The organism is Paenibacillus pabuli NBRC 13638, assembly GCF_001514495.1.
In the GTDB taxonomy this organism is placed as follows: Bacteria; Bacillota; Bacilli; order Paenibacillales; family Paenibacillaceae; genus Paenibacillus; species Paenibacillus pabuli.
In genome coordinates this window covers 1-102,116 of the sequence record NZ_BCNM01000025.1, presented here as the reverse complement: position 1 = coordinate 102,116, position 102,116 = coordinate 1, and the positions used below count along the sequence as shown (strand labels likewise).

Annotated in this window: 81 protein-coding genes, 2 tRNA genes and 2 other annotated features; of the genes, 8 read left to right on the top strand and 75 right to left on the bottom strand. The window is 47.5% G+C overall.

What is annotated here, in order from left to right:
- Positions 1-333: 333 nt before the first annotated feature.
- From PPA03S_RS27255 to PPA03S_RS27030, 46 genes are all read right to left on the bottom strand, one after another.
- On the bottom strand, positions 334-1,938 hold the full coding sequence (locus PPA03S_RS27255) for a LysM peptidoglycan-binding domain-containing protein (protein WP_062328123.1): 1,605 nt from the start codon (positions 1,936-1,938) through the stop codon (positions 334-336).
- A gap of 194 nt (positions 1,939-2,132) precedes the next feature.
- The gene (gene ilvE, locus PPA03S_RS27250; RefSeq protein ID WP_062328120.1) at positions 2,133-3,017 is read right to left on the bottom strand and encodes a branched-chain-amino-acid transaminase; all 885 of its coding nucleotides are present in this window, start codon (positions 3,015-3,017) and stop codon (positions 2,133-2,135) included.
- 139 nt (positions 3,018-3,156) lie between these two features.
- Entirely contained in the window at positions 3,157-4,038 is an 882-nt protein-coding gene (gene pheA, locus PPA03S_RS27245; protein ID WP_062328117.1) for a prephenate dehydratase, read from the bottom strand.
- Positions 4,035-5,003 (bottom strand): homoserine kinase, encoded by a 969-nt coding sequence (gene thrB, locus PPA03S_RS27240; RefSeq protein WP_062328114.1) that lies wholly within the window; start codon positions 5,001-5,003, stop codon positions 4,035-4,037. Before thrB ends, pheA begins: the two co-directional genes overlap by 4 nt.
- Positions 5,000-6,070: a threonine synthase gene (gene thrC, locus PPA03S_RS27235; protein ID WP_062328111.1), complete on the bottom strand. Its 1,071-nt coding sequence runs from the start codon at positions 6,068-6,070 to the stop codon at positions 5,000-5,002. The genes thrB and thrC overlap by 4 nt, the downstream gene beginning before the upstream one ends.
- Positions 6,071-6,187: 117 nt before the next feature.
- On the bottom strand, positions 6,188-7,474 hold the full coding sequence (locus PPA03S_RS27230; protein ID WP_062328107.1) for a homoserine dehydrogenase: 1,287 nt from the start codon (positions 7,472-7,474) through the stop codon (positions 6,188-6,190).
- A gap of 95 nt (positions 7,475-7,569) precedes the next feature.
- Entirely contained in the window at positions 7,570-8,007 is a 438-nt protein-coding gene (locus PPA03S_RS27225) for an ACT domain-containing protein (protein WP_024633956.1), read from the bottom strand.
- Positions 8,008-8,238: 231 nt separating this feature from the next.
- On the bottom strand, positions 8,239-9,549 hold the full coding sequence (gene obgE / locus PPA03S_RS27220) for a GTPase ObgE (protein WP_062328104.1): 1,311 nt from the start codon (positions 9,547-9,549) through the stop codon (positions 8,239-8,241).
- Positions 9,550-9,565: 16 nt separating this feature from the next.
- A complete protein-coding gene (locus PPA03S_RS27215; RefSeq protein ID WP_062328144.1) occupies positions 9,566-10,303 on the bottom strand; it encodes a Spo0B domain-containing protein in 738 nt (245 codons plus the stop codon).
- 151 nt (positions 10,304-10,454) lie between these two features.
- Positions 10,455-10,766: a 50S ribosomal protein L27 gene (gene rpmA, locus PPA03S_RS27210; protein ID WP_024633959.1), complete on the bottom strand. Its 312-nt coding sequence runs from the start codon at positions 10,764-10,766 to the stop codon at positions 10,455-10,457.
- Between the two features lie 23 nt (positions 10,767-10,789).
- Positions 10,790-11,119, bottom strand: a complete 330-nt coding sequence (locus tag PPA03S_RS27205) for a ribosomal-processing cysteine protease Prp (protein ID WP_062328101.1) — start codon at positions 11,117-11,119, stop codon at positions 10,790-10,792.
- A 13-nt stretch (positions 11,120-11,132) separates the two neighbouring features.
- Positions 11,133-11,444 (bottom strand): 50S ribosomal protein L21, encoded by a 312-nt coding sequence (gene rplU, locus PPA03S_RS27200; protein WP_062328098.1) that lies wholly within the window; start codon positions 11,442-11,444, stop codon positions 11,133-11,135.
- A gap of 14 nt (positions 11,445-11,458) precedes the next feature.
- Positions 11,459-11,543, bottom strand: a sequence feature (ribosomal protein L21 leader region).
- A gap of 56 nt (positions 11,544-11,599) precedes the next feature.
- Positions 11,600-12,850 carry an Rne/Rng family ribonuclease gene (locus tag PPA03S_RS27195; RefSeq protein WP_062328095.1) on the bottom strand — a complete coding sequence of 417 codons (1,251 nt, stop codon included), beginning with the start codon at positions 12,848-12,850 and terminating at the stop codon, positions 11,600-11,602.
- 105 nt (positions 12,851-12,955) lie between these two features.
- Positions 12,956-13,816 (bottom strand): M50 family metallopeptidase, encoded by an 861-nt coding sequence (locus PPA03S_RS27190; RefSeq protein ID WP_062328092.1) that lies wholly within the window; start codon positions 13,814-13,816, stop codon positions 12,956-12,958.
- Positions 13,809-14,723, bottom strand: coding sequence for a M23 family metallopeptidase (locus PPA03S_RS27185; RefSeq protein ID WP_062328089.1), 915 nt, complete (start codon positions 14,721-14,723; stop codon positions 13,809-13,811). The genes PPA03S_RS27190 and PPA03S_RS27185 overlap by 8 nt, the downstream gene beginning before the upstream one ends.
- A 225-nt stretch (positions 14,724-14,948) precedes the next feature.
- Entirely contained in the window at positions 14,949-15,743 is a 795-nt protein-coding gene (gene minD, locus PPA03S_RS27180) for a septum site-determining protein MinD (protein ID WP_024633965.1), read from the bottom strand.
- 3 nt (positions 15,744-15,746) lie between these two features.
- Entirely contained in the window at positions 15,747-16,409 is a 663-nt protein-coding gene (gene minC, locus PPA03S_RS27175; RefSeq protein ID WP_062328086.1) for a septum site-determining protein MinC, read from the bottom strand.
- A 73-nt stretch (positions 16,410-16,482) separates the two neighbouring features.
- Positions 16,483-17,016, bottom strand: coding sequence for a rod shape-determining protein MreD (locus tag PPA03S_RS27170; RefSeq protein ID WP_062328081.1), 534 nt, complete (start codon positions 17,014-17,016; stop codon positions 16,483-16,485).
- Positions 17,016-17,888, bottom strand: a complete 873-nt coding sequence (gene mreC / locus PPA03S_RS27165; protein ID WP_062328078.1) for a rod shape-determining protein MreC — start codon at positions 17,886-17,888, stop codon at positions 17,016-17,018. Before mreC ends, PPA03S_RS27170 begins: the two co-directional genes overlap by 1 nt.
- Positions 17,889-18,073: 185 nt before the next feature.
- Positions 18,074-19,108 (bottom strand): rod shape-determining protein, encoded by a 1,035-nt coding sequence (locus PPA03S_RS27160; RefSeq protein WP_062328075.1) that lies wholly within the window; start codon positions 19,106-19,108, stop codon positions 18,074-18,076.
- Between the two features lie 200 nt (positions 19,109-19,308).
- On the bottom strand, positions 19,309-19,998 hold the full coding sequence (gene radC, locus PPA03S_RS27155; protein ID WP_062328072.1) for a RadC family protein: 690 nt from the start codon (positions 19,996-19,998) through the stop codon (positions 19,309-19,311).
- A gap of 35 nt (positions 19,999-20,033) precedes the next feature.
- Complete coding sequence (locus PPA03S_RS27150; RefSeq protein ID WP_062328069.1) at positions 20,034-20,645, bottom strand: Maf family protein; 612 nt, start codon at positions 20,643-20,645, stop codon at positions 20,034-20,036.
- Between the two features lie 93 nt (positions 20,646-20,738).
- Positions 20,739-20,981, bottom strand: coding sequence for a DUF4321 domain-containing protein (locus PPA03S_RS27145; RefSeq protein ID WP_062328066.1), 243 nt, complete (start codon positions 20,979-20,981; stop codon positions 20,739-20,741).
- A 145-nt stretch (positions 20,982-21,126) separates the two neighbouring features.
- Positions 21,127-22,326, bottom strand: coding sequence for an SPOR domain-containing protein (locus PPA03S_RS27140; protein WP_062328063.1), 1,200 nt, complete (start codon positions 22,324-22,326; stop codon positions 21,127-21,129).
- Positions 22,327-22,449: 123 nt separating this feature from the next.
- Entirely contained in the window at positions 22,450-23,820 is a 1,371-nt protein-coding gene (gene murC / locus PPA03S_RS27135; RefSeq protein ID WP_082704330.1) for a UDP-N-acetylmuramate--L-alanine ligase, read from the bottom strand.
- Positions 23,821-23,825: 5 nt separating this feature from the next.
- The gene (locus PPA03S_RS27130) at positions 23,826-25,202 is read right to left on the bottom strand and encodes a bifunctional folylpolyglutamate synthase/dihydrofolate synthase (RefSeq protein WP_062328051.1); all 1,377 of its coding nucleotides are present in this window, start codon (positions 25,200-25,202) and stop codon (positions 23,826-23,828) included.
- A 76-nt stretch (positions 25,203-25,278) separates the two neighbouring features.
- Positions 25,279-27,945 (bottom strand): valine--tRNA ligase, encoded by a 2,667-nt coding sequence (locus PPA03S_RS27125; RefSeq protein ID WP_062328049.1) that lies wholly within the window; start codon positions 27,943-27,945, stop codon positions 25,279-25,281.
- 58 nt (positions 27,946-28,003) lie between these two features.
- Positions 28,004-28,283 (bottom strand) — a binding site (T-box leader).
- Positions 28,284-28,439: 156 nt separating this feature from the next.
- A complete protein-coding gene (locus PPA03S_RS27120) occupies positions 28,440-29,906 on the bottom strand; it encodes a LysM peptidoglycan-binding domain-containing protein (protein ID WP_062328047.1) in 1,467 nt (488 codons plus the stop codon).
- Positions 29,907-30,042: 136 nt separating this feature from the next.
- Positions 30,043-30,951 (bottom strand): RluA family pseudouridine synthase, encoded by a 909-nt coding sequence (locus PPA03S_RS27115; RefSeq protein ID WP_062328045.1) that lies wholly within the window; start codon positions 30,949-30,951, stop codon positions 30,043-30,045.
- Positions 30,948-32,252: a glutamate-1-semialdehyde 2,1-aminomutase gene (gene hemL / locus PPA03S_RS27110; RefSeq protein ID WP_062328042.1), complete on the bottom strand. Its 1,305-nt coding sequence runs from the start codon at positions 32,250-32,252 to the stop codon at positions 30,948-30,950. The genes PPA03S_RS27115 and hemL overlap by 4 nt, the downstream gene beginning before the upstream one ends.
- Before the next feature lie 114 nt (positions 32,253-32,366).
- On the bottom strand, positions 32,367-33,368 hold the full coding sequence (hemB, locus tag PPA03S_RS27105; RefSeq protein WP_062328039.1) for a porphobilinogen synthase: 1,002 nt from the start codon (positions 33,366-33,368) through the stop codon (positions 32,367-32,369).
- Between the two features lie 105 nt (positions 33,369-33,473).
- A complete protein-coding gene (cobA, locus tag PPA03S_RS27100; RefSeq protein WP_062328037.1) occupies positions 33,474-35,036 on the bottom strand; it encodes a uroporphyrinogen-III C-methyltransferase in 1,563 nt (520 codons plus the stop codon).
- 4 nt (positions 35,037-35,040) lie between these two features.
- Positions 35,041-35,997, bottom strand: a complete 957-nt coding sequence (gene hemC / locus PPA03S_RS27095; RefSeq protein ID WP_062328034.1) for a hydroxymethylbilane synthase — start codon at positions 35,995-35,997, stop codon at positions 35,041-35,043.
- A 1-nt stretch (position 35,998) separates the two neighbouring features.
- Positions 35,999-36,649 (bottom strand): precorrin-2 dehydrogenase/sirohydrochlorin ferrochelatase family protein, encoded by a 651-nt coding sequence (locus tag PPA03S_RS27090; protein ID WP_062328031.1) that lies wholly within the window; start codon positions 36,647-36,649, stop codon positions 35,999-36,001.
- Positions 36,650-36,654: 5 nt separating this feature from the next.
- Positions 36,655-37,482, bottom strand: a complete 828-nt coding sequence (gene ccsA, locus PPA03S_RS27085) for a cytochrome c biogenesis protein CcsA (protein ID WP_411835348.1) — start codon at positions 37,480-37,482, stop codon at positions 36,655-36,657.
- A gap of 14 nt (positions 37,483-37,496) precedes the next feature.
- A complete protein-coding gene (gene hemA, locus PPA03S_RS27080; protein ID WP_062328028.1) occupies positions 37,497-38,885 on the bottom strand; it encodes a glutamyl-tRNA reductase in 1,389 nt (462 codons plus the stop codon).
- 342 nt (positions 38,886-39,227) lie between these two features.
- Positions 39,228-39,626 carry an adenosylmethionine decarboxylase gene (speD, locus tag PPA03S_RS27075; protein ID WP_062328025.1) on the bottom strand — a complete coding sequence of 133 codons (399 nt, stop codon included), beginning with the start codon at positions 39,624-39,626 and terminating at the stop codon, positions 39,228-39,230.
- Between the two features lie 320 nt (positions 39,627-39,946).
- The gene (locus PPA03S_RS27070; RefSeq protein ID WP_062328138.1) at positions 39,947-40,537 is read right to left on the bottom strand and encodes a hypothetical protein; all 591 of its coding nucleotides are present in this window, start codon (positions 40,535-40,537) and stop codon (positions 39,947-39,949) included.
- A 269-nt stretch (positions 40,538-40,806) separates the two neighbouring features.
- Positions 40,807-41,451, bottom strand: coding sequence for a ribosome biogenesis GTP-binding protein YihA/YsxC (yihA, locus tag PPA03S_RS27065; RefSeq protein ID WP_062328022.1), 645 nt, complete (start codon positions 41,449-41,451; stop codon positions 40,807-40,809).
- Positions 41,452-41,607: 156 nt separating this feature from the next.
- Positions 41,608-43,947 (bottom strand): endopeptidase La, encoded by a 2,340-nt coding sequence (lon, locus tag PPA03S_RS27060; RefSeq protein WP_062328018.1) that lies wholly within the window; start codon positions 43,945-43,947, stop codon positions 41,608-41,610.
- An 86-nt stretch (positions 43,948-44,033) separates the two neighbouring features.
- Positions 44,034-45,785, bottom strand: coding sequence for an ATP-dependent protease LonB (lonB, locus tag PPA03S_RS27055; RefSeq protein ID WP_062328014.1), 1,752 nt, complete (start codon positions 45,783-45,785; stop codon positions 44,034-44,036).
- Between the two features lie 168 nt (positions 45,786-45,953).
- Complete coding sequence (gene ispG / locus PPA03S_RS27050) at positions 45,954-47,051, bottom strand: flavodoxin-dependent (E)-4-hydroxy-3-methylbut-2-enyl-diphosphate synthase (RefSeq protein ID WP_062328011.1); 1,098 nt, start codon at positions 47,049-47,051, stop codon at positions 45,954-45,956.
- Positions 47,052-47,174: 123 nt separating this feature from the next.
- Positions 47,175-48,428, bottom strand: a complete 1,254-nt coding sequence (gene clpX / locus PPA03S_RS27045; RefSeq protein ID WP_062328008.1) for an ATP-dependent protease ATP-binding subunit ClpX — start codon at positions 48,426-48,428, stop codon at positions 47,175-47,177.
- Between the two features lie 12 nt (positions 48,429-48,440).
- Positions 48,441-49,031 (bottom strand): ATP-dependent Clp endopeptidase proteolytic subunit ClpP, encoded by a 591-nt coding sequence (gene clpP / locus PPA03S_RS27040; protein ID WP_024633993.1) that lies wholly within the window; start codon positions 49,029-49,031, stop codon positions 48,441-48,443.
- Between the two features lie 375 nt (positions 49,032-49,406).
- Complete coding sequence (tig, locus tag PPA03S_RS27035; protein WP_062328005.1) at positions 49,407-50,747, bottom strand: trigger factor; 1,341 nt, start codon at positions 50,745-50,747, stop codon at positions 49,407-49,409.
- A gap of 135 nt (positions 50,748-50,882) precedes the next feature.
- Complete coding sequence (locus PPA03S_RS27030; RefSeq protein WP_062328136.1) at positions 50,883-51,725, bottom strand: hypothetical protein; 843 nt, start codon at positions 51,723-51,725, stop codon at positions 50,883-50,885.
- Positions 51,726-52,050: 325 nt separating this feature from the next.
- Here PPA03S_RS27030 and PPA03S_RS27025 point away from each other — a divergent pair.
- Both PPA03S_RS27025 and PPA03S_RS27020 read left to right on the top strand, forming a co-directional pair.
- A tRNA-Arg gene (locus PPA03S_RS27025) sits at positions 52,051-52,124 on the top strand.
- 418 nt (positions 52,125-52,542) lie between these two features.
- Positions 52,543-53,775, top strand: coding sequence for a CynX/NimT family MFS transporter (locus tag PPA03S_RS27020; protein WP_062328001.1), 1,233 nt, complete (start codon positions 52,543-52,545; stop codon positions 53,773-53,775).
- 135 nt (positions 53,776-53,910) lie between these two features.
- Here the strand turns inward: PPA03S_RS27020 and PPA03S_RS33070 are convergent, their stop codons facing one another.
- The 3 genes from PPA03S_RS33070 to PPA03S_RS33755 form a co-directional block, all read right to left on the bottom strand.
- On the bottom strand, positions 53,911-57,957 hold the full coding sequence (locus tag PPA03S_RS33070; RefSeq protein WP_062327998.1) for a S8 family serine peptidase: 4,047 nt from the start codon (positions 57,955-57,957) through the stop codon (positions 53,911-53,913).
- A gap of 365 nt (positions 57,958-58,322) precedes the next feature.
- Complete coding sequence (locus tag PPA03S_RS27010; RefSeq protein ID WP_245683744.1) at positions 58,323-59,132, bottom strand: class I SAM-dependent methyltransferase; 810 nt, start codon at positions 59,130-59,132, stop codon at positions 58,323-58,325.
- A 163-nt stretch (positions 59,133-59,295) separates the two neighbouring features.
- Entirely contained in the window at positions 59,296-60,684 is a 1,389-nt protein-coding gene (locus tag PPA03S_RS33755; protein WP_217998972.1) for a RidA family protein, read from the bottom strand.
- Between the two features lie 337 nt (positions 60,685-61,021).
- On the opposite strand from PPA03S_RS33755, the gene PPA03S_RS26995 reads away from it, so the two are divergent.
- Positions 61,022-63,040, top strand: a complete 2,019-nt coding sequence (locus tag PPA03S_RS26995; protein WP_062327996.1) for a methyl-accepting chemotaxis protein — start codon at positions 61,022-61,024, stop codon at positions 63,038-63,040.
- 311 nt (positions 63,041-63,351) lie between these two features.
- Here the strand turns inward: PPA03S_RS26995 and PPA03S_RS26990 are convergent.
- Positions 63,352-63,425, bottom strand: a tRNA-Arg gene (locus PPA03S_RS26990).
- Positions 63,426-63,696: 271 nt separating this feature from the next.
- Here PPA03S_RS26990 and PPA03S_RS26985 point away from each other — a divergent pair.
- The gene (locus PPA03S_RS26985; RefSeq protein ID WP_062327993.1) at positions 63,697-63,990 is read left to right on the top strand and encodes a magnetosome magnetite crystal formation protein family; all 294 of its coding nucleotides are present in this window, start codon (positions 63,697-63,699) and stop codon (positions 63,988-63,990) included.
- Positions 63,991-64,121: 131 nt separating this feature from the next.
- On the opposite strand, the gene PPA03S_RS26980 is transcribed toward PPA03S_RS26985, so the two are convergent.
- A complete protein-coding gene (locus tag PPA03S_RS26980) occupies positions 64,122-64,478 on the bottom strand; it encodes a hypothetical protein (RefSeq protein WP_062327991.1) in 357 nt (118 codons plus the stop codon).
- A gap of 24 nt (positions 64,479-64,502) precedes the next feature.
- The gene (locus PPA03S_RS26975; RefSeq protein WP_062327988.1) at positions 64,503-64,802 is read right to left on the bottom strand and encodes a hypothetical protein; all 300 of its coding nucleotides are present in this window, start codon (positions 64,800-64,802) and stop codon (positions 64,503-64,505) included.
- Between the two features lie 195 nt (positions 64,803-64,997).
- On the opposite strand from PPA03S_RS26975, the gene asnB reads away from it, so the two are divergent.
- Entirely contained in the window at positions 64,998-66,842 is a 1,845-nt protein-coding gene (gene asnB / locus PPA03S_RS26970; RefSeq protein ID WP_062327984.1) for an asparagine synthase (glutamine-hydrolyzing), read from the top strand.
- A gap of 223 nt (positions 66,843-67,065) precedes the next feature.
- On the opposite strand, the gene PPA03S_RS26965 is transcribed toward asnB, so the two are convergent.
- The 8 genes from PPA03S_RS26965 to PPA03S_RS26930 all read right to left on the bottom strand — a co-directional run bounded on the left by PPA03S_RS26965 (position 67,066) and on the right by PPA03S_RS26930 (position 75,321).
- On the bottom strand, positions 67,066-67,932 hold the full coding sequence (locus PPA03S_RS26965; RefSeq protein WP_062327980.1) for an STM4011 family radical SAM protein: 867 nt from the start codon (positions 67,930-67,932) through the stop codon (positions 67,066-67,068).
- Positions 67,929-69,326 (bottom strand): STM4012 family radical SAM protein, encoded by a 1,398-nt coding sequence (locus PPA03S_RS26960; RefSeq protein WP_062327977.1) that lies wholly within the window; start codon positions 69,324-69,326, stop codon positions 67,929-67,931. Before PPA03S_RS26960 ends, PPA03S_RS26965 begins: the two co-directional genes overlap by 4 nt.
- A 53-nt stretch (positions 69,327-69,379) precedes the next feature.
- Positions 69,380-70,165, bottom strand: coding sequence for an STM4013/SEN3800 family hydrolase (locus PPA03S_RS26955; protein WP_062327975.1), 786 nt, complete (start codon positions 70,163-70,165; stop codon positions 69,380-69,382).
- The gene (locus PPA03S_RS26950; RefSeq protein WP_245683743.1) at positions 70,158-71,522 is read right to left on the bottom strand and encodes an STM4014 family protein; all 1,365 of its coding nucleotides are present in this window, start codon (positions 71,520-71,522) and stop codon (positions 70,158-70,160) included. Before PPA03S_RS26950 ends, PPA03S_RS26955 begins: the two co-directional genes overlap by 8 nt.
- Positions 71,523-72,365 carry an STM4015 family protein gene (locus PPA03S_RS26945; protein ID WP_062327973.1) on the bottom strand — a complete coding sequence of 281 codons (843 nt, stop codon included), beginning with the start codon at positions 72,363-72,365 and terminating at the stop codon, positions 71,523-71,525. It abuts the gene before it with no gap.
- A gap of 370 nt (positions 72,366-72,735) precedes the next feature.
- Positions 72,736-73,359 (bottom strand): XTP/dITP diphosphatase, encoded by a 624-nt coding sequence (locus tag PPA03S_RS26940; protein WP_062327971.1) that lies wholly within the window; start codon positions 73,357-73,359, stop codon positions 72,736-72,738.
- A 1-nt stretch (position 73,360) separates the two neighbouring features.
- The gene (rph, locus tag PPA03S_RS26935) at positions 73,361-74,119 is read right to left on the bottom strand and encodes a ribonuclease PH (RefSeq protein ID WP_053783129.1); all 759 of its coding nucleotides are present in this window, start codon (positions 74,117-74,119) and stop codon (positions 73,361-73,363) included.
- A gap of 146 nt (positions 74,120-74,265) precedes the next feature.
- Positions 74,266-75,321 carry a GerMN domain-containing protein gene (locus tag PPA03S_RS26930; RefSeq protein ID WP_062327969.1) on the bottom strand — a complete coding sequence of 352 codons (1,056 nt, stop codon included), beginning with the start codon at positions 75,319-75,321 and terminating at the stop codon, positions 74,266-74,268.
- A 213-nt stretch (positions 75,322-75,534) separates the two neighbouring features.
- Between PPA03S_RS26930 and PPA03S_RS26925 the strand changes: the two genes are divergently transcribed.
- On the top strand, positions 75,535-76,101 hold the full coding sequence (locus tag PPA03S_RS26925) for a phosphatidylglycerophosphatase A family protein (protein WP_062327968.1): 567 nt from the start codon (positions 75,535-75,537) through the stop codon (positions 76,099-76,101).
- Positions 76,102-76,249: 148 nt separating this feature from the next.
- Here PPA03S_RS26925 and PPA03S_RS26920 read toward each other — a convergent pair whose 3' ends face one another.
- From PPA03S_RS26920 to PPA03S_RS34295, 6 genes are all read right to left on the bottom strand, one after another.
- Positions 76,250-76,903: a ferric reductase-like transmembrane domain-containing protein gene (locus PPA03S_RS26920; protein ID WP_062327966.1), complete on the bottom strand. Its 654-nt coding sequence runs from the start codon at positions 76,901-76,903 to the stop codon at positions 76,250-76,252.
- Positions 76,904-76,936: 33 nt separating this feature from the next.
- Entirely contained in the window at positions 76,937-77,980 is a 1,044-nt protein-coding gene (locus PPA03S_RS26915) for an FAD:protein FMN transferase (protein WP_062327964.1), read from the bottom strand.
- A complete protein-coding gene (locus PPA03S_RS26910; protein WP_062327962.1) occupies positions 77,977-78,372 on the bottom strand; it encodes a hypothetical protein in 396 nt (131 codons plus the stop codon). Before PPA03S_RS26910 ends, PPA03S_RS26915 begins: the two co-directional genes overlap by 4 nt.
- A gap of 179 nt (positions 78,373-78,551) precedes the next feature.
- Complete coding sequence (locus PPA03S_RS26905; RefSeq protein ID WP_062327958.1) at positions 78,552-79,544, bottom strand: MBL fold metallo-hydrolase; 993 nt, start codon at positions 79,542-79,544, stop codon at positions 78,552-78,554.
- A gap of 18 nt (positions 79,545-79,562) precedes the next feature.
- The gene (locus PPA03S_RS26900) at positions 79,563-80,306 is read right to left on the bottom strand and encodes a class I SAM-dependent methyltransferase (protein WP_062327955.1); all 744 of its coding nucleotides are present in this window, start codon (positions 80,304-80,306) and stop codon (positions 79,563-79,565) included.
- Between the two features lie 50 nt (positions 80,307-80,356).
- The gene (locus tag PPA03S_RS34295; protein ID WP_281189091.1) at positions 80,357-80,482 is read right to left on the bottom strand and encodes a hypothetical protein; all 126 of its coding nucleotides are present in this window, start codon (positions 80,480-80,482) and stop codon (positions 80,357-80,359) included.
- 86 nt (positions 80,483-80,568) lie between these two features.
- Between PPA03S_RS34295 and PPA03S_RS26895 the strand changes: the two genes are divergently transcribed.
- Complete coding sequence (locus PPA03S_RS26895; protein WP_062327952.1) at positions 80,569-81,444, top strand: DUF72 domain-containing protein; 876 nt, start codon at positions 80,569-80,571, stop codon at positions 81,442-81,444.
- Positions 81,445-81,568: 124 nt separating this feature from the next.
- Here the strand turns inward: PPA03S_RS26895 and PPA03S_RS26890 are convergent, their stop codons facing one another.
- From PPA03S_RS26890 to PPA03S_RS26860, 7 genes are all read right to left on the bottom strand, one after another.
- Entirely contained in the window at positions 81,569-83,746 is a 2,178-nt protein-coding gene (locus PPA03S_RS26890) for a glycoside hydrolase family 88/105 protein (protein WP_245683742.1), read from the bottom strand.
- 56 nt (positions 83,747-83,802) lie between these two features.
- Positions 83,803-84,624, bottom strand: coding sequence for a polysaccharide deacetylase family protein (locus PPA03S_RS26885; RefSeq protein ID WP_062327945.1), 822 nt, complete (start codon positions 84,622-84,624; stop codon positions 83,803-83,805).
- 24 nt (positions 84,625-84,648) lie between these two features.
- On the bottom strand, positions 84,649-88,011 hold the full coding sequence (locus tag PPA03S_RS26880) for a glycosyl hydrolase (protein ID WP_062327942.1): 3,363 nt from the start codon (positions 88,009-88,011) through the stop codon (positions 84,649-84,651).
- Between the two features lie 230 nt (positions 88,012-88,241).
- Positions 88,242-89,747, bottom strand: coding sequence for an extracellular solute-binding protein (locus PPA03S_RS26875; RefSeq protein ID WP_062327939.1), 1,506 nt, complete (start codon positions 89,745-89,747; stop codon positions 88,242-88,244).
- A gap of 18 nt (positions 89,748-89,765) precedes the next feature.
- Positions 89,766-90,653, bottom strand: a complete 888-nt coding sequence (locus tag PPA03S_RS26870; protein WP_062327936.1) for a carbohydrate ABC transporter permease — start codon at positions 90,651-90,653, stop codon at positions 89,766-89,768.
- A gap of 37 nt (positions 90,654-90,690) precedes the next feature.
- A complete protein-coding gene (locus PPA03S_RS26865) occupies positions 90,691-91,620 on the bottom strand; it encodes an ABC transporter permease (RefSeq protein ID WP_062328126.1) in 930 nt (309 codons plus the stop codon).
- A 329-nt stretch (positions 91,621-91,949) separates the two neighbouring features.
- Entirely contained in the window at positions 91,950-94,352 is a 2,403-nt protein-coding gene (locus PPA03S_RS26860; protein ID WP_062327933.1) for an AraC family transcriptional regulator, read from the bottom strand.
- Between the two features lie 230 nt (positions 94,353-94,582).
- Between PPA03S_RS26860 and PPA03S_RS26855 the strand changes: the two genes are divergently transcribed.
- Positions 94,583-95,938, top strand: a complete 1,356-nt coding sequence (locus PPA03S_RS26855; RefSeq protein WP_062327929.1) for a dipeptidase — start codon at positions 94,583-94,585, stop codon at positions 95,936-95,938.
- A 694-nt stretch (positions 95,939-96,632) separates the two neighbouring features.
- Here PPA03S_RS26855 and PPA03S_RS26850 read toward each other — a convergent pair.
- Together PPA03S_RS26850 and PPA03S_RS26845 are read right to left on the bottom strand one after the other, a co-directional pair.
- Positions 96,633-97,004, bottom strand: a complete 372-nt coding sequence (locus PPA03S_RS26850; RefSeq protein ID WP_062327926.1) for a hypothetical protein — start codon at positions 97,002-97,004, stop codon at positions 96,633-96,635.
- 233 nt (positions 97,005-97,237) lie between these two features.
- Positions 97,238-102,088, bottom strand: coding sequence for a non-ribosomal peptide synthetase (locus tag PPA03S_RS26845; protein WP_157284383.1), 4,851 nt, complete (start codon positions 102,086-102,088; stop codon positions 97,238-97,240).
- Positions 102,089-102,116 lie beyond the last annotated feature (28 nt).

Genomic DNA, 102,116 nt, shown 5'->3' with positions numbered 1-102,116 from the left:
CTTGTTTCTGCGTTTCTCTTCCGTGTCAGCCGTGTGTTTCAGCGGCGACTTAAATAATATATCACACTGACGAAACCAATGCAATAGCTTTTTCAAAAAAACATTTAATAGATTCTAAGTCCCTGCTGCCCCTACTAAAAGATAGTGAACTTGAGGCACTATTCCCGCAACGATTGTGTCCACATTCATAGACTTTCTTGAGATAATGCCAAAGCATTCTTCAAGGAAGGCATTTCCATACTGTCGTAGAATTGCCCTGCTCTCCATACACTCCCAAAGACCAGCTCTTCACAGAATTGGTCTTTGGAGTTGAATGGCATTTGCTTTACAACTTTATTGCTGGATCCAGGGGTTTCTTCGCTTTTTATCAGAACTTCGGTTAGTGGATGTTCCCTTGCGTTCTTTTGAAGTTTTCCCGGAAACGGTTACTTTGGATTTGCTTTTTGCTCCAGGTCTGGCTGTTCTGCGTTTCGCAGTTCCTGTTTTGGCTGCTTGTTTGGGCTTCGCTTCTAGATATGAGTCGGCCTCACTCTCAACAACGGACTGGCTCAAATTCGCCTGGTCGCGTCCTCCTTTTTTGCCCTCCCCTTTACCTTGGGATGGATAAAGCTCACCAAATGCCCCAAGCGGTGACGGCGGTACTGTATTTTGAGCAGGGTATGGATTCTGGTATGGATACTCCACCGGCTGATTCGGCATCATGGAAGTGGTCATTTCAGGTTGAACGCCGTACGGGTTATATGCGCCCCACGCCGGATCCTGGTAGTTGTGAGATGGATAAGTATAGTGATGAGCAGGCATATGGTGGTTGCCACATCCGCATGGTGGGTATGGGAGCATAGAGTAAGGAGAAATAAAAGGCGGTTGTTGATTCATATGTCCATTAGCTGCAAAAGGAGGATAAGGACTATTCACTTGACTTGCTGGCGCGATCGGATAGGAGTTGTTCTGCATTTCCCCAGAGATGTTTGGCATAACGTTATTATGATTATACTCATTCCCATTCCACGGAGCGTTAGGTGGGGTTCCTATAGAATAAGGGCTGACCTCCGTTATACCAGGGAAAGTGGCATGGTTATTTACGCCTGCCGTATACATGTCTTGTGGAGCAATGTATACCTCTTGCGCAGGTACAGGAACTTGCGCATAGGGATGTTCTGCTGGAGCATGAAGCATTTTACTGCCACAGCCACACGGCGCTTTGGTCTCAGGCGCTAGTTCAGAAGGAAACGTCATGTTATTGGGCATAACGGCTAAAGGCATAACCTCAGGAGAAATGTTAGGCATGGTGTACGTCGGCGACTCCGATATCGGTTTTAATTGAACCTCAGATTTAGTTTGTTCTTTTTTCTGAACTTCTTTCACCGGTTCCACCTCTGGTAATTCAGGCAGTTGCGGCAGCACTTCCATCTCAGGCTTCACATTAGGTACGACCGGATTTGCCGGTACAGGAGCCGGCGCAGGATTGGAGACTTCCGGTGCTGGCACTACTGGTACAATTGGAGCCGTTTCTTCTTTAACCCCCGTGTATTCCTTCCCCTCTGGCGATAGTTTCTCATGAGCAACATTAGATGATGCGCCATTCTCGGAACCCACATTTCCGGGTGTAGCCATCGATGGAATGTACACGGTCTCCCCTACAAGAAGAGCATTGGGATTCTTCAATTGCGGATTGGCATTAATCATATCCTTCAATGGAACTCCCCAAGCCTGTGACAACTTCCATAGCGAATCTCCCTGCTGGACTTTGTGATTGTGGAGCATGCCTTCCGGCTTCGGTGTAACAGGCTCCGCAGGAATTTTGACTTTCATGCCGATCTCCAACTTGTCAGGATCCGCAATTTGCGGATTAGCTGCAATAATTTTGTCCAACGCTACATTATATTTTTGGGACAGCAGATATAATGTGTCGCCTTTTTTCACCATGTGTATTTTCACTTGGAACTAACCTCCTAGACGTGATACTTGGGCAGTACATTCGCCCATACCTTTACTACATCCTATGCAGAAACTAGGCTAATGACATCAACTAAGCAAAAAAAATCCTTCCCGAACCAAAAACCGCATACTCCTGGTATGCTGAATTTCTGAGACAAGAAGGATTTTGTACTGTCCTATTCTGTTCGTTCAGTTTAATCTTCCCAGACTTTGTAACCATCTTTGTCAACAATCTGACGGAACGCTTCAAGCAGTCGGAGCGTTACAGGTCCTGCTACACCCGTTCCGATTGTTCTGCCGTCTACCTCGTACGCAGCAATTACTTCCGCAGCGGTTCCTGTGAAAAAGACTTCATCGGCAATGTACACATCATGCAGGGTAAACGGAACTTCTTTTAATTCAAGCTCCAGCTCGCCACACAGATCGATAATTGCCTGACGCGTGATCCCTTCCAGTGCGCCCAGATAACAAGGCGGCGTATAGACGACACCGTTTTTAATAATAAAGATGTTATCACTTGAGCCCTCGGTAACGTACCCCTGTGAATTCAGCATAATTGCTTCACCAACACCTGCATAGTTGGACTGGATTTTAACAAGTATGTTATTCAGGTAATTTAGCGATTTGATTTTGGGATTCAATGCGTCAGGGATGTTGCGTCGTTGGGATACAGATACGGCTTTCAATCCAGTAAGGTACGCTTCCTCCGGATAGATTGCAAGTTGCTCGACAATGATAATAACAGATGCTTTAGGGCAGCGCAGCGGATCAAGACCCAGATTACCAGGACCACGAGAAACGATCAGGCGAATATAACCGTTACGCATATCATTGCGACGTACCGTTTCAGCCATCACTTCCAGCATCTCATCATAAGACAGCGGAATGTTCAGACTGATGGATTTAGCCGAATCATACAAACGATCCAAATGCGCCTTACATCTGAAAATGTTACCGTTGTAAATCCGAATACCTTCGAAAATACCATCTCCATACAAAAATCCATGATCATATACGGAGACGGTTGCGTTCTCTTTGGTCACATATTGCCCATCCAAATAAATCCATTGTTCTGACACGTATGACTACACCTCCATAAAATGTTCATTCCTCGATTCCGAAACGATCTTTAACCCGTTATTGTACAACTAATGACAAGCCATTGTCTGTTCATTTTACCCAGTCTTATGACAACCTTCAACAGAACACACGACCTGTTCAGGTCGTTTTAAGCGAAGGATATGTATAACAGGGATAACTGCCCAGAATACGTACCTGGCAATTCAAAGCTTCAATCTCAGCCATGGCTGCGGTAAGCAATACAGAATCGGCACTTTCTTCAACATCAATGTAAAAATAGTAGCTCCCCAATCGCTTCTTTGTTGGACGCGACTCCAGACGGGTCAGGTTTAGCTTCCGCCAGGCAAACGCCGACAAAACCTGATGCAACGCACCCGGCGCATCTTCAGGTAAGGTAACTAGCAAGCTGGTTTTTACATGATCGGGATCCCGTGGAATCTGTACAGGTTCATGACCTATCAAAACAAAACGAGTATAGTTGTTGTCATGATCGGTTACCCGTTCAGCCATGATGTCCAAACCATGCTTCTGCGCAGCAAGCCTTGTGCCAATGGCAACCCAGCCTTTGCCGGGATTTCTTTTCACAATTTCCACTGCTTCCGCTGTACTGTTAACACCTTCCAGGTCTGCTCCAGGCGAATGCAATCGAATAAAATTCTGACACTGCGGAATAGCGACGGGATGTGACATGATCTTCGTAATTTTACCGAAGTCATATTCACCGCTCTCTGTTCTAAACTCAGAGCCATGCCCAATGACATTCTGTACGGATGGATAAACCCATTCTGCTTGCATTGGAATATCCACTTCATTAACGAGCCAGTCCATATGGAGACTAACCGAACCTTCAATTGTATTTTCAATGGGAATGACACTGTACTGGGACTTTCCACTGTCCGTTGCACGGAACACATCAGAAATCAGCTTGGAATGAAGCAATTCCAAAGGCTCCCCATTAAACAGAAAATCTACTGCTTCATGGGAAACTGAACCTTCGGGTAATACTGCAATTCTTTTCATGCGTTAACTTCCCCTTTAATTCTGTCCAAAAAAGGACTTTCATCTTGATCAGACAGCACGGTAACACCGTCCAAGTCCGGATCCAGCCACAATGCCGATGCAGTAATCCCTTCACGACTCATGGTATCAAGCAAGTATTGCTCCAGTTCTTCCTTGCGAGTGTCATGACGATCTACCAATGTCAAAACAGTTGGACCAGCTCCGCTCAAAGCAGCGCCTAGAGCCCCATGACTGACTGCATGCGTCAGGATCTCAGCCATCCCTGGTACCAATGATGCTCTGTAGGGCTGATGAATACGATCAGACATTGCCTTTTGGATCATATCCAATCGCCCACTTGCCAAAGCTGCAACGAGTAAGGATGATCTGCTTATATTGTGAATGACATCAGACTTCTCGAACTGCTGCGGAATCACATTCCTTGCTTTTGAAGTGGACAACTCGAAGTCCGGTACGATAACTAACGTCTGCAAATCCTGATGCGGCTCAATACGAATGTGATCTACACAACTGCCATCCCACGCTGCTGCAATGATACCTCCATATAACGAAGCCCCCACATTATCCGGATGTTTCTCCAGAGACGTAGCCATGTCCAGAAGCTTGGCATCCGACAACGGAATACCAATTAATGCATTAGCAGCAGCCAATGCACCTACGATAGCCGATGCACTGCTCCCCAGCCCACGGGTGAGCGGGATATCGGAGTACATGGAAATTTCCAACTCCGGCACGGAGATCCCGGCTTCGTTGAACACCATCTGTGCAACTTCATATATCAAATTGGATTTATCTGTTGGCAGCCCCGTTAGATGATCCCCATGTAAATGGAATATCGTCTGCTCAGCCGGTTTCATCTCCAGCCAGGCATACAGAGATAAAGCCATGCCCAGGGTATCAAACCCTGGACCGAGATTGGCTGTACTTGCCGGTACCTTAACTGTTACCCTTTGCTGCAAACTCATACGGATTGCTGCTCCAGCTGTGCAATGGCCGCCATAACCGCTTCTTCCGAATCTTCCACAACAAGCGGTTCAGTCGCTACGGTTTTGATTGCAATATTAGGATCTTTGAGGCCATGTCCTGTCAGTACACAAACCACAGTCTCTCCACCTTTAAAGTACCCTTCACGCTTCAGTTTGTATACACCGGCAACGGAAGCAGCCGAAGCAGGTTCAGCGAAAATCCCTTCACGTGCAGCAATCGTACGGTAGGCTGTCAGAATCTCTTCATCAGTGACATAATTAATCTGTCCGCCAGATTCTTCAGCTGCAGCTACAGCGGTTTTCCAACTTGCCGGATTACCAATTCGAATAGCTGTTGCCACAGTTTCTGGCTCAAGAATCGGTTCACCTTTGACAATCGCCATGGCACCTTCTGCTTCAAAACCGACCATACGCGGCAGGGAGTTCGACTTACCTGCTTCTTTATATTCCTTAAACCCTTTCCAGTAGGCCGAGATATTGCCTGCGTTACCCACCGGAATGGCGAGTACATCAGGTGCCTGACCAAGCTGCTCAATTACTTCAAATGCAGCTGTTTTCTGTCCTTCAATCCGGAACGGATTCACGGAGTTTACGAGTGTAATTGGGTGTTTGGCCGTTATTTCACGCACGATCTCCAATGCACGGTCAAAGTTGCCATTAATCGCAATCACCTTGGCTCCATAGATCATGGCTTGAGCCAGTTTACCCAGCGCAATATTGTTATTCGGGATCAATACGATACAATTCAGACCAGCACGAGCCGCATAGGCTGCTGCTGCCGCTGAAGTGTTGCCTGTCGATGCACACATGATCGTACGGCTGCCTTCTTCCATCGCTTTAGCAACAGCCATAACCATGCCGCGGTCTTTAAATGAACCTGTCGGATTCAGACCTTCATATTTGAAATATAGATTCAATCCGAGTTCCTCGGACAGATTCTCCGCATGGACCAGGGGTGTATTTCCTTCGTGAAGCGTAAGCAGGGGAGTGTTTTCATTAACCGGAAGATGCTCTCTATACGTTTGCAGTAATCCTTGATATCTCATTGTGGGTAAACTCCTTTGTCGTTAATAATCTGAATATGATTGCATACATCTATATGGTTAAACGTGTACTTAAACTTGGACTTATACCTGAAATACAAACCGGAATTTGGGGACAAGTTATCCTTCTACCCGGTACACACTCTTAATGCGACGAATGACGGAAAGAGATTCAAAATGTTTCAACACTTTATCCATGCTGGCCTTGCTAGCGTTATGCGTAACGATGATGATCTCTGCATCCGGGTTATGCTCGTTTGGCTGCTGCACAACGGATGCCAGGCTGACTTCGTATTCAGCGAAGATTTGAGTGATCTGTGCCAGTACACCTGCTTTGTCATCCACATGCAGCAAAATGAAGTTTTTCGACATAATGTGCTCGTCACTTTGCAAGCGCTTCTGCTTATATGGCACAATCGCTTTGAGACCATTTACGCCCAACTTCAGGTTTTTGATCACAGCCACAATGTCTGCCACTACAGAAGTTGCTGTCGGAAGTTCGCCTGCACCCGCACCGTAAAACATGGTCTCACCTACAGCTTCACCATGTACGTACACTGCATTGAACACGCCATTTACGGAAGCTATCGGATGATTCTGTCTTACCATTGTCGGCTGAACACTGATGGTGATCTCATCATCCCGACGATCTGCGATACCCAGCAGCTTCATCTCGTAGCCAAGTCTCTTGGCATACATAATATCTTCACGGGTTACGGATGAAATACCGCGAACGGTCACATCTTGCAATTCCACGTTAGTTCGGAAGCCGAGAGTACCCAGTATCGCCATTTTCCGAGCTGCATCGAGTCCTTCGACATCCGAAGTAGGATCCGTCTCTGCATATCCAAGTGCTTGTGCCTCTGCCAGAACCTCTCCATATGAAGCACCTTCTTGGCTCATCTTGGTCAAAATAAAGTTTGTTGTTCCGTTCACAATCCCCATAATGCGGGTAATACGGTCGGATGAGAAACCTTCAATCAGGGTGCGGATAATCGGAATCCCCCCAGCCACACTGGCTTCATAGAATACATCACATTGCTTTTCCTGTGCCTTGGCCAAAATCTCTGAACCATGCAGGGCCATCAGGTCCTTGTTCGCTGTTACGATATGCTTGCCTCGTTCCAGAGCTTCAAGAATGTACTCTTTGGTTTGATCGATACCGCCCATAACCTCAACAATCACATCGATATCCGGGTGACGAATGACTTCCCAGGGATCTTCAGTGAGCTTCGCACGATCTACGGCGATGACACGTTCCTTCTCCGTATTCTTCACTGCAATTTTCTCGATGATAATCGGTGATCCAACCTGACTGCTTAAATCCTCCTGATTTCCCTCTACGATACGAACGACACCAGTACCCACAGTACCCAAACCCAACAGTCCCACTTTTACCGGTTTCACTAACTAATCAACCCCCTAAGTCTTCTTCCGCCTGCCACCCCTGTACAATTAAATCAGAACTTCAACCTATGTTAAACGTTTCGGGTAACGTCCAATTAACCTTGGCCTACAATGCGCGTGCGCCGAACTCCGGGCATATCCTGCATCCGATCCAACATCTCCCCAATTTCTCCGTGGAGATGCGATGTCTCGACGGAAATGACAACGTTGGCTCTTCCCTGAAGCGGGATACTTTGATTAATGGTTAGCACGTTGGCTCCATAACCAGCTACATGTCCGAGCACACGAGACAATATACCCGATTGATGCTCCAAATCAATGGAGATCGTTACAATTCTCTCCCGTTCAAGCTGGTTGATTAAATGAATTCCGTCCTTGTACTTATAAAAAGCACTACGGCTTAGCCCAACCTGCTCAACAGCCTCATGCACTGTTTTGACATCTCCGGAAGCCAGCAGTTCTTTGACCTGCATGGTCTTCACCACAGCTTCAGGCAAAATGTCTTCCCGTACTAAGTAATAGCGTTCATTCACAGAACGTCCTCTCCTCAAAGACTCATGTATTCATATAGTGGACATTATAAAGGATCTATCTCAAAAGGGCAATACCTCACATGTCTATTTTTTGAAAACTGTTCCTCACAGTATACAAGTTTCCACCTGGAACATGTAAGGGAAAATAAAAAATACGCAGAGAAGCGGGTTATCTCCCACTACTCTGCGTATTGTTGTAATCCTTTATATTGAACAGGGTTCACTGCTATCTTAGTAGTAGCTGCTACCTTCCACAAATTCAAACTCAAAGTCGCCAATCCGCACAATGGTACCTTCTTCAGCTCCACGTTTACGCAGTTCTGCATCCACACCCATATGACGCAACGTACGCGCCAATTTGAGGATCGCTTCATGCGAGTTCAACTGCATCCGTTTCATCATGCGTTCAATCTTGGCACTTTCGACAACGAAGATTTCATTCTCCCGCACAATACGGAAGCCTTCGTCCTCTTTCTTGTCCAAGCTGTACACTTTGCGTTCGGATAAGTCCGCAACTTCTTCAACCACAGGCTCATCCGGAATTTGATCCAGCAGATCAGCCGCACGGTACAAGAGCTCTTGAATCCCTTTCCGTGTCAAGGACGAAATAGGCATTACTTCAATATCCGGTTGAACTTCACGAGCCTTCTGTAAGAATTCTTCCAGATTAGCTTCGGAATCCGGCATGTCCATTTTATTAGCTGCGACAACCTGTGGTCTTTCCGCAAGGACAGGATTGTACAACTTCAGTTCCTCGTTGATTTTCTGCCAGTCTTCGAACGGATCACGTCCTTCGGAACCCGACATGTCAACAACGTGGACGATAATACGTGTCCGTTCTACGTGACGCAAGAACTCATGTCCAAGCCCAATCCCCTCATGCGCACCTTCAATCAGACCCGGCAAGTCGGCCATGACAAAGCTGCGACCTTCACCCACACCAACCACACCCAGGTTAGGTGTAATGGTTGTAAAATGATAAGCTCCAATCTTTGGCTTGGCTGCTGAAACTACAGACAACAGTGTGGATTTCCCTACACTCGGGAAACCAACCAAACCGACATCAGCCATTACTTTAAGCTCAAGTACGATGTAACGCTCTTCGCCCTCTTCACCATTTTCGGCCAATTCTGGCGCAGGATTGTTCGGCGTCGCAAAACGAATGTTTCCCCTTCCGCCTCGTCCGCCGCGGGCGACGACAACCTGTTGACCATGACGTGTCAAATCTGCCAGCACTTCTCCGCTGTCATCATCCAAAATGACCGTTCCAGGTGGAATACGTACAATCATGTTCTCAGCGTTCGCACCATGCTGACTTTTATTACGTCCCTTCTCACCACGAGGGGCCTTGAAGTGACGCTGGTAACGGAAATCCATCAACGTACGCAGACCTTCATCTACACGGAAAATGATGTCAGCTCCTCTGCCTCCATCGCCCCCGGCGGGTCCGCCGTTTGGTACATACTTCTCACGACGGAACGAAATAATTCCGTCCCCTCCGTCTCCGGCTTTCACATAAATCTTAGCTTTATCTACAAACATTGGTTACCCCTTCTTCCTATATTCCGCAAGGCATTCTGAATTGTATAAACGTATCCTCAGACGGAAGCTGCTCCGTTCTGACTTTTTTACCTTTGGGTACGGCATCAAGCTGCCGCAATGTTTCCGGATCTGGTGTTTGATCCCCATCCAGCCGGACAATCACATCTCCATGGTCCTGTCCGAAGTTCAAGGTCAGTTTGCGAACCTCTCCCCAAGACGACCGGCCGCCGCCATATTGATAGGCTCGAATTGCATCCGCAATCGCCCCCGTAAGCGACTCGCCATCCTCGGGAGAGACCAGAGCACTCAGCTGCAACTCTTCCTCTACGACCACATGCAATTCCAGAGCAACTCCACTGGCCCGGAAAGATTGAAGATAAAAAACGAGTGAAGGAATACCCAATCTGGAGATCCGGCTTTCTTCGTTAACCCGCTCTACTATTCTTTCCACACATTGCACTGATTTATCAAGTTTGCCTAGCCGAAGATATCCATACAACACCTGAAGATCGTTCATCCAATCATGCCTATGATGATTTAATGATGCAATTGCTGTCTTTTCCATAGATTGTATGATGGTTCTGCGTTCCGCCTCTGCCTGTCTCTTCATCACGTTCACAGAAACAAAAAGCACCGCGACGGACCACAATGCGTATACAGCCAATGTAATGATCACTGGATACAGCATAACGAAAACCAAAGGAATCAGAAGTGAACATGCCGCAATCCACGGCACTCTTTTCCAAGATTTCATGGCTTCTCCCCGTTCTACAAAACTCGGTTGGTTTAATCCCCACCGTACCCAAGTATAACATGTCTTTTCTGCCAGTTCATTATCGAATAGCCTAAAAATACAAAAAGCCTCCGGCAAAAATGCCGAAGGCTCCTTAGGCGGAATGCCGATATTATGCTTCTACTGCTGCTGCTACTGGAGCAACATTCACAGGGTAGATGCTTACTTTTTTACGATCGCGTCCCCAACGTTCGAATTTCACAACGCCGTCAACTTTCGCAAACAAAGTGTCATCTTTACCGATACCCACGTTAGTACCTGGGTGAATTTTCGTTCCGCGTTGGCGAACGAGAATGCTACCACCAGTTACTGTTTGACCGTCAGCACGTTTAACGCCAAGGCGTTGTGCGTTACTGTCACGACCGTTCTTTGTGGAACCTACACCTTTTTTCGATGCGAATAACTGAAGATTTAATTTCAACATGATTGGTTGTCCTCCTTCTTTAATTATTTGACTTGCTCTATCTGAATATACTTTCCGTATGACTCTGCAATATCAGTGAGCATAACCACCATGGATTCGAGCAGCAATTGTACCTGGGACCAGGTTTCGTCTCTCGCAAGCACTGGCAAAGAAGCACTTAAAAAGCCATTCTTCATCTTGGCATCCATTTCGACACCCGTTAATGCTTCGATCGAGTTTACCGTACCCACTGTAACAGCGGATACCCCGGCACATACGATGTCTTCTCCTCGCTTGGCAAAATTAGCATGCCCTTTGATAGAAAAGCGATCGATGCTCCCGTCCTCATTACGAAAGACTTGAACGATAATCACTTATCGCACCTTCTTACGCTTTGATTGCTTCGATAGTTACTTTAGTGTACGGTTGACGGTGACCTTGCTTCACATGGTAGTTCTTTTTCGGTTTGTATTTGTATACAACAACCTTTTGTCCTTTGCCATGTTTCTCCACTTTAGCCGTTACAGTTGCTCCGGAAACCAATGGTGTACCTGCTGTCAAACCTTGATCGTTAGATACAGCCAGGACACGGTCGAACGTTACGCTTTCGCCATCGTTCGCAGTCAATTTCTCGATGAACAGAACATCGCCCTCTTGGACTTTGTACTGTTTGCCGCCTGTTTCAATAATTGCGTACATTTGCCTTGCACCTCCTCATGTCTCAGACTCGCCCGTTCTCAGGTGACAGTGCCTTGCGGAAACTGTGCTTATACCCGGCCAGTGCGGTTACAGCATGTGCAAGACCAATAGGCTAGACACATACCTGATGATTATACCACCAACTATACTAAAAATCAATGCAAAGGTGAAATATATCTTTTGCCTGTCCCATGACAGGAAGAACACGGCTCAACGTAAGGCAGCGTACTCTCTTCCCGCACTTTCTTACGGGTAAGTTCGAGCAGCCCCAGTTTGGTCCAGCCCATTACAAAAGCTTTGGTGCGGTCCTTCTTCAGCTCATTTTCGAGCGATGCCGCAACCTCCTGCCGATTCATCGCTTCCTCCATATCAATGAAGTCCACAATAATCATGCCACCGATATCCCGAAGCCGCATTAAACGAGCAATCTCAACGGCAGCCTGCATATTCGTTTCTGTCACCGTCTCTTCCAGACTGTCCCCGCCTGCTCCAGTGTACTTGCCTGTATTGACATCGATTACGGTGAGTGCCTCCGTATGGTCAATGACGATATAGCCGCCTCCCGGCAGCCACACTTTACGGGCAAAATCCTTGTTCAATTGTTCCTGTACACCATAAGCGGCAAAAATGGATTCGGCTCCCCGATACACCTGTACTTTAGGCTGATGACCAGGACATATCTCCTCCAGTAAAGCAGTCACTTCACGAGCTTGTACTTCATCATCCGTAATTACTTCATCGCTGCCAGGAGTATACACATCCCTAATGATTCGCTGAACCATATTTTGATCCCGATGCAGCAGGCTTGGTGAAGGCAAACTATCCGATTTCTCGCGAATCAGATGCCACTGCTCACGTAATGTTCCCAAGTCAGCCTCAATGGCTTCCCGCTGTTCCTCTGCGGATATGGTTCGTATGATAAGCCCCTCTTCGCCCCGCCTTAATTGTTCACCCAGTGCTTTGAGCCGGGAACGATCTCCCTCACGGGCAATTTTCTTGGAGACGGCTACATAGTCGGCAAGTGGCATATAGACAAGCCAGCGGCCCGGCAGTGAGTAATGAGTCGTCACCCGGGCTCCTTTGCTTCCAACAGGTTCCTTCAGAACCTGGACAATTACATCCTGACCCGGACGAAGCAACTCCGAGATCGATGGCTTCACTTTGGGTTGTTTCTCCAAATTGGGATGTAATACATCATCTACATACAGAAAAGCATTCTTTTTCTGACCGATATCCACAAAAGCAGCCTGCATACCTGGCAACACATTCACTACTCTTCCCTTAAAAAAGGAATTCAGCAGTCCACGCTCGCGTATACGCTCTGCTGTGAATTCTACAGCTTTGCCTTCTTCCAGAAGCGCCATTTGCATGAGGTTATGCTCATTATGTACAATCATTCGTTTCATGGCTTCACCTCTAGAAGACGATTCAATTCATCCACATCCATTCTGTTTCATTGCAATATTCCTTGTACATGTATTAACCCAATTCAGGACAGGTTCACCACGATGCTACAACTTATCGGTGTTTTGTTTAAAATAGGAACCGATGATGCGTTGTTCAGGCAAAACGGCCAAGATTCTCCCCTGTCTGTTCATTACATATATCATATGATATCTTTCTCTCTTTAATAGACGCAAAATAGGTTCCAAAGGTTTCGCCGGAAATGAGATTATCGGCTGTGCCAAACTGCCTGCAGCTGCATATTGGGCGAATGTACCTTCACGGTTCATCAGGAACCGAATAAAACGATATGGAATATTCCGGTAATCGGTCACATTGGAATAGAACAGAAACAGTCCGATCAACAGAATATTTAGGGGCAGCCCGTACCCACCAGCAAACCAGCGAGTAATGGCAAACACAATCACTCCAGCACTACAAACGATACTGATTCGGTAGGTCCACATCAATGTTGTATAGTAGGGGGCAAACAGGCTTACGAGTGCCTGTACAATTTTACCGCCATCCAGCGGCAGCACTGGCAGCAGGTTAAATAAGGCAATCAACAGATTCCCCTTTATAATATAATCCAAAAAAGCAGGGTCCCCCACACTACCGTATTTTAACAGCAGCACGATTCCAACCATGAGCATATTCTGAAAAGGCCCCGCCAAAGCGATCATGATTTCCCGACGCGCTGTAATATTTCCGCCATCTTCGATTAGGGCAACTCCGCCAAAAGGCAGCATCTGTATCGACAGGACACGGCAGCCCAGAAGGGCTGCCGCCGCAGCATGTCCACATTCATGAATAAATACAATCGCGAACAGTGTGATTAACTCAATAAAATGTCCGGTCATCAGGGATGCCATCATAATGATCACAAAAAATGGATGAAACGAGATACGTACACCCCATATCCTAATCAAGGGCAACCACTTCCGCAGGGTCTACGTACTCCTCGCCCTCTTTTACAGCGAAATACAATGTGGCAGGTTGATCATTTCCGCTCTCCTTTAGACTTCCCACTGCATCTCCCGCTTCAACCCAGTCATTCACCTTGACTTCACTTTCGTTCAAGCGTCCGTATATGGCTGTCACTTTGCCAGAGTGCTGGATTACCACCGTCGTTCCATTTTCCGGATCATCCAAAACTTGAAGGACACGTCCAGCATCCGAGCTGACTACCTGGACAAGTCCGGTGCCGCCCGCTTCAGGAACTATTTCAATGCCTTTCATGCTCAATGCAAAAGGTTGAACAATGGTGCCAGAGATCGGTTTGCCCAGTAGGTGCCCAACACCCGAGCCATTCACAGAATCAATGGTATGTCCTAGCACAGGCAGGAATGATGGCGTTCCCCCAAAATGCCTTTCGTACCAGGCTTCCGCCACTTCAAAATCCATATCCCGATGCAGCATATCGGCGATCACGGTTTTGGCAGGTGTCGTCCATGATGTGTTTAACTGGAACAATCCCCAAACGGCACCAAAAACGAACACGCTAATCACAGTTCGTCCCACGAATGACTTTATTAGATTGAAACGAGGATGACCGCCATGACCATAATGACCGTTCTCTTTTTTCCATAGCCACTCTGGGTCTCTTTCTCTTTCTCTTTCTCTTTCTCTTTCTCTTTCCTGTTCTGCCAGCGAAGCTCTTGCCGTTCGCAGGTTTTCATGTATATCCATAGACGAGAATGGCTTCCGTTGCGTTGATTCACGAGTATTAGGCAACGTAGCTGACTCTCGCTGCTGCATGACCTCCTCCGTAGCCCCATCCATCAGTCGTCGAATGCGTTCTTCTCTTCTCTGCTTAATTCTGAGTTTCGTATTCATGGAAAATCCTCCCGCCGAGGCTTGTTTACTACATCCTATGAGGAGCTCGTTCATAATATGAACACGCTTCGGCTGGAAGCAAAAATAACCCCACAACGTGGAGTCCTTCATCCAAATACGATCCCTTGCTTGCCACACAAGGCATCTATTAAATGTTCCATAATATTCAAAAAAGCCGGGCGTTAGGCCACGGCTGTCATACATCAATCTGATAAGGAAGAGCTGTTAACCCATCCCAAAAAACTTTTTGAAACGTGAGAAGGCACCCTTCTTCTGCTCCAATTGCATCAATGGAACTGTATCTCCCAAAATTCGACGGGCAATATTGCGATAGGCAATAGCCGCAAGCGAGTCTGGATTCATTACTGTCGGTTCTCCCGAGTTGGCCGCCTTGATGACAAGTTCATCATCAGGAACAATTCCAATCAGGTCAATATTAAGTACTTGTAAGATGCCATCAATATCGAGCATGTCGCCTGATTTAACCATGTTGTTACGAATGCGGTTCACGACCAATTTTGGGGATTGTATGTGTGAACTCTCGAGCAAACCGATAACACGATCCGCATCACGGACCGCCGCATTCTCAGGAGTAGTGACCACAATCGCCTGATCTGCACCTGCAACCGCATTTTTGAATCCCTGTTCAATTCCGGCTGGACAATCAATAATGACGTATTCAAAATCTTTCTTCAATTCGAGGATAATGTCCTTCACCTGTTCTGGTGATACGGAGTTCTTGTCTCTCGTTTGCGCTGCAGGCAGCATATATAATTCTTCAAAACGTTTATCTTTGACCAAAGCCTGATTCAGACGGCAGCGTCCGTCTGCAACGTCACACAGATCATAAATGATCCGGTTTTCGAGTCCCATCACGACATCCAGATTACGAAGGCCGATATCGGTGTCTACCAGACAAACCTTCTTGCCGAGCAGCGCCAGCGCTGTCCCGATGTTTGCCGAGGTGGTTGTTTTACCCACGCCGCCTTTACCCGAAGTGATCACGATTGCCTCTCCCATGAGCTACACTCCTTTAAACACATTAAAATCTCGGCGCAACCGAACGATATTGCTCATCTTGTCGATCTGCATCTGATTGTCCTGTAAATAAGCAAATTCCATTCCGGTCTCTCGGCTCTCCCACTCATCGGGAGGACGACTAATAATATCCGCGATTCGCAGCTGCGTCGGTGCAAACACCGAAGCCGCAATGATCGAGTCCTCGTCCCCACTAATTCCGGCATGAGCCATGCCTCTGAGTGAACCCAAAACATATATATCTCCGGTGCACGTTACTGTGCCCCCCGGATTGATATCTCCAAGAAACAAGAGATTCCCTTCATGGTGAAGCACCTGACCAGAACGCACCATACCGCACATGGTCACAATCGGCGGCGGCCCTTTAACCTCTGGTTTAAGGGCGGGTGAGTCGATGGAACGAATGAGCAAATTCCCTTTTTGTTTTAATATATCAAGAATTGCTTCTTTCTGGTCCTCCGTCACTTCCCGGCTGCCCAGTTTGATATCCACATGAACAATCGGTCCGGTCAAAATATTTTGATGGCTGTGTTCCAGCTTATAGCGGAGCTCATAGAGCAATTCCTCGAATTCACATTGATCGTCCAACAGGAAAACCAGGCCGTCTCGGATGCCTTTAATCGTTACGTGATTCGATTTAACCGTCATAAGCCTGTCCCTCCCATCCCATTACATTTCGTGCCCGGGTCCCCAAGTTCCTGCTTCTTGCTCCATAAATGTATTAAGAAGCTTCTTCTGCTTTGCTCTTTCTCTTGCCAATGCGTTCCAATTGTTTGCGAAGCGGGACATAGATGATCAGTGCAAACACAAAATGAATGAACAAATTGGGAATCATGTATTCAATCAGCGCCCAGTCAAATGTTACGTGGTTGAGTTGGAAAAGCTTGTACAGAAAGAATAACATGGTATCATTCAGCAGACTTCCCAAAAGGACGACGGAAACCATGACCGGTAGTGGTGCGCGCGGTGCTTGAAAAATAAGTCCCATCATATATGCCGATAATCCCATGGAGAATCCATATGGTCCAATCATTTCGCCGTAGAAAACAACGTCGTGCAGCAGTCCAAATAATATGCCAAGCACCAAAGCCGTATGGCGATGATGGTAGACAGCAATAAACAAAATCACGATGTAGACCAGATTGGCCGAAATGCGCATTTGCCAGGCGGAAGGAATAAGCAACGGAAGAATGGTTCCTTCCGCGATGAACAACACGAACAGCAGCAGGAATAAGACTTGCTTGCGTGTCACCATTACTCTTTTACCTCAGGCGGGATAATGACAATCAGCTCTTTCCAGTCCAAAAAGCTTGCGTATGGCTTAATTGTAGCTGTTTTTGTTAAACCATACTCGCTTTTCTCCACCTTATCCACTTCTCCGATCCGCATATACTTCGGAAAGTTATTGATAATCCCGGAAGAGATGATTTCATCACCGTCTTTGATATTTGAGTCTTCCGAAATTTTGGTCATTTTGAGCATGCCGGTCTTCGGATCATAACTCTCGATCATGCCAAACACTTTCTCTTTGCCCACCGCAGTAGCTGCAATAGCATTGGATGTCGGATCATTGGCATCCATAGAAGTTAACAGATTAACTGTTGACGTATAGGAGCTGACATGACTGACCACCCCGACCAGCCCTTCCTGTGAAGTAACAGCCATCCCCGGCTTGATTCCTGCATTCTCACCAATGTCAATATTGATCGTTCTGCTGTTCGGGTCGGAGTTGGCACTGATGACCTGAGCAATTCGCGAACCGTAATTATACCGATTCTTTTGTTCTTCGGTAAAATTGAGGGCTTTCTGAAGCTGTTCATTCACCTGCTCCATATCATTGTATTTCAGCCGATCTCGGGTGTAGTGCCCCATTGCAATACGAAGCTCTTCATTCTCTTGATATACCGTACGCATGTTCGCCAAATCTTTGAAAAAGCCCGCTACTGAAGAAGCGGGCTTGTAAAATACGTATTGTACAAATCCGACTGAATCCTTTAGAAATTTCTCCGGCCAGGATAGAGCGGTTCGCGGACCGAGCGTAAAGCCCATTAACGCGATAAATGTAACAAGGCCCACCAGCAAAACAAAAAGTCTTTTGTTACCCAGCAGTTTAAACAGTTCGACCACCCTCTAACATCCATTATTCTCTTCCGAGCCATGCCCGGCGGGGAGACTGTCAGACTTATAGTCCCTTCGAGAATATCAGCTGATTCTCCCCGGGTATGCGGGTAATAGCTCTCCCGGGATTAACCGGGCCCTCCGTTGATATCTTCCACTTGGTCGATAAGGCAGCCAAGCCGGGCAAATACCAATTAACGTTTGGAACGAACTGCCGAACTGCTTCTGCTCTTGAACAAATGAATATTTTCAAGTGCTTTACCTGTACCGAGTGCAACGCAATCAAGCGGATTCTCTGCCACGATCACAGGCATACCTGTCTCACCAGCAAGAAGTTTGTCCAGATTGCGGAGCAATGCACCGCCGCCTGTGAGCACAATGCCACGGTCCATAATATCCGCTGCCAGCTCAGGAGGACATTTCTCCAAGGTTACCTTTACAGCTTCAACAATGGCATTCACGGTATCAGCCAAAGCTTCACTGATCTCATCGGATGTAATCGTAATCGTCTTCGGCAGACCAGTCACAAGATCACGTCCACGAATCTCCATCGTTTCCACTTGCTCAAGCGGCATAGCCGATCCGATATCCATCTTCAATTGCTCGGATGTGCGTTCACCGATCATCAGATTATACTGACGTTTGATGTATTGAATAACGGATTCATCCATCTCGTCACCAGCTACACGAACCGAACGGCTCGTAACAATCCCGCCCAAGGAAATAACGGCTACTTCTGTTGTACCGCCACCGATATCTACAACCATGCTCCCTGTTGGCTCCCATACCGGCAGATCAGCACCAATTGCAGCCGCAAAAGGCTCTTCAATCGTGTAGGCTTCACGTGCGCCGGCTTGTTTCGTTGCATCTTCAACGGCGCGTTGTTCGACTGCTGTAATCCCGGAAGGTACACATACCATCACGTTGGGATGACGTTGGAACATGGAACGTTGCTTTTGCGCTTGACGAATAAAGTATTTGATCATCGTTGCTGTTGTATCGAAGTCAGCAATAACGCCGTCCTTCATCGGACGAATCGCACGAATGTTCCCTGGTGTACGACCGATCATTTTTTTCGCCGATTCACCTACTGCCTCAATTGTTTTTGTATCTGTCCGGATCGCAACTACGGAAGGTTCCCGTACCACAATTCCTTTTCCACGCACATAAACCAACGTATTTGCTGTCCCCAAATCAATCCCCAAATCTTTATTAAAACCACCAAACATGACGTTAATCTCCTTTTCTGCCTCATATAGCTGCTCCCGTAAATCAAGAGCATTTCATTTTCATTCCCACCATAATGGTGGAGCTAATATTCGCATTTGTTTTGTGTTGCAGTTTTTTGTGATGCATTTGTAAAGTGAACCTATCTTCTACGGACAACGCCGTCAATATTCATAGGAAAACATCAACGCCAACCATTATATTATACTAAGCCCTTCTCCTTCAAACTTACGTACGTTCCATCTCCGATAATAATGTGATCCAGCACGTCTATGCCAACAATTGCACCAGCTTCGATCAATCTCTTGGTTATTTGGATATCCTCTGGACTAGGCGTAGGATCCCCGCTCGGATGGTTGTGTGCGCACACAATAGAAGCGCTGCTGCATTTGATGGCAGCCCGGAACACTTCACGCGGATGTACAATCGAAGCGTTAAGGCTGCCCATGGAGAGTGTTTCCTGGGCAATAATATGATTTTTGGTATTTAGAAAAAGACATACAAAGTGTTCCTTTTGCAAGTAACGTAACTGTTCGGTAAGGATATCGGCCGCGTCACGAGGGGTACGAATCGAAGTCGACGGTGTAAGTCTGCTCTTCGCAATCCGGTGTCCAAGCTCGATACTGGCTTTTAGTTGTACAGCCTTTGCCATGCCTATTCCCTTCATCGCAGTCAGTTCTTCCAGACTCAAATCCATCAACGAGCGAATGCCACCCGCTTCGGTGAGAATTCGCTGTGCCATATGCACTGCGGATTCCTGCCTTGTGCCTGTTCGAAGTAAAATCGCCAGCAATTCAGCATGGCTCAAGGCGCCCGCCCCGTATTCCATCATGCGTTCTCTCGGGCGTTCTTCCTGGGGGATGTCGCGCATCATATATTGAGGCGACTCCATATATTCCCTCTTTTCACATCTTCAATTGCGGAATTTCATGTGCGTGGCAGTACATGTACGCCGAATCCTTCCAGCATATCACTAAGCAAGGACAGGGGCAGACCGACCACATTGAAATAACATCCTTCAATACGGTCTATCAGTGAAGCACCAATGCCCTGAATGGCATAGGAGCCTGCCTTGTCCGAAGGTTCTCCGGTCTGAACATAAGCTCGAATCGTAGCATCAGACAGCTCCTTCATCGTTACATCCGTCTGCCGATACTGAACCATGGATTGTCCATTGCCAGCATCGATACAGGCCACTCCAGTGAATACACGGTGTACACGCCCCTGCAGACGGGATAACATCCGTTCAGCGTCTGCTTCGTCTACGGGTTTGCCAAGAATATCGCCGTCCAGAACGACAATCGTGTCGCTACCAACAATGATAGCATCTTGCTCACGGCCTTCCAGCCCACGATAAACGGCAAGTGCCTTGCGCATGGCAAGCTCCTGTACCGTTTGTTCTGGAGTCCATTCCGGTGGTGTATCTTCATCGGCATGACTTGGTATTACATCAAAAGCTAAATGAAGTGAGGCGATCAGTTCTTTACGCCGTGGCGAAGTGGAGGCCAGAATAATAGGGCGTTGTTTTGTTCTATCCAAAATAATCGGCTCCTTAGGCTACGGCGACATCCTGTCGGATCACGCTAGTAGATGTCATTTTTTTTAGTTTCTTCGTCATAATTCGTCATACTCCTATAATCTGCGATACAGCCATACAGCAGCAATGATACCGATCAGACTCAGGAGGCTCATTTGAAATTGAAGTGAAATGTCATAACTAATAATGTCCAGATCAGCCTGCGGCGACCAGCGAATGGCCGTGGCTTTTGTTAGAAAGGCTACGGCCTTTACAGGCTGCAGTGCCTTGGCGATCCACGCTCCGGCCAGCCAGCCGAGCAGCAGAAACAGCAATAACATGCCGAAGTTTTTTTTCATCGGTGATCTTCCCTCGCCATTTTTTGACACCCACATTATTATACGGGGTTTTGTACGTCAATACAAACACAAATCCGGCAAGGGGAACTATTTCCAGTTCCTTGCCGGATAGGTATTCCAAGGCTGTGTTATGGGAAAGAGCCTGTTATTGTTTTATCGCTTCAAGCCATTTTTTTTGCTGTAATACATATTCCATCAGGTCGGACTGCACAGACCACATATGGACATTTGCCGGGTTTTTGTTGTACTCAGCCAATGCGTTTACCGCACTGGTCATCGATTTCTCCATCGCAGATACATAGGGTTGTACGTCGGTGCTCAGACCTGGAGAAATACTATTCAAACTGGTCAGCCAGAGCTGATGCTGATTCTGCACTGCACTCATCGTTTCACTTGAGACTGCTGCAGGAACAGATTGACCGAGCTGCTGAATCGAGAGGGTGGACAGTTGTTCGATCAAAGCTGAACCGCTTGTGAAGAAATGCTGAACATCCTCTGCTTTTCCACCAAATACGGCTGGATTCACTTCAGGGTTGACGATTTCCTTGACATACAATTCCACACCTTCGGCCTTTAGCCTTGAGCTGAGCAGTTTGGCCTCCTCTCGGTCAGCCGAAATGCCTGCGTATACCCGATTTCCATCTTCCGGATCAGACCCTGCAGCAATGCCTGCCTGGGACAATTCCACCTTTGCCTGTTCAGCACGTTCCGGGGAACTGAACACACCATATTGCAGTGCATAATAACTGCCGCCAATGGTCGCTTCCTGAACCTGCTGCCCGGATCCCGCCCCTCCCCCTTGACCTGTCACAGCGGAAACTGCCTGATTTTCGGGAAGCTTGCTCCCTGGATCCACTACCGCTTCCCGGTTAAAAAAAGAAAGGATAACCACACCGAAAAGTGCTCCGGTGACTAGCGCTCCGGTTACAGAACCAATCATTTTCCAACCCCTAGGGGGACGATTTCGCTTATAAGAGTAGTTTTCGTTGTCTGCAAGCCAATTGTGATCTCCATAGTTCTCGTCCGATCTGTTCTCGTCCTCTTCTCCCGGATACGCCGTAAAACGATTATAGCTGGACGAATCAAAATCATCGGGTTCAGAACCGTTGTCCGTTCTTTGGTAAGATACAGGTACAGTGGAGCCTGTTAGCATCGTTTCTCCCCAATCCACGGGAATGTCCTCTGGCGACCACACATGAGCTGTATTGGATTGCAACGGTGTAGGATTTTGCGGCACTTCTTCATTCATCGTTTCAATGGTGCTGCTGGATGTGGATATCCCTCTGTTTTCAGGCTTGTCCGACTCGTTATCCCCAAAGCGAAACGTCATTCTAGCATTGCTCACCCCGTACCCTCTCCTTTGTCCCATTTATAACAGCTATATGCAGAGAGAATCGGAACCATTCCATTTCATGCAAAAAACCGCCTTCCTCAGAAAGCGAAGACAGACGGTTTCGGTGTATTTATGTTATTTCAAACCTTTGGCAAGTGTATCTCCGACTTTCCAGATATCACCTGCACCCATCGTAAGTACGAGATCTCCTGGCTGAAGACGGTGCTGCAAATCAGCAACTACTTCTTCCTTTGTTGGCAGATAACGTGCAGAAGCATTACTATTTTGCACGATCAGTTCTACCAATTTGGCTGAATGTACCCCTTCAATCTGTTTCTCACCTGCAGGAGAATAGATATCCGTAATCAGAACCTCATCCGCTTCTGCAAAGGCACGACTAAACGCATCGAGCAGGAAGAACGTACGTGTGTAACGCTGTGGCTGGAATACCGCGATAATACGTTTACCCGTCGCTTTCGCCGCACTGATCGTAGCCTCAATCTCCGTCGGGTGATGAGCATAGTCATCAATAATCAGCATATCACGAGCCTCACCCAGTACCTGGAATCTGCGCTTTGCTCCATGGAACTGGATAATGGCAGCGGTAATTTTCTCGAATGGAATACCTGCTTCCAGACAAGTAATAACCGTAGCCATCGCATTATAAACGTTATGTTTACCTGGAACCGACAATTCCACTGTTCCCAGAGCAGTGCCCTGATGATTCATTGTAAAGGAAATGCGGCGGTCCCCGAGCACGATATCCGTTGCTGTATAATCCGCTGCGTAATCAATACCATATGTGGTAACCCGTGACTTCAGGTCTGGCAAAATGGCTTGAACGTTCTCGTCGTCAGCACACACAATGGCCGTGCCCTCTGGACGAATCTGGCTCAGAAATTGGACATAAGCTTTTTTGAGTTCCTCAAAATCACTGTTGTAATTCTCCAGATGGTCTGCTTCAATATTCGTCACAATACCAAGCCAAGGGTGGTACTGCAAAAATGAGCCATCGCTCTCGTCTGCCTCTGCGACAACCCAGTCGCCTTGACCAGCCTTAGCGTTGGTTCCCACGTTCATGATTTCCCCGCCAATAATGTAGGTCGGGTCTGTATCACATTTATCCATAACCAGTGCAATCATGGAGGAAGTGGTTGTTTTGCCATGAGCCCCCGCCACAGCCACACCTTTGCGCTCGTTCAGCAAACGCGCCAGCATCTGGGCACGATGCAGAATCGGGATGTTCAGCTGTTCAGCTGCCACCCGCTCTACATTATCTGCCGGAGCGGCCGTCGAATAGACAACGAGGTCTGCCCCATTTACGTGCTCTGCGGTATGTCCAATATATATTTTCGCTCCCTTGGCTGCCAGCTTCTCGGTCAACTCCTGTGAAGCGACATCCGATCCGGTAACGGTGTATCCCATCTCAAGCATAACTCTCGCGATGGCACTCATGCCATATCCGCCAATCCCTATAAAATGAACGTGTTCCGATGTATTTAACAAAACTTTCACCAACCTTTTTCAGAATCGGTTTGATGCAAAAGGGCTGCCCGCACATCTGCAATCAGGTACAGTGTGCCGGACACCACCCCCAGATCTTCCGCTTCCGTCCGTGACTTCAATAGATCAAGTGCCTTTGCCCATTCGGGCTCGACGATGATTTCCAGCTCCTCTTTCGCAATGGAGGGACGTACCCGTTCGACGACCTGCAGCAATTCGGCTGCATCCATTTTGCGTCGGAAATCTGGCTCGGTCAGGATCAGCGTATCCACTAGTGGCAGTATATGCTGCAAATACGCTTCATGATGCTTATTCGCGAGCATGCCCATCATCAAAATTAACTTGTTGTGAGGATAAACGTCGATAATGCTCTTGGCGAGCGATTCAGCCCCTTCCGGATTATGTGCTCCGTCCAGCACAATTCGAGGTTGTTCAACCACTTTCTCAAACCGTCCTGCCCAGAAGGCATGCTCCAGCCCAAGCGCAATATCTTCATCATCCAGCATAAATGCCATGTATTGACGAAGCAACTCCAGTACCATAAGCGCACCCGCTGCATTGTCACATTGATGTATGCCCTGCATGCGGATGCGAACGTCCAGATCACGGAACGGTCCTGTAAAATGAAAAGATTGTCCGTTCTCATCGCTGTCCAGCCTATGATAGGAGAATCGATCCCCTGCAAGGTACACGGTTGATCGAAGACGCTCTGCCGTCTCCTGAATCACCTTCACAGCCTCTGGCTGCGTGGCACAGGTAACAACAGGCACTCCAGGCTTAATAATACCTGCCTTTTCTCTTGCAATGGCTTCAATCGTATCTCCCAGTACATCCGTATGGTCCATACCGATATTGGTAATGATGGACACCACAGGTGTGACGATATTCGTTACGTCCATCCTTCCCCCGAGCCCTGTCTCCCATACTACAACATCCGGGTAGCACTCTTCCGCATAATACAGAAGAGCGAGTGCTGTGGATACCTCAAACATTGTAGGTGATCCAAGGGGAGTTGAAGCCATCTCTTGAACCAATGGATACAGGCGGTTTGAAAATTTGAGCAACGTTTCTTCCGGGATGTCCTCCCCGTTGTACTGAAAACGGTTTGTAAATTTGGTGATATAAGGGGACGTAAACGTTCCAACATCATATCCCGCCTGAAGAAGCACTGACGTCAAAAAAGCGCAAGTCGAACCTTTGCCGTTCGTTCCCGCGACATGAATAAATTTGAGACGCTGATGTGGATTGCCAAGCATGGACATCAATCCCTCGATTCGTTCCAATCCAGGTCGGATGCCAAAAGGAATAAGGCCATTAATCCAGTTCACGGCCTCGTCATAGGTAAATAAAGGAGCTGCTGTGTCTGTCCCGTTAAGTTCCGTCATATGATTCACCTTCGGTTTGAGTTTGGTTGAAAAAATCGGCCGGAGGGACAAAAGCACTCCATCCGACCCGAATATATTAACCTTTCAGTTCCTTGATTCGTGCAATCACCTTATCCCGTTTATCGGAATAATCTGCTTGCTTGGCGCGCTCTTCCTCGATAACCTTGGCAGGTGCCTTGGCAACAAAGCCTTCATTCGCCAACTTTTTCTCCACACGGAGCACTTCGCCCTCAAGGTTCTGCAACTCTTTCTCCAGGCGAGCCACTTCCTGCTCAATATCAATCAAACCTGCCAGCGGCAAGTACAGTTCAGCCCCCGTAATGACAGCAGTCATTGCTTTGTCCGGTGAGTTCAGATTCAAACCGCTGTCGAAGCCGGACGTATTACAGAAACGTTTGATGTAATGGCTGTTACGTTCAATGATGCTTGACGTTTCTTCGTTGTTCGCTTTGACCATCAGTTCAATCTTCTTGCTCATCGGTACGTTCACTTCTGCACGGATATTACGAACTGCACGGATCGTATCCATGAGCAGATTCATCTCCGCAACCGCCTCAGGGTTCTCCAATGCTGGGTCGTAGACCGGCCAGGATGCCAGAGTAATCGTCTCTCCCTCATGAGGCAGATGCTGCCAGATCTCTTCTGAAATGTACGGCATGAACGGATGAATCAAGCGCATCGTCTGATCCAGTACATACGCCAGTACCGATTGAGTTTTCTTTTTGGAAACCGGATCTTCCCCGTAGAAGGACAGCTTCGCAAATTCAATATACCAGTCACACAGGTCATCCCAGATAAAGTTATACAGTAAACGGCCTGTTTCACCAAATTCGTACGCTTCGATTAGACGCGTAATATCCCGGGAAGTTTCGTTCAGGCGATGCAAAATCCAATATTCCGCTGTTCCGAGGTCTCCACTAATATCACGATCCTCATAAGTGAACCCTTCCAGGTTCATTAGAGCAAAACGTGATGCATTCCAAATTTTATTGGCAAAGTTACGAGCCTGTTCCACCCGTTCCCAACGGAAACGGAGATCCTGTCCCGGAGTGCTGCTGGTCGAAATCATATAACGCATCGCGTCCGCGCCATATTTCTCAATAACATCCAGTGGATCAACACCATTACCGAGTGATTTGGACATTTTACGTCCGTCTGCATCACGAACAAGACCGTGCATCAGCACATCCTTGAACGGAATCTCTTCCGTGAACTCCAGGGCGGTAAAGATCATGCGCGCCACCCAGAAATAAATAATGTCATACCCGGTTACGAGTACACTTGTCGGGTAATACCGTTTCAGATCATCCGTTTCTTCCGGCCACCCTAATGTGGAGAAAGGCCATAATCCGGAGCTGAACCATGTATCCAGAACATCTTCATCCTGTCTCAGCTTGCGACCAGCGTATTCCGGCAACGTTGTTGGATCTTCAGCGGATACGATGATTTCTCCCGTCTCCTCATCATACCAGGCAGGAATACGGTGACCCCACCACAGCTGACGGGAAATACACCAGTCCCGAACATTTTCAATCCAGTTCAGATACGTTTTCTCAAAACGATCCGGAACAAAACGAACCCCTTCGCCACCCTGTTGTTTCTGAATGGCTTTCTCTGCGAGAGGCTTCATCTCAACAAACCATTGTGTGGACAAGTACGGCTCAACTACAGCGCCAGTACGTTCGCTGTGTCCCACCTGATGCGTATGATCCTCAATGCTGATCAGTACACCCTGTTCTTTCAGGTCTGCAACAATCTGCTTGCGGCAGTCACTGCGATCCAGTCCCTGATATTTGCCTGCTTCGGCATTCATTGTACCCGTTTCATCCATTACCGTAATTTGAGGCAGATCATGACGAAGACCCACTTCGAAATCATTCGGATCATGGGCAGGCGTAATTTTCACGGCCCCGCTTCCGAATTCTTTATCTACATACTCATCTGCAATAACCGGAATTTCGCGTCCGATAATAGGCAGGACAAGCACTTTTCCAATCATGTCCGCGTAACGCTCATCCTTCGGATGAACAGCAACTGCCGTATCACCCAGCATGGTTTCTGGACGAGTAGTTGCTACTGTGATATGACCACTTCCGTCTTTGAGCGGATAACGCAGATGGTACAAGTGACCCTGCACTTCTTTATATTCAACCTCAATGTCAGACAATGCAGTCCGGTTCACCGGGTCCCAGTTAATAATTCGTTTGCCTCGGTAAATAAGGCCTTTTTCATACAACTGAACAAACACTTTGCGAACAGCCTTGGACAGACCCTCGTCCAACGTGAAACGTTCACGCGAATAGTCGAGTGACAATCCCATTTTGCCCCATTGCTGACGAATGGTTGTAGCATACTGTTCTTTCCAGTCCCATACCTTCTCCAGAAACTTTTCGCGACCCAGATCATAACGAGTCTGGCCTTCTTCACGAAGCTTCTGCTCCACCTTGGTTTGGGTGGCAATCCCTGCATGGTCAGATCCCGGCAGCCACAGAGCATCATAGCCCTGCATCCGCTTGGTGCGAATCAAAATATCCTGCAGTGTGAAATCGAGCGCATGCCCGATATGAAGCATCCCGGTTACGTTAGGAGGTGGAATTACGATCGTATAAGGCTCGGCATCTTTACGTTGACCGGCCTTGAAGTATCCACGCTCCATCCAGGTAGAGTACCATTTCTGCTCCGCAGCTTTCGGATCATATGTGGTCGGCATTTCTGTTGCAGCTGAATTTTTTTGTTCAGACATGTGTCATTCCTCCGTTACTTAATCATCATCGCCAAAAAACAAAAAAACCTTTCATCCATCAAAGGACGAAAGGTTAGCTTTCGCGGTACCACCTTTGTTTCACGCAAACAGAAAAATAGACTACGCCTTCTGCATATGCGTGACACTTCAAGCAGATAACGGCTGCTACCGGCCCATCCTACCTCAGGAATGAATGATCGTAACCTGAATCATCCCTTGTATTCAAATGGGCAACTCCCGGACGACTTCGAACAGCTGGTTCCTGCGGAATTTTCCAGCGCTACAATCCCGCTCTCTGAAAGGCCATACTGTCTACTACTTCCGATCAACGTTGTTCTTCAAAAAACCTAAACACATCATACCCTGCTCGTGCCCGATAGTCAACCTGACAGCGGCGGAAAAAGAGCGCTGCAATGCAGGTTAAGGGCTGACCAGGCTAAAACCCGTCATCCTCAAGGGATCACGGGTTCGCAATGGACGCTGGAACCTACAGGTTAAGGGATATATAGGATCTGCCCTTCCTCCACAACCTGTTCGGATAATCGGTTATACAACTGAAGCTCTCTGGTGCTTAACTGGTATCGTTCTGCAATGGTATCGAGTGTCTCTTCACGTTGTACAATGCATAGTTTCACCTTACGGAACGGCGTCTGGTCCACAATGGTGCCGAGGAACAGGTTCTTCCACTCCACGTCATCAGGCTGGTATGCTTCTTCTTGGAGCACGCCTGCGAGTGCCTCTTGCTCCCGTTCCGCTTCCGCCTCACGTGTCACTCTGCCGGAGGATAGCAAGGAAGAGATACCTACGCCTTCTTCCTGTCTTGGTGCAGACTCTCTCTTGCTGCCAAAAGCAACCTTGAGCTCCGGCTTGTCTTCCGTCTCAGCCACAGGTTCTGGGATGAAGGCTTCTATATCAGCGGGCTCATTCGCCCCCACTGCTTCCTGAGGTCTGTCTTCCTCCGAAATCTCCGGCTCGGACGCTGCGAATACATCCTGCCAGTTCTCTGGCTGTGCACCAGCCGAGACATCAGCAGCTTCCTGATTCTCTTGCCTTGGTTCGGATCTGGAAGATTCAAAGTGCCATACATTCGGCGCTGCGGCTTCATTGGAAAATTGCCGACCCGGATTGGAATCGTTCTGCTCCGAATTCCTTGAGTTCGTATGTAAGGTCTCGACGGAAGGCTCGGACCAGACAGATGACTCTTCAGCCAGAGGAAGCAGCGGCTCAGATTCAGGATATGAAGCCAGACGGTCTGCCGTCTCCGCCATAAAAGATGAAACCGGAGAAGGCGGATTGGACAATTCATTCAATGATGCTTCATCCGAAGACTGATACAACTGCCCCTGTTGCAGCTCCTCTTCGGTTCGTGACTTACCTTCCTCAGCAGAAGGATCAGCAGCAAATTCCTGAGTGCCATAGGCAGGCTCTTCTGCACTCGTAAGCCCTTCCTCTTCACTCCGTTGCAGCAAATACTCCTGGGCAAACGCATTGGGATAGCTGCCTGTCTGCTCTGCTTCAGCGGAACGGTTGCCCTCCTGAGAATCGGGTGAATGCACGACGGTAAACTCATCTGCTGACCAGACCTGCGGTTCCTCTACCGGGAAGCCCTCAATGCCGCGAAGCGACAATACGCCTGTAATGTTCAGACTTCGGTTGGATAACAAATCGACATCAAAATTTTCAATCTCAATGGAAATATCCTCAATGGATCTTACCCGGTTCAGGGGTACCGTGATCTCTACCGGAATAAAATGTTTGAGTTCCTCCGAGATTTCGTTCTCTCCCCGATAAGCACCTGTAAGCAATAGATGGCCACGCAAGGTAGCATGATCATCTTGACCTATGACTTGAATGCGGGGGTATAACTCAATTTCCTCCAGTTCCTCAATCGCAGGGACTCCCTCTGACAAATGAACGCGCTCATAAATATCGAACCGCAAACCATAAGGTTGATTCAACAAAGGTGGCGTCCTCCTTTCGGCATATGTTCACCATGATCCTTCTCATGGGACTGATCCATGGTCCAAATCCTTCGTTACCCCATCTATATGCCTTGAATGAGATGAGCATGCCACCTTTTGTGTAAACCAACCCGGTTTATTGGTCCTTGCCTTCACGTTGTGCCAATTGTAGGAAATCCAAAGGCCAAGGATCCGCCACTTCAATTCGTGCTCCAGTCAGCGGATGACCAAAACTCAATGTCTCACCGTGAAGCGCCTGCCGCCTGATAATATCCGCTCTGCCACCATATAGCTCATCTCCAACGAGGGGATGTCCTGCATAACTTAAATGCACTCGAATCTGGTGTGTGCGGCCGGTATCCAGTGTCAAACGGACAAGAGTAGCACGTTCCCACACCTCCATGATCTCCACATGGGTTACGGCATCCTGCCCACCTTCGGATACACGTCTGCGCTGCTTGTGGTGCCTGTCCTTGCCAATTGGCGCATCAATGGTATTCAGCGCCATAGATATCTGACCATCTGCAATGGCGACGTAATGCCGACCAATGTCTTTATGGCGCATCGCTTCATCCAGTTTGGCAAGGGCAAAAGCATTTTTGGCATATAAAACCGGTCCGGTGGTATCCTCATCCAGACGGTGAACATGGCGCACACTGGCCTGAATTCCATTCATTTCGTAATAGGAGGCCACCGCGTGATCCAGCGTTATCGCTTGATCCATTCGACTCCCGTCGGGATGGAGCTTCATTCCCGCCGGTTTATGCACAACCAGACAGAAATCATCCTCATACAGTACATCGATATCGGCCCACCGTGGTTCAACATCAATTGGCTGAGACGCAAAAAGGGCCAGCCGAAGCCGGTCCCCTGCAAGTTGTATCCCCTGGTTCGTCTTCAGCTGACGCAGCATTTTTTCTGGAAACTGAAGTTCAGACAAGAGCCACTGCTCTGCAGCCGTTTGCCTGTCTGAACTGCCTGTCACCACTTTGCCCGGCATCAGCTCAAGCCATTCCCCGCGGCGTTTCCAACTTTTAATGGTCATAATGATTGAAGAGCCTTGCGGTTCGCCTCGATCGTATCATCAATATCCTGCTCCGTATGCACGCCAGACACAAACATGCCTTCATATTGGGAAGGGGCAACACTGACACCCTGATCAATCATGGCCGCAAAGTAACGACGGAATTGGTCCAGATTGCTTTCTTTGGCAATATCATAATTCGTCACCGGAACCGCGCTGAAAAATGGACAAACCATGGAACCGACACGGTTAATGGTCACCGCTACCCCCGTCTCTGCTGCATTTTTCTCAAATCCAGTCTGCAAGCGAGCAGACAGTGTCTCCAGACGATCATAAACCTCCGGTGTCAACAATTGGAGTGTAGTGTAACCTGCCGCCATAGCCAGCGGATTACCGCTCAGTGTACCTGCCTGATAGATCGGCCCGGTCGGAGCAATCTGTTCCATCAGATCACGTCTGCCGCCATAAGCGCCTACCGGTAGTCCACCACCGATAACTTTTCCCAGACAAGTCAGGTCGGGTGTTACACCGTAACGTCCCTGAGCACAGTTCAGTCCCACACGGAAACCGGTCATCACTTCATCAAAAATGAGCAGACTTCCATATTGAGACGTCAGACTCCGCAGCCCTTCAAGGAAACCCGGAACTGGTGGTACGACACCCATATTCCCCGCAACAGGTTCTACAATAACGGCTGCCAGTTCTTCACCATAACGTTCAAAAGCAAGCTTCACCGATTCCAGGTCGTTGTAAGGAACCGTAATCGTATTTATGGCCACGCCTTCAGGAACACCCGGGCTGTCAGGCAGACCCAGTGTGGCTACACCAGAACCCGCTTTGATCAACAAGCTGTCGGCATGCCCGTGATATGATCCTTCAAACTTCAAAATTTTACTGCGTCCTGTTACACCTCGTGCCAGCCGAATCGCACTCATGGTTGCTTCCGTACCGGAATTCACCATTCGCACAATATCGATTGAAGGCACACGCTCACAGACGAGCTTTGCCATCTCTGTCTCCAGCAGCGTAGGCGCCCCAAAACTTGTTCCTTTAAGGGCCGTCTCACGCAAAGCTTCTACAACATCAGGATGCGCATGTCCCATAATGAGCGGACCCCATGATCCTACATAGTCAATAAAAACATTGCCATCAATATCATAGATTTTGGAGCCTTCTCCGCGCTCCGCATAGATTGGGGTAAGTCCAACCGATTTGAACGCCCGAACCGGGCTGTTTACGCCCCCGGGTATGTACTGCTTTGCTTCTTCAAATGCGCTGCGTGAGCGCTCATCATTGCGACGAGTTCCTTGTTGTGCGGTCATGAACATCCTCCTTAGTGATGAGGCCTCTCCAAATATACTGGTAGAGGCCTTTTATCTATTTTTTGAGAAGCCATAATAAATCTTGTTCATCATAGCTGTTATCAAAACAAGTTATTATTTCTCAGCCAGCCAGCGTGAAGCATCTTTTCCGTAGTAGGTAATAATCATATCTGCCCCTGCACGTTTCATGCTGAGCAGAATTTCCATGGCGACTTTCTTCTCATCAATCCAGCCTTGAATGGCAGCTGCTTTCACCATGGCGTACTCCCCACTTACGTTATAAGCAACCAGCGGAAGATCGAATTGATCTTTAATCGTACGCATGACATCGAGATAGGATAGCGAAGGTTTCACCATCAACATATCCGCCCCTTCCAGCACATCCGTCTCCGCTTCACGCAGCGCTTCACGAGCGTTCGCCGGGTCCATCTGATACGACTTGCGATCTCCGAATTGAGGTGTGGAATCCGCAGCTTCGCGGAATGGACCATAGAATGCTGACGCATATTTTACAGAATAGGACATAATCGGAATGTGACTGAAGCCATTCTCATCCAAACCGGCACGGATGGCTTGTACAAATCCGTCCATCATGTTGGATGGGGCAATAATATCCGCACCCGCTTTGGCTTGCGATACTGCTGTCTTCACGAGCAGATCCAGCGATTCGTCATTGAGAACATCTCCGCATATGTGACCGTCCACTTCAACCGTGTGTACCATGCCACAGTGACCGTGATCCGTGAATTCGCACAGGCAGGTATCTGCAACAACGAGCAGCTCCGGATACCAGGATTTGATCAACTTCGTGGCTTCCTGGACAATACCATCTTCCGCGAATCCTGATGAACCAACACTATCTTTCGTTTCCGGAATACCGAATAACAGCACAGCCGGAATACCGAGTTCCGCAATCTCCTTCACTTCTTCCTGCAAACGGTCCAGCGAGAAGCGGAATACACCAGGCATGGATTTGATCTCGGATTTTACATTTTCACCATAAGTTACATAGATGGGCTGGATAAAGTCATCCACAGTCAAATGGGTCTCTCTCACCATATTGCGGATACCTGCGGATTGACGTAAACGGCGATGCCGTATAATGGGAAAACTCATACGTGTGAAACCTCCTATTCATATGGTTGGGAAAAAGCGAAGCGCGCCGGTATCGTAACGAATTCAGCACGCTTCATCTATCGATTGCGGTTCCATTTAATAAATTTAATGAGGAAATGCGGCTTCCGTGGCTGACTTCCGTTTCCACTCACACAAAACAGAAATCAGGCTCTCAATGGTAGCTTCTTCAGCCATCAATGTGACGTTCAATCCGGCTGCTTCAGCTGTCTTCGCTGTAACCGGACCGATACAAGCAACCTCTACATTTTTCAATAATGGCAATGGATCCTGCAAACCCATTCGTTTAAGAATGCTCATGAAATTGGTAACGGTGGATGAACTTGTAAAAGTCATCGCGTGAATACCGCCCTCTTCAAGCAGTTTCAGCAGTTCATCATCATCCTCACCAGCCAGAATGGTGTCATAGATGATCGCCTCGGTGACCCGTAAACCCCGTTCCCTCAACTGTTCAGGCAACCAGGGGCGCGCGAGATCTCCATGTGGTAACAGAACCCTCTGGCCTTCCTTCAGTTCACTTTCGAACGCTTCAAGCATGCCTTCAGCCTGAAAGGGACCCTGGATGACCTCAGCAACAATGCCATATTTCCGAAGAGCTTCCCCCGTAGAAGGTCCCACCGCAGCAACTCTCGCTTGATGCATGGAGCGGACATCCTTGCCCTGTTCCTGCAAATGACGGAAGAAGAATTCCACCCCGTTTACACTCGTGAAAAATACCCAGTCAAATGTGTTTAACGCACCAAAAGCTTGTTTGACACTTTCCTGTGCCTTCTCCCCTGCTGGCATCACGGTCTCAATCACCGGAAACTCGTACGGTTCACCGCCCAGTTCTTCAATCCGGTTCACCAATTCACTAGCTTGACTGCGTGCCCGGGTCACCAGAATTCGCTTGCCAAACAGCGGCAGGGCCTCCGCCCATTTCAGGTGTTCCCGTTGGTTTACGACATCACCAACAACAATGACGGCTGGCGGTTGAAAGTTAGCGGCAATGACTTTTGCTTCGATATCTTCAAGTGTGCCTGTAATGGTGTCCTGCTCTGCTCTCGTGCCCCAGCGAACCAATGCCACTGGTGTTTGCGCCGGACGTCCATGACGAATTAACTGCTCACTAATATAACCAATTTTGGAGACACCCATCATGAACACAAGTGTACCCGTTGCATTTGTCACTTTATCCCAATGAATGCTGCGATCGAGCTTGTCCGGACTTTCATGCCCCGTAATGATGGAAATGGATGAAGCATGATCGCGATGGGTCACCGGTATTCCGGCGTAAGCAGGTACACTTATGGCTGCGGTTACCCCAGGTACGATTTCAAAAGGAACACCATTTTTTCGCAGCAAATCAGCCTCTTCCCCTACGCGTCCAAATATCGTCGGGTCGCCCCCTTTAAGTCGGACCACAATCTTGCCTTCCAGGGCAAGATCCACCAACAACTGGTTAATTTCCTCCTGCTTCATCGTATGCCGATCCGGCCGTTTACCCACATATAATTTAACCGCACCAGGCTTCATTAGTTTAAGCAACCTTGGACTAGCCAGCCGATCGTACACCACAGCATCCGCTTTACCGATAGATTCCCAGCCCTTTACCGTAATCAGCTTGGCGTCCCCTGGACCTGCACCTACCAAAAAGACCTTTCCCACCATGTCTTCATCCCCTAACTTCTGCCAGTATCTGCTCTGCTCCCCGTTCAATCAATCTCCAAGCCACTTCTTCACCAAGACGAACCGGGTCTTTGCCCGTCAACGCTTCTTTAAGAATCAGCCCACCATCCGGCGTGCCGACCATACCTGTTAATTGTAACTCGTTTTGTCCATTCGGGGAATCTGCATCTTGCTGTGGTACCCATACGGCATGAGCTCCGATTGGAACCTGACAGCCTCCATTCAATACGCTAAGGAAGCGACGTTCGGCCAACACAGGAAATGCCGTTTCCGGATCATTGTACAACTGCAACAGATGCAGCAGCTCCGCATCATCTTCCCGGCATTCAATGCCGAGCGCCCCCTGGCCTACTGCGGGAAGACAAGCTTCCTCTGACAGATATTCCGTAATCCGATCCTGCCATCCCATTCGATACAGACCAGCCGCAGCCAAAATAATGGCGTCCAAACCTTCTGTCTCCAGCTTCCGCAGACGTGAGTCAATATTGCCGCGAAGAGATTCGAGTTGCAAATCCGGGCGGTATGCCTTCAATTGACTGGAACGGCGCAGGCTGCTTGTCCCCACTCTCGCACCTTCGGGAAGTTGATCGAGCGTAAGCCCACCATTGGAAATCAACGCATCCCGTGGGTCTGCACGACGTGGGACAGCGCCATTCGTCAAGCCTTCAGGCAACTCGGAAGGCATATCCTTCATACTATGGACGGCCATATCAATCGTGTGATCCATCATTGCCTGTTCGATCTCTTTAACAAACAGTCCTTTGCCTCCGACTTTGGAGAGTGTTACGTCAAGAATCAAATCTCCTTTTGTAACAATTTTATGTACTTCAAAGTCAAAAGCTAATCCTTCTCGCGCACAAATATCACGTAAATCCTGAATGACATGACCCGTCTGAGTCAAAGCAAGTGCGCTTTGTCTGCTTCCCACTTTAATTGTCCGCATTCTATACGTCCTCCTGATTATGGGATATCCAGTCCCCAATTTGTTCTTCGGTCCAATATTGAAACTGACCTGTACGAATATGTTCCAGCACATCCATCTCGGTTAAACGACGGAGCAATTTCCCCCTCAGACTCGGAGAGGATACACGTGCTTTCACTTCCATCCTCATCTGATACAAAAATTCAATATAGGTCTCGTACTCATCTCCAAATTGCTGTTCCAATGTGTCACGAATCTCTGCTGCAGCTGCAGGGCCTGCTCCAGCAGTAGATATCGCGATACTCAGCCTGCCTCGTCTAACCACACTTGGAGTAATAAAAGTACTGTTCTCGGACGACATGGCGTCATTGACCAGTATACCCGCTTCTTCAGCTTCACGTACAACGGATGAATTCACTTCCTTATGATCCGTTGCTGCATATACGAGAAAGGCCCCCCGCAAATCTCCATTGCGGTAGGACCGGGCTATCCATTGAATTCGGGAATCATGATGCAATTGTTGTAAGGTTGACGTAATTTCCGGGCTGATCACCGTGATCTGCGCTTCCGTATGGAGCAAACCTTTTATTTTACGCTCAGCAACACGCCCGCCTCCAATGACGCAGCATGATTTCCTTGATAAATCTATGAATATCGGCGTGTATTGTTCCATCCCTTTCACACTCCAGTCCAACGGTGAAACGCTGAATATGCATTGGATAAAAAACTAATAATGACAAAGCCATAACCGATCAGTGTCCATCTGGCCATAATGACTGTAGAGAATTGTTTCCTTCTTTTGAAAACGAAATATCCCACATATATAGCTATGGCAAGCCCTGTTGCTATAACTTTGAGATCCAACAGCAAACTCCAGCGTGTCTCGGCCACAATAGACAATACCGCGAGCATAACAGAAACACCAAGCAGAGGCGTACCAATTAAGGTAGCCGTATCCATGTATTTACCAATCACTTCCAAACTCGGCAAACGACGGACGGTATCATTCCACTTTTTATGCTTCAACTTGCGGTGCAGGAACAGATATAACATGGCAAACACCGCAGCAACGGTTAACGCCGCAAATCCAAGATTGGCCAATGTAATATGCATAATGAGCAGTCCATGCACGGTCTGCCAATTGTGTAATGATATCTCTCCTGCCGTGAACCACAATCGGTTCAAAACGGTTACGGAGAACCCAACGATATTCAGCAGCAAAATAACAAATTCAGAACGCTGAATACGTGTCATTACAAGAGACATCAGTACAATGCTGAAAGAAAATAGAAACAAAAAATCAAAAGTGGTATAGAACGGAAAGTGGCCTTCGGTCCACATGCGCAGAATAACATGAGTTACCTGCAAGCCCCAAACAACAACAAGAAACCCTGTGCCTGTCCGCTTCGCCCCCACATTGCGTCGAATGCAGTCCGAGAAATAGAACAGTAGGCTCAGGGCATACATATAAATTAGAGCTTCATAGACTTGTTCAGCAAGGGTCAAGCTGCCCACCCACCTTATACGCCTGCCGGAGCATAAGCCGGCACGGGATCTTGCCGGGTATCGTTAAGATGAACGGCGGCTGGTTTGCGTAGTGCCGTAGCATCGCTCTGGTCCACTTTCTCAGCGGCCCCCTCTACTGCATCCTCCAGGGCAAAAATCTGAGTAAACATGCGTAGCGCTTCATCACCGTGCTTGGTACCTGCCATTTCCTTGATCCGGTTAATCGGATCTGTCGTCATTTGATTCACGATACTCTTGGTCAAACGACGAATGACTTTCCGTTGATGTTCATCCAGTTCGGGCAACTTGTTGAACAGACTATCCATCGTCTCTTCATGGATGGTAGCACCTTTCTCCTGCAAGGCACGAATCACAGGTCGAACGCCCAACGTTTTGAGCCATTGATAATAGTCTTCCATCTCAAGTTCAATCATTCTCTCGATCTTGGCAGCTTCCACTTTGCGCATCTCCAGGTTGCTCTCCACGATTCCTTCCAAATCATCAATATCATAGAGGAATACGTTGGATAATTCACCGATTGCCGGATCAATATCCCGCGGAACGGCAATATCAATCAGGAATAGCGGCCGTGATTGACGGCGCTTCATGCTATCCCGGACAACTGTCGCATCCAGTATATATCGTTCAGCCCCCGTGGAACTAATCACAATATCTACCTCGTTTAACCGCGCCAACGCCTGTTCCATCGTACAAGGAGTCCCCTTAAACTTCGCTGCCAATTCCTCGGCCCGCGCAAGTGTACGATTCGCCACGATCACTTCAGACGCTCCATTGGCATAGAGATGTTTCACGGTAAGTTCACTCATTTTGCCGGCACCCAGAATCAGCACCTTCTTGTCTGTGAACATGCCAAAAATCCGTTTGCCCAGTTCAACGGCAGCATAACTTACAGAAACCGCACTTTCCCCAATCGAGGTTTCCGAATGTGCCCGTTTACCTAATGTAACTGCTTGCTTGAACAGCATATTAAACCATGTTCCAGTAGCCTTTTCTTCCTGAGCTTTGAAAAAAGCCTGTTTCACCTGCCCGAGAATCTGAGTCTCACCAATGACCATGGAGTCCAGTCCACAAATGACACGGAACAAATGGCGCATGGCCTGATCATCTTCATATATATATAAGTGTTGCGTAAATTCTTCCCGCGGAACATTAAACCATTGTTCCATGAATGTCCGAATAAAATAACCACACATGTGAAGACGGTCTACCACAACGTACAACTCGGTACGGTTACATGTGGCTACGATTACACCTTCCAATACACTCTTGGTCAGCTTGAGCTGCTGCAGCGCTTCAGACAAGTCCTTTTCTGCAAATGTGAATCGTTCCCTAACCTCTACAGGCGCCGTGCGATAATTCAAACCAACGACAACGATGTGCATTGCAAGTTCACCTGCCTAATAAATTTCCAATCAAAGTGTTTTCTACATATGTCTATCCATTTATGATTGACATGGTTAATTATATCACACATCCATACGGTGACTGGGCCATTTTTATGAAATGTTTATGAAATCCCCATGTAGATCATGTTATGCATTGTCATTTATTGTAGTGTCTCACCAATCTTCGCCGTTATTCGTTCATCTCCTCTTTAATGATGAAGATTTTCAGAAACTTGATATAAAACAAATAGCCATGGAATTTCCATGACTATCAGAATTGGGGATGGTTTAGGTTCCATCCCAATATGTCAACATTGTTCATGCGTTGTACTTAAATCATTAAATGAGTTCAACTTGTGTCATTTCTGGTGTTTCAACTTGAAATTCGCCCAATCCGCGTACCAGTTTCTTAGCGTACGTTTTCTCAGGTTTTAATACGGATACCAGGTAGTCAATGGCCAGTTGTGGGTCTACCGTCTCCCCGCAAGTGTAGCAATCAATTGCTGCAAAACCTCTTTCAGGATACGTGTGAATCGAGAGATGGCTCTCAGACAGCAGTACAAGCACTGTCGCTCCTTGTGGCTCAAACTGCTTGGATTGTACGGACATTACTGTCGCGCCACATGCCTCCGCTGCTTCAACCAGTTGAGCTTGCAAGTACTCCGCACTGTTCAGTAGATCAAAGTCGACACCCCAGGCATCAACAGCAACGTGTCTTCCGAAAGTTGAATATTCCATCCTTCGGCTCCCCCTTCCTAGGAATAAAATGTTTGAAAAAATTTCATCCGCTAGGACCTACGTCATTCACTTCCCGAGGTAATAATCTCTCGCAACATATAATGTCCTGAGTGAATCCTGGTTCCTATATTCTTTTCAACGAGATTAAAAATAACATCTATTCAAAAGGATTGCAACCCTTTTCTGGAAGTAAAAGAAATAAAAAATTCAAACGTTCAAAGACCAAAAATCCCCTTTTGCTGGAACCAGGCAAGTGCCATGGGTCAGAGCCTCAGGGGATGTTTTCTTGCATATATCGGGTATGACATTTATCCTTCAGGTCAATAAGCCTCAAGCTCAAACATCCGTTGTCGGTGGAGGGCAATCTGCTCATCAATCCGATGGAGTTGTTCAGAAGTCGAAGCATGATTTCTTAGATCCAGGAGTGTATCAATCTCGGCGTATATCCGATTAATCTCGCGCTCAATATCCCGAGCCTGGAACAGATGCTGCAATTCAAGCAACGTATTTTTGTATTCGTAGATGACACGGACTTTCTCCCCGGTCTGCTCCACAATTTTACGGACAGTGCCATGAGCATAAACATACGTCATGGTAAACTCTTCGTAAATACGATGAACAACGCCGTCACCCTTAAAAGCCATAAAGAGCTTCCGGACTACGTTGGTCAGATGAGGATTTACCAGGCGGCAAGATAACTCACAGATATAAAACCCTTCAAGCCGGTCAAAAGGGAAATGAACTTCCTCTCCACTCACATCTTCTAGCACGATCTCCTGGCAACCATTCTCCAGCACCTTTACTCGGTGATGAATCCGGCCGTCTTCTGTCATGTGCAAAAACTGATGCATCTGGGGCTCTGACAATTTAAAAGTGGCTTTAACGTACTCTGTGGCTAACCGCTGAGCCATACAAATCTCCTCAATTCTTTCCCGATTGTCTTGCCTTCCTGTACCTGTGGCAGTGATCTCAAAATTCATCAGGCCGGCAAGGCCGGTATTTTGGTTACTGTTGGCACAAATGCACTTATATTCATTATACACTGTCGCCTTCCTGTTTCGCTCCAAATCAAAACAGGATTTCTTACGAAAATTCAGAGAATTACGGATTAATCTTGGATCTTATTAAAGATACACCTAGGTTGCTCACTTTCCTGCATTAAAACACCGTAATCCCTGGCTTATCCGTTAATTTCTTGGCTTTCGTCAGTCGGTGAATCTTCTTCCACAGAAGCTTCGCCGATTCCGGCATGGCGGGTAATGATCTCCCATAATTCTTCTTTACCCAACCCCTCTTCAGATGAAAAAGGTACAAACAGATCGCCAGGACGAAGATCCAAAGCTTCTTTGATCACTTTGATATGTTTGGCTCTGCGCGTTTTGGGAATCTTGTCCATCTTCGTCGCTACCACAACGAGAGGCAGACCGTGATGGCGAAGCCAGTCGTTCATCATCATGTCATCCTTGGATGGTTCATGTCTCATATCCACCATTTGCATGACCAACTTCAATTCTTTCCGTTCCAGCAAATATTTCTCCATCATTTTGCCCCAGGCGAAACGCTGCTGCTTCGACACTTTGGCATAACCGTAGCCGGGAAAATCCACAAAATAGAGATCCTGATTGATCTTGTAATAGTTCAGTTGCTGTGTCTTACCAGGGGTAGAGCTCGTCCGTGCCAGATTTTTGCGATTAATCAAACGGTTAATCAAAGATGATTTTCCCACATTCGATCGTCCCGCCAAGGCAATCTCGGGCAGCCCGTCCTCGGGGTATTGTTCAGGCCGAACGGCGCTGATAATAAATTCGGATTGATTTACTTTCATATTGTATCTGTCCTCTCTTGAACTCGTATGCTCTTATTTGAAGCTGATGTTGGTATTATGCCATGGATTGTTCTATCATACCAAAAAAACCGTTCCAACGGACGCCAAAGCTTCCGCAGAACGGTTTACTCTTCATACGATCCCTCGTTTAACGGGCTACAGATGTATTCCTGATTGTTCCACAAGTGCATGCTGCAGCACCTGATCCATATGGGCCACGGGGACAAATTCCACATCTTCCTTGATACTGTCCGGAATATCCCGCAGGTCCCGCTCGTTATCCTTGGGCAATAATATTTTTTTGTAACCGGCACGGTGAGCTGCCAGTGATTTTTCCTTCAATCCGCCGATTGGTAACACACGGCCACGCAGTGTTATTTCGCCTGTCATGGCAATATCTTTGGAGACATGTTTATTCGTCAGAGCAGAGATCAACGCAGTTGCCATTGTAATCCCCGCAGATGGTCCATCTTTGGGAATTGCCCCTTCCGGAACGTGAATGTGGATATCGTTCTTCTCATGGAAGTCTGATGGAATCCCGAGCTGGGCAGCTTTGGACCGGGTGTAGCTGAATGCCGCCTGGGCTGATTCCTTCATGACATCACCCAGTTTACCTGTCAGAGTCAATTTGCCAGTTCCAGGTACGACGGTAACTTCGATCACGAGGGTATCTCCGCCCACTTCAGTCCAAGCCAGACCTGTAACCGTACCAATCTGATCTTCCAGCTCGGCCATGCCATAACGGAACTTGCCGGGACCAAGGTAATCCTTCACTTCATCCGATGTGATATTAATTTGACCTTCTACACCTGACACAATGTTTTTGGCCGCTTTTCGGCATAACGAAGCCATCTGCTGTTCCAGATTCCGTACCCCGGACTCCCGTGTATATTCACGAATAACACGCAACAAGCTGTCATCCCCGATATTCAACTGATCTTCTTCCAGGCCATGGTCCTGTTTCTGCTTTGGCAGCAAATAGTTTTTGGCGATTTGCAGCTTCTCCAGCTCCGTGTAACCAGGGATGTTGAGCATTTCCATCCGATCCAGCAATGGACGCGGAATATTGTGCACCGTGTTGGCAGTTGTTATAAACATAACGTTGGATAAATCAAACGGTAACTCTACAAAGTGATCACTGAACGTGTTGTTCTGTTCGGGATCAAGTACTTCGAGCAGCGCTGCGGAAGGGTCTCCGCGGAAGTCTGAGGCCATTTTGTCGATCTCGTCCAGCAGGAAAACCGGATTGAGTGAACCCGCCGTCTTCATGCCCTGAATGATACGACCTGGCATTGCACCCACATAGGTACGTCGATGACCGCGGATTTCCGCTTCATCTCGCACGCCGCCCAGCGATATTCTGACAAACTCGCGGCCAAGCGATCTGGCAATGGAGCGTGCCAGCGACGTTTTCCCGACCCCTGGAGGTCCAACAAGACAGAGAATCGGTCCTTTAAGCTTTTTCACCAGTTTCTGGACAGCCAGATATTCAAGCACACGTTCCTTCGGTTTTTCCAAACCGTAGTGATCTGCATTTAGCACATCTTCCGCCTTTTGAATATCCAGATCGTCAGCTGTCATCTGCGTCCAAGGCAGTCCCAGCAGCCAATCCACATAGTTGCGGATTACCCCGCCTTCTGCAGAACTCGATGGCATTTTCTCCAGTCGATCAATTTCCTTTTCAACCTTTTCCTTCACCTTGTCCGGCAGGCCAAGAGCCTCCATTTGATTCCGAAGTTCCTCAACCTCGCCTGCACGGCCCTCTTTCTCTCCCAGCTCTTTCTGGATCGCTTTCATCTGCTCACGCAGATAATATTCCTTCTGGGTTTTCTCCATCTGTTTCTTCACACGCTGGCTGATTTTGCGTTCAAGCTCCAGTACTTCCCTCTCATTGTTCAGGATGTCCAGCAGCTTCTCCAGCCGTTCCCTTACGTCGATCGTCTCCAGAATCTCCTGTTTGTCCTTGATCTTCAGAGACAGGTGACTTGTGATCACATCGGCCAATCGACCCGGTTCTTCGATATCAGACACAGCCGCAAGTGTCTCGGGTGTAACCTTTTTGGACAAATTAATATAATTTTCGAACTGGTTCAAAACGGTACGCATCAGCGCATCCGTTTCGGGACGGCTGTTCTCCTCTTCAGGAAGCTCTTGTGCCAGCACTTCGTAATACTCTTCGTTGTCCGTATATTCAATAATTTCAGCCCGTTCCAAGCCTTCCACAAGTACACGAATCGTTCCGTTTGGAAGCTTCAGCATCTGTCTGACCTTGGCTACCGTTCCGATTCTGAAAATGTCCTCTTGTGTTGGTTCTTCAATATTTACCTCGGCTTGGGAACATAGGAGAATCAAATGTTCTTCTACCATCGCTTTTTCTAAAGCCTTGACCGATTTCTCCCGGCCCACATCGAGATGCAGTACCATACTCGGGTAGACGAGAAGTCCTCTTAAAGGCAGTAAAGGAAAACGACGACCTTTCGCTTTGCTCGGTCCCATCGCTTTCGCACCTCCAATGGCTCTCAGGTTGTAGTCAATCATTATTCTATCAAATGTTCACATAAAAAACCAATGAAGGGAAGCGCTTAGCAGCTTCCCGAATCTGTAACCTGTCCTGGACGCGGCAAGTCAGCACGCAAATAAGAAGCGGATGCAGGCGGAAAAATTTCCGGTGAAGGTGGCGCTGACTCTTCGGCAAGGTTCATTTGTTTCGCTTGCTGCTCAGGTACCCAGTCAAATACTTCGCGGAACACGTCCTCAACCGTATCTACCGGGATAACTCGTAAGCCATCCAGATTATCAAAGATGGACTGCCAATTCTCTGCCGGAATAATGACCGTCTTTGCCCCTGCCTGGAATGCAGCCTCTACTTTGGCCAGTACACCGCCGATCGGTTTCACCCGGCCATGAATACTAATCTCACCCGTCATCGCTGTCTCATGATCAATAGGGCGTCCCTGGATGGCTGATGTAATGGCAGTGGCCATAGCAATCCCGGCAGACGGACCATCAATTGGCGTTCCACCCGGGAAATTAACGTGTAAATCGTAGTCGTTAGGACGAATACCCATGGCTTTTAATACGGTTAACACATTTTCAACCGAGCCTTTAGCCATGCTTTTTCGCCGGAGTGTGCGCGAACCGCCTCCAATCTCTTCTTCATCCACAACGCCCGTAATGTTGATTCGGCCCTGATCTCGAAGAGCCGGAACAGCAGATACTTCAATCTCCAAAATAGTGCCCATATTCGGTCCATATACAGCCAAGCCATTTACAAAACCAATTTGGGGGCGCTGAGGCACCTTGCGATCCGGCCGGGGCTGAATCTGGCTGCTGCCAGCCACCCATTCCACATCCGACGCCTGCAATGTTTCCCGTTTTTCGGTCAAAGCCAGGCCTGCAGCGAGCTGAATAATATTCACTGCTTCACGCCCATTGGTTGCATATCGCTTGACCACATCGACAGCTTCCGGGCATGGACTGAAGCCGATTTTCTGCACGGCATCTTCCGCTATTCGCCCGATCTCTTCGGGCAACAATGGACGGAAATAGACCTCCATGCACCGCGACCGCAAAGCTGGAGGCAGTTCATGGGGCGAACGTGTCGTCGCTCCGACAAGACGAAAATCGGCTGGCAGACCATTTTGAAAAATATCGTGGATATAAGCAGGAGTATGCGTGTCTTCCGAGTTATAGTACGCACTTTCCAAAAACACCTTGCGATCCTCCAACACTTTTAGCAGCTTATTCATCTGGATGGAATGCAATTCACCAATCTCATCAATAAAAAGCATACCTCCGTGTGCCTTCGTAACAGCGCCAGGTTTCGGTTGAGGAATGCCTGCTACACCCATCGCTCCTGCCCCCTGATAGATGGGGTCATGCACTGAACCAATCAAAGGATCAGCAATCCCCCGCTCGTCAAAACGCGCCGTCGTGGCGTCGAGTTCCGTGAATTTGGCATCGGGCTTGAAGGGAGATGATGGATTCTTTTTAGCTTCTTCCAAAACCACCCTTGCAGCAGCTGTTTTCCCCACTCCTGGAGGGCCATATATAATGACATGCTGTGGATTAGCACTGCATAACGCAGCTTTAAGGGCGCGGAGTCCGTCCTTTTGCCCCACAATGTCATTAATCGTTGCTGGACGTGTCTTCTCGGCCAAAGGTTTGGTGAGTGAGATGGAGCGCAGCTTCCGCAGTTTCTCCAGTTCCTTGCGGGATTCCCGCTCGACCGCACTGCGGTTTGTTTTCTGGCCACGAAGCAAATTCCAGAAATACAAACCAATCACCACACCAAAAAATAACTGAATCATCATTATGACCATACCAAATTCCATGTCTCCACATCCTCCTGTTCTGTCCCTATCTCATAAGAGATCATGCTAATACTTGGTAGTATAGCCTTTTCACCGAGACGTAAACGGGTGTACGGCAATTTGTATGTCAAAGAATGCAAAACAGCCCGTCATTGCTGACGGGCTGTTGCAGAAACATATATAAACGAATCAGTGCGAGCGACCTGGAATAACCCCTGTCATTTCATAGGATTCCACGATTTTGTCGATCTCTTTTTTCAATTCTTCAACCATGATTTCTTCCGGCACTTTACGGATCATTTTACCATGACGGAATAACAAGCCTTCTCCGCGTGCACCGGCAATACCGATATCGGCTTCTTTTGCTTCGCCGGGACCGTTAACGGCGCAACCTAACACCGATACTTTGATCGGCACCTTGAGCTTGGAAATATATTCTTCCACTTCATTCGCAATGGAGAACAGATCGATATCCAAACGGCCACAAGTCGGGCAGGAAATCAGCGTAGCTGCATTAGAAATCAGCCCAAAGGTTTTGAGCAGGTCACGAGCAACCTTGATCTCCTCAACCGGGTCCGCACTAAGCGATATTCGCATCGTCGAACCAATGCCCATGGATAACAAGGCACCCATACCAGCAGAACTTTTGATTGTACCAGAGAACAACGTGCCTGCCTCGGTAATCCCCAGATGCAACGGATACCTGATAATCTCGGCCGCTTTGGAATAAGCCTCAATCGCCATCGGTACATCCGATGCTTTGAGAGACACAATAATATCGTGGAAATCCAATTCTTCCAAAATACCAATGTGATAAAGTGCACTTTCTACCATGGCATCAGCCGTTGGATAACCATATTTTTCAAGCAAATGGTTTTCCAGAGAACCTGCGTTTACCCCGATCCGAATCGGAATACCCTTCTCTTTACAAGCTTTGACGACTTCCTCTACTTTGGAACGTTTACCGATATTGCCGGGATTAATCCGTACTTTATCGATGCCGTTCTCAATCGCAAGGAGTGCCAGTTTATAATTAAAATGGATATCGGCCACAAGCGGAATATTAATCCGTTTCTTGATTTCCTTGATGGCTGCAGCCGCTTCCTCATTATTCACCGTTACACGCACCACTTGGCAGCCTGCTTCTTCCAAACGTAAAATCTCTGCCACGGTTGCCTCAACGTCTGCCGTTTTTGTTGTACACATGCTCTGGATGATGACCTCGTTGCTGCCACCAATCGTTAAGTTCCCCACTTTAACAGGACGTGTATCTTGTCTTAAAAACATGAGTGATTTCTCTCCCCACAACGTCAAAGCTCCACCCTGACAGAGACATGAATTCGCCTTCTGCCAGGAGTGGAGAACTGACAAGTCTATATTTCAGTGTTGAAACGGAATATTCACCTTGAGTTAGGCACTTTCTTCCTGCTTGTCGTCCTTCGATTGGCTCAATTCAGGCACGACTCTCTTCTCAACGACTTCTTCTGTAATGACACAGTTCGTAACATCATCACGGGAAGGTACTTCGTACATAATCTCAAGCATGATGCCTTCGATAATGGCCCGCAGTCCACGTGCACCCGTGTTACGTTTAATGGCTTCCTTCGCAATCGCAAGCAATGCGGCTGGTTCGAACACCAGATTCACATTATCCAGCTCAAGCAATTTTTGGTATTGTTTGGTCAGCGCATTTTTTGGCTCGGACAGAATCCGTACCAATGTATCTTCGTCCAGCGGCTCCAACGTGGAGATGACTGGCAAACGGCCTACAAACTCCGGAATCAGACCGAATTTCAACAAGTCTTCCGGCAATACCATACCCAGATATTCGCCCGGTTTAAGGTCTTTTTGCTCCGCAACAGTGTTAAAGCCGATCACTTTTTTACCGATCCGGCGTTTGATCATTTGTTCCAGGCCATCGAAAGCACCGCCGCAAATGAACAGGATGTTGGTGGTATCAATCTGGATGAATTCCTGATGTGGATGCTTACGGCCACCTTGTGGTGGTACAGAAGCTACAGTGCCTTCCAGGATTTTCAAGAGCGCCTGTTGAACACCTTCACCCGATACATCACGTGTTATGGATGGGTTCTCGGATTTACGCGCTACTTTATCAATTTCATCGATATAAATAATGCCGCGCTCTGCTTTTTCAACATCATAATCAGCAGCTTGAATCAGCTTCAGCAGAATGTTCTCTACATCCTCGCCGACATAACCCGCTTCCGTCAATGAAGTCGCATCAGCAATAGCAAAAGGAACATTGAGAATTTTGGCCATCGTTTGCGCCAGCAACGTTTTACCAGAACCCGTAGGTCCTAACAGCAAAATGTTACTTTTTTGCAATTCAACGTCCTCAATCTTGCTTTGTGTGTTGATGCGTTTGTAGTGATTGTAAACCGCAACAGACAAAGACTTCTTCGCCTGGTCCTGTCCAATGACGTATTGGTCAAGAATGTCGCGAATTTCTTTCGGTTTTGGAATATCTTTAAGGTCCAGTTCTTCGTCATGACCGAGCTCTTCCTCAACGATTTCGGTGCACAGTTCGATACATTCATCACAAATGTAAACACCTGGTCCAGCGACCAGTTTACGCACCTGTTCTTGAGATTTACCGCAAAAAGAGCATTTCAATTGCCCTTTCTCATCGTTAAATTTAAACATGAAACCACCCCTTTAGGAATTGATCGGTCTGCTGAGCACCTGGTCAATAATGCCGTACGTTTTGGCTTCTTCAGCACTCATGAAAAAGTCACGGTCTGTGTCCCGCTCGATTTTCTCAAGGGGTTGACCTGTACGATCGACGTATATTTGATTCAGTTTCTGACGTGTTTTAATAATCCATTCTGCGTGAATTTTGATATCCGCAGCCTGTCCTTGAACGCCGCCAAGCGGCTGATGAATCATCACTTCGCTGTTGGTCAGCGCATATCGTTTGCCAGGAGCACCGGCTGTCAGCAATAAAGAGCCCATGCTTGCTGCCATACCTACGCAAATGGTCGATACATCCGGCTTGATATATTGCATCGTATCGTATATACCCATCCCTGCGGTGACAGAACCACCAGGTGAATTAATGTACAAGCTGATATCCTTCTCTGGATCGTCGGCTGCCAAAAACAAAAGCTGCGCTATGACAAGATTGGCTACATCGTCATCAATCGCACTGGTTAAAAAAATAATGCGATCCTTCAGCAAACGTGAATATATATCGTAAGACCGCTCGCCTCGATTGGTTTGTTCAACAACCATTGGCACCAGACTCATGAGACCAACCTCTTTTCTACATGTAATTAGACATAGGCTACCTGTAAAGCAAACCCAAATTCATTCTAACACGTTCCTGTGACAATGTCATTTTTCACAAGTAGTGCCAAGCCTAAGTGAGTTTACTTTTTAGCCTGATCATATTTAACCATGTTTTCTATGTATGTGCAAATCGGAGCAATCCTATGCCGTTTCACCTATTTTATTTATAAGAGAACCACAGGAAGTTGAAAATGCATAATGAACACCACAACGTATCAAACCCATATTATCACGGATTCCCCTATAAAATGGATGCCGTAATTTAAAAATAAGGCACGCAATGATTCACGTGCCTTATCGTTTATTCAGCTGTTCATTACATAACAGCTTGTCTTATTTTTCGTCAGCTTCTACAGCAACTTCTTCAGCTGGAGCTTCAACAGCTTCAACGACTTTGCTGTTCTCAACGAGAACGTCAATCGTTTTACGCAGTTTCACTTCATCACGAAGGCTGTCCAGGGAACCATTACCCTCAAGAATGCCACGAATCTCTTCAGCAGGACGCTTGTAAGACTCAGCCATTTTTTCGAGCTCTTGGTTCACTTCTTCGTCAGAAACTTCGATGTTTTCCGCTTTACCAACTGCTTCAAGAACCAGGTTGTTGCGAACGCGTTTGGAAGCATCTTCCTGCATTTGTCCTCTCAGGTCAGCTTGTGTTTGACCAGAGAAGCTCAGGAACATTTCCAGGTTCATGCCTTGGTTGCGCAGACGGTTGTCGAAATCACGCATCATGTTTTGTACTTCACTGTCAACCATTGCAGAAGGAATGTCCACTTCAGCATTCTCAGCCACTTTTTCTACAACAGCATTTTCTTGAGCTGCTTTGGCTTCGTCTGCTTTACGGGATTCCAATTGTGTTTTCAGATCAGCTTTGTACTCTTCAAGCGTTTCGAATTCGCTGACATCTTTTGCAAACTCGTCATCCAGTTCAGGAAGTTGTTTACGTTTGATTTCATGTACTTTCACTTTGAATACCGCTTGTTTGCCAGCCAGTTCAGCTGCATGGTAGCTCTCTGGGAAAGTTACTTCAACGTCTTTGAAGTCGCCTGTGGACAGACCCACAACCTGCTCTTCAAATCCTGGGATGAACGTGTTGGAACCAAGTTCCAGGGAATAACGTTCAGCTTGTCCGCCTTCGAAAGGTACGCCATCAACGGAACCGTCAAAGTCGATTACCGCAACATCACCATTCTGTGCAGAACCTTCGTCGATAACAACGAGTTCTGCGTGACGTTGTTGAAGACGCTCAAGCTCTTCAGTCACTTCTACATCTGTTACTTCATGTTTGGCTACAGCAACTTCAACGCCTTTGTAGTCACCCAGTGTAACTTCAGGTTTAACAGTTACTTTCGCTTTGAACTTGAATACTTGTCCTTTAGCGAATTGTTCGATATCTACATCAGGACGATCAACCGGGAAAATATCCGTTTGGTCGATGGCTTCTGTATAAGCTTCAGGAAGCAAAATGTCGATTGCTTCTTGATACAAGCTTTCCACACCAAAACGTGCTTCGAAGATTGGACGTGGAACTTTACCTTTACGGAATCCAGGTACGTTTGCTTGTTTAACCACTTTATTAAAAGCTTTGTCGAGTGCTGCAGTTACACGATCTGCACCCACTTCAACCTCAAGAACCCCAAGGTTCTTCTCTATCTTTTCCCAAGTTGCTTTCATTGTATACTTTCCCCTCCAAAATTCACATGTTCACGTAGGCAATCACGTACAAAATAACCATTTTAGTATAAACAAGATTAGATTCTTTTTCAAGGGGAATCCCTTGATACGGTTTGAGGAAAACGTTTCCGACCCCTATTGGCCGTCCAAACCAGCCGAAACAAACTGCTTCATCGATCGATATGCCTGCTCCAGACGAAAGCGCATCGCCCCTGTCACAGCATACATTGAGCGAGTATCTTCCTCGTCATGCGAACCGCCCAGACTGTCTGCAACGGTCATATGTAGAGCAGCTGCCCATATATCTGTCATGGAATCATTTTCTTCCAGCATGGACATATAATCACGGGTTCCGTAGACCGCCATAACATATTGTATCCACAGTTCCTGGGCAAAATAAAAGAGCGTAGGTTCATGAACCTCCGTCTGATCCGCTACCCGTTCAAGAATCTGAACAATCTGGAGCGGGAAATCTTCAGGTCTAAGAGGAACGGTATCTATCTCCACTTCAACCGGCTCTTCCCCGCGAGTAAATGCAATAACACCCTGAACACCACGGCGGCGCAATGTCTGCAGCACACGGAACTGAAGCAAAGGATGTAATGCCTTGTCTTTGAGCCAACCGGTCAGCGAATCATCAATCTCCGGCCGATCGAGATAGGCAAGCTGCTCCAGCGCCAGCATCGTTTGTTCGGATAACGGCTCTTCCATCACAGTCCGAAGCAGTTTATCGGCATAACCATCATCCTGCTCAAGCTTGAACCGGGCATGTTGACGCGCCATGTCCTCTTCACTGACATCGTCTTCCTCGCGCTCTTCATGGACCACTGGTGAATCTTCCCCGTAATGAGGGAAAGCCGCTTCAAGCCATTCGAGCAGCCCTCGCCATTCGTCGTAATGCCGTTCTTCCTGCCCTTGGCACTGCAGCAAAAAGCGAAGCAGGTCCATCGCTTCACCGTATCGTTCATTTTCTAACATAACCGTCAATTGTATCTGGTAATAGTCCAGCGTCTTAGGAAACAGCACGATATTGTTGCTGTGCTCGTTTTCCGGGGTCGTGGATTCCTTAATAGGGGCACCTCCTCTGTATCCAGAATCTCCAGTCGCAATCAACCATAAATAGATGTATATTAAACGAAAATCGATCTATTTTTTGAGTTCTTCTGATATTCTAACATAACCTTAATTATAATGAAAAAAACGTTACTGCCGCCAAATATCATATACGAAAAGCATATTATAATAAAATGGTTGATATTCATAATTATTTATGATATAATCATTTTTGCTTGAAAAATTTTATGTCTCAGTAGCTCAGCAGGATAGAGCAACGGCCTTCTAAGCCGTCGGTCGGGGGTTCGAATCCCTCCTGGGACGTACTAAAAAAGCTTCCTTCGGGAAGCTTTTTTGCGTTCTGGGGATGAGAACCCCAATGGTTCGTCGGAGCATACGCTTCGTGAGCACTACTTCGCAGTCTCGACTGCAAGGAGAGTATCCCTCCTGGGACGTACTAAAAAGAGCTTCCTTCGGGAAGCTTTTTTGCGTTCTGGGCATGAGAACCCCAATGGTTCGTCGGAGCATACGCTTCGTGAGCACTACTTCGCAGTCTCGACTGCAAGGAGAGTATCCCTCCTGGGACGTACTAAAAAAAGCTTCCTTCGGGAAGCTTTTTTTGCGTTCTGGGGATGAGCTGCTCTGTTCGTTGTCTGTTATTGACACGGAATGTTATGCTTATTGGTGTATATGTATGTATCAAAGTATACATATTAGACAAATAAACTATAGGAGATTTACCATGCCCTCATCTTTACATCACAACTCACCCGACCATGCTGCAGTCGATAATTCATCGTCAGCATCCATGAAACTTGGACTCTTGCTGGCAGGCATTATCGTTATCGCAGCGACCATGCGCTCACCTATTACGGCAACAGGTCCGATCGTGGAACTGATCCGTGCAGATACAGGAATAAGTCATACGATGGCAGGCTTGCTCACCTCTCTTCCTTTGCTTGCATTCGCGGCAATCTCTCCGTTCGCTCCACAACTGGCGCGAAGATTCGGATTAGAAACGGCTTTGTTAACGGCCATAATCCTTGTAACCATAGGGGTAACCCTCCGGTTTCTGCCCTCTGTTCCCGTTCTTTTTGCAGGAACAGCGATCCTCGGATGCGGCATTGCTCTGAGCAACGTATTGCTTCCTAGTCTGATCAAGCGGGATTTCCCATTGCGAGTTGGGCTCATCACCGGCCTCTATTCTGTATCCATGAATATATGGGGTGCCATCGCCTCTGGAATTAGTGTCCCCGCGGCAGGCTTAACCTCCATGGGATGGCACGCATCACTGGGTATGTGGGCCGTATTGTCCATTCTGGCACTGATTCTCTGGCTACCTCACGTCCGTACAGGACGACGTGGTGAAGTTTACGTGGCTTCGAAAACGGAAGCGAAGCCGGTTCGTCTGCGCTCTTCTTCCTTAGCCTGGTCTGTCACAATGTTCATGGGACTGCAATCTTTAATTTTTTACACCACGATTACCTGGCTGCCCGAGGTTCTGTCCGATCAGGGTTTTAGTTCCTCTGCGGCGGGCTGGATGCTGTCCCTGATGCAAATGGTTAGTGTTCCGGTAACGTTCATCGTTCCCATTCTGGCTGGACGAATGAAAGACCAACGTGGGCTGACAGCAATCACATGCTCATGTTTGATTCTGGGATATGCCTTCCTTTTAAGCGGTATTTCCTCTCTCGTAACCGTTGGTGTTGCTTTGGCCGGCGTGGGGGCTGGGGCATCATTCGGACTTGTAACCATGTTTTTTGTACTGCGTACGTCCGATGCAAGACAAGCTGCAAGCCTGTCGGGAATGGCCCAGTCATTCGGATATATGCTGGCGGCAGTCGGTCCTTTGCTGTTCGGTGTGCTTCATGACTGGACCAAAGGATGGACCCTACCGTTATTGGTACAGGTTATCCTTGCCATTGTTTTACTGATCGCAGGCATCCAGGCCAGCAAGAATAGAGTGATCGGTTAGAGTACCAAAAATGATTAGCCATTCCATCCATTGAGCAAAACAAAATACAAAACTAGACGGCCTCCATCCCGCGTAATCAGGATGGAGGCCGTTTATGCATAGAACCATTCCTTCAATATATTAATGCCGCAGAATTCACTTCACCTTTACCGTGATGGTGTCGGTGCTGGTAACTCCGGATGCGTTGATTAACTCGGCACGATACTTGTACGTGCCTGAAGGGCGTCCCGACAGCTTACTCACAGCGCTTTGCGCAAAAGGCGTAGCTGCACTGAGTGTCTGGGTATCGATCAACTGATCATTTTCATAAAGGCGATACTCCGTGGCATTGGTTCCCCACCACAAATTCATCATAACCTTATAATTTCCGTCACCATCCCAGTTATCGTGAGAGAGAACAGCTTTGCCTGGCGATGCGTTGGTCACCCGAACCGTCAACGTCTGACTCCGCGTCGTCCCCTTGTCGTTGGTTAACTCGGCTACGTAGGTATATGTGCCGTTAGCTTTGCCCGTGATCTTCGTCCGAGCAAATTGCGCCCAAGGAGCATTGTACGTCAACTTCTGAGTATCGATCAAAACTCCATCCTCATAAAGCTTGTAGCTCGTGCCGTTCTCGCCCCACCACATGTTCATAGTGACCGTATACGAGCCCCCAAGCAAACCGTTAACCTGTCCATTATTGTGAGACAATGCAGGCGTTCCAGGCGCCCGGACAGCCGGGGTTTCCGGTTCGGTCTCTTTGGATTCCAAATGAAGTGCCGTGCTGGCCTTACCCGAAAGTCCCTGCTGGTCTGTTACCGTAAATTCAACGACGTATTCCCCTGCTTCCATTCCTTCCAAAGGAAGAGTGAAGCTACCGTCTTGTTTTACTTCAAAAACACCGTCCTTATAAATGGAACCATTCTCTTTTTTCACGACATACGTTGCTTCCAAGGAAGCAGATGGGTCAAACTCGACGTTCCAGCCGTCTTGGAGCGCAGGAGCAACACGGAAGTACAAGTCGTCCACGCTACCGTTAATGACAGCAGATTCATCCTGTTTGAACTCCAGCTTTTCTGGCGCAGTTACAGCCGGAGCTGTCTTTTTCACCAGGAATGGGGAGGTGTCTTCCTTGTAGGTTTTGCCATCCACACCGATCGTAGTGATATCAACCGTATATAAACCATCCGGAATTTCAGTCACTTCGTCGGTAGTGTAATCCGCATACTCGCCATCCCACGCAAGATTATATCGTGTATTGGCAGCGAAATTATAGTTGTTACCAAAAATGTAACCGATGTATCCATCTTGATAGTATCCCCCTTCCGGGTTAAGACCATCAAAAATCTCAATCAGAGCAAAATTCATTGGATTATAGAATTCCATGGCAACATCGAGCGTATCCAGCGTACCATCAGACTTTAATGGATAATGGAACGGATTCTTCTCTGTACCTTTTACAGTCTCAATGTATTTAACTCCTGCCAGTGTAAGATTGAAATGCGCAACATACGGAACCGTAAATGTATCCGTTCCATTAGACAATTGAAGATATCCCTGTGCTTCTGTTATTGCCGTCACACCTTTTGGAACAGTGATGGTAACCTGCAACTCTTCCTCACCATTTAATGTGAAAGAGCTTTTGTCCACCGCTACAGAAACGCCAGGCACGGTGCGTGTTGGATTTACATTTACGGTGTAGTCCCCACCACTGCCATTCAGCGACTCCACTTTAATCGTTTTGGTGACGGTTTTTTCGTCCGTGCTCTGGAAATTGCCGAAATTGACACTCCCTGTAACGTTAGGCTTCTCAACAACTGCCCCATTCTCTGTGTATTTCGTTACATCCAATACTTTCACAAATGCGGTCGGGTCAATGGAGTTTACTGCCTGAATACGTCCTGCACCCTGATCAAATACATCGTATTTTGTCGTGTCGAGTATTTTACTATTGTTCATGAGTGCAACTTTAATATCGAAAGGTGTCCAGTCACTGTGCTTCTCAATCAGCAGCGCAACCAGTCCGGCAACATGCGGTGTCGCCATACTTGTACCTGATTTGCGATCATAAGCTTGTGAATAATCTGCTCCAGGCTCATCCTTGCCATAGGCAGGAATCGTAGACAAAATGCTGGCGCCCGGCGCAACCACATCAGGTTTAATGTCAAGGGTCACTTTGGCTGGTCCACGGGAACTGGTCGTACTCATTTCATCTCCAGCCGTCTGATCACGTTCAAAGTCATTAAAACTCACTTTAACCGGTTGTCCCGCATCCAGTTCAGCCTTGATGACTTCCCCATCCTCTTTCGACATGCTCAACGTGGGAATGAGTTCAAAATTATCTCCCAAACTCACACCGATTGGTCCCGGAATATTGTTATATACAATAACGGCTACGGCGCCTGCTGCTTTGGCATTGGCTACTTTCTCTACGAATGCCAGTTCACCGCGCTGAACCAAAGCTACTTTACCTGTAAAATCCTTGCCTTCAAAATCAGTTGGTTTACCAAGTCCGGCAAAAACAAGTTCATATGAATTCGTTAAAACAGCTTCCGGGTCTGCCGAAAGGCTCCAGCCCATGATATCAAGGCGATAGACAGATTCTGTAACAGCCAGCGGGTTTTGCTCTGTTTCAGTTGGAACAGCTGCCGGCTCTTCTTCTACAGGTACAACTTCCGGAGAAGTTTCGACAGGTGCAGAAGGTGAGGCTGGTTGAGTATCCTCTTCGGATACGTCACCCTCTGCATCTGGAGTTGTAGCATCGGCAGACGCTTCAGATGATACCTCACCTTGCTCTGACCCAGACAACACAGCTTCGCTGGCTGAGGAAGCTTCGTCTTTTGTGGCACCCTTTTCAGGAGCAGTTACAGATGGATCTTTATCATCCGGTGTCGCTGCTGGCTCACCCTGCTCAGGCACTTCAGGACTATCATTTCCCGGTGCTGACCCCAGTTCAGGTGATTGTTCAGCCTCAGGTACAGGCTGCTCATCAGGAAGTGTACCTTTACCTTCCTCACCAATCCAGAAATGCGTATTAGCCGTAATGATCTGACTAGGCCCTGTGGAGTTACCTACAGTGATTGCCATAGCCGATGCTCCCGGAGAACCTAATGTATAACGATTCGGGCCATCATTACCACTTGCCACAACTGCAGTCACGCCAGAGAGCATGGCATTATTTAGAGCAACCGAAGTGATATAACTTGGATCATTTGCGGAGTTACCCAACGAGAGATTGATTACGTCCATGCCATCGGCAACGGAACGGTCAATTCCACCCAGCACCCATGAAGTTTGCCCACTTCCATAAGGTCCAAGCACACGATAGGCATAAATATCGGCTTCAGGCGCAATCCCAACAATGCCATAATCTCCAGCTTCACGAGCAGCAATAGTACCGGCTACATGAGTACCGTGAGAGGTGTAATAAGCACTTCCTTTTTCATTAAATTCAGGTTCACCCGAACCTTTCCATTCTTCACGTGTTGTTTCATAAGGATCATTGTCATTTCCAACAAAATCCCATCCACCCTTATAAGCGTCTTGCAGATTAGGATGTTCATAGTCAATCCCTGTATCAATGACGCCAACTTTAACGCCTTGCCCTTTGTATCCCAGATCCCATACTTCAGGGGCACCGATAAAAGGCGCTGTGTCTTTCATATACGGATTTACTTCATCTGTTTCCGGGGATACGCTAATCTCAAGGTCAGGATAAACGCTAACCACACCCGGTATACGAAGCAATTGTCCCAGTTGGTTTCCTTTGAGCTCAATAGCTACACCATTCAGGGCATATGCGTAATTTTCCAATACTTCATGTTTGATTTTTTTCTGAGTGAGGCTATGTACAAATGACTGTTGTTGTTGCTCTATTTGAGTCACAGCATTTGTTTCCATAGAGGAGGTAAACGATTTTCCTTCGAGGGTAGATTCGCCTTGTGCTACAGCCACCGGTTTATTGGAGAGTTCAACGATAACTCTGGTTTCATCTCCTCCAAGACCTTGCAGACTCTTGTCCATAAAAGGATCTGCGGCAAGCTTTTCTTCCCGCTGGTCAAGAATTTCTCTCCATTGCGTGGCCTCGGACTTGCTTAGAACATTATCTAGCTGAATATTTGCAGGAGCGGCTCCAGCCGCCGGCATGATTATGGAGAAGATCATAAGAACACTTAACAATATGGATATCAAACGTTTATTCAAGGCTATTCCCCTCCATCTTCAATATGAAAGTACCTCACCATTCGGGCTCTGCTATGACAAGCGCTGCAACACTTGTAACCTCTTCACCATCCTATCTGCAACATGATTGACCCTTGGTGAATTATTCTACTAAAATATCACAATCCCCTTCTAAATAATTACAATTATGATATAAAAATTACTTATATGGTTCTTTGGTAAGAGAAAAATGTGAAATTGTATATATTTGTCGTTAAAATAGTTCAATTTTTATTTAAAGGCATAGGCAAAAAGGCCGGGTTCCTCTTATCCCGAGGAGCTTCCCAGCCTATGCGTGAGTCATTTTTTTTGAAAATAGAGGGTATCATTCATTTAACAAAGGTGTTTCATTTGATTATTTCAATTCCCGGCTTTACTGCTTCAATACGCAGCCGCTTATAATCGGCATAGATCGCATCTTCTTTCCAGAGTTTTGGAAGAGCAATTTTGCTGGTTTCACGACAGATTTCCTGAATTTTCTCCTGAGCCAATCCTTCAAAATAGTCTCCTCCAAAATGGGCTAACCAGCCCTCAATACCCTGTTCACCATCCACTAGTCTGGTAGGACGGTCATAGTGATAGGCCTGTCGTACCAAAAATCCGCATTGCTCCAGAAGGTGGCTATATTGCCCGATTGTCGGGAAGTACCAAGGATTGCGCTCGGAAGCCCGAATCCCGGTGTGACGTTCAAATACCTCTTCTAACGCATCAACAATAATCTGCACATTGCCTTTGCCCCCAAACTCCGCTACAAAACGCCCACCGGGCTTCAATGAATTCCATATGCTGTCGACAACAAGATGCGGACTTCGCATCCAGTGCAGGGCTGCATTGGAAAAGACAGCATCATACCGCTTGCTTGTCTCAAACTGATGACCGTCCCCCTCTATGAACTCGATATCGGGAAATTTCTCCCTCGCGCGACAGATCATGTCCGCTGATGAATCCATGCCAACGACCTCAGCCTGTGACCTAGAAATTTCGTATGTCAAATCCCCCGTCCCGCATCCCAGATCCAAGATGTACTCCCCTTTCCGGGGTTGAAGCCACGAAATTAGGTTTTTACCGTAACCAGATACAAATGCCAGTTTGTTGTCATACTCATCTGCTTGCCATTGATTAATGGATTGCATGAATACCACCGTCGCTTTCATCATTGATATTCTCATTGTGGCACAAGATAGTTTATTATTTAAATATATAAATTCTATCTAGTTGATAGGATATGCCTATATAAATATTTCTCTCCCTCTGGAAACCGATCATTTTTCCCAACTAAAAAAAGACCTCCATTGGATGGAGATCTTTGGGTCTATACCTTTATTGTTCAGGTGCGTAAAATGTACCTTCCACTTCGACAATATCATCCTGGTTCAAACGATCCACTTCGATAATGCTGCGAGGTGGATAGGGTCCCGAGCCCCACAGTTCTTTTTGGATTTGATTCACGATGGGACGATAGCGGTACATGTCTGTAACATAAACGACGAGACGTGTTGTATCACGCAGTTTGGCCCCTTCAGATTCAGCAATTAGCTTCATATTCAGGAATGCCTGGCGAATACGGCCTTCTTCATCGGTTACCAATTTATTCGTGCTCGGATCAATTCCGCGCATTCCTGCTACATAAATGTTGTCGCCCGCTCGAGTTCCCAGATTCCATGTTCCTGTGGACTGAATAGCCCCCACTGGGGAGAGTGTTTTTACACCGTTTGGCGATACGTTACCCGCTGATTTCCCTTTGGAATTAACATTCTTGGAAGTGATCTGTGGTGCATAAAACGTTCCTTCCACTTCGACAATGTCATCCTGATTCAGACGATCTACTTCGACGATGGTACATGGCGGGTAAGGACCGGAACCCCACAGTTCTTCCTGAATTTGATTGACGATTGGACGATAACGGTACATATCCGTGACATACACGATGAGACGTGTCGCATCCTGAAGCGATGCTCCTTCCGATTCAGCAATCAGCTTCATATTCAGGAATGCCTGACGAATACGGCCTTCTTCATCGGTTACCAGTTTATTCGTGCTTGGATCAATTCCACGCATCCCCGCTACAAAAATATTATCCCCTGCTCTTGTAGCCAGATTCCATGTGCCTGTCGACTGGATAGCCCCTTTGGGCGAAAGAGTTTTCACACCATTTGGCGATACGGTGGAGCTTGCTGCCGTTTTGGTTGAGTTGGACGCTTTTGGTGCATAGAACGTACCTTCCACTTCGACGATATCATCCTGGTTCAGACGATCCACCTCAACGATGGTACGAGGCGGATAAGGACCGGAACCCCATAATTCTTCCTGAATTTGATTGACGATCGGACGGTACCGATACATATCCGTTACATATACAACTAGACGGGTTGCATCCCGGAGAGTTGCCCCTTCCGATTCAGCGATCAGCTTCATGTTGAGAAATGCCTGACGAATTCGCCCCTCTTCATCACTGACTAGTTGGTTTGTGCTTGGATCAATCCCACGCATACCTGCTACATAGATATAATCTCCGGCACGTGTTCCTACATCCCATGTACCTGTCGATTGAATGGCACCTTCCGGTGATAGAGTTTCCACACCATGAGGCGAAACCAGCGTAACTTTGGAAGCGAAGGCGGGAGCGCCTATTGCCCCAAAACCGATCTGCAACGCAAGCACGGCTGCTGTCAAGCGCCTTACAGCTTTTCCTGTCTGTTTACTTGTCATCTCCAACAACCTTTCTATGTATGCATATAAAATAATATCGCTAACTATATCACAATTACACATTCTGTCAATTTTAAAATAGGTATAAGAGCCTAACTTTTTGTATTACTCATACAAACAGTCATGTCTTTAAGACTATAAAATAATATAATTATTTTAAATAATCATTATATATGTAATAAATTACTATTTCTTTTGTCGAATTATAACGTTTTCATGAATTTTATGACTAAATACCTAAACTTATCAAGTTATCTTGCCGACATATAGAACTGTCCTGTTTAACAAGCTGGACGATGATATCTCAAATACGTATTGTCAAGAAAGGATATGAGCAATGAAGAAGCCAGAAACCAAAAAAATAAAGAAACCATTCAAATTGGACAAGCTTCGAGTGGGGAAAAACATTACGATAAGAACACGTCTAAGTATTGCATTTCTAGTTATTCTCGTCCTGCCAACCGCCGGTCTGGGATGGTTATCCTACCTCACCGCCAAAGATGATATTACGGATCAATTTATGAAAAATACCCGTCAGTCTGTAGAAACCGTAAATACTCAAATCGACACATTAATCAATACAAGTTTAGAGGATCTTAAATACCTTTCACAAACCGTTACCAAGGGTATGATCGCGGGTGATGAAAGCCCTGAGCTCCGGCAAATTCTCGATCCCATTAAAGCTGTAAAATCTGAATATGATCATGTTCAATTTGCCACAGCAGAAGGAAAACTCTTGAATTCACCACAGCAAACGTTCGCTGAAGACTTCGATCCACGGGAACGGGCATGGTACTCGATGGCGATGGAAAAGAAAGGCCAGGCACTTGTAAACAACCCTATCATTAGCCAGGATGGCAAAGTCATCGTAGTGCCCTCCATGGCAACAGCCGACAACTCCGGTGTAGTAAGTATCGTTTTGAGTCTCACTAATTTGGCTGAACAGGTAAATAAAATCAAGGTTGGCGAAACAGGGACCGTTTCCATTCTGGATAAAGATAATAAATACATAACTCACCCAAGCATGGAGATCGGCACGGAGGACACAGAGCCTTATATCAAACAAATGAATGCTCAGCCTTCCGGCAATGTCAAATTTTCATCCGCTGGTAACGATAAGATCGCTGTATATCAAACGAATGAGCTTACGGGCTGGAAAATTGTCGGTATCATCGATGTGGAGGAAATCTCGGAGGCAAGCCGCGGAATATTAATCACAACGTTGATTATTATTGGGATTTCTATCGTTGGCGGAGCCATACTTGCATTCTGGGTCATCCGGTCCATCGACATTCCTCTGAAGAGATTGATGATCGCCACCAATAATATTGCAGCAGGCGATTTGACCAATGAAGTAAAGATCACCTCAAAAGATGAGCTGGGTGAACTATCTTTAGCGGTCAATCAGATGTCTGGCAATCTTAGACAATTAGTATCACAAGTCGGATTTAACTCGGAACAGGTGGCTGCAACCTCAGAAGAATTATCAGCAAGCGCCGAGCAAACCCGTGCTACAGCTGACTACATCTCAGAGGCAGTACAACATATCGCAGACGGCTCCGAAAAATTGGTGAACAACTCGGCTGCCTTTACACAGTCGACCGAGGAAATCTCCAAAGGGATGAATCAGGCCGCAACATCGATTCAACATGTCACCCAATTAACAACGAGCGCCAATGAAAAAGCCAAGGAAGGTACCGAAGTTGTTAATCATGCAGTAACACAAATGAATGTCATTTACGAAAAAGTTAACCATACGGCAAATGTCGTTCATGCCTTGGGACAAAAAACCGATGAGATCGGCAACATCATCGGGCTGATTACCGAAATTTCCAGTCAGACCAATCTGCTCGCTCTGAACGCTGCGATTGAAGCAGCACGGGCCGGGGAGCATGGGCGCGGATTTGCCGTTGTCGCGGACGAAGTCCGTAAGTTGGCTGAACAATCCACAGTATCCGCTGAGAAGATTCGCAATCTGGTCTATCAGGTACGGGAAGAGACAGCGAATGCCGTAACATCTATGAACGAAGGAACAGCCGTAGTACAGGAAGGAATATCTCTGGTTTCTTTAACCGGGGACGCCTTTAATGATATTGTGCAGTCCATCGACCGTGTCGCCTCCGAATCCATTGATGTCTCCTCCATTGTGGAACAGGTATTCGCCAGTGCGCAAAATATGGTCACGATGGCAGAGAGTGTTGCCGTTATTGCAGAACAATCCGCCGGTAACACTCAAAATGTAGCGGCTTCCACCGAACAACAAAGTGCATCCATGGTAGAAGTATCCGCATCTGCGGACAGCTTGAGCCAAATGGCACAACAACTTCAGGAAGTCATTGGTAAATTCAAAGTGTAATTATAGAAAAAGACATCAAAGGCTCCCTTCCGGGAGCTTTTTGATGTCTGCAAAGATCATCCTCTTATTTGGCGCAGTCGAGACTGCGAAGTATTACTATCGAAGCTTATGCTCCGACGAACCTTTGGGGTTCTCATCCCTTGTACGCAAAAAAGCTTCCCGAAGGAAGCTTCTTTTTTACGTCCCAGGAGGGATACTCTCCTTACAGTCGAGACTGCGAAGTATTCCTTTCGAAGCTTATGCTCCGACGAACCATTGGGGTTCTCATCCCCTGTACGCAAAAAAGCTTCCCGAGGGAAGCTTCTTCTTTACGTCCCAGGAGGGATTCGAACCCCCGACCGACGGCTTAGAAGGCCGTTGCTCTATCCTGCTGAGCTACTGAGACAAATATGTATAATAAAAATTCGGCGCGATTCCTATTATACTCTGATTTCTATAATTTTCAATAGTTTTATAAAAAAATTAATAATTGCACCTTTTCACATGACCCGATCGTATTTATTCTCATACTCAATGCATATATAGAATATGATTGCTGTTAGCAGGCCATATTGATGAGAAACATAAAGAAAGAGGGTAAACTTTTCATTATCTAACGTAGTGGGTAATTTTTGGGATACATACACTTTAGGTTTCATATGAAGGAGAGAGCCGTTATGAGACAACTGTTATCCGCATTATCCTATTTCAGCATTTTCTTTGCCCCGTTCCTGTTTCCAATTATTATTTGGATTGTGGCGAAGGACAATTACATTGAAGGACATGCCAAACGGGCCTTGTTGTCGCATATATTCCCCTTTCTCGCTGCAATCCCGTTGCTTTATTTCTTCGTTACCGCCCACAGTCTTGGTTCCGCGATCGGATATGTAATCCTGTTCTTTGTCATTTATGCATTAAGTTTTGTTTATAATATCGTCAAAGGGATTCAAGTGCTGCGTGAGTATGCCTGACCAGAAGCAGAAGTAATACAATCCATTTAAATTTCAAATGCGCAAAACCCGCCTTTTCAAAAGAAGGGCGGGTTTTGCGCATTTCGGTTACTTCTTCCCTGTACATCTGTGCATTTGCTGGGACGCCTCTTTTACGCCTGACCCACCAAGTAGCGCTGCAGAGTGGGGCCAAGTAATCCAAAAGCAAAGAGTTCGCTTTGAAAACGGGCCTTATCATCAACAGCTGTAATGCCTTCACTGTTCTCAAACGCCGTGTCCGTGGCATCTTCAAATGCTGTGTGCATATTGTTATTGTACCAGTCCAGAACAGCATCCGAATGATTGCGTACAATTCGTACGACTTCGAGTGAGTTCCCTGGCTGAGTTGCCGCAACATAAACAAGTAAAGACGGATCCCCTGTGTTTCCAGGCTGTACTTCTACTTCAGCACAAGATAATCCATCCACTTCAGTTAATCTACGTATTTTAGCATCCTGAATGGCATACATTTGTTATCGCGCTCCTTTTCCATTTCATGTACTTTGTTCGATCTGGTATCGGGTCTCTGGTGTTCCTAGGCGATAAATCTCCCGATACACCTGCTGTAATACGGCTTCATATGCTCGGTTTACAGACTCCTCCGGCGTATCCGGCCAAGGGAATACCATTCCTGGAAAGGCCTCTTCCTCTTTTTCCTGCATAAGGTTAAGCAATCCCAGTAATTGTTCCGCCTCCTGAGGCGTCGCCTCGATAACCCATTCATACGACGTTGCGTACGGATCCGGAATCACGGAGCGCCCCATGACAGATACATAATAGGTCATACTGTCCATTTGCAAGTTCTCTCCTTCACAGGCATGTTGAGGCCGTTGTCCCTAGAACTAGTTTCCGAAGAGGACAGACATTTTATGCCTGCTTTCGGCATATATTTGTTACGACTTCTGACGAAAATGACAACATTTGCTGGCTGTTAGCGACTCAAGCGGCCATACGGATGAATGACACGACCAAGAAAGGATGAACAAACCATGTGCGGTATAACCGGCTTCATACAGTGGAATCGGGACTTGACCCAGGAATCAGAGCTGCTGGTCCGGATGACGGACAGCTTGTCGAACCGGGGGCCCGACGCTTCAGGTACATGGATCTCCAATCCTTGTGCGTTCGGACACCGGCGTCTCAGCGTTATGGACCCGGAGAACGGGGCACAGCCCATGCATGCGTTACAAGGAGACACCTCCTATACCGTCGTGTATAACGGAGAACTATACAATGCACCCGAGTTGAAAAGGGAATTGCTCCAGCGGGGACATCATTTCCGCACACAATGTGATACGGAAGTGCTGCTCGCCTCTTATATTGAGTGGGGACCGGCCTGTGTTGACCGGTTTAACGGAATTTTTGCTTTTGCCATATGGGATGGCGGACGCGAACAGGTTTTTATGGCACGCGATCGCTTGGGCGTCAAACCCCTGTTCTACAGCAATGCAAAGGATGCTCTCGTATTCGGCTCAGAACCCAAAGCACTGCTCATCCACCCGGATGTCGAAGCAGCCGTTGGTCCTGAGGGGTTGGCTGAAGTATTTATTGTCGGTCCTGCCCGGACACCTGGACACGGCGTATACTCCTCCCTGAACGAGCTGAAACCCGCCCATGCGCTTATCTACAACCGAAACGGAATTAAAACCTATGCTTACTGGAAACTGGAAAGTCAAAATCACGAACATAACCTGGAGGAAACAGCTGCTGAAGTACGCAGGCTGTTACAGGATACATTAGAACGACAGCTCGCTTCGGACGTTCCAGTCTGCTCCCTCTTGTCAGGGGGGCTGGATTCAAGTGCTCTATCCGCATTAGCCGTGGATTATTACAACCGTACCGGCCAAGGTCAAGTGAGTACGTATTCGGTCGACTATGTAGATAATGCGAAGCATTTTCAGGCGCATTCCTTCCAACCTGGTGCAGATGGTCCCTGGATTCAACGTATGGTGGATGAACTGAAAACCGATCATCACTGGATTGAGATTGAAAATGGAGAATTGGTCCATGCACTAACCCAGGCGATGCTTGTGCGGGATTTACCGGGTATGGCGGATGTAGATTCCTCTCTCTATCTGTTCTGTAAAGAAATCAAAAAAGGAGCTACGGTTGCCATTTCAGGCGAAGCAGCGGACGAAGTATTTGGCGGTTATCCCTGGTTCCATCGGGAAGAGATGCTGAATTCCGGTACATTCCCATGGTCTGTAGCTCCAGACATGCGAGCAGGATTGTTATCCCCGGACATTCGGGAATGGATCAGGCCGCTGGATTATCTCGCAGATCGATACTCGGATGCTGTGGCTGAGGTACCTACGCTCGCTGGGGAAACAGGCAAGGCAGCCCAGATGCGAGTCATGTCCTATCTGAACATCACCCGGTTCATGCCTACACTACTGGATCGCAAAGACCGGATGAGTATGGGAGCGGGGCTTGAAGTTCGGGTGCCTTACTGTGATCATCGCTTGATTCAGTATGTGTTTAACGTCCCGTGGGAAATGAAAATGACAGGCGGACGGGAAAAAGGAATTCTGCGTAAAGCGCTGGAAGGTGTACTGCCTGACGATGTGTTGTACCGCAAAAAGAGCCCGTATCCGAAAACACATAACCCGCAGTATCTCGCTGCCGTTAAACAGCAGGTACTGGATATTTTGGATGACGCAAGCTCACCCATCTTGCCATTAATCGATAAAGCCCAAATTCGTAAATTGGCCTCTTCACCGGACGCTTCATCCAACCTGCCCTGGTTTGGACAACTAATGTCAGGGCCACAACTGTTTGCTTACCTGACACAGATCAACTCATGGTTGCGTACGTATAAAGTGGCCATCCGATAAATAAGGCGATATCCTCATTTCTCATTAAGGGTGCCGATGATCAGCTCAACAGCTGTCCATCAGGCACCTTTTGTAATAAACGAACAACATTATTGCGACAGAACATCCCACTTTAAATTGACTAAGAGACTGCTGCAATTCTTCCGCCATGGAAGCTCCTGTTTCAAAAAAAGACCCTACACCAGCGCATTTACTGGTGTAAAGTCTCTCTTCTTGCTCCCCGCTATCTATTGGGGATTACAACCGGATTACGTTCAAGCAATCCACTGCCAAAAATATCTCTGAACGGTGAATCCTTCATATGAATGTAACCGATGTAACAGCCACATTTCTTCATGCCGCACGGCCGATCAGTGGCTAAAGCCGTCAAACCATCGCGGTACAGATGCCCAATAATTCGGCGATCCTTGTAACACCTTTTTACATGACCTGACCCTTGCACATAAAATACCTCCGAACCAGCGGAACACTGCTTGCCCAGACTCTCATAATCCTGTAAATTCCCTTCAAAGAGCGGGTCAATCGACCTTAAAAAGTCGATCTCTTCCACGCTATAATACTTGGGTCGATCTTTAAAGGCATTAATCCACATATACACATCATCGGGTAAAGCCTGCCTCATCGATTCAATAGCCGGGAATGCACTGCGCAAACCAACCGTTCCCACACTGAAAGCAAGCCCCATCTCACGTAAAGTCAGGCATTGTTTGACAAAGGAAGACTCCTTCGTTTCACGCGGGTGATAGGTCGCCCAGAAAGCCGCTTTATCCCGGTTCAATTCCCGGGCCCAGTCCAGTTTGACAGACAAGTTGGTTTGGACTGCAATCTTGTCCACATGTGGCATATGGGACAGCTCTATCATCGCTTCCCGATACCAACGTCGCACCAGAGCCTCTCCATACGGGTTAAAGAAAATCGAAAATTGATGTCCGGCACTCCCCTGATCCCTCACCCAATTCACAAATTGATGCAGTTGTTGTTCATCCACTTCCAGCGTCTCCTTGGAATCTACCGTTTTGCTAAATGGGCAGTAGGGACAGTCGTAATTACAGGATGACAGCTTTCCCCGATAATACAAGGTTGCTCTCATGAGAACACAAACCCTTCCATTTGTTCACGAACCTCAGCGGAGATGAGCCAATCTCCGATCGCATCTGAGTAACCCAATCCCTCTTCTGTCAGACGCAGTACCTGGTTACCCTTGTCGTCCTGCTCAAGCTCAGCCATGCCCTCTGACAGCAGTTCACCCAACCAGACATAGTCTGACATGACTCCGGTTCCGAATCGCTGAGTATAATCGGCCAGCGGCAATCCATCCCGATGCAGCAGGGCTTTCAGAATAAAGCGGCGCTTCTGCTCCTCCCGGCTCAATACAATACCATAATCAGCCACATCATAGCGCTCGGTTGCCACATAATCGGCGATGATGCTTTGTGTAGCCTTATAACTCACACCATACTTGGAAGCATAGTGTACTTCACGGGTATAAGAGCGTGCACCGCAGCCCAGACCAACCATGCCTTCCTCCTGACAGCTGTAGGGCAGAATCTCCTTGCTTCCAAAAGAAGGCTGTTCTTTGGCAAATCTGCGCATGGAATATTGCACATAGCCCCGGCTTTTCAAAGTCTCACGGGCAGCCTTATACAGCTCCATCCGAATATCCGGTCCCTGACGCTGGATGTCATCCGGTTTCACTATGGTATTCTCGCGGGTGTAGAGTGGGTAAATGAAAATCTCCCCCGGTTCATATGAGAGAACACGTTCCAGCGAATACAGCCATGATTCCACCGTTTGTCCCGGCAGACCATAGATCAGATCCAGATTCAACAATGGGAATTCATAACGGGTAAGTTTCTCAAGCGCACGTTCCACTTCCTGTGGTTTCTGCGGACGATAAATGGCGGAGGCTTCGGCTTCGATAAAGCTTTGGATACCCATGCTTACCCGGTCCACACTCCGCTCCTTCATGATGGCCAATTTGGCTTCCGTCACGGTGTCCGGCGACGTTTCTACCGAGATCGAAGCTTGCTTCGGATCAAGCCCCATCACCTGTTCCGCAATATCGAACAAGCGGTTCAACTGAATTTCATTTAATAATGTGGGCGTCCCACCACCGATGGCAAACCTCGAATAGGGTCTGCGTGATGTGAGGGGTGCCCACTGCTTGGCTTGCCGTTCCAGCGCATCCACATAACGCACATGGGTGTCATCCCGACGATCCGGTAACGTGAACAGGTTGCAAAACCCGCAACGAGCTGCACAAAACGGAATGTGCATATATAAAAAATACGTATCGGTATTCTCACGTTCCCACAATGGACCGAGCGGTAACGGCGGATTCAATTCCCGATATGCGGTCTTGTGGGGATACGAATATAAATAAGAGCGATAGGGGGAAGCAAGCACTTCTCTGAGACCAGCAGCTGTATTGGATCCGGACTGTGTGGAATGACCTGCTGTCGTATGTTGAGTTAGATCGTCCATCGGTTTCCTCCCTGTATCCGGTTTGTAGTTGTTGATGATATGAATCTTTTATTCTATATAATAAATTCACGGTAAGGCACATTCCAGACAACATCATGAGCCAGCCTGTGCCCCTGATAACCGTCCTCACCATACGCCGTGCCATGATCGGAAAAAGCCAGACAAAACGTAGGCCTTGAACGCTGCCTCATTGAACTAAACAATGGCCCGAGGGCTTGATCCACATACCGAAGCGCTGCACGCTGTGTTTCTACCGAGTCCTCTCTTGCCCCCTCCACAAAATAGCGATTGGGCCCATGAATGGCAGACACATTCAGGAACAAAAACAGCTTCTCATCTGGTGCGCTTTGCTCCAGCAGCTTCAAGGCATGCTGAACCTGATGCTCGGTCGACTTGGGGTTGGTTACCCCAAAATTCATTCGCCAGTAGCTCTGCTGAAAGTAACCCGGCAGCACTTTGGCGAGCGGATTTTTCTTGGTGAAGAAAATGACCCCGCCAATACAAATCGTACGGTATCCTTCAGCCGCAAACCCGGATACGATATCCGGTGTGTCGAACAGCCAGGTATGTGGATGCGTCTTTAATCCGGTATTCCGGGAATGAAAGAGTCGTACATGGGAAGCTTTGTCAGTGTTCGCAGGTGTAGGCATAAAGCCACCAAAAAAAGCATGATGTGCCGCATATGTAAAACTTCCCGGGGTATGACGCTTCTCCCATGAACCTGAACCGCACAGGTTAGGGCAATTCTGCTCCTCCAACTTCGCTACATCGTACCTTAACGTATCCAGCGTAATCATCAATATATTATGGGAGCCTACGATGTTGTTCATATCAGGCATGGTTGTAAGGCTCCTTTCGCAAAAGTTCCATTTCCCATTCATAGGTTCCCAGTCCGTTATGTTGTACTCTGTACAACAAATCTCCGAACGGGTTCACATCCAGAACATAGGCACAGGGGTCAGCACTACCACTGAGCATCACATCAATACCAGCTGACCATGAGTGAGGGAAGGCGGCCATCGCTGCTTTCGCTGCCATCTTAACCCGATCCATCTGCTGTTCATCCAGCCCCGCTTCTGCGGGCAGCAACCGCTCATTGCGCAAATGCAGATTGGTGATCGGTGTCTGACTAAGCCGTACGATCGCATGACCTGCTTGTCCACCTGCCACAAGCTGGCGGATATCATACACGCTTGAACCCAGAGTCGCTTTCGCCATCCAGCGTTCAATCTGTGCTCCCTCAGCACACAGCCAATCCATGAGAGTCGATATCTCTGTAGTCGTTGTATACCTACGCATCTGGCCCTGGTTATAGAAAATGGTCTGTCCCTGAACCTGTTCCATTCCTACGGTGGTTATCGCGATTTCGGCACCCGTTCGCGGATTAATTTGATAAGCAACAACGCCTGAAGCCCCGGAGCCACACGCAAGTTTCACGAAAACACGATACATACCGGCGATTTCCATTGCTGAACGCAGGTCTGCATAATTGGTGATGGGCCCTGAAGATTGTAGCGTTGAGGGGACCTGCACGCCGTGTGAAAATAGATGCTGCTGACATTTCCTTTTATCAAACATGATCGCAATTTCAGCAGGATCGTTCATGAACCGGGCATTGGGCCAATATTTCCGTGCTTCACGGCCCATTCGTTCCAAACATGCATTCCATCCACGAAACCACTGGTTAGGCGGGTAAATCCGCCCCCACTCCTGTTCAAGGGTGAGTGTTTCTTCTGGAGGGATCATTCTAGCGAAAGCGCCATCCGTTAACGAAGCTGTATTAGCTCCGAGAAAGAGCAGCTCACGCTCTACCTCCCATTCCTCGCCAGGAGCATCTATTCGGATAAGAGGAACGTTATTCACTCCGTGAACTATTTCATGATTGGCATATGTCATTGACGCTGATGGGGATATCCACGACGTTCCGGGCATTTGCGTAACAACTACACCTTCCATACACTGCTGTACGGCATCCGCCATCGTTCCGCCTCTTCTCCAGGCCTTCAGCAAGCTGTCATAAGGCAATACAAAGGCCGGTTGTAGGCCAAGGCGCCGCCTTGCCTCCTGCAATCCAAGGGTCCGCCGATTATTCGGGTTCCCAATTAACAATAAAGGCTGCTCCGGCCTCATGTCAGAGTCCGCATCCAAAGCTAGACGTTGCAAATGTTCTTCCGTTTCCGTCATGCCTGACATCATTTATTCCGTTAAGGACGGGTAACGCCAGTCATCTTCATCACTCTGCTGCTGCTCGCTAACATCGACAGATATACCAGAACGTTTCCAGCGAATGAGCATTTCGTCCGTCATGTAGTGGTAACTGAGATTGAGATGTTTAAGTTTTTTGATCTTGTCACTGGCAAGCAGCGCCTCCGCCCCTTCATCAGACAACGTGCCCTCTGACAGATCCAGGATTTCAAGCTGATCCAGAATCGGCGCCTCGGCTGCAGCTTTTGCAATCTCATCCTGAATTTCGCTGTCTTTCAGGCCCAAGTACACCAGCTTTGGAAATAAGCCCTGTTCCAGAAATGGAAGGACATCTTGCAGTGAACCATCAAAACCGTAATCCTCCACACCCAGATACAGTTCAAGCTTACGCAGTTCAGGCAGCTTAGCCCGGGCTATTGAAGCTAACACACCTTGGGGCAAACCACCGCAAATAATGATCAATTCTTCAAGTTTGGCATGTTCAATTGGTTCCAGACTTAGTCCGCTGCTGCCCTTCACCGAGAATGACTTCAATTCAGGAAAAGCAACCAGTAGTGGGGTGAGATCCGTCTGAATAATCCATGATACTTCGCATTCTTCAAAGCCCATGTCTCCGATGAACAGTTTCTGCAAAGACGGAAAGTTTGGTGCCAATTCAATGAGCGTGCCCATAAATTCATCCGGCGAATTTTCATACGCCTGTCCCCAGTCTCCGATAATCAGGCTATCCAGCGAACCGGCCTCCGGTTTGGCAGCCAGTTCCCTGATCAAAGTTTCCATACGAACACCGTTTTCATAATCATCATAAGACACCGTAAGCTTCACTTCTTGCATAAGCAAATCCCCTCCGTTTGAGTTCATTGATGATTCGTTAACTTGAATGTTAACCCATACTGTACAAGACTTGCAACTTCTTCCAACCCCGGTCCTAATGCCCTGCTCAAACGTGAAATCTTCATATTTTCTTCATAGGTACAAGAACGTATGTTCTGATATTTTTTTTGAAAAAAACGGGATTATTTTGGGTCTCACGTACTGGCTTTATGAAGATCGACTTACTCATATATAAATAAAAAAACGTTAATGGTCGGTGAAGCATTCCACAGGAATAACTCTTCACCTTCCACTAACGCTTTGATATTTAAGCAAGGCCATAATTCACCTTATACATTTATAATCATATATGAGCCGAATCGTTTGGATCTCAGCCTTCCAGACTGGATACAAGCGCTCTAAGTGCATGACCCCGGTGACTGATCGCCTGCTTTTGCTCCAGCGTAAGCTCGGCCATCGTCATCTCGTATTCAGGCACATAGAAGAGTGGGTCATATCCAAAGCCGCCTGCACCAGCTGCTTCAGCGGTGATCCAGCCTTCAGCCGTACCTTCCACTTCGTACTTGTGTCCGGTTGCCGGATCGTACAGCACCAGTGCACAGACGAAGCGGGCTGGACTCAACAGCGGTTGCTCCGTATCCTCACCGGATTTGAGCGATTCCAGCGTCGCAAGCAGCTTCGCATTATTCTGCGCATCCGTAGCGCCCTCACCAGCGTATCTTGCCGAATATACGCCAGGTTCACCATCCAGCAGATCTACACACAATCCCGAATCATCAGCCAGAACTGGCAAGCCAAGTGCATCGCCCACCGCTTTGGCTTTCTTCCAGGCATTCTCGGCAAACGTCACGCCATCCTCAACGACATCCGGCAGCTCCGGATAGTCAAACATGCTTTTGACCTCTTTACCTAGCGGGGCGAATGCATGGGCAAATTCACGTACTTTCCCCGCATTTCGGGTTGCGACAATGATGATTGAACTATCGAGACGCATCTTAGGCTTCCCCTAGTCCACGAGCACCGATCTTGAGTGCAATGGGCCCAAGCACTTCTTTTTGACGTTCAATCATCTCCAGAATTCCTTGTTCACCCAACTCCAGCATCGCATTCAGTTCACGACGGTCAAATGGCGCTTCTTCACCTGTTCCCTGAAGCTCCACATATTTTCCGCCGCCTGTCATCACGAGGTTCATATCTACCTTGGCTTTGGAATCTTCATCATAGTTCAGATCCAGTACAGGTTGTTCTCCAACTACACCCACACTTACCGCTGCAATGAAATCCGTAATCGGGAATACTTGCAGTTTGTGCTGTTGAGCAATTTTATTCACGGCGAGCGCCAAAGCCACAAACGAACCGGTAATGGACGTTGTGCGTGTGCCTCCGTCGGCTTGAATGACATCGCAGTCCAACGTAATCGTACGCTCACCAAGAGCCTGCAAATTAACGACCGAGCGCAGTGCCCGGCCAATCAGCCGCTGAATTTCCATCGTGCGTCCAGTCAATTTGCCGCGATTGGCTTCACGCTGATTCCGGGTATGTGTGGCACGTGGCAGCATGGAATATTCAGCTGTTACCCAGCCTTTCCCCTGCCCTTTCATAAAGGGAGGAACGCGCTCCTCCACCGTAGCTGTACAGATCACTTTGGTATCTCCCACTTCAATCAGTACAGAACCTTCAGCGTATTTATTCGTGTTAATTGTTAAATTCATCGGGCGCAGCTGGTCGCTGGTTCGTCCGTTAGATCTCATCATTTCTGCCTCCTACGACTTAAGCATTCTGTAATGTCGAGCTTGTTCACACTTTTACTAATCCCTTCTATATTACCAAAGAGTTCTCTTAAAAGCATCCTATCCCCCAAAGAGTTCCCTCAACCGTACGTTAGACCGCACTTTGCTGTTTAGATTGGAATTTCATTAATATATTCCGGCTTTGACACCGGAGCGCTGTAATCTCGATTATCATCACTCATGACTGTCTTTTGCCCATTCCACTCGATCTGCACTTTTGCATCCTTGCCAGTCGTATTCTCAGCCGTGGTCAGCACAACAGATTGCAGCAATTCACTTGGTATGACATCGCCTTCGGTGAACATGTCATCTTTGAGAGCAACGGTTACCGTTCCATCCTCGGACGTTTTGACCGATTGCAGCTGGGTGCCGCCTGTCATAACCTCCTCCAGCTCGCCGCCTTTGGCTGGCCCTTTGATCAATTCGTTCAACGCTGCCTGAACACGGTCTCCACCTGGAGTCACCAGACGGGTAACCGGGACATAATATTGGATACCTGCTGGCGAAGCCGCTGAGAAATAAACCGTTACCGGACTGCTGTTGGTTGTAAACGTATCACCCAGATCGAGATTAATGCCCACCGCCCGGTTCAGCGGTTCAGGCAGCGGCGTGCTGTTTACCGGCATTTGCGTTAATTTTTTGCCATCCACCCAGATCTGTACATTCTGCACATCCGGTGTGCCGGTGAGTGTCCAGGTGACAGCCTCCAGCATTTTGCGCTCGTCCTTGGCATCATACTTGGCAAAGTTGCCGGAGAACTCCACAACTGCCAGCTTGTCATCCGAATGAATCGTTACATTCTGCACGACGGTCCCCTGCGGGAGAACGCCCTGAAATCCTTCAGGTAACATTCCTGCATATGGACCGCCCGTCACGAGTGTATCCAGGGCTGTCTTGGGACTGCTAACATCCGTGCCGGAAGGAAGCGTCATCGATACCGGAGCCAGCATACCTTGTTGATCCTGGAGATACACGGTTGTAAGCGGCAGCTTGGCGAGTGATCCGTTGCCCTCGGCCGCCTGAATCATGGCTGCTTCCTGGATCGGTGGCGGTGGATCGACTGACTCGGATGACTGTGCCCCAAACATGCCACAGCCTGACAACACCACAGGAATGCTCAGCAGCGCAGCTGCCGATGCCATACGCCAATATTGGATCTTACTCATGATCACGTTCCCCCTCATCATTTTTACAGTTTGTACTACCATGTATACGAGCCTTTGCCCAAAAAATAACTACTTTTTAAACAAGCCCATCATGCATAAAACGGAAAACAGGCTCCCCAGTCCCATTGAAGGATAGCAAAGAAACCCAAAACGGTTAATAACGTATTAGGATACAAGAGTAGGGACATTGCTAACTTAGAGGAGGAATCGCCCATGGAACATCCTGAGCACGAAAAAATCCCTTACAGCCTCAATAGCCGCAAAGTGGCAGAGGCCACGAGGGAATGGCTGCACAAGCGGGGCGTTACGATCCCTGAGATCGCAGAACTGGTCATGTTATTGCAGAAAAAGTATTACCCGGACCTTACGATGGAAGAATGTATCGACAATGTAGAGAAGGTTCTCCGTAAGCGCGAGGTGCAGAACGCTGTTCTGACCGGCATTCAGCTCGATCTGATGGCAGAACAGGGACAGCTCATCCCGCCTTTGCAGGAGATGATTGAGAACGATGAAGGACTATATGGCGTGGATGAAATTCTGGCATTCTCCATCGTCAATGTTTACGGAAGTATCGGCTTTACGAATTATGGCTATGTAGACAAGCTAAAACCCGGTGTACTTGAACGGCTAAACGACAAGAGCCTCGGTCCTGTGCATACGTTTTTGGATGATATCGTGGGGGCTATTGCCTCGGCGGCCAGCAGCCGGATTGCGCATCGCAAACAATCCGAGCTTGAAGAAGCTTTGGGAGAGAAGCCCGTGAGCGATGATATCGTATAACTTGCTTGTTTATTAGGAAGTTGGAGATGAACGAGCGAAGTACTTCAACTTTCAGACTTATTCTGATCATGACAAAAAGGCGGCCTTCGGGCCGCTTCTTTTGTGTATGCTCCATTCTTTTGTTTATACTCATTTCTTTTGCACAACCCTATTTCAAATGCTCCTGTCTCCCCGCTCCCGCCAAACGATACGCCTCTGCCCATTGCTGTTTCGCTGCCGGCTTAGGCTGTAAACGACTAGGTCCAATTGTAATTTCAGGGCCCTTGCGTTCTCGCAGCAACCCCCGAAGCAAAGTAATACCAAGTATGCTCAATCCGGTGAATACGTACATCAGGCGCATAAGTACATTGCCTGAATCGGAGCCGGTAACCATACCATGGAATAACAGACCGATGAATACGGGATAAGACAGCATGTGGAACATAAACCACCATTTGCGCCCAAGCTTGTTACGCAGATCGCTGGATAGCAGTACAATGACCAAACCATACATGGATAACGTGCCCAATCCGCTGCCGATGGGATGCACTGAAGCCGTAAACGGAATGAGCAGTTCACTCCAGGTAAGTGGGCTATAGTGATCAATATATAGGGTTAGTGCATGCACGAGTCCAAGTCCAAAGGCGAGCCAGGTCGTTCGGGTATGCCATTTAAACATGGCCGCTTTGGGTTTCCCTTTAGCAAGGGGCATCCCTTGGGCAATCCCCAGAAACACACCGGCAAAGAGCAGTACATAAGCGGCTATCCCACTGATACGAATGATATTCCACGTTGGCAGGTAATCTACAATCCATTGTGCCATAACCGGCTCCCCCATATCTGATAGACTTGTCGTTTATATAAGACTGAAGCGGTGATCCGGATCGAAACCAGGCCAGCGTTCAGCGAACGTATCGGTATTTCCTCTAAAATAAGTGCTTCCATCCCGAGTCATCCACAGGACATCATGCCGATCATAATGTCGGTTTAACCAGCCTACTGCCTCCGCACTTCCCCAAATGCAGACCGTCTTGGCAATAATCTCACATTGCGATGCATGCTGGCCCAGAACGGTACACTGCAGCACATCCGTATCCGCTGGCTCCATCGTCCGGGGATCAATTAAGTGATGAGATCGGCTTCCGTCCGTATTCAGCCACTGTCTTCGCACAATCCCAGAAGTGGCAACCGCACCTTTCCTCAATTGAATTCTCCCTATCAGATTACGCTCCTCCTGAAAAGGATCGGTGACTTGCACGGACCACATCGGATGAAGTGTTGTCCCCCATGCCTGAATATCCCCACCTGCATTAATTAATCCGGCCGGAATATGAAGTGTACGTTGCAGCCAATCGGCGATACGCTCAACAGCCCAGCCCTTAACAATGCCTCCAAGGTCCAGCTCAGTCCCAGGGTCCTTATGAACCAATCGGCTGCCTTCCCGTTGAATCCAGCCTGGACGGCTATAGTCATGTTCTTCTTTACGCATTCCTGTTATATCTGCATGTTGATTATCCAATGTGCGGTCGGTTCCTGATTGCCGAAGATGTCTTTGTTGTACTTGCTCAAAGCTGACATCATAACCGGAAGTACGAAGAGCCTGCGAAATACCTGGTTGGAAAATCCCTTCCGTCTGCCCCATATAACCGTATGCCAAACTTAACACTTCATCCATTGCTGCGGAGATCGGCATCCATCCTGCACAGCGATTCAGACGATTCAATTCACTATCTGCCACAAATCGGCTGAAGCGCTGTTCCTGGGTTTCGAACCAATTTTTCACCAGCGCTGCTGCATGCTCTGCCTCTTCACGCCCGGCTGCCAACTGGACATCCACGTCCGTGTTCATCGCCCGAAAGCGGAACTTGAGTAGACGGGAGACTTGCTCCGTGCGGCTCATGATGCACCTGTCCGTGACTGGTAATGGCCACCGCTATATCCGGAGTCCGTATCCTGATTGCTGCTCTGACCTGAAATCCAGCTGCCCGATGACCTGCCTTGATCCGGAACGATCGTATGGCTTCCATCGGTCGTTCCCTCATCTGCGCTATAGCCTTCATTGGACGGTGGATTGGAATGGTTATTTGTATTGTTCGTCCATTCATCCATGACATCATCCTGCGTATCCACCTGAGTTGAAGCTGTACTGCTTATATCAGTGCCATTAGCCGCTGCATAAGCAGCATCAAAGGCATCAGAAGTTCTTACATATTGAAAGAGTGCAGCCACGGTCAGGGTTGCTGCCGCTGAGGCTTGCCATTTTCTCCATTGATTTCGCTTTTTCCTGGTCATTGCTCTTCCCTTCTTTCTCTGGCGAAGTTCATGCATGTATCATAAAATCGCTGGCTTAAAAGAAGATGAATGAAGGGTTAAGAGAGGCTAAAGCTTTATAACATTTAAGTGGTCACACGCAAAAAAAGACCCTGAACAGGATGCTTCCCTGCTTCAAAGTCTTTTACATTCGTATAATCCTAATGGATGTCTTCCCTAAAAACGAACACTCCGTCCGGCTGCTGCTCCAGTACAATACGCTCCCGCCGAATCAATTCCTGCAGATGTGCCAACGTCTCGCTCATCGCAAAGCGAAGCTGATGTGTTCCCAACCGATCGCCGAACATGAATACACAGATATCATACGCGCTTGCAGGTGCCTCATGGATTCGCTCGTTCATCTTCTGAAGGCGCTCTTCATGATGAGCGAGCAGATGGACCGTTCGATCAGAGAAGTGGGCAAACGGATTCCGATGTCCTGGATACGCCAGTGCTATATCCAGTGCTCCCAATCGATGCAAACCTTCCAGATAAGACAATAAAGGCTGGTCATCACTTCCCGGCTGCAGGCTGACATTTGGCGAAATCTGCGGTAATACAGCATCTCCACACAAGATCTCCCTGGTGTCGGGAGCATAAAAGGATAGATGCCCTGGTGAATGTCCACCGGTCTCTATCGCAATCCACTTTTTCCCGCCCATATCCAGCCACTCTCCATCTTCAATCGGTGTCACAACCGGAAGTGGCGTAATCTGTGAATCAAACCCCTCCAAATGTTCGCGGATCTGCTCCGTCTTTTCTGCCGGCATCCCATGACGACCATAATATTCAGGCAGCACGGTGTTGATGGTCGCTTCAGGACCCCACATATAATCTGCCTCCTGGCGAGAGCGTGTGGACATTCGAACGGGTACACCCGTTTGCTGCTGTATCCAGCCGGACAACCCTATGTGATCGGGATGATGGTGGGTAAGCACAACTTGCTTAATATCCTGAAAAGATAAATTTAAACCGGCGAGTGCATCCTGCCACTCCTGTTCCGTTTCAGGGCTGCGTGGTCCCGGGTCAACGATCGTTATGGTTCCCTCCGGTTCATGGAGCACATAACTGTTCACCCAACGCAGGGGAAATGACATGGTAATCTTAATTCGATCTATGCCCACTGGCATGGAAATGGCTTCCGTACGCTTCATTGATATTCTCCTCCAACTCTACTGCACAGGCCGATGGCCGACAAAAATCATCCGTGGGGATGTCTGCTCATCGTACTTTTCTTCATCATAACCCCCATGTACCTGATCCACCATCAGCCCTGCCTCGTGAAGCAGATCACTTAGTTGTTCACGGGTGTACAGCTTGACGCGTTCCTGATAGATTCGCGGTTTTTGGCCTGATGCGGTATCGGTAATGTGAATTTCTTTTTGTACAAATCCGTCCTGGATCTTGCGAAACTCCTCAATATTCTGTCCTTCAGTTTCCCGTGTTGAATGCTGTACCAGATGGCGAGTCACATAAGCCGTGTTCATAAAATCAATAATATAGCTGCCCCCCGGCTTCAGCATACGATGAATTGCGCGTAATACCCGAAGCTGCTCTCCATCCTCCCGGAAATAACCGAATGAGGTAAACAGGTTAACCACGGCGTCAAATCCGCCTTTCAGGGGAAGCTCACGCATATCGGCGTGATACCACTCTACACGATGTTCGGTGTCCATGCTGCGTGCTTCACGCAGAAGCACATCAGACAGGTCGACACCGGTCACCTGGTAACCAGCGTCAGCAAGAGCCAGAGAATGTCGGCCCATACCACAGCACAGATCAAGGACCCGAGACTTTGGCTCAAGCTTTAGCCAGTTGATCATTTTATGTACTTCGTGATATGCACCTTGCACATCCCGATGGTTGTACACCAGAAGGTAGTCTTCTCCAAAACTTTTTTCATACCATTCCATCATTACATATCGCCCTCCACATGGTCACTGGCCCAACGATCGGTAATACGCTGTTATACCAGCCGGATCTGTTCTCCATAGCTTTTAGTCATTGTATCGTCTTTATCCTTCAAACTCAAAAATCCCCACGAATCATGCGCATTGAACGGCTGGAAACCACACGATATAATGTTAAACATAGTCAGACCCCCGCGAATCGGTTAACTATACATATATGATTGATATCGAATAACGTTGACAGGAGAAGCAGCAGGAGGTGTTAATCATGATTCGGATTGGACTAACGGGCTGGGGAGATCAGGAAGATCTATATCCCAATCGTACCAAAGCAAAAGACAAGCTCCGTCTGTATGGACAATATTTTACGACCGTAGAGGTAGACAGTTCCTTCTACGCCGTTCAGCCTCGGGACCGGATGGCACGCTGGGCAGCGGAGACGCCGGAATCCTTTGCTTTTATCGTCAAAGCCTATCAGGGGATGACAGGGCATCTGCGGGGAAAACCCTATTTCGCGAGTACCTCGGAGATGTATAAAGCTTTTCGGGAGTCCCTGGAGCCCGTCATGGAAGCAGGCAAGATGCAAGCGGCCCTGTTCCAATACCCGCCGTGGTTTGAATGCAATCGGGACAACGTCACTGAACTGCGTGAAGTAAAGCTTAGAATGGAAGGCATCCCGTGTGCCCTCGAATTTCGTCATCGCAGTTGGTATGAAGCGGGTATGCGTGAACGGACGCTGGCATTTCTGAAAGAGCAGGGCTGGATTCACAGCGTCTGTGATGAGCCTCAGGCGGGCCCGGGCTCTATTCCCATTGTACCGGAGGCTACCGATGCCGAGATGACGCTGGTGCGCATGCATGGGCGCAACGTATCAGGCTGGCACCAAAATGGTGCACCCAATTGGCGCGAGACCCGTTATTTATATCGCTATAACCAGGACGAGTTGCTGGAATGGAAGGGTTATCTGGAGAAATTGCAGGAGCAGAGCAAGGATGTTTATGTGATTTTCAACAACAACTCTGGCGGCGACGCCGCTGCCAACGCTCAGATGATGATGGAGCTGCTGGAGCAGCCTGTGAAGCCCTTCCCTGATCGAACGGAGCCGGAAGAGGAAGACGGACCAGAGCAATTGGAGTTGTTTTAACCACATGTTTAATTCGGAATCTGAACTGAATATTTCCATTCATAACGAAAAAGCGGCAAGCCTTGAGGCTGTGCCGCTTTTATTTTTTGTTAGGCTGTGTGCAGATGAACATATGGTTGCTGTACTAGTATTGTGCGGCTGTAACCGAAGAGTCGAGCGAATTTCGGCTTAGCTGCCGGTTCATTTTATACACCTCAATCCCGGCCAAGAGCACAATGCCAATACCATGCGTATCGTTTAGAATCCAGCCGAGATCATCCCGGTAATAGAGGGCGGTAAAGGAATAACCGGAACCCCGGCATACACCGTACACATTGCCTTTATAATCAATGGACAGATGGGTTATGCCTTCCCATCCTCGGCGCACCGCTTCCAGATAGGCCTCTGGCTGCTCCAGCCAGCCTTCACGGATGCCGCGGGCAAAGGCGTAGATAAACATCGACGTGCAGGAGGTTTCCTCATACGAATCCGTGCGGTTCAGCACCTGATGCCAGAGTCCATTTTCACCTTGCAGCGCCAGATAGCCCTGACATAAATTCCGGTAGAAGCTCAGCAGTTCAGGCCGTTTGACGTGTCCACTCGGCAGAATCGATAATAGTTCGGTTAGCGAAAACAGAACCCATCCGTTTCCGCGCCCCCATGGAATGCCTGTCGCCCGTCCACGCACAAAATCATACACATGGGACATAATCTGCTGTTCGGGAATGTACAGATATTTACGGAACATGAGGAACTGATTGATCGCATCATCCCAGTAAGAGGCATCCCCCGTCAACTGACCGTATCGCATCAGAAAAGGTGTGCTCATATACAGATCATCACACCACATCGTTTCCTGGCGCATCTCGCCGCTGCCACGAACACGATAAAAGGCTCCGTCGCCTAGGCGTTCCTGCTCATCCGTGATGTAGCCCGCGATACGATCTGCGGTATCTCTCCCCCCACGAATGTCGCCAAATTCCATCGCTGCCAGCAAAGTAGAGCCAAACGAACCGCAATCATCCAGACTGTCGATCGCAGACAACTGATTATTGATTCCCGCGGCGCCGTACCCTTCCCGATCCCATAGAGCATAACGGTCAAACGACGTACTCAGGCCGACATGGTCCCGCACATACTGAATATAGTCGTCACGTCCCAACTCCTGTCCAATCTGAAGAAGCCCCAGCAGAGTCACACCGAGTGGATAATTCCATTTGCCATAATGGGTATTTTCCAAATAGGGACGAACACTCGTTTCGGGAAGATCTGCATGCCAATACACACCTTTGGCTCCATCATCAAACACGGTGTCTGTCACGGCGATGTCTGCAGGAGATGGCTCAGAGCCTGGAGCAAATACGCCCGTATAGAGCCATACATCTGGGCATCCCGCAACTGGATGAGGCGGTCTCAATCTCCAGCCTTTTGAACCGGAAGTCTCCGCTTCTTCCAGTGTAAATCCCCAGAATTCGCTGCCAGCCTCGGTCTCACCCTTCGCCACCAGATCAGATGGACCGTAGCGGCGGGGAAGCTCAATACGGAAATTTCCGCTTTTCTCAGCAGCATATATTTTCTTGCCATCAACGTATAGAGTGAGCGCACCCTCATGACTTCCTTGCAGAAGAACAGGTGACGATCCCGGTTGGATGACATCCAGTTTGGACCATGCGTATGCAACAGCCGGCTGCTCTGTACCAAAGATTCTGGCGAAAGCTCCAGCCTTCTGTTCCCCTTCTGTCCAGTTCCTCCGCGGATACCAGGAGAGGCCTGTTTCTGCTTCAGTCATACCATCACGAGGGAGTGATGATAAGGGTTCATCGACTGGTTCCGAGTACAACCAGCCCTCCTGACCATGGCGATCCACACCTGGTGTGAGGAAGTGCAGCGGGAAATTTTTGAATGAAGCCGTGCCATAGATTCCGCCGAATCCCACCTCTGTTTTCACAAAACAAAGCAGCACCTCGTTCCAGCCATATTTCACGGAAATCGGAATCTGGGTTCTGCGCTCGGGAAATAGCTCCTGCAGCAGCTCGGATTTGAAAATCTCTTCTCCGTTCACATAGACCGTTACCGGACTGTAGCAGTTCAAGCTCGTATTCAATGTAGTCTCCTGCTTACTCCATAACTTGCCCCATACGTACACGTACTGTCCTGCACGAGCCTCATTCCACTTGGCATCCAGATTCAGATCATAACGGTAATCTCCAAATCTGCGGAAGCCTCCCCGATGGTACGCTCGGAACAAAAAGGAGTGTTTCGGATGGTCACCAATGTAACGCTGCGCCACCGTGGTCAAAATATCCGGAATTGAATCATACACCCTGCCTGCAATCGCCTCGTTCTCATGAAAATAACGAATGATCGTCAGCTCCCTTCCTATACCTTGATGCGTTCGGTTAGTCGCAATGTCTCTCCGGCCTTCACCTCAACCACCTGCTGATCCGCCGTAAACCAAACGGAGATGGCCGATGGGTTATGGATGATGGATCGATCTGCTGAACATTCCAGACGCTTGACAGCTTTCCAGTAAGCAATCACTTCGATGTTCGTTGCGTACCAGATGTCGCCCCGGCCGCCAATCTGTTCAGCAAACTGCTCGATAATCTGCCAGTTGTCGTTATCATTGAATTCGTAGCTGTGACCCCATACATACAACAAGAGTGGCGTGCCTGTCTTCGTATGCTGGATAAAACGTTCGGCGTGGGTCATCAAATCATGGTTATGGTGGCAGGTTGGATGCCATTCGAGCGGCCGCTCAGGCAGCGTGTATCTACCGTGCGATTCAACCGTGCGGGCATAATCGATGCCAAGCCATTCGAGCTTGGTGCTGAGCGAGCGGTCATATCCCCCGTTCGGGTAGGCCATGCCTCGTACCGGATAACCGACAAGCTGTTCCAGCGCTCTCCGATCTTCCATAATCTCCTCGGTCAACAATTCATCCGGGACGTAGGGTAGTGTAGGATGAGTGACTGTATGTACAGCTACTTCATGCCCGGCGTACAATTCTGCAACTTCCGTCGTCTCGATCCGGCCAGACTTGCCCAGGGTGCCGGAATTCAGATTGAATGTGCCCCGCAGTCCATATTGATTGAAAATTTCCACCAGTCTACGATCATGCACCACGCCATCGTCATAACTGAGCGTTAACGCCTTCATCACGCCACCCGGGTAACGGTCAAACTGAATACGATGTCCCATCTTGTTCCTCCTCCTGCTTCTTAACTAATATTCGCTCAGATTGGCTTCTCTCGTTGTTGAATGACCCGCTTCCTGCAAACTGTGGCTATCCGAGTCAAAATACGTACCTTCCAGCAGTCCAATCAATGTGTTGGTAACGCGTACTTCAATATCGTTATCCCCTGCTCGCAGCCAGGATACTTCTCCCGACCAGCGATATGGAGACCAGCATCGAACGCCCAGAGTATGACCATTCATCCGTACCTCGACCACATCCTGCACTTGCCAGTCGCTGAATTCCAGTTCAAATGAAGTAACGCCTTCATCAACCTGATCCACCCAGAAGCTTCGCTTGTAACTCAACTCTCCTGCAAAGTGAGGATAAAGCGGCTGAGCCTCAGCTCCAATACGGATGGCGGTATCCGGCTCGCGAACGAGAGAGACCATGCCTTCATGATGGAACTCCACGCCAAACCGCCCTTGCAGATACAGCGGATCGACGATACCTTCTTCATCCCGCGTTACCTGTACGGTAACCGTCAGTTCATTCAGACCACTGTGTAGGAACTCTGTTATATTGCAGCCAATATTATGGTGATCGGTAATTTCAATCGTCTCAAATTGATCGGGTCCAATCTGTTGACCGTTGATTTCCATGGTCCAGTCACCCGAAATCGCCGCCCTGTCCATAAATAACAGACATTCTGCCAATGCCGTCCTCAGCTCAAAAGTAGTCGTGTACCGGCACTGGATTGGATAGGCAACGGATGCTTTCTTCGGTGTGCCAAATACCTGATCAAACTGGAGCGGAAGATGAAGGTTTTCCGACAATTCAGCCGCCTGGTCAATAAACGGTTTGACTGCTACATGATCACGCTCAAAAATTACACCGTTGTCATTTGAAGCCACAAGGCGGAATTTCCCCATTCGAAATGTGTTCGGTTGAATGCTTTCCAGCCGCCATGGTCCCTCCGAAGGAAGCTTTACGGTGTAAGAATCGTTCTCGGTAACAATGCGACCCGTGCCAGACTTCATTCGATTTGTGTTTAATACATGGGGGCTGCCGTCAGGCGCCTCTTCAACCTGTTGTAAAGTAAGCCTCACCGCATGTGCTTCATAGGGAGCAAGCTTTAGCGATATGCACCATTCACCACCACTGCTGGTAAACGGCAATGGTTCACGCTGTCCTGTTTCCAGATTGAGTCGTTCCGCGAGCAGACGTGTACCCGCCGAATGTTCCTCACCCATCCATAAGCGCCTGGCTACCATTTTCAATTGCCCTTCAAGCCGCTGTCCTTCCTGGTTGGACAAAAATACCATAAACTCTCCATCCGATAATTGACGGGTCTGCATAAGCAGCGACGCACTTTCTTCTTCCATGATCCAACAGATCGGTTCAGGCAGCACCTGATCCAGCAGCAGAGAGATCAGTTCCAGGGAGAAGTCATCTCCACGACCTGTTCCCGCGGGTAGAAAGTAGGCATTTCCCTGCCCCTGTTGCCACATCAATTCACTGCCGGTATGACATGATTCTTCACTGTTCCCCCAGTACTCCTCATGTGGCTGATGGCCTGCACCAAAGAATTGGGCGGCTTCATCCCCTACAGGGCTTCCGGGCTGGATAGCCATATGCGGCGGCATGCCTATGGAAATGACCGTTCCCCCCTGCTCGACGAACTGCTTCACCTGCTGCCAGGCAGCCGCCTCCAGGTTCAGCATCGGTGGAAGAATCAGCACTTCATAACGTGCAACGCCAATCTGAATCACGCCCTCGGCCAGCACAGCTTCGGCTAACAGCTCGGGGTCCAGATGATCGTAGTCACGTCTGTTCTCAAGCAGGTGCGAGGTGATCCGCATCCAATCGTTCGTGAGACGATCCAGCTTCGCCCGTTCTGCTTCGTCTTCTCCGCCATATTCGAATCCGTGCAGCGGATTGCCCATCAGGCTCCAGAACGTGGTCGTTGGATCAAGCACAGCAATTCGGATGTCCGCAGTCCCGGTGCTCATCAGATAGCTTAAACGTCCCGTGTAATCCCCGAGCTGCCGGAAGTGACGCCAATATGGGTTCTGTATGAACTGGGATGGGGGCGCATCATGTTTTGCCAGTCCGCCAATCGTATAGAAAAAGGCGTGGAAGTTATAAAAGTTGGTTCCCATAGCTGCCATCCGGTCAATCATCCATTTGGCATCCTGCAAGGTCATCGACCAGCCTACACTGTGAAAACATTCAATGAGATTGCGGCTTCGTCCCAGCTGTCTGGCAAGCGAGCTGACCATCTTCGGATTGTCGCGCATTTTTTTGCCATAGCGTTCCAGAATCCAGGATAAAGGACGCCCGATTTTCTCATGCGCCGAATCTCCCCCTGGCATGTGGCTGAACAACTGCGTGGTCATCCTCACCCCAGGCACTTCTGCCGCATACTGAATCCCCGCCTCTTCACACCAGTCATGCACCTGTTGATGATACGACTCCCTGAGAAGCAGGTGTAGGGACTGGTAGTAGTCATACCGAATCCGATGCGCGTCCGGAACATCACCATATAACAGCGCCGGTAGCGAATCGATTAGACTATATCCACAACGCTCACTGAAATAACGGGGAAGCTGTTGGGACCAGGGGATACGGCCCAGCGGTGCAATCTCATCCGAGAACATGCCTTTGATTACGCTTTCAAATTGATCTCCAACCGCTGACTTATAACGCTCATGTGTCAGTTCAATAAAACGACTCATCGCTTCCTTGTGGCAAGGATCAACAAAGTTGCCGTAATATTTGAAATCATCGATCCCTTTTTCCTGAAATATAATCAACTCCCAATCACCTGCCGGAACTTCCCACAACAAGCGGAACGCTGTTCGGTAGGTGAAGAACCGCTTACGGTTATAAGATGTGAGTCCGGTCTCCTGATACACCTGATCGGTCTGGATATTGCCGATGTTGCTGCGCAAATCGATGGATTCATGCCATAATCGCTTGCCCTGCGCATCCTTGGGTACTGCCTTTGCGACTAAAATTCTTCCCCATGGCAGCTCATGATCCACAGCTTCTCCGTCATGAACATGAATCTGATGATGTTCAAGCTGGCGCTGCTTCGCTTCAGGAAAATCAAGGGTTACTTCACCACCGGCCATCCCGCTTGGATAGGGATACTCGTCATATAACCAGACCTGCATGCCACTCGCAGCCGCCGTTTCCACTGCAATCCGCACCTTGTCAAACCATGCTTCGGAAAGATAGGGAATTTCCAGTCCCTGACGTGGACAGATGAAAAAACCACCTACGCCTTGAGCAGACATTTCGGCTATTTGCCGTTTGATTTGCCCTTCTTCCATATCCCCATTCCAAAACCAAAAAGGGTGAATCCGGTACTGAGCCTCAGGATTTTTAAATGCATCCCCGTTCCACATGTCGCTTCCTCCCTGTATGTGCAAGAGTGGTCGTCCATCTACCGATAACGTTCATTTAAGTTCAAACAGGTTTGTTTTGCATTGATTATACATCAAAATCCAAAGACTGGAAGGTGCAATTTGCAAAAAAGAGACAAGATGGTTTTAATTGGCTTAACGATAAATAAACGGAAATACCCGACTGCCCCCTTTACACTGAAAGTACGGCTGCCGGGCTCTGGGTTATACGACTACTTCAATGCAGCGTACAGTTCATTAACTTCTTTGACATAATCGTCTCCGCCGTTGTTCTTCCACAGAGCAACAGCATCTTCGAATCCTTTCTCATCAATCTGGCCTACGATATATTTGATCCGTGCATCGTTAATGATATTGTCCAGCTGTGGTCCTTTCTGGGCGTAAACATCAGAGATCAGCGGTTCACCAGGATTGGCAATGACAATCTCTTCGTTGGCTTTCTGCACCTGTGCAACCTTTTCACGGACAGGTGTCTGTTGGACACGAAGCGTTCTGTCTTCCGGCACAAACATCAAAATCTGATTTAAACCCTGCAGGTCGCGCAGCGTCAGCTTGTCAGTGCTTGGTATGATGTAGTCTTCTTTTTTCTCGTATTGCTTGCCTTCCAGTCCGTTGTACAACAATGCCTGCAATTCCGGTTCATTCAGCTGATCCAGAAAGCTCAGTACCTTCTTCAGGTCTTCTTCCGTTTTGACACTGCTTTTGGAGATCGCAATCAGGCCAGAGTAGCCGGACGTTGGCATATCACGCAATCCCTTTGGACCTTCCATCGCTTGCAGCACATCCACGCGTCCTGTCGCATTGGGGTCTTTATCCAGTATTTTCTGATCCATGCGCTGCGCATTATCTGCTACATCCACCATGACACCGGCTTGCCCATTCACAAATGGATCAGGCAGTTTCGTTGCATCCATCACGGCAAAGTCCTTGTTGACCAGACCTTCGCTATAAATTTGACGGAAAAATTTCAGAGCTTCCATGTATTCTGGTGTCTCATGTGCCGGGATCAGACCTCCGCTGCCATCATCCCCCCATTTGTTGGGTGCACCGAACCATACCTGCATGTTATCCCATGGACCCGTGAACTTGCTGGCAACCAGACCATACGTATCATCCTTGCCGTTACCGTCTGGATCATCCTTCGTGAACGCTTTCAATACATTGTAAAACTCGTCAATGGTTTTTGGCTCTTCCAGACCGAGCTTCTCCAGCCAATCCTTGCGGATCGTGACACCGTTACGTCCCAGAGCACGTGCGCGGTAGATGCCATAGGTTTTGCCATCAATGGAAGCATTGTTGGTAATAATTTCATTCATCTTGCTCAGGTTCGGATAGTCTTTCAAATAAGGTCCAAGCTCCCAGAAAGCTCCGGTACGAGCCGCATTAATGAAACTTGGGGACTTGCCAAGCACAACCATAACATCGGGCAGCTTGCCTGAGGCCAGCGTGATATTGAATTTGTCTTCATAGGAGCTGCTCGGTACCCATTGCAGATTCACATCCATCTTGGTAATTTCCTCAAGCTTCTGAATTACAGGGCTGTTATCCGGCGGATTCTCCGCTTCAAAGTTCGGAAGCATAATCGTGATCTGATCTGTACCTTCCGCAGCTGCTCCTGAATCTGCTTTGTCCGTGGAGCAAGCCCCCAGAATCGTGCTCAGTAACAATGTTGCAGAAAGTACAAGTGCTGTTTTTTTGATTCCCGTTTTTTGTCCCATACGTTCTCCCCCTTGGCTTTAGCCTTTGATTGAGCCTAACATGACACCTTTGGCAAAATGCTTTTGCAAAAACGGATACACCAGCAAAATCGGAATGGTACCTACAACGATGACTGCCATTTTAATGGACTGCTCCGGTGGCTGCACAAAATTGGGATCCATGTTCGCCATGTCTCCGACACTGGCCTGCGAGAGCAGAACGATCTGCCTCAGCATGACTTGCAATGGCCATTTGTCACTGTCGGAAATGTACAAGAGTGCGGAGAAAAAGTTATTCCAGTGCCCTACGGCGTAAAATAACGCGAATGTGGCAATCACCGGTTTGGATAATGGCAGAACAATTCGCCACAGCACCCCAAGATCCGAACAGCCGTCGATGCGGGCTGCCTCCTCCAGCCCGGGCGGCATTTGTTGAAAAAAGTTTTTGACCACAATTAAGTTAAAAGCGCTGATTGCGCCAGGAAGCATAAGGGCCCAGTAGGAATCCAGAAGTCCAAGTCCACGAATGACGAGATAAGTCGGGATCATCCCGCCGCCGAACAGCATGGAGAAAATCACCATGTTCATCATGACATTCCGGCCCCAGAAATCACTTCGGGATAACGGATAAGCCATCGTCAGCGTGAAGAACAGATTGACCAGTGTCCCCGCTACCGTTACAAAAACGGAAACACCGATGCTGCGAAAGATCGTAGACGAGGAAAAAATATACTCATACGCACTGAACGAAAACACCTTTGGAATAAGGAAGAAACTGCGTTCGGTAATCTCGGCTTCGGTCGCGAATGAATTTCCTATAATATACAGGAAAGGAAGGACCGTTAATATGCCCAGAATCCCCAGCATGACGTAATTGAACATATCAAATACTCTGCCGGCAGGGCTGTTGTATAGACGGCTGTTCATGGGCGTTTTCCTCCTTTTGAATGGGTGGCGAACAGGCTTAATAGATTCCGGGATGCCCGAATTGCTTGGCCAGTTTGTTGCTGCCCAACACCAGAATAATTCCGACCACAGACTTGAATAACCCAACCGCCGTACTGTAACTGAATGCACCTTGCGTAATCCCGACGGTGTATACATACGTATCAAATACGTCTGCTACATCACGGTTCAGCGAGTTAGTCATCAGATAGATCTGTTCGAATCCCGTATCCAGAAAGTTTCCGAGCCGGAGAATGAGCAAAATGACAATGGTCGTGCGAATCGCTGGAAGCGTGATATGCCACATCCGCCTTAATCGTCCTGCACCATCCACAATCGATGCTTCGTACTGCTCTGTGTCCACACCTGCCAGGGCAGCCAGGAAGATGATCGTTCCCCAGCCCATCTCCTTCCACATCATCTGAATAATAATGAGCGGACGGAATGAACCCGGACTTGCCAACACATCGATCGGCTTGCCTGTAATCCAGGAGATCAGGTCATACAACACTCCGCCTTGCGGAGTCAGGAATACGTAAGTGATACTTGCGATAATGACCATGGATACAAAATGAGGTACATAGACCAGCGTTTGTATCGTTCTTTTGAAGAAAGCGACCCGGATTTCATTGAGTAACAAAGCGATAATAATCGGTGCCGGGAAAAAGAATATAAGATCATATAGGGCAAGGACGAGCGTATTCCTCAGCAATCGGAAGAAGTCCGGGTTCGAGAAGAAGTTCGTAAAGTTCTCCATGCCCACCCATTGACTGTCACGAATGCCGAGAAAAGGCTGATAGTCCTGAAAGGCAATAACAATCCCCCACATGGGCAAGTATTTAAAAATGACAAAGTACAAAAAACCGGGAAGTACAAGCACATACAGCCATTTATTGCGTTTGATCTGCCTCTTCCAGTTGGACTCCCGTTTCATCGGCATTGCGGCCATTTCCACCTGAGCTGCTGTGGCGCCATTTCCATTCCAGTCCGTCTTCCCGTTCATAATGTCTCCCCTCCTCATCCATGTAAGCGTTATCAATTTGCCTGTTATTCAGACTATACAGCCACCCTTTTTCCGGCAACCTTCATTTTTTGCCTGGTTGCGCAATGTTGCTCGAAATCCCGCTATAACGCCATTCCTGGTTCATCTTCGGGAGATTTGGACAGCATCAGTTGCACATTTTTGCAGCCTTATCCTTCTTTGCTTTTGCCAAGGGAACATAAAAAGCCGGAGTCCCATGAAGCGGGATTCCGGTCGATACAGTCTTATGATCCAAATTATTTACCCTGCCATTGATCCCGGTACTGGCTCGGCGTTAAACCTTCCTGTTTCTTGAAAATCCGATTAAAATAACTGTGCTGGTATCCAACAGCGCCTGCAATATCATTGATTTTCATCGTGGTCTCACGCAGCAATTGCTTCGCCGCATCCATTCGTACCCGTGTTAAATAATCAATGAAATTCATGCCGGATACTTGCTTGAATGCCTTACTTAATGCATAAGGGGTCATCTGCTCCGCATCTGCACAGCTTTCCAGGGAAAGTTCGTTTCTATAATTCTCATCAATAAGTAACATCGTACGTTCCACTACCTGCTTCAGCGGCTCATGGGATCGCATCTCGATCTCGTGAACATATGGCAGCAATACTTCTCCGATCATCCATTTCATCATTTGTGCAGGTTCGCGAATCGTGGACAAGCGCTCATACATGTTGCAGCCGCCAAACAGCTTGTAAGGTGTTACCCCGGTCTGCAGCATCATATGCTGAATACTTCCCAGCAATTGAAGCATCATCTGCTGCACCTGAAATTCGGAACTGCCCGCTCGGATAACCTCGGTCATAAATTGTTCGAGAACGCGCTCAGCCTCATCCTTCTTCCCAAGCCTGATCGCCTGGAGGATCTCTCGTTCCAGCCCCAGTGGATACGAGGCTTCTTCCGTTCTGCGGAAACATTGCTCATCCTCCAGATCGAGAATCTGGCTCCCGTCTTCCACGCTCCGATAAGCAACCGCCTGCTCCATCTCCACAAATATGCCCGGCAATTCCTGCGGAGAAGCGGCCGGTCGACTTATCATCACCGTCACGTTCATTTTTAGCGTCTGACCCATGACCTCCACCAGCTCCTGTCCCCATAACAATGCTTGTGACTTCACCGGCTCGTCCTCGGGAGCAATCACGAGCATGGCTGAAGACAGGTCGTGAAAGTTCATTACACTAATTTGGCTGAAATAATTCTTGGCAACTTCTTCAATGATATTCACTGCCGCAAAGGTAACCAGCCCCGTATCCTGGCTCCCGAATCTCCCCTGCAACTGGGCATAGCCCGTAAAATACATCTGAAGCAGCAAAAACTGCCGTCCTTCCACCTCAAAGCCTAGATTTCTCATCCGCTGCCGGAGATCCTGCTCGTTATAGGCGTACAGATGCCCCTGCACCAACTGTAATACAAAACTGTCCCGCAAATGGGGCAGCTGTTCCTGCAATTGCCGACGGGCGGTTAGACTCTGCGAAGTCAACTCGTTCCACTGCTGTTCCAGCAGCTGGAATTCATCCAGCCTGGTGTCTGTTGTCGCGTCATTCCTGCCCGGCATCAACAGATGTAACATCCTTGCTACGGGGGAATATATTCTCCGTGAAGCAAACCAGGATAACACCAACCCCAGCATAAGACTGCCTGTGCTCGCAATAACGATGATTTTGGATACGAGTTTCACCGGCGAGGTCACCGATGTCAGCGGAGCTGCGGACACATATGTCCAGTCTGAATCGATCCGACTCAGTGATCCATAGGATACGGAATAGGTCTCATCCTCATATTTGAACAGGAATGAGTGGCTGTCTGGATGCAGGGCAACTTCTTCTTTAAGCTGCTGCTCAAATGCAAGGTCTGCCTTTCCCGCTACAGGATTACCACTAACCAGTGTATTGCCCTCAGGGTCCATGAGAAACGTTAAACCTTCATCATAGGGAGTAAGCGTTTTCAATAAACTGGCTACCTTCTCATTATCCAGTGTGATAATGAGTGCACCAAACGGATGGATGCTTTCACCCGGAATCTTATGTACAAGAACCAGTGCATTCCCCGGATCGGTATGCAATAAGCTGTTCTGCGCTGGGAGTGACTTGTCGCTGCTCTGGCTCGCTAGCCAGTCCGTCCAATACACATGGTTGCCCATCGTCAGATAGCGATCATAGGCCTGTATTTTCGGTACATCCTTCAACTCGTTATAATCCCTGTTAAACAAAATCGGTTTCGGCTCCTGTAAATATAGCTGCGCGGATTGGATGAGCGGATGGGAGCCTTGCAGCACGTAAAGTGTGGTAACGATCTCTTGTGTTTCGTTGAAATAATACACAAAATCCAGTGTTCGCAGTGCATTGCCAAATCGGGGTTCAAAAGCCCAATGAGATAAGGTCATTTCCAGATAAGCGAGTTGATCGTCCACATTGCGTGCCCGGTTCTCAATCTGGCTTTGGTGCATTTGATTAAATTCATTTTCCATCCGTCCAACAACTAACTGGTACATTACAATGCCTGTAATCAGTCCGGGTATACTGGCAATGAGCAAAATAAGTATCAGACTGTTTCGGTAAAAACGCCCTTTATGTCGTCCAGTGGTTAACCCTGTCCAACGCGTGAGTCTGCCGGAGGGCCTTACCTTTCTAGCTGGTTCCATCAGCACTCACCTGCCTGGTTGCGTATGGTCTGACTGTCATGGGAACTCCCTCAACTCCCCTGCTGAATGGTTTACATGAGAATATATGGATGATATCCGTTTCTTGTATTATACGCATAATTTCCAGGGGAATGAAACGGTACGCAGCCGATCATTTTTTAACCAATGTTTTATTAAGATGGCAAAATGGATTACAATAGGGTAAAGCAGAACATCAAGGAGGCCTTTTAATGAAGGAACAAGCTTATTTCCAAGAAAATAGAGAGAAACACCTGGCAGAACTGAATGAATGGTTATCCATCCCAAGTATTTCAGCCATTTCAACACATAAAGAGGACATTAACCGTGCGGCTCAATGGGCTGCGGATGCACTCACCCGTGCGGGTATGGAAAATGTAGAGATTATTCCAACGGCTGGACATCCGATTGTCTATGCAGATCACTTGCATGCACCCGGCAAACCAACGGCACTGATCTATGGACACTATGATGTGCAGCCTGTCGATCCGCTTCACCTGTGGGATAGCCCTCCATTCGAACCTACCGTTCGGGACGGCAAACTGTTTGCGCGTGGTGCTACGGATGACAAAGGACAAATCTTCTTACATATCAAGGCGGTTGAAGCTCTGCTTGCCGAAAATAAGGAACTTCCCGTTAATGTGAAATTCTGCATCGAAGGCGAAGAGGAAATTTCCAGCCCGAACTTGCCGATCTATCTGAACGATAATACAGACAAGCTGCGTGCAGACATGATACTGATCTCCGATACTTCCCTTTTGGAAAAAGGAAAACCGGCGATCTCCACGGGTCTGCGTGGCCTTTGCTCGCTCGAAGTGGATCTGAATACAGCCAATACGGACCTGCACTCCGGTTCATTTGGAGGCGGTGTGCCGAACGCGCTTCACGCACTTGTATCTCTGCTCGCTTCCCTGCATGATGAGCAAGGTCGTGTGAGCGTTGACGGTTTCTATGATGGGGTTCTGCCGCTCTCTCCTGAGATGAGAGAAGAGTTCGTGAAGCAGGGCTTCAATGAAGAGCAGCTTCGTCAAGACCTCGGACTGGAGCAATTGTACGGGGAAGAAGGCTACTCGTTCGTTGAACGTATTGGCGCTCGTCCTACCCTGGAACTGAATGGCGTATGGGGCGGTTTCCAAGGTGAGGGTACCAAAACGGTAATTCCAAAGGAAGCTCATGCCAAAATTACATGCCGCCTCGTTGCAGACCAAGATCCACAGCATGTGTTGGACCGTATCGAAGCACATCTGCGTGCTCACGTTCAGCCAGGTGCAACGCTGCAGGTGAAGCAGATTGAGAAAGCCTTTGCGTTCAATACCGATCCATCCGATCCAATTCTGCAAAAAGCGGCTGATGCGTATGAGCAAGTGTACGGCGTTCGTGCCCTGTTTACGAAAGACGGCGGCTCCATTCCGATTGTGGAGAAACTTTCACGCGTACTTGGTATTCCGGCTGTCATGATGGGCTTCGGTCTGCCAGATGAGAATCTGCATGCACCGAATGAACATTTCAACCTGGAGAATTTTGATAAAGGATTGCTGACGATTGTTCAGTTTATCAAGAGTTTGTAAAGTATAGTTCATGTGAAAATAAGTGCGGGGAAGCGTGCTGAGTGGCCGTTCCGGTGCCGAATCGTTCTTTCGATCGCTGTTATCGTCGGATTTTTTGGATTCCCCTTCTCAAAGGGTCAAATCCGACGATAGCATATGCTTCCGAAGTAGCTTTCTTGCAGAAAGCTTTTAGGCGAGCGCTTCGCTTCTACAGAATCGATTTCGTCTCCTTAACTACTTTGCAGCTTTTCCATGAACTTATTTTAAGACTGAGTCTAATAGCTCAGAAAAATTTCCAACCTATAATTTCATAGGGACAACGCGTGTAGCATTGGAAGGTTTCTAGCTCTTGGCAAAGATTAGCTCCGGTTTGAAGCGTCGAATAGTTCGGGCAGCGTGTTGATCTGTAGCACAAATTTTCACTTTATGTCCTAATCTCCAAATTCTTTGGGCACCACACGGGATGTTTCTTTTCTCCAAAATAAGATGCGATGCTTAATCTTTTTTATCTCTTAACCATGAGCACAGTTTTATTTAGATGCTAACGCATTATTGATCTATAGCAGTTGCTTGGGCTTCAAACCACTCAATCACTGTTTTCAGTAAACGCAAGATTCCAACTTTCCCCGCAAAAAAAGATAGACGGTATCCTGATTATTAAAATCAAGGAAGGCCGTCTATCTTTTATGCTTGTTTGCTTCGTTAAAAAGCACGCTCATGTTCGAAATGTTGTAAAATCCAGCATACGCATAAGCTTCATCAGGTGAGTAATTTCTCGCTGAACCTCTATGGTGCTTGTGCCTTTCATGGCTTGATTGGCCTTGAGCGTTCTTCGGGTATTGAGTATGCCATCGATCAGTTTCATCACCGTGTTACGTCCACGATGATCCACGATCATATACTTTTTGCGTGCATCCAGCTCGATCCATACAATGTTGTTGAAGAATGTGAACAGGCGTTTGCGGTACTGCTCCATATCGCTCTCATTGTAATGCTCGCCATAAAATGCATAATATCCGTGCACATGCAGCTTCTCCGCCAGCTCCGTGATAAACGGATCGTTTTCGAGCCTAGCGTTACGTTCCATGAATCCACGCCTTTCGTTCTGCGTAATCTATAGAATCCGTCTAATTCGAGATCTATGCCACGCATTATAATAAACCAATCATTGATCAAAAAAGGCTCCTTTACCGAATGAGTGATTTATACCACCAAGAAACCCATTCAGAGGCGGCCTTTAACTAGTCTAATGTATTTCAGATAAAGGTTCAATCCGCTACTGATCTTCGATAAGCTTCAGCTTACATTATGGTACCCTAACTAATTCCATAATTCATCTAGTTCTTCCGCCGAAACTGTATTAGTAAAACTACTGAACTGTCTCAACCTTTGATCTGGATTCGCGATGACAGATTCCAAAATACGTATATATTTGTCTGAGAACATGTGAATGGTTTCTTTATCAAACAAATCGGTATTATATTCTAATGCTATGATCATGTTGTTGGATTGTTCGATTACATTAATGCTCAGGTCAAATTTGGAAGTACCCGCATCAAGATGCTCAGGTGTAGATACCATATGAGGAAGATTGAATATTATCTCCTTACTTGTTTCAAACATGATCTGGAAAAAAGGAGAAAAGGCCGGATTTCTTTCTTCTAGCAGCAATTCAGTTAATTGCTCAAAAGAAACATCAGAATGATCATAAACCTCTAAAGTTCTTCGTTGGATACTTCTAAGCAATTGCTCAAAGGTTGGATTGGAGAAAAGCTCCATTTTTATTACAACTGTATTCACAAAGAAACCAACGATCCCCTCGACTTCTTTGTCCGTACGATTGGCTATTGGAGTACCGATGCAAATCTCTTCTTGCTCTGTAATTGTGTACATCAACACACCAAAAGCGGATAAAGTAGTTGTAAACAAGCTGACTCCTTGGGCTCGGCTATAATAAATTAAATCCGTATAAAGTTGGTTTGGAACTGAAATATAATGTGTAGATCCATGAGTTGATAACTTCCTAGGTCGCACACGATCTGTAGGTAATGTGACATTAGCGTTGCTGTCCTTTAGTGTACTTTGCCAGTATATCAGCTGTTCACTAATATATTGATCATTTAACTTATGTTGCTCTAACTTTATGAAATCTTCATATTGAAGAGGTTCTTGATAACTATCATGTTGTTCACCATTGAACTGTTTGCCATAATAATATTCAATCTCATTAAAGATGATATTGAGAGACCAAGCATCAATAACAATATGGTGAAAATTTAACATGAACAGAAATTCAGAATCTTGGGTTTGTACCATGTAGGCCCGAACCAAAGGACCCTCCTTCAAGTCAAATGGAATTTTAGCCTCATTCCTCAAATAATCTAGACCGCGTTGCCTACTATTTGTTGTTTTACGCAGATCCATGACAACTACGGGTAACTCCATTTCTTCTTGCACAGTTTGTACAGGTTCTCCACAAACTTCTTTATATATTGTACGTAAAATTTCATGACGATTCACAATCTTCTGCAAACTTCTCTTCATAACGTCCATCTGAAAATTGCCTTCTATCCGAACTACTTTGGGAACATTGTACAATGCAGTCTTGCCTTCCAATTGATCCAGAAACCATAGTCTTTGTTGAGATGAGGATAGTCTTCCGTTCGTTTGAATCTCTGTACGTTGCACTTGAACTTCAAGGGTACTGGTTGCATCGGCACTCACAACCTTCTTCGTTAAATCAAATATTGTCGCATATTCGAATATAAAGGATAGTGGAATATTCTTTCCCCATTCCTTCCTAATTCGTGATATGACTTGCGTAGCTAACAGAGAATGTCCTCCAAGCACAAAGAAATTGTCATAGAGTCCTATTTCAGAAAGTTGCAATTTAAGAATATCTGCCCAAATAAGCCTGATTTTTTGTTCGTCTTCTGTTAGTTTATCTACCTGCCTCTGTAGCTTAAGTTCTTTAATACCTGGAGCCTTCACCAGAGCATATGTGTCCACTTTCCCATTTACAGTAAGAGGAATAGAATCCAGAATATAAAATTTAGTGGGAACCATATAATTAGGTAGATGCAGCAATCCATAGTCCCTTAATTCAACTAATTGTAATAGTTCTGGATGAGGAGATACGGTGTACGCAACTAATTCATATGTTTGATGGTTCTCTTGTATCTGTATATAAATAGAACGGATATTATAATGCTTTTTATAGGCAGATACGATCTCCGGTATTTCGATGCGATAACCGCGAATTTTCACTTGTTCATCTTGACGACCCAAATACTCTACCGAATGATCAGGCAATTGCCTAATCCAATCTCCAGTACGATACAGTCGCTTGCTTTCATGCAGATGTTGGTAGGTCACATAGTTCTGAGCTGTCAGCTCTTCCTGATTTTTATATCCTCGAGAAATAGAAGAACCGCTCACATATAATTCCCCTCTAACTCCTCTAGGTACAGGTTGACGTGCCTCATCCAATATATAGAACTCGGTGTTAGCTATGGGATAGCCTAAAGGGACCGTAGAAGAAAATCTAGGCATATTTTGTTTCAGTGTGTGTGTAGCTACCCCAATCGTTGTTTCTGTTGGACCATAATGATTAATTACTTCGCAATCCGGATGTAAGCTCCATATCATATCCACTTGCTCCCATAATAACGCTTCTCCTCCCAAAATTATACGGCGCTTAGGTAGAACATCTTTTGGTTCAGAGGCAGACAGGAGAAGATTCAAGTGCGAAGGAACGATTTTTAAACAATCCACTGGGTTACTACGAAAATATGCTGATAATTGTTCAGGATCCGAAACTCTTTCTTTGCTTATGACATGTAACACACCGCCACTAATCAAAGAATGAAATATCATAGTATTACCTAAATCAGCAGCAAGAGTAGAAACTGTCGCGTAACTAGAACCCGATTCTAAACTAACAACTTTTTGCGTACCAGATAAATAATTCATCAGATTTCTATGTTCTACCATAACTCCCTTGGGATAACCCGTTGAACCTGAAGTATATATCAAATATACCAAATCAGACGCCTTAATCTGACGAACTGAATTAGTTGTAGGCTTGCTATCCAATTCGGAACAGATCAACTCGTTCTCCATGTCTATCCTGCGTATGGCATCTTCTAATGAGAAGAAATCTTCCAATACCCCACTGGTAAGTACAACCTTTACACCCGAGTCTTGTAGTTGATAATGTAATCTTTGTTTAGGAATCGCGGGATCCAAGGGTAAATAAGCCATACCTGCCTTTAATATCCCGAGTAGAGCAATAATCATATCGATAGATCTTTCCATGCAAATACCTACAATGTCTACATCTTTATCTGTCTGTTGCTCCACTAAAAAGTGTGCAACTTGATTTGCACGTTGATTCAATCGTCCATACGTTATGGTTTCCGATTCCCATGTTACTGCTATATGATGAGGAGTTGTACGAACCTGCCTTTCAAATAAATCTATAACATTCGCTCCTGCAAAGTGTACTCCTTCGGATTCAGGTTGAATGGCTATCGTTTTCAATTCATTATGACTAAGAAGTTGTAACTGGCTAATGTTAATTCCAGGGTTTTCAACAGCATTCATCATTAATTTTTGAAAATGTGTGCTGAATTGCTCAATCCATGCTTCGCTAAATAAGTCTGTACGATAATTGACCTGTCCATATAAACATTCATTACTGACCTTCATGTTTAAACCAATATCAAATTTAGACGTACTTATCCCGACTGCTTTTTCTTGTATATCTATCCCTTCGATTGATAGCCTGATTTCCGGAGCGACTTGAAACATAACTTGAATTAAAGAATGATCGCCCCTCGAATGATCTTGTTTCAACACTTCCACTAACTTATCAAATGGGACTTGATGTTCAAAAGCTTCCAGCACCGTTTGACGTACATGTTGTAAAAGTTGATTAAATGTTAGGTCTCCGGCTACATCTGCGGATATGATAACAGTGTTCACAAAAAAACCGATAACATTTTCGGTTTCGATTTGGTTTCGGTTACTGACAGGTGAACCAACAAGAAACCTAGATTGACCGGAGTATTTATAACACAGAATTTGAAATACAGTGAGTAAAACCATGTACAATGTGCTATTATTCGCCTCACCAAGGCTCAGGAGCCTTTCTGTTATGTTTTTAGGTATAACAAATGTAAGAACATCACCCTTATGTGATGTTTTTTTTACAAGCTTACGATCGGAAGGTAACGCAAGAACAGGCAAATCACCCTTCAACTTCTCCTTCCAATGCTCCAAATGTAGATTAATTTGATTTAATTGAGTGGGAGACTGCTCCCAAAGTGCATAATCGCCATATTGAATAGAGAGTGGAGCAAGTGTACGCTCTCTATTTAAGATTTTATTTTCATACAACATGGAGAACTCTTTCATAAACAACTCAACAGACCAATCATCACTAATAATATGATGGAATACAATGCCCATTATATATTTCTGCCTTTCTAAACGAATGAGCGCAACATGAAACAATGGAGGTCGATCCAATATGAATTCCTTACGAATTAGCTCTTGGGAAAGCTTATCGGATTGCACAACTTTTTGCTGCTCTGATTGTTGAGTCAAATCATGGCATGTATAAGAAACGTTAGCTTCCATAACTTGAACCTTGGAGACTCCGCCAACCGAAGTAAAAGCAGAGCGGAGTACTTCATGTCTCTTAACAATTTCAAGCATACATTCTTCTACAATGTCTTGATTCAACTCACCCGTTAGCTCCATAAAAAAAGGCACATTATACAGAGCCTTCTCCACTATCAATTGATTCAAAAAAAACACTCTATCTTGTGCAAACGATAACTTTGTTCTTGCATGCTTCGAAGTCGCCATAAGTTCAGACTCCACAAATGGATCTTCACCTATGGTATGAATGAACTGAGCAAGCCCCTCAATGGTGGGCGAATTAAAGATTATACCTAAGGATAAATTACCTTTGATGATTCTATTGATACGAACCATCATTTTGGTCGCCGCTAGAGAGTGACCCCCTAATTCAAAAAAATTATCATGCACACCGACTGACTTAAGATTAAGAATTTCTTCCCAGATCTCTGCCAGCATTTGTTCAATAGTATTCCGCGGTAACACTTTATTGTCTGAATGTTCAATCTTAATTTCTTGTACCATTAACAATTTCCGATCTATTTTCCCATTC

Coding starts and splice junctions, on each gene's coding strand:
- PPA03S_RS26980 (WP_062327991.1), bottom strand. CDS start 64,478: ATGTATGCCATTCAGGATGCTAAAATACGTAGATTAACTGAAGTGGAT.
- PPA03S_RS26975 (WP_062327988.1), bottom strand. CDS start 64,802: ATGGACAGTATGACCTATTATGTATCTGTCATGGGGCGCTCCGTGATT.
- tig (WP_062328005.1), bottom strand. CDS start 50,747: ATGAAAGCAACTTGGGAAAAGATAGAGAAGAACCTTGGGGTTCTTGAG.
- PPA03S_RS27185 (WP_062328089.1), bottom strand. CDS start 14,723: ATGAATACGAAACTCAGAATTAAGCAGAGAAGAGAAGAACGCATTCGA.
- obgE (WP_062328104.1), bottom strand. CDS start 9,549: ATGTTTGTAGATAAAGCTAAGATTTATGTGAAAGCCGGAGACGGAGGG.
- PPA03S_RS27145 (WP_062328066.1), bottom strand. CDS start 20,981: ATGAAAAAAAACTTCGGCATGTTATTGCTGTTTCTGCTGCTCGGCTGG.
- PPA03S_RS26920 (WP_062327966.1), bottom strand. CDS start 76,903: ATGGCACAATGGATTGTAGATTACCTGCCAACGTGGAATATCATTCGT.
- cobA (WP_062328037.1), bottom strand. CDS start 35,036: ATGGTGGGAAAGGTCTTTTTGGTAGGTGCAGGTCCAGGGGACGCCAAG.
- PPA03S_RS26960 (WP_062327977.1), bottom strand. CDS start 69,326: ATGGACGATCTAACTCAACATACGACAGCAGGTCATTCCACACAGTCC.
- PPA03S_RS27195 (WP_062328095.1), bottom strand. CDS start 12,850: ATGAAACGAATGATTGTACATAATGAGCATAACCTCATGCAAATGGCG.
- PPA03S_RS34295 (WP_281189091.1), bottom strand. CDS start 80,482: ATGTTTAACATTATATCGTGTGGTTTCCAGCCGTTCAATGCGCATGAT.
- hemA (WP_062328028.1), bottom strand. CDS start 38,885: ATGCACATCGTTGTCGTTGGTTTGAATTATCGCACGGCGCCTGTAGAG.
- rpmA (WP_024633959.1), bottom strand. CDS start 10,766: ATGTTGAAATTAAATCTTCAGTTATTCGCATCGAAAAAAGGTGTAGGT.
- PPA03S_RS26900 (WP_062327955.1), bottom strand. CDS start 80,306: ATGATGGAATGGTATGAAAAAAGTTTTGGAGAAGACTACCTTCTGGTG.
- PPA03S_RS26845 (WP_157284383.1), bottom strand. CDS start 102,088: ATGGTACAAGAAATTAAGATTGAACATTCAGACAATAAAGTGTTACCG.
- speD (WP_062328025.1), bottom strand. CDS start 39,626: ATGGAATATTCAACTTTCGGAAGACACGTTGCTGTTGATGCCTGGGGT.
- ispG (WP_062328011.1), bottom strand. CDS start 47,051: ATGTTTTTAAGACAAGATACACGTCCTGTTAAAGTGGGGAACTTAACG.
- PPA03S_RS27070 (WP_062328138.1), bottom strand. CDS start 40,537: ATGGCTCAGCGGTTAGCCACAGAGTACGTTAAAGCCACTTTTAAATTG.
- PPA03S_RS26925 (WP_062327968.1), top strand. CDS start 75,535: ATGGAACATCCTGAGCACGAAAAAATCCCTTACAGCCTCAATAGCCGC.
- hemC (WP_062328034.1), bottom strand. CDS start 35,997: ATGCGGACAATTAAAGTGGGAAGCAGACAAAGCGCACTTGCTTTGACT.
- pheA (WP_062328117.1), bottom strand. CDS start 4,038: ATGAAAAGAATTGCAGTATTACCCGAAGGTTCAGTTTCCCATGAAGCA.
- PPA03S_RS26910 (WP_062327962.1), bottom strand. CDS start 78,372: ATGACCAGGAAAAAGCGAAATCAATGGAGAAAATGGCAAGCCTCAGCG.
- PPA03S_RS27020 (WP_062328001.1), top strand. CDS start 52,543: ATGCCCTCATCTTTACATCACAACTCACCCGACCATGCTGCAGTCGAT.
- PPA03S_RS27125 (WP_062328049.1), bottom strand. CDS start 27,945: ATGTCTGAACAAAAAAATTCAGCTGCAACAGAAATGCCGACCACATAT.
- rplU (WP_062328098.1), bottom strand. CDS start 11,444: ATGTACGCAATTATTGAAACAGGCGGCAAACAGTACAAAGTCCAAGAG.
- PPA03S_RS26995 (WP_062327996.1), top strand. CDS start 61,022: ATGAAGAAGCCAGAAACCAAAAAAATAAAGAAACCATTCAAATTGGAC.
- PPA03S_RS27010 (WP_245683744.1), bottom strand. CDS start 59,132: ATGATGAAAGCGACGGTGGTATTCATGCAATCCATTAATCAATGGCAA.
- lonB (WP_062328014.1), bottom strand. CDS start 45,785: ATGGAATTTGGTATGGTCATAATGATGATTCAGTTATTTTTTGGTGTG.
- PPA03S_RS27170 (WP_062328081.1), bottom strand. CDS start 17,016: ATGGTGACACGCAAGCAAGTCTTATTCCTGCTGCTGTTCGTGTTGTTC.
- rph (WP_053783129.1), bottom strand. CDS start 74,119: ATGATGAGATCTAACGGACGAACCAGCGACCAGCTGCGCCCGATGAAT.
- hemB (WP_062328039.1), bottom strand. CDS start 33,368: ATGAGTTTTCCCATTATACGGCATCGCCGTTTACGTCAATCCGCAGGT.
- thrB (WP_062328114.1), bottom strand. CDS start 5,003: ATGAGTTTGCAGCAAAGGGTAACAGTTAAGGTACCGGCAAGTACAGCC.
- PPA03S_RS26885 (WP_062327945.1), bottom strand. CDS start 84,624: ATGGGACATCGTATTCAGTTTGACCGTTACCCGGGTGGCGTGATGAAG.
- PPA03S_RS26895 (WP_062327952.1), top strand. CDS start 80,569: ATGATTCGGATTGGACTAACGGGCTGGGGAGATCAGGAAGATCTATAT.
- minD (WP_024633965.1), bottom strand. CDS start 15,743: ATGGGAGAGGCAATCGTGATCACTTCGGGTAAAGGCGGCGTGGGTAAA.
- asnB (WP_062327984.1), top strand. CDS start 64,998: ATGTGCGGTATAACCGGCTTCATACAGTGGAATCGGGACTTGACCCAG.
- PPA03S_RS27160 (WP_062328075.1), bottom strand. CDS start 19,108: ATGTTTGGTGGTTTTAATAAAGATTTGGGGATTGATTTGGGGACAGCA.
- PPA03S_RS26940 (WP_062327971.1), bottom strand. CDS start 73,359: ATGCGTCTCGATAGTTCAATCATCATTGTCGCAACCCGAAATGCGGGG.
- PPA03S_RS26870 (WP_062327936.1), bottom strand. CDS start 90,653: ATGAACAGCCGTCTATACAACAGCCCTGCCGGCAGAGTATTTGATATG.
- PPA03S_RS27215 (WP_062328144.1), bottom strand. CDS start 10,303: ATGAAATCTTGGAAAAGAGTGCCGTGGATTGCGGCATGTTCACTTCTG.
- PPA03S_RS26850 (WP_062327926.1), bottom strand. CDS start 97,004: ATGGAACGTAACGCTAGGCTCGAAAACGATCCGTTTATCACGGAGCTG.
- PPA03S_RS26865 (WP_062328126.1), bottom strand. CDS start 91,620: ATGGCCGCAATGCCGATGAAACGGGAGTCCAACTGGAAGAGGCAGATC.
- PPA03S_RS26955 (WP_062327975.1), bottom strand. CDS start 70,165: ATGCCTGATATGAACAACATCGTAGGCTCCCATAATATATTGATGATT.
- PPA03S_RS27090 (WP_062328031.1), bottom strand. CDS start 36,649: ATGGAACAATACACGCCGATATTCATAGATTTATCAAGGAAATCATGC.
- clpP (WP_024633993.1), bottom strand. CDS start 49,031: ATGAGTCTGGTGCCAATGGTTGTTGAACAAACCAATCGAGGCGAGCGG.
- clpX (WP_062328008.1), bottom strand. CDS start 48,428: ATGTTTAAATTTAACGATGAGAAAGGGCAATTGAAATGCTCTTTTTGC.
- PPA03S_RS27130 (WP_062328051.1), bottom strand. CDS start 25,202: ATGACGGAACTTAACGGGACAGACACAGCAGCTCCTTTATTTACCTAT.
- PPA03S_RS26930 (WP_062327969.1), bottom strand. CDS start 75,321: ATGAGTAAGATCCAATATTGGCGTATGGCATCGGCAGCTGCGCTGCTG.
- PPA03S_RS26950 (WP_245683743.1), bottom strand. CDS start 71,522: ATGATGTCAGGCATGACGGAAACGGAAGAACATTTGCAACGTCTAGCT.
- minC (WP_062328086.1), bottom strand. CDS start 16,409: ATGACGGTTAAATCGAATCACGTAACGATTAAAGGCATCCGAGACGGC.
- lon (WP_062328018.1), bottom strand. CDS start 43,947: ATGGGACCGAGCAAAGCGAAAGGTCGTCGTTTTCCTTTACTGCCTTTA.
- hemL (WP_062328042.1), bottom strand. CDS start 32,252: ATGACCGCACAACAAGGAACTCGTCGCAATGATGAGCGCTCACGCAGC.
- PPA03S_RS27030 (WP_062328136.1), bottom strand. CDS start 51,725: ATGTTAGAAAATGAACGATACGGTGAAGCGATGGACCTGCTTCGCTTT.
- radC (WP_062328072.1), bottom strand. CDS start 19,998: ATGGAGTCGCCTCAATATATGATGCGCGACATCCCCCAGGAAGAACGC.
- PPA03S_RS27115 (WP_062328045.1), bottom strand. CDS start 30,951: ATGACCATTAAAAGTTGGAAACGCCGCGGGGAATGGCTTGAGCTGATG.
- PPA03S_RS26860 (WP_062327933.1), bottom strand. CDS start 94,352: ATGGAACCAGCTAGAAAGGTAAGGCCCTCCGGCAGACTCACGCGTTGG.
- thrC (WP_062328111.1), bottom strand. CDS start 6,070: ATGAGATATCAAGGATTACTGCAAACGTATAGAGAGCATCTTCCGGTT.
- PPA03S_RS26965 (WP_062327980.1), bottom strand. CDS start 67,932: ATGAGAGCAACCTTGTATTATCGGGGAAAGCTGTCATCCTGTAATTAC.
- PPA03S_RS26985 (WP_062327993.1), top strand. CDS start 63,697: ATGAGACAACTGTTATCCGCATTATCCTATTTCAGCATTTTCTTTGCC.
- PPA03S_RS26880 (WP_062327942.1), bottom strand. CDS start 88,011: ATGTGGAACGGGGATGCATTTAAAAATCCTGAGGCTCAGTACCGGATT.
- PPA03S_RS26945 (WP_062327973.1), bottom strand. CDS start 72,365: ATGCAAGAAGTGAAGCTTACGGTGTCTTATGATGATTATGAAAACGGT.
- PPA03S_RS26855 (WP_062327929.1), top strand. CDS start 94,583: ATGAAGGAACAAGCTTATTTCCAAGAAAATAGAGAGAAACACCTGGCA.
- PPA03S_RS26905 (WP_062327958.1), bottom strand. CDS start 79,544: ATGAAGCGTACGGAAGCCATTTCCATGCCAGTGGGCATAGATCGAATT.
- PPA03S_RS33755 (WP_217998972.1), bottom strand. CDS start 60,684: ATGACAAGTAAACAGACAGGAAAAGCTGTAAGGCGCTTGACAGCAGCC.
- yihA (WP_062328022.1), bottom strand. CDS start 41,451: ATGAAAGTAAATCAATCCGAATTTATTATCAGCGCCGTTCGGCCTGAA.
- PPA03S_RS26915 (WP_062327964.1), bottom strand. CDS start 77,980: ATGAGCCGCACGGAGCAAGTCTCCCGTCTACTCAAGTTCCGCTTTCGG.
- PPA03S_RS26875 (WP_062327939.1), bottom strand. CDS start 89,747: ATGGGACAAAAAACGGGAATCAAAAAAACAGCACTTGTACTTTCTGCA.